This is a genomic window from Streptomyces iakyrus, assembly GCF_000717055.1.
Classification (GTDB): domain Bacteria; phylum Actinomycetota; class Actinomycetes; order Streptomycetales; family Streptomycetaceae; genus Streptomyces; species Streptomyces iakyrus.
This window is the reverse complement of sequence record NZ_JNXI01000009.1, coordinates 1-112,438: the sequence shown is the minus strand read 5'-3', so window position 1 is coordinate 112,438 and position 112,438 is coordinate 1. Positions and strand designations below refer to the sequence as shown.

Annotated in this window: 114 protein-coding genes and 4 tRNA genes (1 of these 118 cut by a window edge); 93 read left to right on the top strand and 25 right to left on the bottom strand. The window is 68.9% G+C overall.

Annotated features, from left to right (window positions below):
* The 5 genes from OO68_RS15975 to OO68_RS15955 form a co-directional block, all read left to right on the top strand.
* Positions 1 to 1,745 carry the 3' portion of an NADH-quinone oxidoreductase subunit 5 family protein gene (locus OO68_RS15975; protein WP_033309010.1) on the top strand. 250 nt of this gene lie to the left of the window's left edge, so the window shows 1,745 of its 1,995 coding nt (coding positions 251–1,995); its start codon lies off the left edge, out of view; it ends in the stop codon at positions 1,743 to 1,745.
* A 6-nt stretch (positions 1,746 to 1,751) separates the two neighbouring features.
* Complete coding sequence (locus tag OO68_RS15970; protein WP_033309009.1) at positions 1,752 to 3,326, top strand: complex I subunit 4 family protein; 1,575 nt, start codon at positions 1,752 to 1,754, stop codon at positions 3,324 to 3,326.
* The gene (locus OO68_RS15965; protein WP_033309008.1) at positions 3,323 to 4,846 is read left to right on the top strand and encodes an NADH-quinone oxidoreductase subunit N; all 1,524 of its coding nucleotides are present in this window, start codon (positions 3,323 to 3,325) and stop codon (positions 4,844 to 4,846) included. Before OO68_RS15970 ends, OO68_RS15965 begins: the two co-directional genes overlap by 4 nt.
* A gap of 255 nt (positions 4,847 to 5,101) precedes the next feature.
* Entirely contained in the window at positions 5,102 to 5,965 is an 864-nt protein-coding gene (gene htpX / locus OO68_RS15960) for a zinc metalloprotease HtpX (protein WP_033309007.1), read from the top strand.
* Positions 5,962 to 6,354, top strand: coding sequence for a YccF domain-containing protein (locus OO68_RS15955; protein ID WP_033309006.1), 393 nt, complete (start codon positions 5,962 to 5,964; stop codon positions 6,352 to 6,354). The genes htpX and OO68_RS15955 overlap by 4 nt, the downstream gene beginning before the upstream one ends.
* 310 nt (positions 6,355 to 6,664) lie before the next feature.
* Here the strand turns inward: OO68_RS15955 and OO68_RS15950 are convergent, their stop codons facing one another.
* Entirely contained in the window at positions 6,665 to 7,921 is a 1,257-nt protein-coding gene (locus OO68_RS15950) for an APC family permease (protein ID WP_033309005.1), read from the bottom strand.
* A gap of 193 nt (positions 7,922 to 8,114) precedes the next feature.
* Here OO68_RS15950 and OO68_RS15945 point away from each other — a divergent pair, with 193 nt between their 5' ends.
* Positions 8,115 to 8,381: a GlsB/YeaQ/YmgE family stress response membrane protein gene (locus tag OO68_RS15945; RefSeq protein ID WP_030839776.1), complete on the top strand. Its 267-nt coding sequence runs from the start codon at positions 8,115 to 8,117 to the stop codon at positions 8,379 to 8,381.
* Between the two features lie 261 nt (positions 8,382 to 8,642).
* Here OO68_RS15945 and OO68_RS15940 read toward each other — a convergent pair whose 3' ends face one another.
* On the bottom strand, positions 8,643 to 9,131 hold the full coding sequence (locus tag OO68_RS15940; protein WP_033309004.1) for a YajQ family cyclic di-GMP-binding protein: 489 nt from the start codon (positions 9,129 to 9,131) through the stop codon (positions 8,643 to 8,645).
* Positions 9,132 to 9,351: 220 nt separating this feature from the next.
* Here OO68_RS15940 and OO68_RS15935 point away from each other — a divergent pair.
* A tRNA-Tyr gene (locus OO68_RS15935) sits at positions 9,352 to 9,433 on the top strand.
* Between the two features lie 507 nt (positions 9,434 to 9,940).
* Here the strand turns inward: OO68_RS15935 and OO68_RS15925 are convergent.
* Positions 9,941 to 10,867, bottom strand: a complete 927-nt coding sequence (locus OO68_RS15925) for a LysR family transcriptional regulator (RefSeq protein WP_033309118.1) — start codon at positions 10,865 to 10,867, stop codon at positions 9,941 to 9,943.
* Positions 10,868 to 11,074: 207 nt separating this feature from the next.
* Between OO68_RS15925 and OO68_RS15920 the strand changes: the two genes are divergently transcribed.
* The 3 genes from OO68_RS15920 (at position 11,075) to OO68_RS15910 (ending at position 14,014) form a co-directional block, all read left to right on the top strand.
* The gene (locus tag OO68_RS15920) at positions 11,075 to 12,049 is read left to right on the top strand and encodes a hypothetical protein (RefSeq protein WP_157852725.1); all 975 of its coding nucleotides are present in this window, start codon (positions 11,075 to 11,077) and stop codon (positions 12,047 to 12,049) included.
* 38 nt (positions 12,050 to 12,087) lie between these two features.
* On the top strand, positions 12,088 to 12,552 hold the full coding sequence (locus tag OO68_RS15915; protein ID WP_033309002.1) for a hypothetical protein: 465 nt from the start codon (positions 12,088 to 12,090) through the stop codon (positions 12,550 to 12,552).
* 634 nt (positions 12,553 to 13,186) lie between these two features.
* Positions 13,187 to 14,014: a hypothetical protein gene (locus OO68_RS15910; RefSeq protein ID WP_033309001.1), complete on the top strand. Its 828-nt coding sequence runs from the start codon at positions 13,187 to 13,189 to the stop codon at positions 14,012 to 14,014.
* A 42-nt stretch (positions 14,015 to 14,056) separates the two neighbouring features.
* Here OO68_RS15910 and OO68_RS15905 read toward each other — a convergent pair whose 3' ends face one another.
* Positions 14,057 to 14,329 (bottom strand): hypothetical protein, encoded by a 273-nt coding sequence (locus OO68_RS15905; protein WP_157852724.1) that lies wholly within the window; start codon positions 14,327 to 14,329, stop codon positions 14,057 to 14,059.
* Between the two features lie 71 nt (positions 14,330 to 14,400).
* Between OO68_RS15905 and OO68_RS15900 the strand changes: the two genes are divergently transcribed.
* A complete protein-coding gene (locus OO68_RS15900; protein WP_030839769.1) occupies positions 14,401 to 14,613 on the top strand; it encodes a hypothetical protein in 213 nt (70 codons plus the stop codon).
* A 28-nt stretch (positions 14,614 to 14,641) separates the two neighbouring features.
* Here OO68_RS15900 and OO68_RS15895 read toward each other — a convergent pair whose 3' ends face one another.
* Both OO68_RS15895 and OO68_RS15890 read right to left on the bottom strand, forming a co-directional pair.
* The gene (locus OO68_RS15895; protein WP_033309116.1) at positions 14,642 to 15,298 is read right to left on the bottom strand and encodes an NAD(P)H-binding protein; all 657 of its coding nucleotides are present in this window, start codon (positions 15,296 to 15,298) and stop codon (positions 14,642 to 14,644) included.
* A 212-nt stretch (positions 15,299 to 15,510) separates the two neighbouring features.
* A complete protein-coding gene (locus OO68_RS15890; protein WP_033308999.1) occupies positions 15,511 to 16,770 on the bottom strand; it encodes an amidohydrolase family protein in 1,260 nt (419 codons plus the stop codon).
* Between the two features lie 236 nt (positions 16,771 to 17,006).
* Between OO68_RS15890 and OO68_RS15885 the strand changes: the two genes are divergently transcribed.
* From OO68_RS15885 to OO68_RS15845, 9 genes are all read left to right on the top strand, one after another.
* Positions 17,007 to 17,079 (top strand) — tRNA-Thr (locus tag OO68_RS15885).
* 47 nt (positions 17,080 to 17,126) lie between these two features.
* A tRNA-Met gene (locus OO68_RS15880) sits at positions 17,127 to 17,199 on the top strand.
* Between the two features lie 87 nt (positions 17,200 to 17,286).
* Positions 17,287 to 17,451, top strand: a complete 165-nt coding sequence (rpmG, locus tag OO68_RS15875; protein WP_003948671.1) for a 50S ribosomal protein L33 — start codon at positions 17,287 to 17,289, stop codon at positions 17,449 to 17,451.
* 100 nt (positions 17,452 to 17,551) lie between these two features.
* On the top strand, positions 17,552 to 18,004 hold the full coding sequence (locus OO68_RS15870; protein ID WP_033308998.1) for a MaoC family dehydratase N-terminal domain-containing protein: 453 nt from the start codon (positions 17,552 to 17,554) through the stop codon (positions 18,002 to 18,004).
* Positions 18,005 to 18,012: 8 nt separating this feature from the next.
* Positions 18,013 to 18,441: a MaoC family dehydratase gene (locus tag OO68_RS15865; protein ID WP_033308997.1), complete on the top strand. Its 429-nt coding sequence runs from the start codon at positions 18,013 to 18,015 to the stop codon at positions 18,439 to 18,441.
* 110 nt (positions 18,442 to 18,551) lie between these two features.
* Positions 18,552 to 19,121, top strand: coding sequence for a TetR/AcrR family transcriptional regulator (locus OO68_RS15860; protein WP_209442587.1), 570 nt, complete (start codon positions 18,552 to 18,554; stop codon positions 19,119 to 19,121).
* A gap of 92 nt (positions 19,122 to 19,213) precedes the next feature.
* On the top strand, positions 19,214 to 20,650 hold the full coding sequence (locus OO68_RS15855) for an MFS transporter (protein WP_033308995.1): 1,437 nt from the start codon (positions 19,214 to 19,216) through the stop codon (positions 20,648 to 20,650).
* Positions 20,651 to 20,681: 31 nt separating this feature from the next.
* Complete coding sequence (locus OO68_RS15850; protein WP_033308994.1) at positions 20,682 to 21,062, top strand: hypothetical protein; 381 nt, start codon at positions 20,682 to 20,684, stop codon at positions 21,060 to 21,062.
* 97 nt (positions 21,063 to 21,159) lie between these two features.
* The gene (locus OO68_RS15845; RefSeq protein WP_033308993.1) at positions 21,160 to 22,215 is read left to right on the top strand and encodes a UDP-N-acetylmuramate dehydrogenase; all 1,056 of its coding nucleotides are present in this window, start codon (positions 21,160 to 21,162) and stop codon (positions 22,213 to 22,215) included.
* On the opposite strand, the gene OO68_RS15840 is transcribed toward OO68_RS15845, so the two are convergent.
* Positions 22,212 to 22,844, bottom strand: a complete 633-nt coding sequence (locus OO68_RS15840) for an NAD(P)-dependent oxidoreductase (RefSeq protein ID WP_033308992.1) — start codon at positions 22,842 to 22,844, stop codon at positions 22,212 to 22,214. The two genes, OO68_RS15845 and OO68_RS15840, sit on opposite strands and share 4 nt — an antisense overlap.
* 107 nt (positions 22,845 to 22,951) lie before the next feature.
* On the opposite strand from OO68_RS15840, the gene OO68_RS15835 reads away from it, so the two are divergent.
* A complete protein-coding gene (locus OO68_RS15835) occupies positions 22,952 to 23,542 on the top strand; it encodes a TetR/AcrR family transcriptional regulator (RefSeq protein ID WP_033308991.1) in 591 nt (196 codons plus the stop codon).
* 109 nt (positions 23,543 to 23,651) lie between these two features.
* Here the strand turns inward: OO68_RS15835 and OO68_RS15830 are convergent, their stop codons facing one another.
* Both OO68_RS15830 and OO68_RS15825 read right to left on the bottom strand, forming a co-directional pair.
* A complete protein-coding gene (locus OO68_RS15830; protein WP_033308990.1) occupies positions 23,652 to 24,683 on the bottom strand; it encodes an adenosine deaminase in 1,032 nt (343 codons plus the stop codon).
* Positions 24,684 to 24,820: 137 nt separating this feature from the next.
* On the bottom strand, positions 24,821 to 26,047 hold the full coding sequence (locus OO68_RS15825) for a pyridoxal phosphate-dependent aminotransferase (RefSeq protein ID WP_033308989.1): 1,227 nt from the start codon (positions 26,045 to 26,047) through the stop codon (positions 24,821 to 24,823).
* A gap of 305 nt (positions 26,048 to 26,352) precedes the next feature.
* Between OO68_RS15825 and OO68_RS15820 the strand changes: the two genes are divergently transcribed.
* From OO68_RS15820 to OO68_RS15730, 19 genes are all read left to right on the top strand, one after another.
* Positions 26,353 to 26,425, top strand: a tRNA-Trp gene (locus OO68_RS15820).
* Between the two features lie 108 nt (positions 26,426 to 26,533).
* Complete coding sequence (gene secE / locus OO68_RS15815) at positions 26,534 to 26,818, top strand: preprotein translocase subunit SecE (protein WP_030839741.1); 285 nt, start codon at positions 26,534 to 26,536, stop codon at positions 26,816 to 26,818.
* A gap of 80 nt (positions 26,819 to 26,898) precedes the next feature.
* The gene (nusG, locus tag OO68_RS15810; protein ID WP_033308988.1) at positions 26,899 to 27,726 is read left to right on the top strand and encodes a transcription termination/antitermination protein NusG; all 828 of its coding nucleotides are present in this window, start codon (positions 26,899 to 26,901) and stop codon (positions 27,724 to 27,726) included.
* A 166-nt stretch (positions 27,727 to 27,892) separates the two neighbouring features.
* A complete protein-coding gene (rplK, locus tag OO68_RS15805; RefSeq protein WP_003992325.1) occupies positions 27,893 to 28,327 on the top strand; it encodes a 50S ribosomal protein L11 in 435 nt (144 codons plus the stop codon).
* A gap of 77 nt (positions 28,328 to 28,404) precedes the next feature.
* The gene (gene rplA, locus OO68_RS15800) at positions 28,405 to 29,130 is read left to right on the top strand and encodes a 50S ribosomal protein L1 (protein ID WP_033308987.1); all 726 of its coding nucleotides are present in this window, start codon (positions 28,405 to 28,407) and stop codon (positions 29,128 to 29,130) included.
* Positions 29,131 to 29,256: 126 nt separating this feature from the next.
* Entirely contained in the window at positions 29,257 to 30,114 is an 858-nt protein-coding gene (locus OO68_RS15795; protein WP_033308986.1) for an SCO4651 family lipoprotein, read from the top strand.
* Between the two features lie 94 nt (positions 30,115 to 30,208).
* Positions 30,209 to 31,036, top strand: a complete 828-nt coding sequence (locus tag OO68_RS15790; protein WP_033308985.1) for an SCO4651 family lipoprotein — start codon at positions 30,209 to 30,211, stop codon at positions 31,034 to 31,036.
* A gap of 308 nt (positions 31,037 to 31,344) precedes the next feature.
* Positions 31,345 to 31,875, top strand: coding sequence for a 50S ribosomal protein L10 (gene rplJ / locus OO68_RS15785; protein ID WP_033308984.1), 531 nt, complete (start codon positions 31,345 to 31,347; stop codon positions 31,873 to 31,875).
* A 115-nt stretch (positions 31,876 to 31,990) separates the two neighbouring features.
* Positions 31,991 to 32,380, top strand: coding sequence for a 50S ribosomal protein L7/L12 (rplL, locus tag OO68_RS15780; RefSeq protein ID WP_033308983.1), 390 nt, complete (start codon positions 31,991 to 31,993; stop codon positions 32,378 to 32,380).
* A gap of 571 nt (positions 32,381 to 32,951) precedes the next feature.
* On the top strand, positions 32,952 to 36,437 hold the full coding sequence (gene rpoB, locus OO68_RS15775; protein WP_033308982.1) for a DNA-directed RNA polymerase subunit beta: 3,486 nt from the start codon (positions 32,952 to 32,954) through the stop codon (positions 36,435 to 36,437).
* 94 nt (positions 36,438 to 36,531) lie between these two features.
* Positions 36,532 to 40,431 (top strand): DNA-directed RNA polymerase subunit beta', encoded by a 3,900-nt coding sequence (locus tag OO68_RS15770; RefSeq protein ID WP_033308981.1) that lies wholly within the window; start codon positions 36,532 to 36,534, stop codon positions 40,429 to 40,431.
* Positions 40,432 to 40,591: 160 nt separating this feature from the next.
* Entirely contained in the window at positions 40,592 to 41,110 is a 519-nt protein-coding gene (locus OO68_RS15765; protein WP_033308980.1) for a DUF1707 and DUF4190 domain-containing protein, read from the top strand.
* 319 nt (positions 41,111 to 41,429) lie between these two features.
* Entirely contained in the window at positions 41,430 to 41,801 is a 372-nt protein-coding gene (gene rpsL, locus OO68_RS15760) for a 30S ribosomal protein S12 (protein ID WP_003948652.1), read from the top strand.
* A gap of 2 nt (positions 41,802 to 41,803) precedes the next feature.
* A complete protein-coding gene (gene rpsG, locus OO68_RS15755) occupies positions 41,804 to 42,274 on the top strand; it encodes a 30S ribosomal protein S7 (protein ID WP_003992340.1) in 471 nt (156 codons plus the stop codon).
* Positions 42,275 to 42,313: 39 nt separating this feature from the next.
* The gene (fusA, locus tag OO68_RS15750; RefSeq protein WP_033308979.1) at positions 42,314 to 44,440 is read left to right on the top strand and encodes an elongation factor G; all 2,127 of its coding nucleotides are present in this window, start codon (positions 42,314 to 42,316) and stop codon (positions 44,438 to 44,440) included.
* 156 nt (positions 44,441 to 44,596) lie between these two features.
* Positions 44,597 to 45,790: an elongation factor Tu gene (gene tuf, locus OO68_RS15745; protein WP_033308978.1), complete on the top strand. Its 1,194-nt coding sequence runs from the start codon at positions 44,597 to 44,599 to the stop codon at positions 45,788 to 45,790.
* Between the two features lie 214 nt (positions 45,791 to 46,004).
* Positions 46,005 to 46,283 carry a hypothetical protein gene (locus tag OO68_RS15740; RefSeq protein WP_051814664.1) on the top strand — a complete coding sequence of 93 codons (279 nt, stop codon included), beginning with the start codon at positions 46,005 to 46,007 and terminating at the stop codon, positions 46,281 to 46,283.
* A 48-nt stretch (positions 46,284 to 46,331) separates the two neighbouring features.
* Positions 46,332 to 46,979, top strand: coding sequence for a hypothetical protein (locus OO68_RS15735; RefSeq protein ID WP_033308977.1), 648 nt, complete (start codon positions 46,332 to 46,334; stop codon positions 46,977 to 46,979).
* A gap of 236 nt (positions 46,980 to 47,215) precedes the next feature.
* Complete coding sequence (locus OO68_RS15730) at positions 47,216 to 48,187, top strand: SUKH-3 domain-containing protein (RefSeq protein WP_033308976.1); 972 nt, start codon at positions 47,216 to 47,218, stop codon at positions 48,185 to 48,187.
* 205 nt (positions 48,188 to 48,392) lie between these two features.
* Here the strand turns inward: OO68_RS15730 and drmC are convergent, their stop codons facing one another.
* Genes drmC through drmA form a run of 3 tightly spaced genes read right to left on the bottom strand, consistent with a single transcriptional unit; the run spans position 48,393 to position 54,588 of the window.
* Positions 48,393 to 49,136 (bottom strand): DISARM system phospholipase D-like protein DrmC, encoded by a 744-nt coding sequence (gene drmC / locus OO68_RS15725; RefSeq protein WP_033308975.1) that lies wholly within the window; start codon positions 49,134 to 49,136, stop codon positions 48,393 to 48,395.
* Positions 49,133 to 50,989, bottom strand: coding sequence for a DUF1998 domain-containing protein (gene drmB / locus OO68_RS15720; RefSeq protein ID WP_033308974.1), 1,857 nt, complete (start codon positions 50,987 to 50,989; stop codon positions 49,133 to 49,135). Before drmB ends, drmC begins: the two co-directional genes overlap by 4 nt.
* A complete protein-coding gene (drmA, locus tag OO68_RS15715; protein WP_157852723.1) occupies positions 50,986 to 54,588 on the bottom strand; it encodes a DISARM system helicase DrmA in 3,603 nt (1,200 codons plus the stop codon). Before drmA ends, drmB begins: the two co-directional genes overlap by 4 nt.
* 302 nt (positions 54,589 to 54,890) lie before the next feature.
* On the opposite strand from drmA, the gene OO68_RS43095 reads away from it, so the two are divergent.
* The 4 genes from OO68_RS43095 (at position 54,891) to OO68_RS15695 (ending at position 58,558) form a co-directional block, all read left to right on the top strand.
* Positions 54,891 to 55,418: a DUF4365 domain-containing protein gene (locus tag OO68_RS43095; protein ID WP_209442586.1), complete on the top strand. Its 528-nt coding sequence runs from the start codon at positions 54,891 to 54,893 to the stop codon at positions 55,416 to 55,418.
* Entirely contained in the window at positions 55,415 to 56,608 is a 1,194-nt protein-coding gene (locus OO68_RS15705) for a hypothetical protein (RefSeq protein ID WP_051814663.1), read from the top strand. Before OO68_RS43095 ends, OO68_RS15705 begins: the two co-directional genes overlap by 4 nt.
* Before the next feature lie 98 nt (positions 56,609 to 56,706).
* Positions 56,707 to 58,047 (top strand): AAA family ATPase, encoded by a 1,341-nt coding sequence (locus OO68_RS15700; RefSeq protein WP_051814662.1) that lies wholly within the window; start codon positions 56,707 to 56,709, stop codon positions 58,045 to 58,047.
* Positions 58,048 to 58,051: 4 nt separating this feature from the next.
* Positions 58,052 to 58,558 (top strand): hypothetical protein, encoded by a 507-nt coding sequence (locus OO68_RS15695; RefSeq protein WP_157852722.1) that lies wholly within the window; start codon positions 58,052 to 58,054, stop codon positions 58,556 to 58,558.
* 25 nt (positions 58,559 to 58,583) lie between these two features.
* Here the strand turns inward: OO68_RS15695 and OO68_RS43090 are convergent, their stop codons facing one another.
* From OO68_RS43090 to OO68_RS42290, 3 genes are all read right to left on the bottom strand, one after another.
* Positions 58,584 to 60,347, bottom strand: a complete 1,764-nt coding sequence (locus OO68_RS43090; RefSeq protein WP_157852721.1) for a hypothetical protein — start codon at positions 60,345 to 60,347, stop codon at positions 58,584 to 58,586.
* A 56-nt stretch (positions 60,348 to 60,403) separates the two neighbouring features.
* Positions 60,404 to 61,354, bottom strand: a complete 951-nt coding sequence (locus OO68_RS15685; RefSeq protein WP_033308973.1) for a helix-turn-helix domain-containing protein — start codon at positions 61,352 to 61,354, stop codon at positions 60,404 to 60,406.
* 240 nt (positions 61,355 to 61,594) lie between these two features.
* Positions 61,595 to 62,074: an ATP-binding protein gene (locus OO68_RS42290; RefSeq protein ID WP_051814659.1), complete on the bottom strand. Its 480-nt coding sequence runs from the start codon at positions 62,072 to 62,074 to the stop codon at positions 61,595 to 61,597.
* A gap of 157 nt (positions 62,075 to 62,231) precedes the next feature.
* Here OO68_RS42290 and OO68_RS15675 point away from each other — a divergent pair, with 157 nt between their 5' ends.
* Both OO68_RS15675 and OO68_RS15670 read left to right on the top strand, forming a co-directional pair.
* A complete protein-coding gene (locus OO68_RS15675; protein ID WP_033308972.1) occupies positions 62,232 to 63,107 on the top strand; it encodes a helix-turn-helix domain-containing protein in 876 nt (291 codons plus the stop codon).
* Positions 63,104 to 63,313 carry a DUF397 domain-containing protein gene (locus tag OO68_RS15670; RefSeq protein ID WP_033308971.1) on the top strand — a complete coding sequence of 70 codons (210 nt, stop codon included), beginning with the start codon at positions 63,104 to 63,106 and terminating at the stop codon, positions 63,311 to 63,313. Before OO68_RS15675 ends, OO68_RS15670 begins: the two co-directional genes overlap by 4 nt.
* Positions 63,314 to 63,374: 61 nt before the next feature.
* Here the strand turns inward: OO68_RS15670 and OO68_RS15665 are convergent, their stop codons facing one another.
* The gene (locus OO68_RS15665; protein ID WP_051814658.1) at positions 63,375 to 67,541 is read right to left on the bottom strand and encodes an Eco57I restriction-modification methylase domain-containing protein; all 4,167 of its coding nucleotides are present in this window, start codon (positions 67,539 to 67,541) and stop codon (positions 63,375 to 63,377) included.
* On the bottom strand, positions 67,541 to 70,783 hold the full coding sequence (drmD, locus tag OO68_RS15660; RefSeq protein WP_051814657.1) for a DISARM system SNF2-like helicase DrmD: 3,243 nt from the start codon (positions 70,781 to 70,783) through the stop codon (positions 67,541 to 67,543). The genes OO68_RS15665 and drmD overlap by 1 nt, the downstream gene beginning before the upstream one ends.
* A 226-nt stretch (positions 70,784 to 71,009) precedes the next feature.
* Here drmD and OO68_RS15655 point away from each other — a divergent pair, with 226 nt between their 5' ends.
* From OO68_RS15655 to truA, 33 genes are all read left to right on the top strand, one after another.
* Positions 71,010 to 75,593: a DUF6531 domain-containing protein gene (locus OO68_RS15655; protein WP_078625319.1), complete on the top strand. Its 4,584-nt coding sequence runs from the start codon at positions 71,010 to 71,012 to the stop codon at positions 75,591 to 75,593.
* A gap of 186 nt (positions 75,594 to 75,779) precedes the next feature.
* Entirely contained in the window at positions 75,780 to 76,076 is a 297-nt protein-coding gene (locus OO68_RS47665; RefSeq protein ID WP_245236987.1) for a hypothetical protein, read from the top strand.
* 442 nt (positions 76,077 to 76,518) lie between these two features.
* Positions 76,519 to 76,827, top strand: coding sequence for a 30S ribosomal protein S10 (rpsJ, locus tag OO68_RS15645; protein WP_003948644.1), 309 nt, complete (start codon positions 76,519 to 76,521; stop codon positions 76,825 to 76,827).
* 17 nt (positions 76,828 to 76,844) lie between these two features.
* The gene (rplC, locus tag OO68_RS15640; protein WP_033308969.1) at positions 76,845 to 77,489 is read left to right on the top strand and encodes a 50S ribosomal protein L3; all 645 of its coding nucleotides are present in this window, start codon (positions 76,845 to 76,847) and stop codon (positions 77,487 to 77,489) included.
* 4 nt (positions 77,490 to 77,493) lie between these two features.
* The gene (gene rplD / locus OO68_RS15635) at positions 77,494 to 78,150 is read left to right on the top strand and encodes a 50S ribosomal protein L4 (protein ID WP_033308968.1); all 657 of its coding nucleotides are present in this window, start codon (positions 77,494 to 77,496) and stop codon (positions 78,148 to 78,150) included.
* A complete protein-coding gene (gene rplW, locus OO68_RS15630; RefSeq protein WP_033308967.1) occupies positions 78,150 to 78,569 on the top strand; it encodes a 50S ribosomal protein L23 in 420 nt (139 codons plus the stop codon). The genes rplD and rplW overlap by 1 nt, the downstream gene beginning before the upstream one ends.
* A gap of 40 nt (positions 78,570 to 78,609) precedes the next feature.
* Positions 78,610 to 79,446, top strand: coding sequence for a 50S ribosomal protein L2 (gene rplB / locus OO68_RS15625; protein WP_031141294.1), 837 nt, complete (start codon positions 78,610 to 78,612; stop codon positions 79,444 to 79,446).
* Between the two features lie 12 nt (positions 79,447 to 79,458).
* Positions 79,459 to 79,740, top strand: coding sequence for a 30S ribosomal protein S19 (rpsS, locus tag OO68_RS15620; RefSeq protein WP_003992359.1), 282 nt, complete (start codon positions 79,459 to 79,461; stop codon positions 79,738 to 79,740).
* A 42-nt stretch (positions 79,741 to 79,782) separates the two neighbouring features.
* On the top strand, positions 79,783 to 80,130 hold the full coding sequence (gene rplV, locus OO68_RS15615) for a 50S ribosomal protein L22 (protein WP_033308966.1): 348 nt from the start codon (positions 79,783 to 79,785) through the stop codon (positions 80,128 to 80,130).
* Positions 80,130 to 80,957, top strand: a complete 828-nt coding sequence (gene rpsC / locus OO68_RS15610) for a 30S ribosomal protein S3 (protein WP_030839666.1) — start codon at positions 80,130 to 80,132, stop codon at positions 80,955 to 80,957. Before rplV ends, rpsC begins: the two co-directional genes overlap by 1 nt.
* Positions 80,958 to 80,962: 5 nt before the next feature.
* The gene (gene rplP, locus OO68_RS15605) at positions 80,963 to 81,382 is read left to right on the top strand and encodes a 50S ribosomal protein L16 (RefSeq protein ID WP_003992362.1); all 420 of its coding nucleotides are present in this window, start codon (positions 80,963 to 80,965) and stop codon (positions 81,380 to 81,382) included.
* On the top strand, positions 81,382 to 81,606 hold the full coding sequence (gene rpmC, locus OO68_RS15600) for a 50S ribosomal protein L29 (RefSeq protein ID WP_003974259.1): 225 nt from the start codon (positions 81,382 to 81,384) through the stop codon (positions 81,604 to 81,606). Before rplP ends, rpmC begins: the two co-directional genes overlap by 1 nt.
* On the top strand, positions 81,606 to 81,893 hold the full coding sequence (gene rpsQ / locus OO68_RS15595) for a 30S ribosomal protein S17 (protein WP_030839660.1): 288 nt from the start codon (positions 81,606 to 81,608) through the stop codon (positions 81,891 to 81,893). Before rpmC ends, rpsQ begins: the two co-directional genes overlap by 1 nt.
* A gap of 104 nt (positions 81,894 to 81,997) precedes the next feature.
* Entirely contained in the window at positions 81,998 to 82,366 is a 369-nt protein-coding gene (gene rplN / locus OO68_RS15590; RefSeq protein ID WP_003992364.1) for a 50S ribosomal protein L14, read from the top strand.
* Between the two features lie 2 nt (positions 82,367 to 82,368).
* A complete protein-coding gene (rplX, locus tag OO68_RS15585; RefSeq protein ID WP_003992365.1) occupies positions 82,369 to 82,692 on the top strand; it encodes a 50S ribosomal protein L24 in 324 nt (107 codons plus the stop codon).
* Complete coding sequence (gene rplE / locus OO68_RS15580) at positions 82,692 to 83,249, top strand: 50S ribosomal protein L5 (protein ID WP_033308965.1); 558 nt, start codon at positions 82,692 to 82,694, stop codon at positions 83,247 to 83,249. The genes rplX and rplE overlap by 1 nt, the downstream gene beginning before the upstream one ends.
* 5 nt (positions 83,250 to 83,254) lie before the next feature.
* The gene (locus OO68_RS15575; protein WP_003948630.1) at positions 83,255 to 83,440 is read left to right on the top strand and encodes a type Z 30S ribosomal protein S14; all 186 of its coding nucleotides are present in this window, start codon (positions 83,255 to 83,257) and stop codon (positions 83,438 to 83,440) included.
* Between the two features lie 240 nt (positions 83,441 to 83,680).
* A complete protein-coding gene (gene rpsH / locus OO68_RS15570) occupies positions 83,681 to 84,079 on the top strand; it encodes a 30S ribosomal protein S8 (RefSeq protein WP_030839654.1) in 399 nt (132 codons plus the stop codon).
* 24 nt (positions 84,080 to 84,103) lie between these two features.
* On the top strand, positions 84,104 to 84,643 hold the full coding sequence (gene rplF, locus OO68_RS15565) for a 50S ribosomal protein L6 (protein ID WP_033308964.1): 540 nt from the start codon (positions 84,104 to 84,106) through the stop codon (positions 84,641 to 84,643).
* Positions 84,644 to 84,646: 3 nt separating this feature from the next.
* Complete coding sequence (gene rplR, locus OO68_RS15560) at positions 84,647 to 85,030, top strand: 50S ribosomal protein L18 (protein ID WP_007494754.1); 384 nt, start codon at positions 84,647 to 84,649, stop codon at positions 85,028 to 85,030.
* Positions 85,031 to 85,097: 67 nt separating this feature from the next.
* Complete coding sequence (gene rpsE / locus OO68_RS15555; RefSeq protein WP_009190144.1) at positions 85,098 to 85,703, top strand: 30S ribosomal protein S5; 606 nt, start codon at positions 85,098 to 85,100, stop codon at positions 85,701 to 85,703.
* A gap of 2 nt (positions 85,704 to 85,705) precedes the next feature.
* Positions 85,706 to 85,888, top strand: a complete 183-nt coding sequence (gene rpmD, locus OO68_RS15550) for a 50S ribosomal protein L30 (protein ID WP_003974250.1) — start codon at positions 85,706 to 85,708, stop codon at positions 85,886 to 85,888.
* A gap of 2 nt (positions 85,889 to 85,890) precedes the next feature.
* Positions 85,891 to 86,346 carry a 50S ribosomal protein L15 gene (rplO, locus tag OO68_RS15545; RefSeq protein WP_030839644.1) on the top strand — a complete coding sequence of 152 codons (456 nt, stop codon included), beginning with the start codon at positions 85,891 to 85,893 and terminating at the stop codon, positions 86,344 to 86,346.
* A 235-nt stretch (positions 86,347 to 86,581) separates the two neighbouring features.
* Positions 86,582 to 87,895 carry a preprotein translocase subunit SecY gene (gene secY, locus OO68_RS15540; protein ID WP_033308963.1) on the top strand — a complete coding sequence of 438 codons (1,314 nt, stop codon included), beginning with the start codon at positions 86,582 to 86,584 and terminating at the stop codon, positions 87,893 to 87,895.
* On the top strand, positions 87,895 to 88,557 hold the full coding sequence (locus OO68_RS15535) for an adenylate kinase (RefSeq protein ID WP_033308962.1): 663 nt from the start codon (positions 87,895 to 87,897) through the stop codon (positions 88,555 to 88,557). Before secY ends, OO68_RS15535 begins: the two co-directional genes overlap by 1 nt.
* 132 nt (positions 88,558 to 88,689) lie before the next feature.
* Positions 88,690 to 89,526, top strand: coding sequence for a type I methionyl aminopeptidase (map, locus tag OO68_RS15530; RefSeq protein WP_033308961.1), 837 nt, complete (start codon positions 88,690 to 88,692; stop codon positions 89,524 to 89,526).
* Positions 89,527 to 89,789: 263 nt separating this feature from the next.
* Complete coding sequence (gene infA / locus OO68_RS15525) at positions 89,790 to 90,011, top strand: translation initiation factor IF-1 (RefSeq protein WP_003948620.1); 222 nt, start codon at positions 89,790 to 89,792, stop codon at positions 90,009 to 90,011.
* 59 nt (positions 90,012 to 90,070) lie between these two features.
* Positions 90,071 to 90,184 carry a 50S ribosomal protein L36 gene (gene rpmJ, locus OO68_RS15520; protein WP_003974245.1) on the top strand — a complete coding sequence of 38 codons (114 nt, stop codon included), beginning with the start codon at positions 90,071 to 90,073 and terminating at the stop codon, positions 90,182 to 90,184.
* A 191-nt stretch (positions 90,185 to 90,375) separates the two neighbouring features.
* Positions 90,376 to 90,756 carry a 30S ribosomal protein S13 gene (gene rpsM, locus OO68_RS15515; RefSeq protein ID WP_004984507.1) on the top strand — a complete coding sequence of 127 codons (381 nt, stop codon included), beginning with the start codon at positions 90,376 to 90,378 and terminating at the stop codon, positions 90,754 to 90,756.
* Positions 90,757 to 90,820: 64 nt separating this feature from the next.
* A complete protein-coding gene (gene rpsK / locus OO68_RS15510; RefSeq protein WP_003956432.1) occupies positions 90,821 to 91,225 on the top strand; it encodes a 30S ribosomal protein S11 in 405 nt (134 codons plus the stop codon).
* A 120-nt stretch (positions 91,226 to 91,345) separates the two neighbouring features.
* A complete protein-coding gene (locus OO68_RS15505; protein ID WP_003966937.1) occupies positions 91,346 to 92,368 on the top strand; it encodes a DNA-directed RNA polymerase subunit alpha in 1,023 nt (340 codons plus the stop codon).
* A 180-nt stretch (positions 92,369 to 92,548) separates the two neighbouring features.
* Positions 92,549 to 93,034, top strand: a complete 486-nt coding sequence (gene rplQ / locus OO68_RS15500) for a 50S ribosomal protein L17 (RefSeq protein WP_033308960.1) — start codon at positions 92,549 to 92,551, stop codon at positions 93,032 to 93,034.
* A 147-nt stretch (positions 93,035 to 93,181) separates the two neighbouring features.
* The gene (gene truA, locus OO68_RS15495) at positions 93,182 to 94,036 is read left to right on the top strand and encodes a tRNA pseudouridine(38-40) synthase TruA (RefSeq protein ID WP_033308959.1); all 855 of its coding nucleotides are present in this window, start codon (positions 93,182 to 93,184) and stop codon (positions 94,034 to 94,036) included.
* 7 nt (positions 94,037 to 94,043) lie between these two features.
* On the opposite strand, the gene OO68_RS15490 is transcribed toward truA, so the two are convergent.
* Positions 94,044 to 94,913 (bottom strand): hypothetical protein, encoded by an 870-nt coding sequence (locus OO68_RS15490; protein ID WP_033308958.1) that lies wholly within the window; start codon positions 94,911 to 94,913, stop codon positions 94,044 to 94,046.
* 74 nt (positions 94,914 to 94,987) lie between these two features.
* Between OO68_RS15490 and OO68_RS15485 the strand changes: the two genes are divergently transcribed.
* The 4 genes from OO68_RS15485 (at position 94,988) to glmM (ending at position 98,042) form a co-directional block, all read left to right on the top strand.
* Positions 94,988 to 95,299, top strand: a complete 312-nt coding sequence (locus tag OO68_RS15485; protein WP_033308957.1) for a hypothetical protein — start codon at positions 94,988 to 94,990, stop codon at positions 95,297 to 95,299.
* Between the two features lie 217 nt (positions 95,300 to 95,516).
* Positions 95,517 to 95,960, top strand: a complete 444-nt coding sequence (gene rplM, locus OO68_RS15480) for a 50S ribosomal protein L13 (RefSeq protein WP_033308956.1) — start codon at positions 95,517 to 95,519, stop codon at positions 95,958 to 95,960.
* 42 nt (positions 95,961 to 96,002) lie between these two features.
* A complete protein-coding gene (rpsI, locus tag OO68_RS42285) occupies positions 96,003 to 96,515 on the top strand; it encodes a 30S ribosomal protein S9 (protein WP_033308955.1) in 513 nt (170 codons plus the stop codon).
* Positions 96,516 to 96,683: 168 nt separating this feature from the next.
* Positions 96,684 to 98,042, top strand: a complete 1,359-nt coding sequence (glmM, locus tag OO68_RS15470) for a phosphoglucosamine mutase (protein ID WP_033308954.1) — start codon at positions 96,684 to 96,686, stop codon at positions 98,040 to 98,042.
* A 96-nt stretch (positions 98,043 to 98,138) separates the two neighbouring features.
* On the opposite strand, the gene OO68_RS15465 is transcribed toward glmM, so the two are convergent.
* Positions 98,139 to 99,071, bottom strand: coding sequence for a DUF389 domain-containing protein (locus tag OO68_RS15465; protein ID WP_033309105.1), 933 nt, complete (start codon positions 99,069 to 99,071; stop codon positions 98,139 to 98,141).
* A gap of 31 nt (positions 99,072 to 99,102) precedes the next feature.
* Positions 99,103 to 100,071, bottom strand: coding sequence for a type I pantothenate kinase (coaA, locus tag OO68_RS15460; RefSeq protein ID WP_033308953.1), 969 nt, complete (start codon positions 100,069 to 100,071; stop codon positions 99,103 to 99,105).
* A 191-nt stretch (positions 100,072 to 100,262) separates the two neighbouring features.
* On the opposite strand from coaA, the gene OO68_RS15455 reads away from it, so the two are divergent.
* Together OO68_RS15455 and OO68_RS15450 are read left to right on the top strand one after the other, a co-directional pair.
* Positions 100,263 to 101,270, top strand: coding sequence for a daunorubicin resistance protein DrrA family ABC transporter ATP-binding protein (locus OO68_RS15455; RefSeq protein ID WP_033308952.1), 1,008 nt, complete (start codon positions 100,263 to 100,265; stop codon positions 101,268 to 101,270).
* On the top strand, positions 101,267 to 102,082 hold the full coding sequence (locus OO68_RS15450) for an ABC transporter permease (protein ID WP_033308951.1): 816 nt from the start codon (positions 101,267 to 101,269) through the stop codon (positions 102,080 to 102,082). Before OO68_RS15455 ends, OO68_RS15450 begins: the two co-directional genes overlap by 4 nt.
* A 63-nt stretch (positions 102,083 to 102,145) precedes the next feature.
* On the opposite strand, the gene OO68_RS15445 is transcribed toward OO68_RS15450, so the two are convergent.
* Positions 102,146 to 102,337 carry a hypothetical protein gene (locus OO68_RS15445; protein ID WP_033308950.1) on the bottom strand — a complete coding sequence of 64 codons (192 nt, stop codon included), beginning with the start codon at positions 102,335 to 102,337 and terminating at the stop codon, positions 102,146 to 102,148.
* A 4-nt stretch (positions 102,338 to 102,341) separates the two neighbouring features.
* Positions 102,342 to 102,506: a hypothetical protein gene (locus OO68_RS46275; RefSeq protein WP_157852720.1), complete on the bottom strand. Its 165-nt coding sequence runs from the start codon at positions 102,504 to 102,506 to the stop codon at positions 102,342 to 102,344.
* Between the two features lie 97 nt (positions 102,507 to 102,603).
* Between OO68_RS46275 and glmS the strand changes: the two genes are divergently transcribed.
* Positions 102,604 to 104,451 (top strand): glutamine--fructose-6-phosphate transaminase (isomerizing), encoded by a 1,848-nt coding sequence (glmS, locus tag OO68_RS15435; protein ID WP_033308948.1) that lies wholly within the window; start codon positions 102,604 to 102,606, stop codon positions 104,449 to 104,451.
* An 84-nt stretch (positions 104,452 to 104,535) separates the two neighbouring features.
* Here the strand turns inward: glmS and OO68_RS15430 are convergent, their stop codons facing one another.
* Complete coding sequence (locus OO68_RS15430) at positions 104,536 to 104,895, bottom strand: hypothetical protein (protein WP_033308947.1); 360 nt, start codon at positions 104,893 to 104,895, stop codon at positions 104,536 to 104,538.
* A gap of 153 nt (positions 104,896 to 105,048) precedes the next feature.
* Here OO68_RS15430 and OO68_RS15425 point away from each other — a divergent pair, with 153 nt between their 5' ends.
* A complete protein-coding gene (locus OO68_RS15425) occupies positions 105,049 to 105,420 on the top strand; it encodes a holo-ACP synthase (RefSeq protein WP_031133117.1) in 372 nt (123 codons plus the stop codon).
* Positions 105,421 to 105,444: 24 nt separating this feature from the next.
* Here the strand turns inward: OO68_RS15425 and OO68_RS15420 are convergent, their stop codons facing one another.
* Positions 105,445 to 105,717: a hypothetical protein gene (locus tag OO68_RS15420; RefSeq protein WP_033308946.1), complete on the bottom strand. Its 273-nt coding sequence runs from the start codon at positions 105,715 to 105,717 to the stop codon at positions 105,445 to 105,447.
* A gap of 124 nt (positions 105,718 to 105,841) precedes the next feature.
* Positions 105,842 to 106,996, bottom strand: a complete 1,155-nt coding sequence (locus OO68_RS15415) for a right-handed parallel beta-helix repeat-containing protein (protein WP_033308945.1) — start codon at positions 106,994 to 106,996, stop codon at positions 105,842 to 105,844.
* A 175-nt stretch (positions 106,997 to 107,171) separates the two neighbouring features.
* Here OO68_RS15415 and OO68_RS15410 point away from each other — a divergent pair, with 175 nt between their 5' ends.
* The 6 genes from OO68_RS15410 to OO68_RS46815 all read left to right on the top strand — a co-directional run bounded on the left by OO68_RS15410 (position 107,172) and on the right by OO68_RS46815 (position 112,347).
* Positions 107,172 to 108,602 carry an NAD(P)H-hydrate dehydratase gene (locus tag OO68_RS15410; RefSeq protein WP_033308944.1) on the top strand — a complete coding sequence of 477 codons (1,431 nt, stop codon included), beginning with the start codon at positions 107,172 to 107,174 and terminating at the stop codon, positions 108,600 to 108,602.
* 191 nt (positions 108,603 to 108,793) lie between these two features.
* A complete protein-coding gene (locus tag OO68_RS46270) occupies positions 108,794 to 108,949 on the top strand; it encodes a hypothetical protein (RefSeq protein ID WP_157852719.1) in 156 nt (51 codons plus the stop codon).
* A gap of 13 nt (positions 108,950 to 108,962) precedes the next feature.
* Positions 108,963 to 110,129 (top strand): alanine racemase, encoded by a 1,167-nt coding sequence (gene alr, locus OO68_RS15405; RefSeq protein WP_033308943.1) that lies wholly within the window; start codon positions 108,963 to 108,965, stop codon positions 110,127 to 110,129.
* Between the two features lie 123 nt (positions 110,130 to 110,252).
* Positions 110,253 to 111,512 (top strand): alpha/beta fold hydrolase, encoded by a 1,260-nt coding sequence (locus tag OO68_RS15400; protein WP_033308942.1) that lies wholly within the window; start codon positions 110,253 to 110,255, stop codon positions 111,510 to 111,512.
* Positions 111,481 to 111,999, top strand: coding sequence for a tRNA (adenosine(37)-N6)-threonylcarbamoyltransferase complex ATPase subunit type 1 TsaE (gene tsaE / locus OO68_RS15395; protein WP_033308941.1), 519 nt, complete (start codon positions 111,481 to 111,483; stop codon positions 111,997 to 111,999). The genes OO68_RS15400 and tsaE overlap by 32 nt, the downstream gene beginning before the upstream one ends.
* 180 nt (positions 112,000 to 112,179) lie before the next feature.
* Complete coding sequence (locus tag OO68_RS46815; RefSeq protein ID WP_167345895.1) at positions 112,180 to 112,347, top strand: hypothetical protein; 168 nt, start codon at positions 112,180 to 112,182, stop codon at positions 112,345 to 112,347.
* The last annotated feature ends 91 nt before the right edge of the window (positions 112,348 to 112,438 follow it).

Here is a 112,438-nt window from a genome sequence, read left to right as displayed (position 1 = left end):
CCGCCCTCGTCGCCGTCCTGGTCGGCCTGGTCGCCTCCTGCGTGCAGATCTACTCGACGGGCTACCTGCGCGACGACCCGCGCTACCCGTCCTACGCCGCCCTCGTCTCGCTGTTCACCTCCGCGATGCTCCTCGTCGTCTACGCGGGCGACCTGATGGTGCTGCTGGTCGGCTGGGAGGTCATGGGCATCTGCTCCTACTTCCTCGTCGGCCACTACTGGGAGACCCCGGAGGCCCGCGCCGCCTCCCTCAAGGCCTTCCTGGTCACCAAGCTCGGCGACGTCCCCTTCCTCATCGGCCTGTTCGCGCTGGCCACCGACGCCGGGTCGTTCCGCATCACGAAGATCCTCGGCACCGTCGCGAGCGGCGGCCTCGACCACCCGACGCTGATCGCCCTGCTCCTCCTCGCGGGCGTTGCGGGCAAGTCGGCACAGTTCCCGCTGCACACCTGGCTCCCCGACGCGATGGCGGGCCCGACCCCCGTCTCCGCGCTGATCCACGCCGCGACGATGGTCGCCGCCGGTGTCTACTTCATCGCCCGGCTCCTCCCGGTCTTCGAGGCCTCCCAGGCCGCGATGGTCGTCCTCGCCGTCATGGCCGCCGTCACGATGGCCGGCTCGGCGCTCACCGCGCTCGCCCAGGACGACATCAAGCGCGTCCTCGCCTATTCGACGATCGGCCAGCTCGGCTACATGACCGGCGCCCTCGCCGTCGGCGACCGCGGGGCCGCCGTCTTCCACCTCCTGTCCCACGGCGCCTTCAAGGCGCTGCTGTTCCTCGCCGCCGGCGTGATCATCCACGCCGCCGGCACCAATTCGCTCGCCGCCATGTCCCGCATGCGGAACCTGCGCGACCGCATCCCCGACGCGTACTGGACGATGACCGTGGCGCTGCTCGCGCTCGCCGCGATCCCGCCGTTCAGCGGCTTCTTCTCCAAGGAGGCCGTGCTCGGCGTCGCCGAGCACGTCGTCACCGGCCACACCGAGCACGCCCCCGCCGCGGCGGGCTGGATCGTCCTCGTCGCGGGCCTGCTCACGGCCGTGCTCACCGCCGCCTACGCCATGCGCCTGTGGCTGCTGGCCTTCCGGGGCCGGGGCACCGAAGCCCCCGACCACGGCAGGCAGCCGCTGACGATGACCGTCGTGCTGTGGGTGCTGGCCGTGCCGTCGCTGGCCCTGGGCGCATTCGCGTTCCGCCTGCTTCCCGACTGGTTCGACGGCCGGGACCTCAGCCCGACCGTGACCACCTCCGTGCTCGGCACGGGCGTGGCCCTGGTCGGCGGCATCGTCACCTACGCCGCCTGGCGGCACACCACCGCGCTCACCGCCCGTGTCCCGCTCGGCGCGGTCGCGGCCCACCCCGAGGGAGACGCCGCCCGGGTCGAGGCCGAGGCCATCGCCAGCCACGAGCCCGCCTACGGCGACATCGCCTACGCGCCCGACCCCGCCGACCCCGGACGGCTGCTCCTCGGCCCCCTGCACCGGCACGCAGCCGCGGGCTTCCACCTGGACGCCGTGTACACGACCCTCTTCGTCCGCCCGGTCCAGGCCGGAGCGAGCCTCGTCCGGTTCCTCGACCGGGAGGTCGTCGAGACCTACGTGCGGGGTGCGGGTGCGCTGCCCCGCTGGCTCGGCACCGCCGTACGGCGCGCCCAGACCGGCAACGTCCAGACCTATGTGAGCGCGCTGCTCGCCGGCACCGTCGTCCTCGCGGTCGCCGTCGTCCTCGTCGCCACGGGAGCGTGAGCAGGCGTGATCGATATCAGCGAGTCCGTGATGCAGTTCCTTCTGGCGTTCATCGTCGTCGGCCCGCTCCTCGGCGCCGTCGCGGCTCTCCTGCCCGCCCCGCCCGGGCTGAAGGGGAAGTCACCCGAGCAGGCCGTGCTCCGGCACGGGGTCACCGTGACCGGCACGGTCCTCATCGCGGCGATCGTCCTCGCGCTCGGCTTCGACCACGACCAGCCGTCGAAGATGCAGGCCAGTACTGACATCAGCTGGATCCCCGCACTCGACGTACGCATCCACCTCGGCATCGACGGCATCTCCCTCCCCCTTCTGGTCCTGACCGCGCTGCTGACCTTCCTCTGCGCGCTCTACTCGTACTTCAAGATGCCCGCGGGGCCGACCCCGAAGGCTTTCGTCGCCCTGCTGCTCGTTCTCGAATCCGGCACGCTCGCGACCTTCGCCGTCCTCGACCTGCTGCTGTTCTTCCTGGCCTTCGAGATGGTCCTCATCCCGATGTACTTCCTCATCGCCCGCTGGGGCGGCGAGGGCCGGAGCCAAGCGGCGTGGCGGTTCATCCTGTACACGCTGCTCGGCTCCGTGGTCATGCTGCTCGGCCTGCTCCTGATCGGGATCAAGGCGGGCACGTTCGACATGATGGCACTCGCCACTGACAACGGCCGGTCGCTGACCACATCCGTGCAGGTCATCGCCGTTCTGGCGATCGGGATCGGGCTCGCGGTGAAGACGCCGATGTGGCCTCTGCACAGCTGGCTGCCCGACGCCCACACCGCCGCCCCCACCGTCGGCTCCGTCCTCCTGGCCGGCGTCCTGCTGAAGATGGGTACGTACGGGTTCGTCCGGATCCTGCTCCCCATCGCGCCGGACGGGTTCCGCACCTTCGCGCCCTACCTCGCCGCCCTCGCCGTCGTGGGCATCATCTACGGATCCCTGGCCTGCCTGGCCCTCGCCAAACAGGGAGCGAAGGGCGACCTGAAGCGCCTCATCGCCTACTCCTCCGTCGGCCACATGGGCTTCGTGCTGCTCGGCATCTCGACGATGACCCCGACCGGCGTGAACGGCGCCCTCTTCGCCAACATCGCCCACGGCCTCATCACCGGCCTGCTGTTCTTCCTGGTCGGCGCTCTGAAGGACCGCACCGGCACCACCGACCTCGACACCCTCGCCGAGGAAACCGGCGCCGCCCTCTACGGCAAGGCGCCGCGCCTCGGCGGCCTGCTCGCCTTCGCCGCCGTCGCCTCGCTCGGCCTGCCGGGCCTGGCCGGATTCTGGGGCGAGATGCTGGCCCTGTTCGGCGCGTTCCAGCCCGCCGCGGGCCTCAACCGTGCGGCCTTCCTCACCTTCATGGCGATCGGCGCGTTCGGCACGCTGCTGACGGCCGCGTACCTGCTGATCGTGGTCCGCCGCGTCTGCATGGGTGCCCTGCCCCATGACGCACCCAGGCTCACGGACGTCCGCTCGTACGAGTTCGCGGCGTGGACGCCGCTCGTCGTCCTCACCGTCGTCGCGGGCCTGTGGCCCAAGGCTCTCCTCGGCCTGAGCGACCCGGCCGTCCAGCAGCTCCTCGCAGGAGGCACCCGATGAGCTCCCCGGCCCAGCCCCTGGCCGCCTCGCTGGTCCAGTCCGTCGACTGGCTCGCGATCGCGCCGCCCACCATCACGGCGGTCGCCGGACTCGTCGTCCTGGTCGCCGACCTGTTCCTTCCCGAGCACCGCAAGGCCCTGCTCGGCTGGACGTCGGTGGCGGGCCTGGCCGCCGCGACAGCGATGCTGCTGCCCCTGCTGGACGGCGACCGCAGCACGTTCTGCCTGACCGGCGACACCGCCGTGTGCAGCTACACGGCCGACCGCTTCTCCCTGGTCATCCAGTTCCTGGTCCTCGGCGGCGCCCTGCTCTCCGCGCTCCTGTCGGTCACCGCCCTGAAGGACGCCCGCAAGGAGCTGCCCGAAGGGGAGTACTGGTTCCTGCTGCTGTCCTCCGCGGCCGGAGCCGCCCTCCTGCCCGCCTCCCGCGACCTAGCGACCCTGATCGTCGCCCTGGAGGTCGCCTCCCTGCCCGCCTTCGCGCTGGTCGGCCTGCGGTACGGCGACCGGAAGTCATCCGAAGCGGCCCTGAAGTTCTTCCTGTCCTCGGTCACCGCGACCGCGGTCAGCCTGATGGGCATCAGCTTCCTGTACGCCACCACGGGCACCCTCTACCTCACCCAGGTCGCCCACCGTATCCAGGACGTCGACGGGCAGTTCCACACGCTCGCCCAGACCGGCGTCGTGCTCACCCTCGTCGGCTTCGCCTTCAAGACGGCCGCCGTGCCCTTCCACTTCTGGGTGCCCGACACCTACGTGGGAGCGCCCCTGCCGATCGCGGCGTACCTGTCGGTCATCGGCAAGGCGGTCGGCTTCAGCGGCCTGATCCTGGTCACGGTCGTGGCCCTGCCGTCCTACGCCGACGTCTGGGGTCCCGCCCTGGCGGCCCTCGCCGCGCTGACCATGACCGTGGGCAACGTCGGAGCCCTGCGTCAGCAAGCCACGCGCGCGTACAGCGCGGTACGCCTCCTCGCCTGGTCCTCCGTCGGCCAGGCCGGCTACCTCCTGGTCCCGATCGCCGCCGCCGCGTACTCCGGGGACGCCGAGAAGTCGATCGGCTCCACCGTCGCCTACGCCCTGATGTACGGGGCCGTGAACCTCGGCGCCTTCGCGGTGGCCGCCCTTGTCGGCCGGACGAAGTCCCTCAACCGCGTCGCCGACTACCGCGGCCTGTACGCCTCCAGCCCCCTGTCCGCGCTGCTCCTGGCGTTCTTCCTGCTCTGCCTCGCCGGGCTGCCGCCGGGCATCATCGGCCTGTTCGCCAAGGTCACCGTCTTCTCGGCGGCCGTCGACGCCGGCCTCGGCTGGCTGGCCGTGATCATGGCCGTCAACGTCGTCATCGCGCTGTTCTACTACCTCCAGTGGACGGCCCTGCTCTTCCGCGCCCCCGAGGGCGAGCCCGTCAAGCACCGCGTCCCCGGCCCGGTCACCGCAGCGATCGCCCTGACCGGCGTCCTCGGCATCGCCCTGTCCGGCGCACCCCAGCTTGTCCTGGTCTTCACCGACACCGGGCTCTTCTGAACGAGCCCGGCTGCCCTGAAAACCGGCCGCTTACACCGCGCGCGCGTGGGGCACTCGCTCCCACGCGTGCGTGCCGCGTCCGGTCGCCGTCACCCGGACGGTCCACACCCGCCGCCGCGCGCACCAGGGAACTTGAGTCCCCCGCCTGGCGTTGACCAGTACGGGAAGGTCCACTGGACGTGAGGACGCGGCACCAGTGGCACCGCAGATTCGACAAGCAAGGGTCCCCCTGCCGCACCACTTGGAGGGCGCACCGTGCACCGCCGGCACAACGGGCTCAGGACAGCGATCCTCCTGGGTGGACTGTCCGCACTCATCATCGTCATCGGCAGCTTCTTCGGCCGCATGGGGCTCGTCATCGCCGTCCTGGTAGCGCTGGCCACCAACGCGTACGCGTACTGGAACAGCGACAAGCTGGCCCTGCGCGCGATGCGTGCCCGCCCGGTGAGCGAGTTCGAGGCGCCCGCGCTCTACCGCATGGTCCGCGAGCTCTCCACCCAGGCCCGCCAGCCCATGCCGCGCCTGTACATCTCCCCGACGGAGGCCCCCAACGCCTTCGCCACGGGCCGCAACCCACGCAACGCCGCCGTGTGCTGCACCGACGGCATCCTCCGCCTGCTGGACGAACGCGAGCTGCGCGGCGTCATCGGCCACGAGCTGAGCCACGTCTACAACCGCGACATCCTCATCTCGTCGGTCGCGGGCGCCCTGGCCTCCGTCATCATGTTCCTGGTCAACTTCGCCTGGCTGATCCCCATCGGGCGCTCGGACGACGACGACGGCCCCGGGCTGCTCGGCATGCTGCTGATCATGCTGCTGGGCCCGCTCGCGGCCTCGCTCATCCAACTGGCCATCAGCCGCTCCCGGGAGTACCAGGCGGACGCCTCCGGCGCCCAGCTCACCGGCGACCCCCTCGCCCTGGCCAGCGCCCTGCGCAAGCTCGAACTCGGCACGAAGCAGCTCCCGCTGCCGCCCGAGCCGCGCATCGAGACCGCCAGCCACATGATGATCGCGAACCCGTTCCGGCCCGGCCAGGGCCTCTCGAAGATGTTCTCCACACACCCGCCGATGGCGGAACGCATCGCCCGGCTCGAGAAGATGGCAGGTGGGAACCAATGAGGACCGTACTCAACGTCATATGGCTCGTGCTGAGCGGCTTCTGGCTGTTCCTCGCCTACATGCTCGCGGGCCTGCTCCTCTGCATCACCATCATCGGCATCCCGTTCGGTATCGCGGCCTTCCGCATCGGTGTCTACGCCCTGTGGCCCTTCGGGTACACGACGGTCGAGCGCCATGACGCCGGCGCACCGTCCTGCGTGGGCAACGTGCTCTGGCTCGTCCTCGCGGGCTGGTGGCTCACCCTCGGCCACATCGCCACCGGCATCGCCCTGTGCGTGACGATCATCGGCATCCCGCTGGGCATCGCCAACTTCAAACTCATCCCGGTCTCGCTGCTCCCGCTCGGCCGCGACATCGTGCGGACGAACGAGCCGTTCGCGGTGCGCTGACGCAGCGGAGCCTCTCCTCCCTCGATGTCCACAGGCCAGTGGTTATCCACAGGCCCGCCCGGCTGTCGGCGGCGGTCTGCATGATGAACCCATGACCGCGATCGAGCAGTTGCCGACCCGAGTGATGGCCGAGCCCTACAACTCCCGCTTGACGGCCGAACCTTCGCGCTCGCGTCCTGAGCCTGCCGCGCCCGTGAGAAGCGGCGAGAGACCTGAGCCGAGAGGTCCTGACAGCTCCGAGCCGAGATGCTCCCGCAGGCCGCAGATCAAGGCATTGACGGACAGCATGGTGGGCGACCGGTAACCGGCCCTACTCCCTCGCCGCCCCGCCCCCCACCCGCCGCCGTACCGCGTACGCAACGGCGCCGACCACCAGCACTCCCGCGCCCACGATCACCGACACCCCGGGCAGCGAGAACGCCAGCACCACACACCCGGCCAGCCCCACCGCCGGCACCACCCGCGCCGCCGGCGCCGAAGACAGCGTCCACGCCGAAGCGTTGGCCACGGCGTAATACGCCAGCACACCGAAGGAGGAGAACCCGATCGCGCCGCGGACATCCACCGTGGCCGCCAGAACCGCGACCACCGCACCCACGGCGAGCTCCGCCCGGTGCGGCACCTGAAAACGCGGATGCACAGCGGCCAGCACCCCCGGCAGATGCCGGTCCCGGGCCATGGCCAGCGTCGTCCGTGACACCCCCAGGATCAGCGCCAGCAGCGAGCCCATCGCGGCCACCGCCGCACCGATCCGCACCACCGGCACGAGCCAGGGCGCTCCGGCCGCCCGCACCGCGTCGGTCAGCGGCGCCGTCGCTTCCCCGAGACCGCCCGGTCCGAGCACCGAAAGGACAGCCACAGCCACACACGCGTACACCACCAGCGCGATGCCCAGCGCCAGCGGGATCGCACGCGGAATGGTGCGCGCCGGATCCCGCACCTCCTCGCCGAGGGTGGCGATCCGGGCGTACCCGGCGAAGGCGAAGAACAGCAGACCGGCCGCCTGCAGCACGCCGTCCGCACCACCCGAGGCCCCGATGTCCAGCCGCCCGGCATCGGACTCACCGGAGACGAGACATACGACCACCACGAAGGCGAGGACAGCCAGGACCAGCGCCACGATCACCCGCGTCAGCCACGCTGACTTCTGGACACCGCCGTAGTTCACCGAGGTCAGCGCCACCACGGCCCCGACCGCCACCGCGTGCGCCTGCCCCGGCCAGACGTACGTACCCACGGTGAGCGCCATCGCCGCACAGGAGGCCGTCTTCCCGACCACGAACGACCAGCCCGCGAGATACCCCCAGAACTCCCCGAGCCGCTTCCGCCCGTACACGTACGTGCCGCCCGAGGCGGGATACAGGGCAGCGAGGCGAGCCGACGACATGGCGTTGCAGTACGCGACGACGGCGGCGACGGCGAGTCCGATGAGCAGCCCGGTTCCCGCCGCGTACGCGGCCGGGGCGAGGGCGGCGAAGATCCCGGCCCCCACCATCGAGCCGAGTCCGATGACGACGGCGTCACCCACGCCGAGGGTGCGGCGCAGTCCAGGTGCGGAGGCTGTCATGCGTCGCACCCTACTGATCAGTGCAACCAGCGGGTGCGGCCAGCACGTCCTTCCCACCAACACGGCGTGAACGCGCTCGGCGAGGAGGCCGCGCGCGGAACGCCCGACGTACGACGCACGTGCTCGGCCTGCCGGGAGCAGGATCACAGGGCCGGGACAGTGCGGGCACAGCGTGAAAGGGCAGGTTCACGGCATGACCATCATCAGCTGGATCATCCTGGGACTGTTGGCCGGAGCCATCGCGAAGTTCCTGCTGCCGGGGCGTGACCCGGGCGGCCTCATCGGCACGACCCTGATCGGCATCGCGGGCGCGTTCATCGGCGGCTGGATATCGGCCCGTTGGATGGACCACCCGATCACCAAGGGCTTCTACGACGGTGCGACGTGGGCGGCGGCCATCGGCGGATCGCTCGTCCTGCTGATCGCCTACCGCCTGCTGTTCGGCAACTCGCGCGACTGACCGGGCCCACCGACGCAGGCCGGCGGCCGACAGCTGGTGCAGCCGAGCCGACAGCCGGCAGCCGGCAGCCGACGGCCAACAGTCGGGCAGCCGAGGCGGTGACGGCAGGTGGGCGGCAGGGCGGCGGCCGATGGCAGCCGGCGACGAGCCGATGGCGGCATCGGGTGAGATCGCGATGGCGGCAGGCGGGGCGGGAAGGGTGGGCATCGCTGGTACCCACCCCTCCCCGTATCCCTGTGGGCGGGAGCCCGGGGGCCGGACCTACCGGTAGTTCACGAACTGCATCGCGAAGTCGAAGTCCTTGCCCTTCAGCAGGGTGATGACGGCCTGCAGATCGTCACGGCTCTTGGAGCTGACCCGCAGCTCTTCGCCCTGCACCTGCGCCTTCACGCCCTTGGGGCCCTCGTCGCGGATGGTCTTCGCCACCTTCTTGGCGTTCTCCTGGGAGATCCCCTCCTTGATCGAAGAGAAGATCTTGTACTCCTTGCCGGAGAGCTGGGGCTCGCCCGCGTCCAGAGCCTTCAGCGAGATGCCCCGCTTGATCAGCTTGGACTGGAAGACGTCGAGGATGGCCTTCACCCGGTCCTCGGAGTTCGCCTCCATGAGGATCTGCTCACCGGACCACGAGATCGAGGCACCCACGCCCTTGAAGTCGTAGCGCTGCGAGATCTCCTTGGCGGCCTGGTTGAGTGCGTTGTCGACCTCCTGCCGCTCGACCTTCGAGACGATGTCGAAACTGGAGTCGGCCATGTCCTGTGGCTCCTTGTATCGGGGTGCGTATCGTGCGTACCGGCGTATGCGGGCGGTCGCAGGGCCCGTTCAGGTCCCGGGCCGCATCCGGACAAGCCTAGCCACCCCCGGCCCTCCGGGGGCCGATCAATCGGGTGGCGGAGCACCCCGCCACATCAGGTATTGTTTACGTCGTTGCCACGGAGCGCCGCGGAAGAGCGGCTCACCAGGCAGCAACCCCGGCGGTGTGCCCGAGCGGCCAAAGGGAGCAGACTGTAAATCTGCCGGCTCAGCCTTCCCAGGTTCGAATCCTGGCGCCGCCACACGGGAACGAAGGGCCCGTGACCTGCAATCTTCGCAGGTCACGGGCCCTTCGTCATGGGGTCACGAGATCAGTCCACTGTCTCACTGTGTCGCGTGTTCGACCGCTCTCGGGCTGCGTGGACGGGGCGTGGACGGCCGTCCACGCGTTCAGCCGTGCCCCTTCAGGCGCGCAGAGATCTTGGCATTCGCTGCCTCGTCTCCGTCCTTCCGGAACTTGGCGTACACGCGGAACAGCAGGGCCACGCTGTGGCCAGCGCGCTCGGCGACAAGCTGAGGCTCGGCACCGGAGCCAAGCCAGGTGGACACCGCAGCGTGACGAAGATCATAATGAGTCTCCCGGAGCCGGAGCCTCAGTGGTTCCCCGCACCGCCGCCACCGCTGGACCGCCCGGACACTGACCCGTAACTCCTTCGCGATCATCGGGCCCAGCTCACCCCGGACGAACCGCTCAGCGGCCATCATCCGGATGCCCTCGCGAGATGTTCAACCTCAGCAACGGGACGTGTCTACCGGCCGGCTTCAGCTTTGAAGGTGACGTGTCGCGCAGCATGGCGCACAGCTCTGATCGTGGGTTCGGAACGTCTTCGCCGTAGCCAGGCGAGAGCGGATGTCGAGGGCGAGAGGTCAACCACCGTGCTGTATCGGATACCTGGGCGTGGGAAGTATTCGCGGGCGGCCGCCGGCAGAAAGTACATGGCTTCTCCGGTAGCCACCGTGTGCATCAGCGATTCCATGTCGGTGACCACGGGACCGTATCGAACGCGGCTGCCGTCCGGGCGTGGGTCAACCGCCCAGAAGTCCCGCCACAGCCGTGGAACCTGCTCGGGCATGCCGACCACGGGGATGCCGGCGAGTTGGGCCAGAGTAAGTTGGGGAAAGGCCGCTAACGGGTGGTCGGCGGGGAGGCAGGCCACTCGCGGTTCGGTGGCCAGGTGGTGCAGTTCCATGTCGTCCGTCACGGGAGGACGGAGGAAAACCACATCGACCTCCTGATGTGCCAGCGCCGTCATGTGATCGGCGAAACTGAGGTTGATCAGACGCAGGGTCAGTTGAGGGTGGCGATCTCTGAGCAGGCCCAGCACTGCGCGGGTGTGCGCCATTGAGGCCTCAGCACCGATGGTTCCCACTATGACTCGGCCGGAGATCTGTCGCTGCTGCGCACCGGCGACACGCTTCAGCCGATCGACGGCTTCGACCACGGCACGGGCTTCAGGAAGCAGGGCTCTTCCTTCCTCGGTCAGGGCGAGCGTCCTACTCGTGCGCTCGATCACACGCACCCCCAGGCGCTTCTCCAGCTCTCTGATCTGCTGACTGAGTGCCGGCTGAGTGATGAACAGGCGCGCCGCGGCGTTTCCGAAATGAAGCTCCTCGCTCAGGGTGAGGTAGAGCCGAAGCTGATGGATGCTCGGTTCCCTCGCCAGGGAAGCTCCCATTACCGTGAACCCTTTCGCCGGTGCCACGTGCAGCCATAATCAGTTCCTTATCGATCAGCAGACATAACGTCTCCCGGCTTCGGTGACATGGCTGAGTCGACCATGTGATAGTCAATGCGCGGGGGACGGCACTTTGTCATCAGTCGACAGACGGTTGCGAATGTCCCCTGACCGATCCGGGGATGGTGACACAGGGGGCCGCCACTAATGTCCGCGCAACTTCGCCTGCACAAAGCCCATGACCGCATATCCCGGCGATTCGCCGGCAACAGCGACGCAACCTGGCGCGCCCATCGCATCCGGCGTTCTGGCCGAAAGGTGTTCCTTGTTGCGCTCCTGTCCGTGGTGGTCGCCTGGAGTACGGCCTGCGAACCCAACGATTCGCAGAAATCTCAGGGGCAGCAGGAAGCGTCACGACACCTCACCATGGCGGAACGAGAAGTTCTGGTCCAGGCGGAGAAGATTCTCACGCGTGACTGTATGAAAAGACAGGGTTTCTCTTTCTGGGTCACCCCGGAACTCCCCGAACCTCTGGAGCGCCGGTTCCCGTACGTCATCGACGACAAGCAGTGGGCCGCCGCGAACGGTTACGGCCGCGGCATCCGAGAACGCCGGGAGGCATCGGCTCGCAACGACCCCAACCGCCGCTATTTCGACCGGCTCTCCGCCGACCGCAAAGCGGCCGCGATCACGGCACTCAACGGGCCGACCCCGGAAGGGCTGGAAGCTGACGTCCCCGGGATGGGCAGGATCCGGCACAGCGACAAAGGATGCGTCTCCCACGCCCAGCGTGAGCTCTACACCGACCTGCCTGCCTGGTACCGGGCCAAGAAGGTCACCGAGGCCCTTGACCGAACGACCACGGCGGCGGTCGTGGCTGATCCCGAACTTCGTCCCGTAACCCGGCAGTGGGCCACCTGCATGCATGAACGGGGCCTCCCCTATGACATGCCTCAGAAGACACGTGAACAGTTCGCGCTTCGCCCCGAGGCGGATGAGTTCGCCACGGCTCAGGCCGAGGCCGAGTGCGCGCGATCAACAGGCCTGGCCGCAACGCTCCGAGAGCTGAGCCGTGCGCATCGCCAGCGGATGGACTCCCGCCATCCCACTGAGGTGAAGAACCGCGCCCTGCTCGAACACAAGGCGCTCAGCCGTGCCCGCGACATCGTCCGCCGCGGCTGATCAACCCGACAGCACACAACAGAACGAGAGGACAGGACATGAGCAAGTTCGCTTCACTCGCCGGCGTGGTCGCCCTGACGGCCGTCGCACTCGCCGCCCCCACGGCTCAGGCCGCTGAACCGAGCCCGGCGGAGGCCCGCACGCTCACCGCGGCCGCGGCAGACGGCAAGCTCCACGCCTGGATCGACCCCTACCGAGGCGGCGGCCACTGTGCATGGGAAGGGAACAACCGTAACTGGGACTATCCGGGCCCTGGGTGCCCGCACATGCGCAACCTCGCTTCCTCGGTGGAGAACCGGGGATACGCCGGCGGCTACGACGACGTCGACCTGTACTACAACGAGGACCAGAGCGGTGTGTACGCCTGCCTCGGCAACGGCGACATGTGGTTGGACCTGACACTCGGACGCGAAGTCTTCAGCCACGGCTTGCCTTGGTGGGACGGCTATGGCGAGTCCGTGAACGACAACATCTCCTCCCACAGCTGGACGGACAGCTGCTGACCGTTCACGCGAACAACGGAGGGCCCTCAGGGCCCTCCGTTGCCCTGTGCACCAGCCGGACCGCCGTGGCGGACCAGCGGTCCGGCGGAACACCCTGGACGCGATCATCTTCACCTCTGCAGAAAGAGCACGGATCGGCTCGGGTCACGCCTGCAACCGTTCCGCAGCCGAAACCGAGCGCGAGCGTAGTGACGAACCGCCTCCACCGGTCCTGATACATGTCTGGGTACCGCCTTGCCTCCGGGGACCGGGCGGCGCGCGGTGGGCGGAGCGAGCCGCCTTGAGAACCAGTGCGCAGGTCACGGGCTGGATTGCTGGTTGCTCGCGAGGGGACTGCAAATCTGCCGGCTCAGCCTTCCCAGGTTCGAATTCTGGCGCCGCCACACTGGGGAAGACCCCCTCTCACCTGCGGAGATGCAGGCGAGAGGGGCTTTCCGTCATCCGAACGCGTGTCCCCCGGGGCGTCCGCCGGGGGTGAGCATGATCTCTCCGCCTCCGGGCCCACCCACGCAAGCACCCCAACGGCAGCCCGCCGACGGGTGGTTCACAACTTCTGCCGGGAGCTCGTCGAGGGGCATGAACTCGTCGGATACGCTGCCGCCTCTTGTAACGGCATTTTCCTGATGAGGTGTGAATGAAAACAGGCAGACGAACCGCCGCGGTGGCCACGCTCGTGGGGGCGTTGGGGCTCTCGGTGCTGAACGCGCCGGCGGCTCAGGCGGCGGATACCGGTATCACCGTGTCGGACATCGTCATCAACAAGGGCAAGCCGATCGTCGTCGGTACAACGCAGACGGTGGAGCCGCCCGTCAGTTTCAATATCGCGTTGCCCTCCGGATACAGCACCTCAGACCCCTCCCGCTACGACGCGTACCCCTTCCTCTACCGCGGCACCATCAAGACGGCGGCCGACACGGGGGAGAACTTCATCCAGCCGGGCAGCTACACCTGCTACGAGACCGACTCCAAGCACGCTCGCTGCGAGGGCAACCTCTACATCGACCCGCACCCGAGCCAGGAGCACGTCGACTCCAACAGCGACGCCACGACCTGGAAGGTCGGCGTCGCGCTGCGGCTGTGGAAGGCCGACGGCGGCCTCAAGACCGGGGAGCTGGAGACGCGGTCCGCGACCGCCCAGCTCAAGCGCGCGGCCAAGATCACCACCAACGCCACGCCGGAGCCGGTCACCAAGGGCAAGCCGATCACCGTCACGGGCAAGCTGACCCGGGCGAACTGGAGCACGAAGAAGTACGACGCCTACAGCGGCCGTACGGTCAGCCTCCAGTTCCGCGCCAAGGGCACCGACACCTACAAGACGCTCAAGAAGGCCACCACCAGCAGCACCGGGGGGCTGAAGACCACGGTCACCGCCTCGGTCGACGGCTACTACCGCTGGGTGTACTACGGCAACTCCACGACGGGCGTGGCCACCAGCGCGGCCGACTACGTCGACGTGAGCTGACGCCGATCTGCCGGTTCTGCCGGTCTTGCTGCTTCAGCTGACTCAGCCGGCTGCCGAGATGGTCCGGAACGGCAGCCGGCTGAAGGTCGTGAAGCGGCCGGTGGGTCGGGACGTCGCGGCGACGCACGATCCACCCGACCACCCGGCTACCCGGCCGCGCCCCCCCATCCTCGGCATGGCTGAGCAGACGATGACCGCGGCCCCGGCGACGGGTGTCCCGCCGTCGGCGGAGCGCACCACGCCGGTGAGGCCGCTGGTGCCGCTCAGCAGCGCGTCGTACGCCAGCGGCTCCTCGACCCGACCAAGCCAAGCCAAGCCAAGCCAATTGATTGTCTTAAGCAACCTGATGGAGGTGTGCACGCGACGATCGCGGCACACTGACCCCCATGTCCTCCCGTCGCAGAGTCTGCCCCGAGTGCCGCCGCGAGATCGCCGTCGTCGCCGGGCGGTACGCGCGCCACGACCCTCCCGGCGCCCGCGAGCACGGCGAACTCACCTCGTGCCCGGGCTCCCGCCGTCAGGCCCGCCCGGGCCCCGAGCAACCGTCCCTGGACGGCTACACGGTCCCGGACTTCCCCGGCCAACTGCCCCTGTTCTAGGCCCCGACCGCGCGGCCGGCCGCGAACCTCAGTTCCCGGCCACCGACTTCACCGCCACCGAGACCGGCGCCGACCCGCTGATGAGCTCCAGAGTGAGCCCGGCCGTCGCCGGGGTGTCCACCAGTTCCGCCAGCACGGCGGCCACGTCGTCGCGCGGGACCGGGCCGCGTCCGGTGCCGGCCTCCAGGCGTACGAGACCGGTACCGGCGTCGTCGGTGAGCTGCCCGGGGCGCAGGATCGTCCAGTCCAGGGCGTCCAGCCCGCGCACGTACGCGTCCGCCTCGCCCTTGGCGCGCAGGTAGACGTCGAAGATCTCGTCACCCTCGTGGCGCGGATCGGCGCCCATGGACGACACGACCACGAAGCGCCGTACGCCCGCCCGCACCGCCGCGTCCGCGAAGAGGACCGCCGCGGCCTTGTCCACCGTCTCCTTGCGGGTCGCTCCGCTGCCCGGGCCCGCGCCCGCCGCGAAGACCGCGGCGTCGGCGCCCCTCAGCCGCTCCGCGACCTCGTCCACGGACGCAGACTCCAGGTCGAGCACGACCGGTTCGGCACCGGCCTGCCGCAGGTCGTCCGCCTGCTCGGCCTTCCGGATGATTCCCGCTACCTCGTCCCCGCGCGCGGCGAGCAGCCGCTCCAGCCGCAACGCGATCTGACCATGACCACCAGCGATGACAATGCGCATGCCTTCGACCGTACGCCTCGACAGCACCGTCCGCCGCACGGCCTGGGCCACGCCTGTGCCACGCCGACCGGCCCGGCGGAACACCCCGCCGCAGGCCTCACGACACAGCGCCCCGCCCCTCCCGCGGCGGCAGGGGCGGGCCCAACGGCACCTCACACGTCCCTGCCGCCGCGGGCGGCAGGCCCCATGGCACTTCACCTGCAACCCCAGCCCTACGGCACTTCCCCCCGCCCCTGCCGCGGCAGCCCCAGCTCCACCGAAGCCGCCGAACTGCAGTACTCCCGCACCGCGCTGGTCCGTGCCACCACGCGCCCCTGGTGCACGACGATGCGGCTGTACGCCAGGGACAGCACCCCTGAGAGCCGGTCCCCGCGCACCGCGAGCAACTCGGCCGGGAAACCCGCCTCCACCCGCACCTCGGGCAGCCCCAGTGCCGCCCGCGCCGACGAGCTCACCGCGTCGTACGCCTCGTCGGGCGGCAGCCCGTAACGCGAGGCCAGCAGGAAGGCCGCCTCCAGCGGGTCGCCGCGCCCCACGGGGTTGGACACGTCCCGCAGCGCCCCGCTCCCGGCGGCCACCCGCACCCCCGCCGCACGCAGCAGCCGGACGGGGGCCGCCCCGCGCCGGTCGACGCCGCCGCAGCCACCCTGGGGCAGGCACACCACCGCCACCCCGGCCGCCGCGAGTTGGTCGGCCGTCCGCGAGGCCACTTCGGAGGGCAGCCGGCCGAGATCGCCGCAGGGGCTGAGGGACACCCCGGGGCGCAGCCCGCCCGCCATGGCCGCGAGCCGGGCCAGCCGGGCCGGATCCCCGGCGTCCGTGTGCAGGTCGACGGGGCAGCCGTGCTCGGAGGCCATCTCCAGGACCGCCTCCACATACCCGGTCGGGTCGGGGTCCAGGTCCGGCCGGCCGCCCACCACCGAGGCGCCCATCTTCACCGCGTCCCGCAGCATCGCGAGCCCGTCGGCACCGGCGGCCCCGGTCAGCACCCGGGGCATCGCCACCGTCGTCAGCTCCACCAGCCCGCGCAGCGCGCGCCGCGCCTGGAGCACGGCCGCGAGCGCGCCCAGGCCCTGGACGTCCCCCACGCGCACGTGCGCCCGCAGCGCCGTCGCCCCGTGCCCGAGCTGGAGCAGTGCGGCCTCCGTCGCCCGGCGCTGCACGTCCTGCGGCTCGTACGAGACCGGTCCACCGGTCTCCGCCGACAGGGCCGTGTCGGCGTGGGCGTGCGGCTCGGCGGGAGCCGGCAGCAGCAGATAGCCACTGAGGTCCACGCGCGCCCCGCACGCGCGCGTGCCGCCCGCCCCCAGGCTGCCGGCCGTGCCGACCGCCTCGATACGCCCGCCGCCCAGCCGTACGTCCACGGTCCGGCCGTCGGTGAGCCGCGCCCCGCACAGCAGCAGCGACGACGGGTCGGCCGGACCCGGCGAGGACGACGGGGGCGGGGGTGGCTGCGGCCGGCTGTCGGGCATCGCACTCCAGGGGCTCGGGCTGGCACGGGAGGACGCATGATCACGCAGAGTGAGACGAGCCTAGGACGGCCCCCCGCTCACGGCGGGGAGGAGCGCAATAGTCGTACCGGCGTGGTCCGCTCACGGAACGGAAGGGGTCCACGAGGCCGCCGGGAGGACGGTCCGGGCGCCCCGGGCGGGTGCCTCGAAACGGATTTGGGTGAACGGCGGCGGAGCGTGTAATGTCTTCATCGCTCGCCCCAATAGCTCAGTCGGCAGAGCGTCTCCATGGTAAGGAGAAGGTCAACGGTTCGATTCCGTTTTGGGGCTCTGGTGTGACTGGCTCCCGTCGCAAGACGGGGTCCGGACCACATCAAAGCGGTGTAGCTCAGTCGGTAGAGCAAGCGGCTCATAATCGCTGTGTCACCGGTTCAAGTCCGGTCACCGCTACTGACAGTAGCCGATTGCGGGGTCGGTCCTTCGATCGGCTACTCTTCTTGCGTTAAATGTCCATCCGTTCGTCTTAGGAGCACTCACGTGGCTGCCACCGACGTCCGCCCGAAGATCACGCTGGCCTGCGTGGAGTGCAAGGAGCGGAACTACATCACCAAGAAGAACCGGCGTAACAACCCGGATCGTCTGGAGATGAAGAAGCACTGCCCGCGTTGCAACGCGCACACCGCGCACCGCGAAACGCGATAAATCAGGCTCGTACGCGAGGCCGTTCCCGAGTGATCGGGGGCGGCCTCGCGTCGTTGAGGGACCCGTACCGGTCAGTAGAGCTACCAGGAGGTGCCGAGCCATGGCGCTCGACCAGTCCTTCGTGGGGCGGACGTACCCGCCCACCGCGCCTTACGAGGTGGGCCGGGAGAAGATCCGTGAGTTCGCCGAGGCGATCGGGGACGACAGCCCGGCGTACACGGACGCGGAGGCCGCCAAGGCACTCGGGCACCCCGACGTGATCGCCCCGCCGACCTTCGTCTTCGCGATCACCTTCAAGGCCGCCGGCCAGGTCGTCCAGGACCCGCAGCTCGGCCTGGACTACAGCCGCGTGGTGCACGGCGACCAGAAGTTCGCCTACCGCCGCCCGGTCCGGGCCGGCGACCGGCTCACGGTCACCTCGACCATCGAGGCCGTCAAGTCCCTCGCGGGCAACGACATCGTGGACATCCGCGGTGAGGTGCACGACGAGGCGGGCGAGCACGTCGTGACCGCCTGGACCAAGCTCGTGGCCCGCGCGGCCGAGGAGGCGTGAGCGACCCCATGACCGCGAAGATCTCCTACTCCGACGTCGAGGTCGGCACCGAACTGCCCGCCCGGACCTTCCCTGTGACCCGCGCGACCCTCGTCCGCTACGCGGGCGCCTCCGGCGACTTCAACCCGATCCACTGGAACGAGAAGTTCGCCAAGGAGGTCGGCCTGCCGGACGTCATCGCGCACGGCATGTTCACCATGGCCGAGGCGATCCGTGTGGTCACCGACTGGACCGGCGACCCGGGCGCGGTCGTCGAGTACGGCGTCCGCTTCACCAAGCCGGTCGTCGTGCCGAACGACGACCAGGGCGCCGTGATCGAGGTCGCCGGCAAGGTCGCCGCCAAGCTCGACGACAACACGGTCCGCGTGGACCTGACCGCGACCAGCGCCGGGCAGAAGGTGCTGGGCATGTCCCGGGCGGTCGTGCGACTGGCCTGAGGCACAGCGACACGACGTAAGGGGCGCTCTCCACGGGGGGCGCCCCTTACGCGTAGCTCCGGTACGCCATCGCTTGACATGGTTAGTGATTGAGCACTAACTTCAAGGGCATGGCAAGGATGAGTGCGGAAGAGCGACGTGAGAGCGTCATCCGGGCCGCGACGACCGAGTTCGCCCGCGGTGGTTACCACGGCACCTCGACCGAGGCGATCGCCCGCCGGGTCGGCGTCTCGCAGCCGTATCTCTTCCGCCTCTTCCCGGGCAAGAAGGCGATCTTCCTGGCGGCGGCGGAGCGCTGTGTGGAGGACACCATCCGCACGTTCGCGGATGCCTCCGAGGGGCTTGAGGGCGAAGACGCCCTGCATGCGATGGGGGAGGCGTACACCAAGGTCATCGAGGAGCGCCCCGAGCGGCTCATGATGCAGATGCAGATGTACGTCGCCGTGAAGGCCGCCGAGGAGGAGGGCGACCATGAGTTCGGCGAGTCGGTGCGGGCCGGCTGGATGCGACTGTGGGACACCGTCCACCTCCCGCTGGGGGCGGACGCCGGTGAGACCACGATGTTCATGGCGTACGGAATGCTCATCAACTGTCTGACGGCCATGGGATTCCCGCCCGAGCACCGCGTCTGGGAAGGCATGTACCCCTCGGCGCGCCGCAAGGCCCGGCCGGAGGACTGACAGGGAAGGGCGAGGATGCAGCACATTTTCATGACCACGAAAGTTAGTAATCAATAACTAATCGATCACGGCACACACTCCATGGGGGAGCGATGTCACAGCAGACCGCACGTCGCGGGGGAGCCGCCTGGGCCCTCGTCATCACCAGCGTCGCCGGATTCATGGCGGCCCTCGACAACCTCGTCGTCACCACCGCCCTGCCCTCCATCCGGGAGGACCTCGGCGGGGGACTGCACGACCTGGAATGGACGGTGAGCGCCTACACGCTCACCTTCGCCGTCCTGCTGATGTTCGGCGCGGCCCTCGGCGACCGTTTCGGCCGCCGCCGGCTCTTCATCGCAGGCCTCACCGTCTTCACCGGAGCCTCCGCCGCCGCTGCCATGGCGCCCGGCATCGACTCCCTCATCGCCGCCCGCGCGGTCCAGGGCGCCGGCGCGGCGGTGATGATGCCGCTGACGCTGACCCTGCTGACCGCCGCCGTGCCCGTCGCCAAGCGCGGGATGGCGTACGGCATCTGGGGCGCGGTCAACGGACTCGCCGTCGCCTCCGGACCCCTCGTCGGCGGCACCCTCACCGAGCACATCTCCTGGCAGTGGATCTTCTGGCTGAACGTTCCGCTGGGTCTGGCCCTGCTGCCGCTCGCCCGCCTCCGCCTCGCGGAGTCCCACGGCACCGGAGCGCCGCTCGACGTCCCCGGCACCCTGCTCGCCAGCGGCGGCCTGTTCGGCATCGTCTACGGACTGGTGCGCGGCCCCGCCGACGGCTGGACCTCCGCCCTCGTCCTGACCGGACTGTTCGCGGGCGGAGCGCTGCTCGTCGGCTTCATCCTCTACAGCACGCGCGCCAAGAACCCGATGCTGCCGATGCGGCTGTTCCGCTCCCGGGCGTTCTCCGGCATCAACGCGGCGAGCCTGCTGATGTTCCTCGGCATGTTCGGCTCGATCTTCCTGCTCAGCCAGTACATGCAGGGCGTCCTCGGCTACTCGCCCACCGAGGCGGGCCTGAGGATGCTGCCCTGGACCGGCATGCCGATGCTGGTCGCCCCGATCGCCGGCATCCTGGCCGACCGCATCGGCGGCCGCCCGGTCGTCGCAGCGGGCCTCTTCCTGCAGGCGCTGGGCCTCGGCTACATGGCGGTGGTGGCCACGGCCGACTCCTCCTACGTGTCCCAGCTGCCCGCCCTGATCGTCAGCGGTGTCGGCATGGCGCTGTTCTTCGCCCCCGCCTCGCACCTGGTCATGTCCAGCGTGCGGCCCTCGGAGCAGGGCATCGCCTCCGGCGCCAACAACGCCCTGCGCGAGGTGGGCGGGGCGCTCGGCATCGCCGTCATGGGGTCGATCTTCGCGGCCCAGGGCGGCTACGAGACCGGCCAGACCTTCGTCGACGGCATGCGGCCGGCCCTGGTGACGGGCTCCGCGGTGGTCGCCCTCGCGGGCATCGCCGCCCTGCTCATACCGACCCGGCGGCGCGCGGAACGGCAGGCGCAGTCGGCCGAGCCGGCACCGGTGCTGGAGACGGCCGCCCACTGACCCCGAAGGACCCGAACAAGGAGAAGCGGCCATGCCCACTCTTCCCTGGACCGTCCCGAACACCCCGCCCCGCGACACGGAGGTGCACGTCTTCGCCTCCCGCTTCGAGACCCGCACGCTGTGGGGAGCCCTGAGGTTCCTCGCCGGAACGCCCGCCGTCTGGCGGCAGGTCCGCCGGAGCCCCGGCGCCTACGGAGCCACCCTGAGGGCGAAGCCCTTCAAGCGGACCTTCTGGACCCTGTCGGCCTGGGAGTCCAAGGACGCGCTGCACGCCTTCGTCCGCGCGGGTGCCCACGGCTCCTCCTCCCGGGGTCTCGCCCCGCAGATGAAGGACTCGGCCTTCACCACCTGGCAGGCGAGCAGCGACGACCTCCCGCTCTCCTGGTCCGAGGCGCTCCGGCGTCTGCCCTGAGAGCCACCACGCGCGCGTGCGGCCCCCTTCCCCGGCGAAAGGGGGCCGCACCCACACCTGCCCGGAGCCGTCAGTGCCGTCTCGTACTCTTGAGCCCGTGCAGGAACTCCACGACGCCCCCCTCGCCCCGCTGACGACCTTCCGGCTGGGCGGCCCCGCGACCCGGCTGGTCACCGCGACGACGGACGACGAGGTGATCGCCGCCGTCCGCGAAGCCGACGAGGCGGGCACCCCGCTGCTGCTCATCGGCGGCGGCTCGAACCTGGTCATCGGCGACAAGGGCTTCGAGGGCACCGCCCTCGTCATCGCCACGAAGGGCTTCTCCCTCGACGGCACCCGCCTGGAGCTCGCGGCCGGCGAGATCTGGACCGAGGCGGTCGCCCGTACGGTCGAGGCGGGTCTGGCCGGCATCGAGTGCCTGGCCGGCATCCCCGGCTCGGCGGGCGCGACCCCCATCCAGAACGTCGGGGCGTACGGCCAGGAGGTCTCCTCGACGATCACCGAGGTCGTCGCGTACGACCGCCACACCGGTGAGACGGTCACCCTGGCCAATGAGGACTGCGCCTTCTCCTACCGCCACAGCCGCTTCAAGTCCGACCCCGAGCGCTATGTGGTCCTGCGCGTCCGCTTCGCCCTGGAGGACGCCGAGGGCCTCTCCGCCCCCCTCCGGTACGCCGAGACGGCCCGGGCCCTCGGAGTGGAAGCGGGCGACCGCGTCCCGCTGGCGCAGGCCCGGGAGACGGTGCTCAAGCTGCGCGCCGGCAAGGGCATGGTCCTGGACCCCGAGGACCACGACACCTGGTCGGCCGGGTCCTTCTTCACCAACCCGATCCTCACGGACACGGACTTCGCGGCGTTCCGCGCCCGCGTGCACGAGCGGCTCGGCGAAGGGGTGGAGCCCCCGGCGTACCCGGCGGGTGAGGGCCACACCAAGACCTCCGCGGCCTGGCTGATCGACAAGGCGGGCTTCCCGAAGGGCTACGGCGACGGTCCGGCCCGCATCTCCACGAAACACACGCTGGCCCTGACGAACCGGGGGAGCGCGACGACGGAAGACCTCCTGGCCCTGGCCCGCGAGGTCGTGGCCGGGGTCCATGAGGCCTTCGGCATCACGCTGCTCAACGAGCCGGTCACGGTGGGCGTCAGCCTCTAATAGGCGAGACCCACGCCCTGTTTGACGGTGGTCGCGTCGCCGACCATCGCCAGCATCGCGTGCGCGACGTCGGCGCGCCCCAGCGAGCGGGCCTTGGGCGGCGTTCCCCCGACGGCCACCCGGTACATCCCGCTGACCGGCCGGTTCAGCAGTTTCGGGGGCCGTACCACGGTCCAGTCGGTGGCACTGCCGGCGATCCCCGCCTCCATGGCGCGCAGGTCGGCGTAGACGTCCTTGTAGATCCGGGAGACGATGCGGCGCGCGACACGGTCGAGCGCCGCGTCGCCCTCGGGCACGGGCCCGATCGGGGCGGCGCTGATCGCCAGCAGCCGCCGCACGCCCTCCGCCTCCATGGCGTCCAGCACCGTCCGGGTCAGCCGGGTCGCGTCTCCGGCGTGCTTGCGGCTGCGGGCCCCGAGCCCCGACAGCACGGCGTCCCGCCCGCTCACGGCCGGGCGTAACGCCTCGGCATCGGCCAGGTCTGCCCGGAACACGTCCAGGCCGGCGCCGGTCACGGTCAGCCGGGCCGGGTCGCGGACGACCGCCGTGACCTGGTGGCCCGCCGTCAGCGCCTGCCGCACGATTTCCTGCCCGACGCCGCCGGTGGCACCGAACACAGTCAGCTTCATGAGGTACTTCCCCCCTGCCGGATGGTGGGTGAGTGTTCACTCACCAATACTCTTCCCCCTAGGGTGAGTAAGCACTCACCCACCCGTCAAGCCCTTAAGGAGCCGCCATGCAGCCACCGGTCCGGGAGCGCGTCCTGGACGCTGCGCATCAGCTGATGCGCACCGTCGGGCTCGCCCGCGCCACCACGAAGGAGATCGCCCGGGCCGCCGGTTGCTCCGAGGCCGCCCTCTACAAGCACTTCACGAGCAAGGAGGACCTGTTCATCCGCGTCCTCTCGGAGCGGCTGCCCCAACTCGGCCCGTTGCTGCGGGGACTGGCCGCGGAGCCCGGGCAGGGCACGCTGGAGGCGAACCTCAGGGAGATCGCCCACCAGGCGGCGCTGTTCTACGAGCAGAGCTTTCCGATCGCCGCGTCGCTGTACGCCGAGACGCAGTTGAAGCGGCGGCACGACGAGATGATGCGGGAGCTGGGCACGGGCCCGCATGTGCCGATCGCGTGCCTCGACGACTATCTGCGGGCCGAGCGGGCCGCTGGGCGGGTGAGGGCCGACGTGGACACGTTCGCTGCGGCGTCGTTGCTGATGGGCGCGTGCGCACAGCGGGCGTTCGCGTACGACGCGGCACAGGGGGGCCGGCCGCCGGTGGAGTCGTTCGCCGCGGGTCTGGCCCGCACGCTGCTGGCCGGTATCGCGAGCTGACCCGTGTCATGCCGGTGCCGGGGCGGGACCGCGGCCCGGGCCGAGGCCGCGGAGGCCGCCGCAGGCACCCGCACCGGAATTCCGCTCCCCAGGTAACGAGCCGCATCGCCTAGGACATCAACCAGTCGTCCACGCCCGACAGCAGCTTCGTCTTCACGTCCTCCGGGGCCGCCGAACCCCGGACCGACTGCCGGGCCACCTCCGCCAGCTCCGCGTCCGTGAACCCGTGATGCCGTCGCGCGATCTCGTACTGCGCGGCGAGACGCGATCCGAACAGCAGCGGGTCGTCCGCGCCCAGCGCCAACGGCACGCCCGCCTCGAACAGCGTCCGCAGCGGCACGTCCTCCGGCTTCTCGTACACCCCCAGCGCCACGTTCGACGCCGGGCACACCTCGCACGTCACCTGCCGGTCCGCCAGCCGCTTCAGCAGCCGCGGGTCCTCCGCGGCCCGCACCCCGTGCCCCACCCGGTTCGCCCCGAGGTCGTCGAGGCAGTCCCGCACCGACGAAGGCCCCGCCAGCTCACCGCCGTGCGGCGCCGACAGCAGTCCGGCCTCGCGCGCGATCCCGAACGCCCGGTCGAAGTCCCGCGCCATCCCGCGCCGCTCGTCGTTCGACAGTCCGAACCCGACCACGCCCCGGTCCGCGTACCGCACGGCCAGCCGGGCCAGCGTCCGCGCGTCCAGCGGGTGCTTCATCCGGTTCGCCGCGACCAGCACCCGCATCCCGAGCCCGGTCTCCCGCGACGTGGTCTCCACGGCGTCCAGGATGACCTCCAGCGCCGGGATCAGCCCGCCCAGCCGCGGCGCGTACGACGTCGGGTCGACCTGGATCTCCAGCCACCCCGACCCGTCCCGCACGTCCTCCTCCGCGGCCTCCCGCACCAGCCGCTGGATGTCCTCCGGCTCCCGCAGGCACGAGCGCGCAGCGTCGTACAGCCGCTGGAAGCGGAACCAGCCCCGCTCGTCCGTGGCCCGCAGTCTCGGCGGCTCCCCGCCGACCAGCGCCTCGGTCAGCGCGTCGGGCAGCCGCACCCCGTACTTGTCGGCCAGTTCCAGCACGGTCGAGGGTCGCATCGACCCGGTGAAGTGCAGGTGCAGATGGGCTTTCGGCAGCTCAGAGACATCACGTACACGCTCCATCCAAAGATCCTGCCGTACGTCCCAGCCGTCCCGGTAGCTGTTTCCCCGAACGTGGTCTTGCTCGCACGCGTACGCGAGAGAAGCGGGCCGCTCCCCGCAAGGGGAACGGCCCGCCACCGCCTCACGTGAGGCACAGCTCAGTCCCTGGCCTCCGCCAGCAGCTTCTGGATCCGGCTCACGCCCTCGACCAGGTCCTCGTCACCCAGCGCGTACGACAGCCGCAGGTACCCGGGCGTGCCGAACGCCTCACCGGGGACCACCGCGACCTCGGACTCCTCCAGGATCAGCGCGGCCAGCTCGACCGTGTCCTTCGGCCGCCGGCCCCGGATCTCCTTGCCGACCAGCGCCTTCACCGACGGGTACGCGTAGAACGCGCCCTCCGGCTCCGGGCACACCACGCCGTCGATCTCGTTCAGCATCCGCACGATGGTCTTGCGGCGCCGGTCGAACGCCTCACGCATCGTCGCCACGGCGTCCAGGTCACCGGAGACGGCGGCCAGCGCGGCCGCCTGCGCGACGTTGGACACGTTGGACGTGGCGTGCGACTGGAGGTTCGTCGCGGCCTTGATCACGTCCTTCGGGCCGATGACCCACCCGACACGCCAGCCGGTCATCGCGTACGTCTTCGCGACACCGTTGACCACGACGCACTTGTCGCGCAGCTCGGGCAGCACCGCCGGCAGCGACACGGCGGACGCGTCGCCGTAGACGAGGTGCTCGTAGATCTCGTCGGTCAGCACCCACAGGCCATGCTCCACGGCCCAGCGGCCGATGGCCTCGGTCTCCTGCTCGCTGTAGACCGCGCCGGTCGGGTTGGAGGGCGAGACGAAGAGGACGACCTTCGTCTTCTCCGTGCGCGCGGCCTCCAACTGCTCGACGGACACCCGGTAGCCGGTCGTCTCGTCGGCGACGACCTCCACCGGGACACCCCCGGCCAGCCGGATCGACTCCGGGTAGGTCGTCCAGTACGGCGCGGGGACGATGACCTCGTCGCCCGGGTCGAGGATCGCGGCGAAGGCCTCGTAGATGGCCTGCTTGCCACCGTTGGTGACGAGGATCTGCGAGACGTCCGGCTCGTAGCCCGAGTCGCGCAGCGTCTTCGCGGCGATCGCGGCCTTCAGCTCGGGGAGGCCGCCGGCCGGGGTGTAGCGGTGGAACTTCGGGTTCGAGCAGGCCTCGATCGCGGCCTGGACGATGTAGTCCGGGGTCGGGAAGTCGGGCTCACCGGCGCCGAAGCCGATCACCGGCCGCCCGGCGGCCTTGAGGGCCTTGGCCTTGGCGTCCACGGCGAGGGTGGCGGACTCGGAGATCGCGCCGACTCGGGCGGAGACCCGGCGCTCGGTGGGAGGGGTTGCAGCGCTCATGGGTCCATCGTTTCAGACCGGAAACGCGCGCGGCACGGGGGTTTCACAGACTGAACAACGTCGGGCAAATCCCTGAACAACAGTGCGGAACGCCCGCACGGCCTGCGCGATCTTCAGCGGATTCCCGTCAGTCGGCCCCCCGCTCCGGAGGCGATCTTCCGCCAACGACCCCTCCCGCGGGCCCTTTCTGTTCGACGACCGGCCGTGGAGCACGTACACTCTCACCTCGTTGGCCTCTCGCAGGCCGCGCCCGTTCGGTGCACACCAAGCATCCGGACGGATGCGGTACGTTGGGTGGCACACAAAGGGTCGTAGCTCAATTGGTAGAGCACTGGTCTCCAAAACCAGCGGTTGGGGGTTCAAGTCCCTCCGGCCCTGCTACACACACCATCGCCAGGATGTGTGCGCATGTACGTACAGCAATGCACCGCCGTGCGGCTCAGACCGGGCGCGGCACGGCCACGACCCGGAATCAGGTGAGGACGAGTGACGGACGCCGTGGGCTCCATCGACATGCCTGATGCCCAGGACGAGGCGCCTGAGTCGAAGAAGACCCGCAAGGGTGGTAAGCGTGGCAAGAAGGGCCCGCTGAAGCGCCTTGCCCTCTTCTACCGCCAGATCGTCGCGGAACTGCGCAAGGTCGTCTGGCCGACCCGCAACCAGCTGACGACCTACACGACCGTGGTGATCATCTTCGTCGTCATCATGATCGGCCTGGTCACCGTGATTGACTATGGGCTCAGCAACGCCGCCAAGTACGTGTTCGGCTGAGCAGTCCGCGAAGAGCGCCGAGGTACCCGGCGCTCCTTTCGCATGTTCCACCCCCATGTATCCAGGAAGAAGCAGCCACCGTGTCTGACCCGAACGTGAACGACGCCATCGAGCCGGTCGAGTCCGTCGAGGACGAGCTCGACATCGTCGAGGGCGCGGACAACGAGGACACCGAGGCCTCCGCCGAGGTCGAGGCTGCCGACGCCGTCGCGGACGACGCCGCCGAGGCGGAGACCGAGGACGGCGAAGAGGCCGCGGAAGAACTCGTCGAGGAAGAGCCCGAGGACGACCGCGACCCGATCGAGAAGCTCCGCGAGGAACTGCGCGTCCTGCCCGGCGAGTGGTACGTCATCCACACCTACGCCGGCTACGAGAACCGCGTGAAGACCAACCTGGAGCAGCGCGCCGTCTCGCTGAACGTCGAGGACTACATTTTCCAGGCCGAGGTGCCGCAGGAAGAGGTCGTCCAGATCAAGAACGGCGACCGCAAGACGATCAAGCAGAACAAGCTCCCGGGCTACGTCCTCGTCCGCATGGACCTGACGAACGAGTCCTGGGGCGTCGTCCGCAACACCCCCGGCGTCACCGGCTTCGTGGGCAACGCCTACGACCCGTACCCGCTGACCCTGGACGAGATCGTCAAGATGCTCGCCCCCGAGGCCGAGGAGAAGGCCGCCCGCGAGGCCGCCGAGGCCGAGGGCAAGCCGGCTCCGCAGCGCAAGGTCGAGGTCCAGGTGCTGGACTTCGAGGTCGGCGACTCGGTCACCGTCACCGACGGCCCGTTCGCCACGCTGCAGGCGACCATCAACGAGATCAACCCGGACTCGAAGAAGGTCAAGGGCCTCGTCGAGATCTTCGGTCGCGAGACGCCGGTCGAGCTGTCCTTCGACCAGATCCAGAAGAACTAACTTCCGGACTCACCGCTTCCGCGCAGGTCAGGCGATCGCTCCGGCGCTTGCCTGACCTGCTCGGTTTTTGGCCGCGCATCTATACCCGTTATCGTTGTGCGGTATGCCTGCATCCGGGTGGTCCCCGGGCGCAGGCAGGACCCGAATCGAAAGGACCCGGAGAGCTATGCCTCCCAAGAAGAAGAAGGTCACGGGGCTCATCAAGCTCCAGATCCAGGCCGGTGCCGCCAACCCGGCCCCGCCGGTCGGCCCCGCGCTGGGTCAGCACGGCGTGAACATCATGGAGTTCTGCAAGGCCTACAACGCCGCGACCGAGTCGCAGCGTGGCTGGGTGATCCCGGTGGAGATCACGGTCTACGAGGACCGTTCCTTCACCTTCATCACCAAGACGCCGCCGGCCGCGAAGATGATCCTGAAGGCCGCGGGCATCGAGAAGGGCTCCGGCGAGCCGCACAAGACCAAGGTCGCGAAGATCACGCGTGACCAGGTCCGTGAGATCGCCACGACCAAGATGCCCGACCTCAACGCCAACGACCTGGACGCCGCCGAGAAGATCATCGCCGGCACCGCCCGTTCCATGGGCGTCACGGTCGAGGGCTGAGCCCCAACCTCCATCAGCAGAAGTGGCAGGGCCTGCTCGGCCCGGACCACGACTCCTAAGAATCCACAGGAGCAGTAGTGAGCAAGCGCAGCAAGTCCCTTCGCGCTGCGGACGCCAAGGTCGACCGGGAGAAGCTCTACGCCCCGCTCGAGGCCGTCCGTCTCGCCAAGGACACCTCCACGACCAAGTTCGACGGCACCGTCGAGGTCGCCTTCCGCCTGGGTGTCGACCCGCGCAAGGCCGACCAGATGGTCCGTGGCACCGTGAACCTTCCGCACGGCACCGGCAAGACCGCCCGGGTCCTGGTCTTCGCGACCGGTGACCGTGCTGCGGCCGCGGAGGCCGCGGGCGCCGACATCGTCGGCTCCGACGAACTGATCGACGAGGTGTCGAAGGGCCGTCTGGACTTCGACGCCGTCGTCGCCACCCCGGACCTCATGGGCAAGGTCGGCCGCCTCGGCCGCGTGCTCGGTCCGCGTGGTCTGATGCCGAACCCGAAGACCGGCACCGTCACCCCCGACGTGGCCAAGGCCGTCACCGAGATCAAGGGCGGCAAGATCGAGTTCCGCGTCGACAAGCACTCGAACCTGCACTTCATCATCGGCAAGTCGTCCTTCGACGACACCAAGCTGGTGGAGAACTACGGCGCCGCGCTGGAGGAGATCCTCCGTCTGAAGCCGTCCGCCGCCAAGGGTCGCTACATCAAGAAGGCCGCCATCAGCACCACGATGGGCCCCGGCATTCCGGTCGACCCGAACCGCACCCGCAACCTCCTCGTCGAGGAGGACCCGGCTGCGGTCTGAGCCTGAGGCTCACCCAACCGGTCACGGGCCCCGCACCTCTTACAGGTGCGGGGCCCGTTCCCTTTTCCGGTACGTACGCCGGTGGCCTGGGTTAACGTGCGGGAACCGGATACGAACGGGGGACGTATGCAGGGCACGACCGTGCGCCGCGTGGGCCTGATGCTCGCGGCGGCGACCGCTCTGACGGGGGTGGCGGCCTGCACGTCCCAGGACTCCTCCGACGGCCCTGGCCCAGGCGACCGCGCCGCCCGCGGCCGGTCCCTGGCGGCCCTGCGCTCCGCCGAGCGCGCCACCGAGCACGCCGAGTCCGCCCGGGTCGAGTCGACGACCACCATGGGCTCGCTGATGTCCATGACAGCCGACGGCACCCTCGGCTGGAGCGACGGCATTACCGGCACCCTCACCATCACCTACACCGGCGGCACCGTGGCCGACACCATGCGCCGGCTCGGCACCACCTCGATGGAGGCCCGCTACCTGCCCGACGCGTACTACGCGCGCATGGGCCCGAAGTTCGCCCAGCAGACCGGCGGCAAGCACTGGATCCGGTACGCGTACGAGGACCTCGGAGCCCTCACCGGAGGCTCCGGTTCCCACCTCGGCGACCAGATGCGCAGTACCACCCCCAACCAGTCGGTGAAGCTCCTGCTGTCCTCCGGCGACGTCAGGAAGGTCGGCGAGGAGACCGTCCGCGGCAAGGCCGCCACGCACTGGTCCGGCACCGTGGCGGCGGCCGACGTCGCCGACGCGGGACTGCGGAAGCAGCTCACCGAGGCCGGGGTCACCACGGAGACCGTCGACATCTGGGTCGACAAGCGGAACCTGCTGGTCAAGAAGGTCGAGAAGGCGCGGATGGCCACGGGCCTGATGACCCAGACCGCGCACTACGCCGACTACGGCGTCGAGGTCCGGGCCGAACGGCCCCCGGCGTCCGACACCGGCGACTTCGAGGACCTGATGCGGAAGCGGCCCGGAACGCCCTGAGGCCCCCGTCAATTCGGATAGATCACTTGTGCCCCGCTGGGATAAGCTCACGGCCTTGCTGTGAAGCAAGCATGTATTCCTTGGGGGGAATCAAATGAGGACATCCATACCTGCCGCCGGGCTGGGCGCTCTGCTTCTCGCCGCCGGCGCCGTCGGCTGCGGCTCCGAGGAGTCGCCCGAGATGACGCCCGCGGCGGCCGTCGCCAAGGCGGCGAAGAACACGGAGGACATCACGTCCCTCCAGTACCGCATGAAGGGCACGGTCCCGGAGTCGGGCCGCGTCGAGGGCGAGGCGTCCATGCGTCTGAAGCCCACGATCGCCATGAGCATGAAGATGCAGGCGCCCGATCAGGCCGCCGGTGAATCCGTGGAGATCCGCCTCGTCGACAAGGCCATGTATCTCGGTGGGGGAGCCGAGATGGCCAAGCAGATGGACGGCAAGCGCTGGCTGAAGTTCGATCTCTCCGGCTCCGAGGCGGCCAAGGACCTGGACAAGATGGGGTCCACGAGCCAGGCCGAGCAGAACCCGGCGGCGCAGTCCACCTTCCTCACGGGCGCCAAGGACGTGAAGAAGGTCGGCAGCGAGAAGGTCGACGGCGTCGAGACCACCCACTACACGGGCACGGCCACCCTCGCCGACCTGCGTGCTTCGCTCAAGGACAGCAAGGGCGAGACCCGCGAGCAGCGCGAGAAGAGCCTCAAGCAGTTCGAGAAGCTCGGCGTCGACAAGCTCACGATGGACATGTGGGTCGACGGCGACGAGCACACCAAGCAGTTCCGCATGAAGGGCCAGGCCGACAAGGGCCCGATGGACATGACCATCACCTTCCTCGACTACAACAAGCCGGTCACCGTCAAGGCCCCGCCGGCCGGCGAAGTCGCGGACCTGGGTGAGATGTTCAAGGAGCTGGACCAGGGCTGAACCGCCCCGCGCTGATCAGCCGTACGGGCGGATTTGCCTGTCGGCGATCCGTTCCCGTACTCTCCTACAGAAGCCAAAGACCGCTGGTCGTTACCGCGCGCTCATCTGAGGGCGCGGTGGCCGAAGGATCCGCTGAACGGCGGACGACCCGCGCAGGTGACACTGGAGAAGCTCCCGGAGTCCGCTGCCTCGTGCGTGCGTGAAGCCGGTTGAGCTACGCCCCGTGCGCTTGCGCCGGGGCGTTTCGTTTTCCCCAGTCCTCCTTCGGGTCCGCGCGGTCCGAATCACCCGGAAGGAGGCCGAGGCTCATGGCGAGGCCTGACAAGGTCGATGCCGTCGAGGAGATGCGGGACAAGTTCCGCAACTCCAACGCTGCTGTCGTTACCGCGTACACCGGTCTCACCGTCGCGCAGCTCCAGCAGCTGCGTCGTTCACTCGGTGAGAACGCTCAGTACCGTGTGGCGAAGAACACGCTGACCAAGATTGCGGCCAACGAGGCCGGGATCACGACGCTGGACGACCTCTTTGCGGGTTCGTCGGCCGTCGCCTTCGTGACCGGTGACCCGGTCGAGGCGGCGAAGGGTCTCCGTGACTTCGCCAAGGACAACCCCAACCTCGTCATCAAGGGCGGCGTCCTTGACGGCAAGGCGTTGTCCGCCGATGAGATCAAGAAGCTTGCGGACCTCGAGTCCCGCGAGGTTCTGCTCTCCAAGCTGGCCGGTGCCATGAAGGGCAAGCAGTCCCAGGCTGCCTCTGTCTTCCAGGCGCTGCCGTCGAAGCTCGTCCGCACCGTGGACGCGCTCCGTGCCAAGCAGGACGAGCAGGGCGGTGCCGAGTAACTCGGCTCGCATCCCGGCCGCCGCTGCCTGAACGCGGCGACCGTCGCGGGCCAGTAGTACGCCCGCCTCACATGTACATCCGGCACCTGCCGATTTAGTGGAAGGACCGCCAATCATGGCGAAGCTCAGCCAGGAAGACCTGCTCGCGCAGTTCGAGGAGATGACCCTCATCGAGCTCTCCGAGTTCGTGAAGGCGTTCGAGGAGAAGTTCGACGTCACCGCCGCCGCTGCCGCGCCGGTCGTCGTCGCCGGTGGTGCCGCTGGTGGCGCCGCCGCCGAGGCCGCTGAGGAGCAGGACGAGTTCGACGTCATCCTCACCGGTGCCGGCGACAAGAAGATCCAGGTCATCAAGGTCGTGCGTGAGCTGACCTCCCTGGGTCTGAAGGAGGCCAAGGACCTCGTGGACGGCGCCCCGAAGCCCGTTCTCGAGAAGGTCGCCAAGGACGCCGCCGAGAAGGCCGCCGAGTCCCTCAAGGGCGCCGGCGCCTCCGTCGAGGTCAAGTAAGACCCTCGGATCCGTCAGGATCCACAACACGTCCCACCGGACGTGTAACGCGTAAGCGCGGAAGAGCGATCATCCATCCGGGTGGTCGCTCTTCGGCGTTCTCGGGGGTGGGCCACGGTTGCCTTGAAGCCCCGGTGACGGGGGGTATGGTGATCTTCGTCGTGTCTCCGGGCGGCCCCGGATCGGGCAGAGGGGCCTTGACGAACCGCACGCAGCGCGCAATTCTCAGGACGCGTCGTCACAGGATCCGAATCCGAGGCATGGATCGACGACGAAGAGGGCAGTACTAACGTGCGTTGAGGGCAGCGCCTTGTCGCAGGAGTGGAACAACGAGGGTGAACACGGGTTCCAGGACCCGCACTGGACATCAGTGTGCCAAGTGGCTACACTGACCCTTTGCGCTGCCTGTTAGCTGTCCCCTGCCCGTCACCAGGGGTCTGCCCTCGCCCGAGCATCGATGACAAGACATGCCTGACCTGGCCTTTCGGCCCTCAAGGCACAGCTTGTCTCCGTGTTCGGGAGAGGGGCCGGTACGCGCGTAGTGAGTCCGAGCCCTCGGAAGGACCCCCTCTTGGCCGCCTCGCGCAACGCCTCGACCGCGAATACGAACAACGCCGCCAGCACTGCCCCGCTGCGCATCTCTTTTGCAAAGATCAAGGAGCCTCTCGAGGTTCCGAACCTGCTCGCGCTGCAGACCGAGAGCTTCGACTGGCTGCTCGGCAACACCGCCTGGCAGAGTCGGGTCGAGGAGGCTCTCGAGAACGGTCAGGACGTCCCCACCAAGTCCGGGCTCGAGGAGATCTTCGAGGAGATCTCCCCGATCGAGGACTTCAGCGGGTCGATGTCGCTGACCTTCCGCGACCACCGCTTCGAGCCGCCGAAGAACTCCATCGACGAGTGCAAGGACCGTGACTTCACGTACGCGGCCCCGCTCTTCGTCACCGCCGAGTTCACCAACAACGAGACCGGCGAGATCAAGTCCCAGACGGTCTTCATGGGCGACTTCCCGCTCATGACGAACAAGGGCACCTTCGTCATCAACGGCACCGAGCGTGTCGTGGTGTCGCAGCTCGTCCGTTCGCCCGGTGTCTACTTCGACTCCTCCATCGACAAGACGTCCGACAAGGACATCTTCTCCGCCAAGATCATCCCGTCCCGGGGCGCCTGGCTGGAGATGGAGATCGACAAGCGCGACATGGTCGGTGTCCGCATCGACCGCAAGCGCAAGCAGTCCGTCACCGTCCTGCTCAAGGCGCTCGGCTGGACCACCGAGCAGATCCTCGAGGAGTTCGGCGAGTACGAGTCCATGCGCGCCACCCTGGAGAAGGACCACACCCAGGGCCAGGACGACGCGCTGCTCGACATCTACCGCAAGCTGCGTCCGGGCGAGCCCCCCACGCGTGAGGCCGCGCAGACGCTGCTGGAGAACCTCTACTTCAACCCCAAGCGTTACGACCTGGCCAAGGTCGGCCGCTACAAGGTCAACAAGAAGCTGGGTGCGGACGCTCCGCTGGACGCGGGCATCCTGACCGTCGAGGACATCATCTCGACGATCAAGTACCTGGTGAAGCTGCACGCGGGCGAGACCGAGACGGTCGGCGACAGTGGTACGAACATCGTCGTCGAGACCGACGACATCGACCACTTCGGCAACCGCCGCCTGCGCAGCGTCGGCGAGCTCATCCAGAACCAGGTCCGCACGGGTCTGGCGCGTATGGAGCGTGTCGTCCGCGAGCGGATGACGACCCAGGACGTCGAGGCGATCACGCCGCAGACCCTGATCAACATCCGGCCGGTCGTCGCCTCCATCAAGGAGTTCTTCGGCACCAGCCAGCTGTCGCAGTTCATGGACCAGAACAACCCGCTGTCGGGTCTCACCCACAAGCGCCGTCTGTCGGCTCTTGGCCCGGGTGGTCTGTCCCGTGAGCGGGCCGGCTTCGAGGTTCGTGACGTGCACCCCTCGCACTACGGCCGCATGTGCCCGATCGAGACGCCCGAAGGCCCGAACATCGGTCTGATCGGCTCGCTCGCCTCCTACGGCCGGGTCAACGCGTTCGGTTTCGTGGAGACCCCTTACCGCAAGGTGTTCGAGGGGCAGGTCACCGACGAGGTCGACTACCTGACCGCCGACGAGGAGGACCGCTTCGTCATCGCGCAGGCCAACGCGCAGCTGACGGACGACCTCCGCTTCGCCGAGGCCCGGGTGCTGGTCCGCCGTAAGGGCGGCGAGGTCGACTACGTCGGTGGCGAGGACGTGGACTACATGGACGTCTCGCCGCGCCAGATGGTGTCGGTCGCGACGGCCATGATCCCCTTCCTGGAGCACGACGACGCCAACCGTGCCCTCATGGGCGCGAACATGATGCGTCAGGCCGTGCCGCTGATTAAGTCCGAGGCCCCGCTCGTCGGCACCGGCATGGAGTACCGCTCCGCCGTCGACGCCGGCGACGTCGTCAAGGCCGAGAAGCCCGGTGTGGTCCAGGAGGTCTCCGCGGACTACATCACCACCGCCAACGACGACGGCACGTACATCACGTACCGGCTGGCCAAGTTCGCCCGCTCCAACCAGGGCACCTCGGTCAACCAGAAGGTCATCGTCAACGAGGGCGACCGGATCATCGAGGGCCAGGTCCTGGCCGACGGTCCGGCCACCCAGAACGGCGAGATGGCGCTGGGCAAGAACCTGCTCGTGGCGTTCATGCCGTGGGAGGGTCACAACTACGAGGACGCGATCATCCTGTCGCAGCGCCTCGTGCAGGACGACGTCCTCTCCTCGATCCACATCGAGGAGCACGAGGTCGACGCCCGTGACACCAAGCTCGGCCCCGAGGAGATCACCCGGGACATCCCGAACGTCTCCGAGGAGGTCCTCGCCGACCTCGACGAGCGCGGCATCATCCGCATCGGTGCCGAGGTCGTCGCCGGTGACATCCTCGTCGGCAAGGTCACGCCCAAGGGTGAGACCGAGCTGACGCCCGAGGAGCGACTGCTGCGTGCCATCTTCGGTGAGAAGGCCCGTGAGGTCCGTGACACCTCCCTGAAGGTCCCGCACGGCGAGATCGGCAAGGTCATCGGCGTCCGCGTCTTCGACCGCGAGGAGGGCGACGAGCTTCCCCCCGGTGTGAACCAGCTGGTGCGCGTCTACGTCGCGCAGAAGCGCAAGATCACCGACGGTGACAAGCTCGCCGGCCGTCACGGCAACAAGGGCGTCATCTCGAAGATCCTGCCGATCGAGGACATGCCGTTCCTGGAGGACGGCACCCCGGTCGACATCATCCTCAACCCGCTCGGTGTGCCGTCCCGAATGAACCCGGGACAGGTCCTGGAGATCCACCTCGGCTGGCTCGCCAGCCGCGGCTGGGACGTCTCCGGCCTCGCGGACGACTGGGCGCAGCGCCTGCAGGCCATCGAGGCCGACCAGGTCGCCCCGGGCACCAACGTCGCCACCCCCGTCTTCGACGGTGCGCGTGAGGACGAGCTGGCCGGTCTGCTGAACCACACCATCCCGAACCGCGACGGCGAGCGCATGGTGCTCCCGACCGGTAAGGCGCCGCTGTTCGACGGCCGCTCCGGCGAGCCGTTCCCGGAGCCGATCTCGGTCGGCTACATGTACATCCTCAAGCTGCACCACCTGGTCGACGACAAGCTGCACGCCCGGTCGACCGGTCCGTACTCGATGATCACCCAGCAGCCGCTGGGTGGTAAGGCCCAGTTCGGTGGCCAGCGCTTCGGTGAGATGGAGGTGTGGGCGCTGGAGGCTTACGGCGCCGCGTACGCCCTCCAGGAGCTGCTGACCATCAAGTCCGACGACGTCACCGGCCGCGTGAAGGTCTACGAGGCCATCGTCAAGGGCGAGAACATCCCCGAGCCCGGCATCCCCGAGTCCTTCAAGGTGCTCATCAAGGAGATGCAGTCCCTGTGCCTCAACGTGGAGGTGCTGTCCTCGGACGGCATGTCCATCGAGATGCGCGACACCGACGAGGACGTCTTCCGCGCTGCGGAGGAGCTTGGCATCGACCTGTCCCGGCGTGAGCCGAGCAGCGTCGAAGAGGTCTGACGGGAGTCCGGAGGCCTTCGCGATGAAGGCCTCCGGCCCCAGGACCCCCGTATCAGACCCCATGACTTACAACCCTGAGAGGGATTGACGCATAGTGCTCGACGTCAACTTCTTCGACGAGCTCCGGATCGGTCTGGCCACCGCTGACGACATCCGTCAGTGGAGCCACGGCGAGGTCAAGAAGCCCGAGACGATCAACTACCGCACGCTCAAGCCCGAAAAGGACGGACTCTTCTGCGAGAAGATCTTCGGTCCGACCCGGGACTGGGAGTGCTACTGCGGCAAGTACAAGCGCGTCCGCTTCAAGGGCATCATCTGTGAGCGCTGCGGCGTCGAGGTGACCCGCGCCAAGGTGCGCCGTGAGCGGATGGGCCACATCGAGCTGGCCGCCCCCGTCACGCACATCTGGTACTTCAAGGGCGTCCCGAGCCGGCTGGGCTACCTGCTCGACCTGGCTCCCAAGGACCTCGAGAAGGTCATCTACTTCGCGGCGTACATGATCACGTACGTCGACGAGGAGCGCCGTACGCGCGACCTGCCCTCGCTGGAGGCCCACGTCTCCGTCGAGCGCCAGCAGATCGAGCAGCGCCGTGACGCCGACCTGGAGGCCCGCGCCAAGAAGCTCGAGACCGACCTGGCCGAGCTGGAGGCCGAGGGCGCCAAGGCCGACGTGCGCCGCAAGGTGCGCGAGGGTGCCGAGCGTGAGATGAAGCAGCTGCGCGACCGCGCGCAGCGCGAGATCGACCGCCTCGACGAGGTGTGGAACCGCTTCAAGAACCTCAAGGTCCAGGACCTGGAGGGCGACGAGCTGCTCTACCGCGAGCTGCGTGACCGCTTCGGCACGTACTTCGACGGCTCGATGGGTGCCGCGGCGCTGCAGAAGCGCCTGGAGTCCTTCGACCTCGACGAGGAGGCCGAGCGTCTCCGCGAGATCATCCGTACCGGCAAGGGCCAGAAGAAGACCCGTGCGCTCAAGCGCCTGAAGGTCGTCTCCGCGTTCCTGCAGACCAGCAACAGCCCCAAGGGCATGGTGCTCGACTGCGTGCCGGTCATCCCGCCGGACCTGCGTCCGATGGTGCAGCTGGACGGTGGCCGCTTCGCGACCTCCGACCTGAACGACCTGTACCGCCGTGTGATCAACCGCAACAACCGCCTGAAGCGGCTTCTCGACCTCGGTGCGCCCGAGATCATCGTGAACAACGAGAAGCGCATGCTCCAGGAGGCCGTCGACGCGCTGTTCGACAACGGCCGCCGCGGCCGTCCGGTCACCGGTCCCGGTAACCGCCCGCTGAAGTCCCTCAGCGACATGCTGAAGGGTAAGCAGGGCCGCTTCCGCCAGAACCTGCTCGGTAAGCGTGTGGACTACTCCGCGCGTTCCGTGATCGTCGTCGGTCCGCAGCTGAAGCTGCACCAGTGCGGTCTGCCCAAGGCGATGGCGCTGGAGCTCTTCAAGCCGTTCGTGATGAAGCGCCTGGTCGACCTGAACCACGCGCAGAACATCAAGAGCGCCAAGCGCATGGTCGAGCGCGGCCGCACGGTCGTGTACGACGTGCTGGAAGAGGTCATCGCGGAGCACCCGGTTCTGCTGAACCGTGCGCCCACGCTGCACCGCCTCGGCATCCAGGCCTTCGAGCCGCAGCTGGTCGAGGGCAAGGCCATCCAGATCCACCCGCTCGTCTGCACCGCGTTCAACGCGGACTTCGACGGTGACCAGATGGCCGTGCACCTGCCGCTGTCCGCGGAGGCGCAGGCCGAGGCCCGCATCCTGATGCTGTCCTCGAACAACATCCTCAAGCCGGCCGACGGCCGCCCGGTGACGATGCCGACCCAGGACATGGTCCTCGGTCTGTTCTTCCTGACCACCGACGGCGAGATGCGCGAGCTCAAGGGCGAGGGCCGTTCCTTCGCCTCGGTCGCCGAGGCGATCATGGCCTTCGACGCGGGCGAGCTGTCGCTCCAGTCGAGGATCGACGTCCGCTTCCCGGTCGGCACCATCCCGCCGCGTGGCTGGACCCCGCCGGCGCGCGAGGAGGGCGAGCCCGAGTGGCAGCAGGGTGACAGCTTCCGGCTGAACACCACCCTGGGCCGTGCGCTCTTCAACGAGCTGCTGCCCGAGGACTACCCGTTCGTCGACTACGAGGTCGGCAAGAAGCAGCTCTCCGAGATCGTCAACGACCTCGCCGAGCGCTACCCGAAGGTCATCGTGGCGGCGACGCTCGACAACCTGAAGGCGGCCGGCTTCTTCTGGGCGACCCGCTCCGGCGTGACCGTGGCCATCTCCGACGTCGTCGTTCCCGAGGCGAAGAAGGAGATCGTCAAGGGCTACGAGGCGCAGGACGAGAAGGTCCAGAAGCAGTACGAGCGCGGTCTGATCACCAAGGACGAGCGCACGCAGGAGCTCATCGCGATCTGGACCAAGGCGACCAACGAGGTCGCCGAGGCGATGAACGACAACTTCCCGAAGACCAACCCGATCTTCATGATGGTGAACTCGGGTGCACGAGGCAACATGATGCAGATGCGTCAGATCGCCGGTATGCGTGGTCTGGTGTCGAACGCGAAGAACGAGACGATCCCGCGTCCGATCAAGGCGTCCTTCCGTGAGGGCCTGTCCGTGCTGGAGTACTTCATCTCCACGCACGGTGCCCGTAAGGGTCTGGCGGACACCGCTCTGCGCACCGCCGACTCGGGTTACCTCACGCGTCGTCTGGTCGACGTCTCCCAGGACGTCATCATTCGCGAGGAGGACTGCGGCACCGAACGCGGTCTGCGTCTGAAGATCGCCGACCGGAACGCCGAGGGCACGCTGGTCAAGACGGAGGACGTCGAGACCTCCGTGTACGCGCGCTGCCTCGCCGAGGACATCGTGGTCGACGGTCAGGTGCTGGCCCCGGCCGGCACCGACCTGGGCGACGTCCTCATCGAGGAGCTCGTCCGGCGCGGCGTCGAGGAGGTCAAGACCCGCTCGGTCCTGACCTGCGAGTCCGCCGTCGGCACCTGCGCGATGTGCTACGGCCGTTCGCTGGCCACCGGCAAGCTGGTCGACATCGGTGAGGCGGTCGGCATCATCGCCGCCCAGTCCATCGGTGAGCCCGGTACCCAGCTGACGATGCGTACCTTCCACACCGGTGGTGTGGCCGGTGACGACATCACCCAGGGTCTGCCGCGTGTCGTCGAGCTCTTCGAGGCCCGTACCCCGAAGGGTGTCGCCCCGATCTCCGAGGCCCAGGGCCGCGTGCGGATCGAGGAGACCGAGAAGACCAAGAAGATCGTCGTCACTCCGGACGACGGCAGCGACGAGACGGCGTTCCCGATCTCGAAGCGTGCCCGTCTCCTGGTCAGCGAGGGCGAGCACGTCGAGGTGGGCCAGAAGCTCACCGTGGGTGCCACCAACCCGCACGACGTGCTGCGCATCCTGGGCCAGCGCGCCGTCCAGGTCCACCTGGTCGGCGAGGTCCAGAAGGTCTACAACTCGCAGGGTGTGTCGATCCACGACAAGCACATCGAGATCATCATCCGGCAGATGCTGCGCCGTGTGACGATCATCGAGTCCGGCGACGCCGAGCTGCTGCCCGGCGAGCTGGTCGAGCGCTCGAAGTTCGAGACCGAGAACCGTCGTGTGGTCCAGGAGGGTGGTCACCCGGCCTCGGGTCGTCCGCAGCTCATGGGTATCACCAAGGCCTCGCTGGCGACGGAATCCTGGCTGTCGGCCGCCTCCTTCCAGGAGACGACCCGAGTCCTGACGGACGCGGCGATCAACGCCAAGTCCGACAGCCTCATCGGCCTGAAGGAGAACGTCATCATCGGTAAGCTCATCCCGGCCGGTACGGGTCTGTCCCGCTACCGCAACATCCGGGTCGAGCCGACCGAGGAGGCCAAGGCCGCGATGTACTCGGCCGTCGGCTACGACGACATCGACTACTCGCCGTTCGGCACCGGCTCCGGCCAGGCCGTTCCGCTGGAGGACTACGACTACGGTCCGTACAACCAGTAAACGAGTCGCTTGTGTCGAAGGGCGGTCACCCTACGGGGTGGCCGCCCTTCGGCGTGTCCGCCGTCTGGCCGACACGCGGTACCCCGTCGTGGACGCACCTGTGCCGGAACCGGTGCTTCGGCGCATCATGGAAGGACTCCGGCCCCCGGGGAGGTGCTCCGTGTCGCAGCCCTATCCGTCCTGGCAGCCCTGGCAGGGCTCCGGCGCCCCTTCGATGCTCGCGTCGCACGCAGACCGGGAGCGGGCCGTGGACGTGCTCAGAGCCGGGTACGGCGAGGGGCGCCTGGAGCACGGCGAGTTCGAGAAGCGGGTCGGGCGGGCGTATGCGGCACGGACCGTGGGGGAGCTGGCGCTGCTCGTCGCGGATCTGCCGCAGGGGCCGCTGCCGCGGCCGGCCTCGTTCGCGCCCGTGCCGGCGTCGTTCCTGCCCGCGCCGCGGCCACGGACCAACGGGAAGGCCGTGGCGGCCGGGGTGTGCGGGCTGCTGTGCGTGCCCACGATGGGGCTGACCGGGATCCCGGCGGTCGTGCTGGGGCATGTGGCCCGGGCCGAGATCCGCAGCCGGGGAGAGCTGGGGGACGGGCTCGCGCTGACCGGTCTGGTGCTCGGATGGTTGTCGACGGCAGGTTGGGCACTCGTTCTGGTGTTGCTGACCGTGGTGTCCGTCGTAGCATCCTGAAGGTATGCATATCGGACACTCGCCGACGAATTGAAGATCGACAACGGCCGAGGGGCTTGACATGTCCCGCCTGGCGATGCGGGCGGTGCCCATTTGTTTTGACCGCAGCGAATGCGGTAGGTACGCTCAGACCTTGTGCCTGGGGTGTGCCCTGGCTCGCGTGTGTGCCATGAACCGCACGGCGGGCCGACACTGGCCACCGTAATCTGCGCTGTTTCTGCCTCGCGGCGGGAGTCCGCGGGTTCGACACACCCGACCGCGTGGGTCGGAGATGTTCCAGGTTAGCTTCACCATTCGGCACACAGAAACCGGAGAAGTAGTGCCTACGATCCAGCAGCTGGTCCGGAAGGGCCGGCAGGACAAGGTCGAGAAGAACAAGACGCCCGCACTCGAGGGTTCCCCTCAGCGTCGTGGCGTCTGCACGCGTGTGTTCACGACCACCCCGAAGAAGCCGAACTCGGCCCTGCGTAAGGTCGCGCGTGTGCGTCTGACCAGCGGGATCGAGGTCACCGCTTACATTCCGGGTGAGGGACACAACCTGCAGGAGCACTCCATCGTGCTCGTGCGCGGCGGCCGTGTGAAGGACCTGCCGGGTGTTCGCTACAAGATCATCCGTGGTTCGCTCGACACCCAGGGTGTCAAGAACCGCAAGCAGGCCCGCAGCCGCTACGGCGCCAAGAAGGAGAAGTAAGAATGCCTCGTAAGGGCCCCGCCCCGAAGCGCCCGGTCATCATCGACCCGGTCTACGGTTCTCCTCTGGTGACCTCCCTCATCAACAAGGTGCTGCTGAACGGCAAGCGCTCCACCGCCGAGCGCATCGTCTACGGCGCCATGGAGGGTCTGCGTGAGAAGACGGGCAACGACCCGATCATCACGCTGAAGCGCGCGCTGGAGAACATCAAGCCGACCCTTGAGGTCAAGTCCCGCCGTGTCGGTGGTGCGACGTACCAGGTTCCGATCGAGGTCAAGCCCGGTCGCGCCAACACGCTCGCGCTGCGCTGGCTGGTCGGTTACTCCCGCGCCCGTCGCGAGAAGACCATGACCGAGCGTCTGCTCAACGAGCTTCTCGACGCCTCCAACGGCCTCGGTGCCGCTGTGAAGAAGCGCGAGGACACCCACAAGATGGCCGAGTCCAACAAGGCCTTCGCGCACTACCGCTGGTAGTCGCTACCCACATCGAGACCGAGAGAAGACTGAAGCCTTATGGCTACCACTTCACTTGACCTGGCCAAGGTCCGCAACATCGGGATCATGGCCCACATCGACGCGGGCAAGACGACCACCACCGAGCGGATCCTGTTCTACACGGGCGTGTCGTACAAGATCGGTGAGGTCCACGACGGCGCCGCCACCATGGACTGGATGGAGCAGGAGCAGGAGCGTGGCATCACGATCACGTCTGCTGCGACCACCTGTCACTGGCCGCTCGAGGACAACGACTACACCATCAACATCATCGACACCCCGGGTCACGTCGACTTCACCGTCGAGGTGGAGCGCTCCCTGCGTGTGCTCGACGGTGCCGTGACGGTGTTCGACGGTGTCGCCGGTGTCGAGCCGCAGTCCGAGACGGTGTGGCGTCAGGCCGACCGTTACGGCGTGCCGCGTATCTGCTTCGTCAACAAGCTGGACCGTACCGGCGCCGAGTTCCACCGCTGCGTGGACATGATCTCGGACCGCCTGGGCGCGCAGCCGCTGGTCATGCAGCTGCCGATCGGTGCGGAGGCGGACTTCAAGGGCGTCATCGACCTCGTGACGATGAAGGCCCTGGTCTGGTCGGCCGAGGCGACCAAGGGCGAGATGTACGACACCGTCGACATCCCGGACACCCACGCCGAGGCTGCCGAGGAGTACCGCGGCAAGCTGCTCGAGGCCGTCGCCGAGAACGACGAAGAGCTGATGGAGCTGTACCTGGAGGGCACCGAGCCCACCGTGGAGCAGCTCTACGCCGCGATCCGCCGTATCACGATCGCGTCCGGCAAGGGCGGCGGCACCACCGTCACCCCCGTGTTCTGCGGCACCGCGTTCAAGAACAAGGGCGTTCAGCCCCTGCTCGACGCGGTCGTGCGCTACCTGCCCACCCCGCTCGACGTCGAGGCCATCGAGGGCCACGACGTCAAGGACCCGGAGCAGGTCATCGCGCGCAAGCCGTCGGAGGACGAGCCCCTCGCCGCGCTCGCGTTCAAGATCATGAGCGACCCGCACCTCGGCAAGCTCACCTTCGTCCGGGTCTACTCGGGCCGCCTGGAGTCCGGCACCGCCGTGCTGAACTCCGTCAAGGGCAAGAAGGAGCGCATCGGCAAGATCTACCGTATGCACGCGAACAAGCGTGAGGAGATCGAGTCGGTGGGCGCCGGCGACATCGTCGCCGTCATGGGCCTGAAGCAGACCACCACCGGTGAGACGCTGTCCGACGACAAGAACCCGGTGATCCTGGAGTCCATGGACTTCCCGGCGCCGGTCATCCAGGTCGCCATCGAGCCCAAGTCCAAGGGTGACCAGGAGAAGCTGGGTGTCGCCATCCAGCGCCTGGCCGAGGAGGACCCGTCCTTCCAGGTCCACTCGGACGAGGAGACCGGCCAGACCATCATCGGTGGTATGGGCGAGCTGCACCTCGAGGTGCTGGTCGACCGTATGCGCCGTGAGTTCAAGGTCGAGGCCAACGTCGGCAAGCCGCAGGTCGCCTACCGTGAGACGATCCGCAAGGCCGTCGAGCGCGTCGACTACACGCACAAGAAGCAGACTGGTGGTACCGGCCAGTTCGCCAAGGTGCAGATCGCGATCGAGCCGATCGAGGGCGGCGACGCCTCCTACGAGTTCGTGAACAAGGTCACCGGTGGCCGCATCCCGAAGGAGTACATCCCTTCGGTGGACGCCGGTGCGCAGGAGGCCATGCAGTTCGGCATCCTGGCCGGCTACGAGATGACGGGCGTCCGCGTCACGCTCATCGACGGTGGCTACCACGAGGTCGACTCCTCCGAGCTCGCGTTCAAGATCGCCGGTTCGCAGGCCTTCAAGGAGGCCGCGCGTAAGGCGTCCCCCGTGCTCCTTGAGCCGATGATGGCCGTCGAGGTCACCACGCCCGAGGACTACATGGGTGAGGTCATCGGCGACATCAACTCCCGCCGTGGTCAGATCCAGGCCATGGAGGAGCGGGCCGGTGCCCGCGTCGTGAAGGGCCTCGTGCCCCTCTCGGAGATGTTCGGCTACGTCGGCGACCTGCGCAGCAAGACGTCCGGCCGTGCGAGCTACTCCATGCAGTTCGACTCCTACGCCGAGGTTCCCCGGAACGTCGCCGAGGAGATCATCGCGAAGGCCAAGGGCGAGTAACGCACCGCGTCTACACGCCGTAGGCTTGACTCCGGAGCCTTGAGGGGCATTCCGCCGCAATCGCGGTGAGAGTGCCCCGGGGCCCGGGCTTTCCAGCAAAGATCACCTGGCGCCGATGAGTAAGGCGTACCAGAACCACTCCACAGGAGGACCCCAGTGGCGAAGGCGAAGTTCGAGCGGACTAAGCCGCACGTCAACATCGGCACCATCGGTCACATCGACCACGGTAAGACGACCCTCACGGCCGCCATTACCAAGGTGCTGCACGACGCGTACCCGGACCTGAACGAGGCCTCGGCCTTCGACCAGATCGACAAGGCTCCTGAGGAGCGCCAGCGCGGTATCACCATCTCCATCGCGCACGTCGAGTACCAGACCGAGACGCGTCACTACGCCCACGTCGACTGCCCCGGTCACGCGGACTACATCAAGAACATGATCACGGGTGCGGCGCAGATGGACGGCGCCATCCTCGTGGTCGCCGCCACCGACGGCCCGATGCCGCAGACCAAGGAGCACGTGCTCCTGGCCCGCCAGGTCGGCGTTCCGTACATCGTCGTCGCCCTGAACAAGGCCGACATGGTGGACGACGAGGAGATCCTGGAGCTCGTCGAGCTCGAGGTCCGTGAGCTCCTCTCCGAGTACGAGTTCCCGGGCGACGACGTTCCCGTCGTCAAGGTCTCCGCTCTGAAGGCCCTTGAGGGCGACAAGGAGTGGGGCAACTCGGTTCTCGAGCTCATGAACGCCGTCGACACGGCGATCCCGGAGCCCGAGCGTGACGTCGACAAGCCGTTCCTCATGCCGATCGAGGACGTCTTCACGATCACCGGTCGCGGTACGGTCGTCACCGGCCGTATCGAGCGTGGTGTCCTGAAGGTCAACGAGACCGTCGACATCATCGGCATCAAGACCGAGAAGACCACCACCACGGTCACCGGTATCGAGATGTTCCGGAAGCTCCTCGACGAGGGCCAGGCCGGTGAGAACGTCGGTCTGCTCCTCCGTGGCATCAAGCGCGAGGACGTCGAGCGCGGCCAGGTCATCATCAAGCCGGGCTCGGTCACCCCGCACACCGAGTTCGAGGCGCAGGCCTACATCCTGTCCAAGGACGAGGGTGGCCGCCACACGCCGTTCTTCAACAACTACCGCCCGCAGTTCTACTTCCGTACGACGGACGTGACCGGCGTGGTGACCCTCCCCGAGGGCACCGAGATGGTCATGCCGGGTGACAACACCGAGATGAAGGTGGAGCTCATCCAGCCCGTCGCCATGGAGGAGGGCCTGAAGTTCGCCATCCGTGAGGGTGGCCGGACCGTGGGCGCCGGCCAGGTCACCAAGATCAACAAGTGAGTCTTCGGACTGGCTTGAGGGTCTACTGACCTGAGTGGCTCGAAGGGGCCCGTACGACTTCGGTCGTGCGGGTCCTTTTGCCGTTTCCGGCCCTGCTCCGGCGGGTTGCCGACAGCTTGGCCGGGCCGGAGCGGCAGTCGCGCAGTGGCCGGGAGCGGGGCCCCGGAATGCTCCCCCCGGGAGTCGCCGGCCTTTGTCGAGACGCTTCCGCGAGATGACGGACGTCCTGGTGGAGCGGAACGGTGTCTCCCGCGCGGAGGCGGTCGCCAGGATCAACGCGATGTACGGAACGCGGGAGTCGGCCGCCTGGGGCGTGGAGTTGATGGGCCACGAGCTGCCGGAGTACTGGGCGTACGGGACGTACTACATTCCGGATCACCGGAAGCGCCTCCCGGTCGGAGATCCGTATGCGGACGCGGACATCGACTTCAGCACGCATCCCGTACGGCCGGCACCCCCGAGGGACTCACCGTTCTGGACGCTGGACGAGTAGTGGCACGATGTGCGCACGTGTGATCGAGCGAACGGGGAGACCGGCGTCATGGCCCGCTACATGGAGACACTGACCGTCGAGCGAGGCGGGTTCCGGATCAAGGTGCCGGAGTCGTGGTGGGAGTTCGACGTACGGCCGGAGTCGCGGGACGACTCGATCCGGCGGATGGTGAACGAACGGGTGCAGCAGCGCCCGGAGTTGGAGCAGCACCGGGGCACCTACGTCGACTTCCTCCAGAAGGCCGCTGCCGATGCCTGGAAGTCGGGCGCAATGTACTGCGGCTGTATGGCGGAGAACTTCGGCGGGGACACGCCGATCACCGGCTCGGTGACCGTCTCCCTGGTCGGCGGCCGCAACCAGCGCGGCGAGCCGCTGTCGAACGACCCGTCGGTCATCGCGAGCCAGCTCGCGGTCAAGGAAGCCAAGCGGGAGGGCGACTCCTGGCGCAAGGTGACGACGGTCGACATCCCCGGTGTGGGCCCGGCCGCGCGCACACACGGAATCGAGGACATCGCCGTACCGGGCGACGCGCTCAACCGCACGATCAGGGCCGTGCTGATGCAGACGTACATCCCGGTGCCGGGGCAGGAGGGCAAGGTCGCCCTGGTCGCCGGCAGCAGCCAGGTCCTGGACCTCGCGGACTCTTTCTTCGACATCTTCGACGCGATCACGTCCACGTTCCGGTTCACGGGTTGATCGATGTCCCGGAAGTGGGCCCGGCAGAGTGGTGAGGCGGGTCTCGGGACGGTGATCGGACTGACATTTCATTGCACGCTGGCGGAGGTGTCTCCGCGGATCGTGAGGGCGATGCAGCTGCCGGACGCCGGTCAGCGCGGGGTCGCGTACGGCACTGCCTGGGCTGGGGACGCGGAGCGCGAACGCCCCTGGGATCCGGTGAAGCCGCAGCGGTCCGGTTTTGGACGGTGGTGTGAGTGAGTGCTGATCAGACACGGAGCTGGTCCCCACAGACCGAGGAAGTGCTGAGGCGCGTCGGTTGGCGGCCCGGCCGTTCCGTGCCGACGGGCACCTGGGAGGCGATCCTCGGTGAGCGCGGCTCTTTCCTGGCCCACGATGCCACGCGCCGGTTCATGTCCGAATTCGGCGGTCTGGTGACGTACGGCCTGCCCTCCGACTCGATCACCACGTCGTCTGCCGTGCGGTTCGATCCCCTCCAGGCCCAGTGGCAGGACGAGCGCTTCGCGAAGGCGAGCCGGGAAGCCGGAGCTCTCCTCTACCCCGTGGGCACGGCGGACGAGGGCGCCAGTTTCCTGGGCATCACCGAAGACGGAGCCCTTTACCTCGTGAGGGACGGTGTGGAACTGCTGGCCTCGACCATCGACCAGGCGATGGCCTACCTGGTTGAGGCGCAGAGCGCCCGGTCCGCCCTCTGGGTGCCCGGCGCTCCAGCGCCCCAGCACCCCTTCTGGAGGCGACTGCACACGGTGGAGACCGGCCCGGAGGCCGGGACTCGCTGGTCCGAGGAGACGGACCGGGTGCTGCGGGCGGGCGGCTGGTTCCCGGGCCGTTCGGTTCCGACGGACACCTGGGAGGGCATCCTCCTGCAGACCGGCGAGTTCGAGATGCATGACGCGGCGCGGTGCTTCCTGGCGGAGTTCGGAGCAGTGGGCGTGCCCTACCGCGAGCCGCGGGACTCGATGCCGTGGATGGAGTTCTCGCTTGATCCGCTGCTCGCGTTCTGGGACGCGGAGATCATTGATGACCTCGCTGAGCAGGCAGGCGTCGATCTGTACCCGATCGGCATGCGCGACCGCGGGAACCAGCACCTGGCCATGGCGGAGGATGGCTCGGTCCATGCCGGCATGGACAGCGTCTGGCTGCTGGCCCCCACACCAGACGAGGCCTTGCGGAAGCTCACCAACAGGGTCCAGCCGACTGTTACGTGACGCCCTGCTGCTCGCAGCCGAATCCGACCAACAGCAGTACGCGTTCACTCCCCACTGAACACGTTGGCCTTCGCGCCATTTCGCAGTTGTCACTGCGGTTCAAGTGTTGGTGGGTGCTTGCGACCGCGCCTCGCGGGCCTTGCGCGTGCGCTGCGCACAGGGCAATTTGTGCTTGACGACGCCTGAACCGTTCTGGATGGGGTCGTCAGCCGGGGCGCAGCAAGCCTGTACTCCTGTTGGACAACCATCGAAAGTGATCAACCAGACGGCCCACAAGGCGCGGGTCACGCAGCATCACGCCTACTTCTACGTTCTCGTCAAGGGCCCGGTTCGTGAGATTGGCGCTGCCCAAGAGGGCAGTGTGCCGATCAGCGGCGATGACCTTCGCGTGCAGTCTGCCGATCGACGAGCCTTCGGCCGGGAGCCACACCTGGATCTGGTCCCTGAGTGGTGTGAAAGGGCGTGCTGCCGCGGTCGAGCCGTCGAGTAGGACGTCTATGAGGACCCCACGCTGTACTGCCTGTCCGAGTTCCGTTACCAGGTCGGTAATGCCGTAGGCAGCGAAGCTGGCAAGGAGGAGTGTCTGCTGCGCTGAGCGTATGACGTCGATGGCGATGCCCCGTGTGAGCCGGACCGGAATGGCTGGACTGGTCGGCCCGCTGACGACGAGATCACTTCGCGCGGCATCGAACAGCTCGGTCCGAGCAACTGTGTCAAGCGCCAGGGCGAGTGCCGCGCCGGGCAGCTCGGGAGCCTCCTCCCGCCAAGTCCGCCGTAGTCGCCTCAGCTCCACAGCGAGACCGGCGGCGGGAGTAGCCTCCACGAGTTGGTCGAGTGCTACGTCGTAGGGATGCTCCGCCGCTCTCAGTGCGGTTGCCCACGCCGCAAGCCGCTCGGCCGGGAGCCGCTCCCCCAGCTCGGCGAGAAGAGCGGGCAGGCGGCTGCTCACGGCCGGAAGGCTCCGAAATCACCCGCCAGAGTTTCGACGAGTACGGCACGGTCCAGGTAGTGGTTGCCTCTTTCGCAGGACGTTTCGGCAGCGAAGAGACAGGCGTGGCACGCCGCGCCGTGCAGGCGTCCGTGGACACGGGGGTCGTGTTCCGAGCACATGGGGTCGGAGCTGCACAGTCTCGCCTCTTCGAAGGCCTGGGAAATGGCTGGGCCAAGACGCTCCCTGCGGCCCAGGGAGACCAGGCCGCCTAGTGTCCCTTCACTGTCCGGGGCCGCCGTGTAGAGGAGCACCCCGGCCATGGGGTTCTTGCCGGTACGGGCGTAGATGCGCTCCGCTATGCCGGAGGCACCGTAACCGCACTCCAGAGCGAACTGGCGGATCAGGACATGGGCGAAGGTGTGCAGCAGTACGTAGCGGATTCCGGGCCACTCATGGTCGATGCCGCGGGCCCGACACCACTTCCGGTGTCCCTCCTTCAGCACCCTCTCACGGGCCTTGACGTCGGTTCTCTTCTCCCAATCAGCGATCAGATCCTCGCGGAAGGAGAGGAAGACGCCTTCCCCTCTGAGCTCCGCGCAGGGCACCCAGGTGGGCGCTTCACGGCTCAGACGCGCGGCGGGTGACGAGAGATCCTCTTCCTGGGGCAGCCACTCCGGTGCGTCGATTCTGGTGAAGCCGGTGAGCGCGGAGACTTCTCGCAGCCGGTTGACGAGGACCACGCGCTCAAGCCACCCGTTGGCGCTCTCGGGCAGTCGTTCGTGCTCGGTGGTGAAGTCGGGAAGTTCGTGCCTGTGCGGGGCCGTGAAGGCCTGCCATTCGGGTGTGGAGAGGTCGAAGTCGTCGTCCTCGGACTCATGGGCCGCCGGCTCCGCCACAGCAGCTGCCTCCGCTGTCACCGCCTTCCACACCGCTTCCACGCCGTACGGCTCCAGTTCGGGCCAGCACGCCTGGGTGGGGAGCAGCATCTTGGCCGCCTCGGCCGGAACGGCGGCCAGCAGTTGCAGGGAGCCCCAATGCTCGCGGACCGCCTGGGCCAGGGGCTCGTCGGCGCGGGGCAGGCTGAACACTCTGAGCTGGGAGGCGAACCAGCTGTTGGTCGCCCCCAGGGCGATCGTGCGGACTGTCTCGCCGCACTCCTCGAAGCTGCCCAGGTGCGGGTGATGACCGCGGCACGCAGGAAGTTCCTGCTCGCCTCGGCGGCCCATCGCCTCGGCCATGGAACGGGCCGAGATGTGCTTGCAGGTGCACTGTACGAAGACGTTGGCAGCCTCACCGGTCGTACCGCGTTCCACAAGGGTGAGGGTGTTGCAGTCTTCGGGGGGAGCCGCGCCGCGGTGCACGAAGTACTGCCACGGGAAGTCGTCCATGTGCCCGGCAGGGCAGGCGATCAGGAAGCGCGCCGGTACCGCGGTGGGTCTACTGCGGCCCTGGCCGAAACAGTGGTGGACGTAGCGGGTGTTCTCCGGACGGAAGAAGTGTTCCTCCAGTTCGAAGAGCCCCGATGATGCGGGCGCCAGCTGGTTGCACTGTTCACGGGAGCAGCGCAGCCAGCGGGGGAAGAGCGCCACGGGGACACCGATCCTCGCCCAGTCGCCGAAGGGGTCGGTGGTCTCCGGCAGGTGTGGAGGGGTGCGCAGGGTGGTGACCTGGGCTCCCAGACGTCGGCGCACAGCGGCGAGCAGACGGTCCTCTGTCAAGGGTTTCGCCCGCTCCAGCTCCCAGTGGTCGAGGCCCAGCACCATGGTGGACAGGTTGGGCAGGTCGACGACCGAGCCGACGCCGTAGGTGTGCAGGAGCTGGCTGGGGCGGAGCTCGCCCACACGCAGGGGCCCGTTGGCAGGTGCCGTCACGGCTTCTCCCGATGGTCGTCTTCGTCCGAGGGGGCGTCGGGCTGTGGGCGGGGGCTGAACGGCGGCTCGGCGGTGAGGTCCTGGCCGAGATCACCCACGAACATCAGACGGACCGGGGGTTCCACCTCACGCAACGATGTCGGGCAGGTGGTCAGCTGCCAGCGCGATCCGTCCGGTTCCTTGAGGAGCGGCGTGACGTCTCCCTGGCGCCGGGCGGAGCGATAGCCCAGCACCGCGCCCGGGGCCTTCCGTTTCCGCTCCCAGTTGTCCAGGCGCTGCCCGAGACGTGTGCCCAGTTCGCTCACTACGCGGCGGTTCTGGGTGACGGCGTCGGCACGCCGCTCCAGATAGCGCACCACATGGTCAGCGAGTTCTCCCCTGGTGTCGAAGAACTGCGCCCCGCGATTGCCGTTGTACTCCTGCTTCAGGTTCCGAACGAGGGCGGCCAGCACTCCGGTGAGGCCACGGTCGATGGCCCGGTCCGCGAACGGGGTCACGGAGAGGGCTTCCACGTGCTGGTAGACCGTGGCGTGGAACGACTCGAACGTCTCGTAGTGGGAGAGGTCCCGAGGCCGGGCCCAGTTGAGAACCGTGAAGACGAGCCCGGGCGCTTGGCGGCCGACGCGACTGGTGGCCTGGATGTACTCGGCGGTCGACTTGGGCTGGTTGTTGACGACCATGGCGCCGAGCCGGGAGACGTCCACGCCGACGGCGATCATGTTGGTGGCGAGCAGTACATCGATGGGGCGGGGGGAGCCCTTGCGGGGGCCGGTGAACGGCAGCTCGAGCTTCTCCAGGATGTCCGGGATGGCGTCGGAGGACATCCGGGAGGTGAGCTCCGCAGGCTCCCCGAGGAAGCGGACGGCGAGGCCGCGTCTGTCGACGCGGGTGAGGCGGGTGGAGATGTCGTCCTCGACCAGTCGCCGCATGCCGCCCAGGTCCCGGAGACTGTTGAAGTAGCCGACCAGGGTCATGTAAGGGTCGGTGAGTTCGCCCTGACCGTAACGCTGGTGAAGCAACTGGGCGGCGGCCAGCTGAGCCACGTAGACACGGATGGCCACCGACTTGGTACGGACGCCTTGTGCGCAGATACCGACGTAGCGGCGGCCCGGTTTCTTGTCGGTGGGGCGCCGGCGGGCGAAGAAGTTGTCGTCGGCTGTCAGCCCGGGAGGCGGGAACACGGCCGTGCGGCGGGCGAAGAGGTCGTTGATCTGACGCTCCGCGCGGCGCACGGTCGCCGTGGACGCGATGACCTTGGGGCGGACGGCTCTGCCGGGTTCGATCTCCCAGGTGGCGAGCTTGTCGATGGCGCCCTCGTAGAGTCCGGTCAGTGAGCCTAGCGGGCCGGAGATCAGATGAAGCTCGTCCTGCACGATCAGGTCGGGCGGACGGACCCGGGGCGCGTCGACAGTGCGGGCGGCAGGGTGGTTGCCCTGGGCGGGATGGCTGTGCCGCTCCCATTCGCTGTCGACGGCGTCCGCGGTGACGTACCCATGGCGGGTGCAGCGTCGGGCGACCTGGCCGAACAGGGCCTGGGTCTCGCCTTTCCACGGCAGCTGGGCGAACTTGTCGACGGTGGCGATGACCAGGCTCGGCGGCAGCCGGTAGATCTCCTCGTCGACGACGAGAACGGGAAGCCCCCGCTCGTGCGGGTCGGTCTCGAAGGCTCCCTCACCGAAGGGGCAGAAGAACACGTCGGGGCAGACGATGAAGGTGCGGCGCAGGGTGGGGTCGACGGAGATGTCCCGCCCGGCGTCCAGTTTCGTGCCGCACCAGGGGCAGCTCGTCAGCTGGTGGGGGGAGCCCGCACGGCTGCGCCGGCCGCGGCCCTTGTTCTTGCGGCGGTCCTTCAGCCATTCGTTGGCCTGGTCGGTGGTGTTCGGGGTGACGCCGCCGCCGACCCAGAGACCGATACGGAAGGGCGCCGTGCCCCACAGCGCGGTGTCGTCACGGCGGATCGTCTCGCAGGCGCAGATAAGGGCCGCCGCACGCTGGAACTGCTGGATGGTGAGCAGTCGCAGCGTGTACCGCATGAGGACGGCCATGCCGTGCTCGGCGTCCAGACCGCCGAGGCCGGGCAGACGGCGGCGTATGGCGAGGGTGAACGCGGTGAGGCCGAGATACGCCTCCGTCTTGCCACCACCGGTGGGGAACCACAGCAGGTCGGCGACGGCTGCGTTGTCGTCGGCACGCTCCCTGTGACCGGGATCGGCGAGGGAGGGGAGGTTGAGCAGCAGGAAGGCCAGCTGGAACGGGCGCCAGCTGCGGTTCTTCGGGATGTCGGCGTCCGTGACCGCCGTGTCCAGAGGCAGATCCTGGTCCCGTCGCCGGCGGGCCGCGGCGATGGTGTGGACGCGCTGCTGCCACATCGCGCGGTTGGCGAACCGGAAGGAGTCCAGGACGGGTCCCTCGACCAGCAGCCGGATACCGGCCTCGATGCGGTCCGCCGTCTCGCCGGCGCGCTTCAGGTTCAGGCGCGCCTCGGCCTCGAAGCCGTCGAGGCGGGCCGCTGGATCGGTGATGGTCTGCCGGGTGCGCTCGATCCAGGCCCGGTAGCCCTCCACGAGCGGGAGCAGCGCGGCGCGCAGGCTGTCCGGGTCCAGCTCCGACAGCGCCTTCATGTCGAGGACCAGGCTGTCCAGTTCGACCAGGTCATGGTCGAGCTCGGAGCGCGGGTCGGGCACGTCGGTGTGCGGGATCTCGTACGAGGGGGCGGCCTTGGTCGTGACCGTGATGGCCCGCAGCGGGTCGTCCGGGCTGGGCTGCGCGTGCACTCCGGTGCCGTGCCCGACGGCGAATTCCGGGTGGAAGCGGTACGTCATCGCCAGGGAACGCCGCTCCCGGCGCTCGTCGGGGTCGCCGCCGGACCGCTCGGGGGCGTGCCGGGGCAGGAAGGGCGCGGATTCCGCCGCGCCGCTCACGGACATCTCCACCTGGAACATCCAGTTGGCAGACCCGCCCCTGTCCTCCTGCCCGTTGACGAGGAACAGGGAGACCAGCCAGTCGCCGTTCAGCCGCCGTGCCCTTCCGCGGACGACGACGTTCGGGAAGTCCTCGGCGAGCACCTGGCGCGGCTCGATGCCCTCGTCCTCCAGGAGTTTCACGGTGGCAGAGCCGTTGTGCACCCGCCGGTGCCAGACGGTTCCACCCGTGTACTCGGGATCCTTGGAGTGTCCGGGTTCGTACGTCGCCCAGGAGCAGTTCACCTTCAGTGCGTCCACACCGCCGTCGACGCGGACTGTCACGCCCAGCGAGGAGGGCTGCAGACTGGGCACGTTCGGCGCGTCGGGATCCGGGTCGCCCTCCTCCGCGTCTGGGACGGCGGCGACGACCTCCTCGTCGAGCGTGGCGGGTTCCACGGGCATTCCGCCCAGCTTGACCCGCCCCTCGTGGACGACCCCGCCCGGAGCCAGCCGGCCGATGATGTAGTGCTCGACGGGGCTGCCGGCGAGCTCCTCTTCCTCGCCGCCGATGGGACCGAGCAGATCCGTGACGACCAGCTCCGCGAGCTCGTCGCGCAGTTGCTGCGGCGCGGGCATACCGAGGACCGGCGAGGCGGCGCCGCCGGAGGAGGACGCGGGGATGCTCTGCTGGCTCACGTCGCTCACCATAGAGCCGCGCACTGACAGCGGGCAGGGACTTCTGCAGGGAATGTGATCAACCACTTTCCCGATGCACCTTGTTCTGACTACCCTGAGCCACTGATCAGGTACGCCGTGGCGTGGGGGAACGGATGCAGGACGAGCCGGTGCAGAAGTCGTACGGCGTCCCCCTGCGAAGAGGGGTACCTGCCCAGGGGCAGGGCGCCCCGACATCGCCCGGGCAGGCACAGAACGTCCCGGGCACACCTCCTCAGCAACCGGCTTACGAACCGGAGCCGACTCAGTTATCGCCCTTATCCATGGGCGACTACGGCCACCAGGGCGACTTCGGCGAGCAGTTCGTGCAGTCGCTGGCCATCTCCGCCAACCTGGACGTCGTGCCCAGGCCCTGGCGGGACCGACGGGGCGTGGACTGGGAGTTCACGTATCCCAGCGGCGACGGAGTCCGCAAGCACCCCCGGATCCTCGCCCAGGTCAAGTGCTGGGCCCGCAGCCAGGCCGAGCCCGAGGACGGCTCCGACGCCTGGCGTTATCCGCTCAGGATCCACAACTACAACCTGCTGGCAGGCCGCGACTGGTACGAGCCGCGCTTCCTCTTCCTCGTGGTGGTACCCCACGACCACACGGCATGGGTGGACGTCAGCCCGGACGGACTGCTGCTGCGCTACGCCGCCTACTGGGCCTGCTTCCACGAGGGCGCGCCATTGGAAGGCCGCCCCAAAGACAGTAAGTTCAAAGTCGCCGTACCGAAGGCGAACCTGCTGACGATCCCGGCCCTGCACAGCCTCTTCGGCCGCGAGTTCCGAGAAATGCTGGTGGAGTCATGACCGTGATCTCCGAAGCGGAGTTCGACCGCGCAGCCGAGCTGACCCCGCGCCACCTGCTCCGCTACCTGCGCGGCCGGGGCTGGTCCGCGGCACGTGATTACGGCCGGGGAGAGCTGTGGGTTCTTCCGGCACCGCAGGACAGCAGGCGCCCCACCTACGAGGTGCTGGTACCCCTGGATCGCCGTCCGCGTGACTACGCCGACCGGGTCGCCGATCTCCTGGAGACGCTGTCCGTGGCGGAGGGGCGCCGAACGGCCGACGTGTTACGGGAGATGACGCTTCCGCCCGCCGACTGGCAGTTCCTGCGGCTCCTGCCGCCCGGGCCGTCCGGTACGGCCCCCCTGGTGGACCTGGTCCCCGCGCTCACGGGTCTGAAGGAGCTGATGACCGCGGCGGCCGCTGCGGCCCTGGCTCCTCAACCCGTGCAGCCTGCCCAGAAGCCCCAGCAGGTCAAGGATTTCGTGTCCTCCGTCCGTCTGGACCAGACGAGGGTGGGCAGCTACGTCATCGCCGCGCACACCCCGATCCCCGAGCCGTTGACCGATGATCCGGCCCAGGACGAACTGCCCTTCGACGACATGCACGACACCTCCCGCATCGGACCGACAGAGCCATTCGAGAGGCTCGTGTCCCGGCGTCTGTACGCGGGTGTGGTGTGTGCGCAGAAGGCAGCCATGCAGTCGGTCAGGGACGACTCGCTGGTGGACTTCGCCCAGTTCGCCCCAGCCGGCCTTTCGGCGAATCTCTGCGAGGCGTTGGTGCGTATCGCAGGGGAGGAGCGTCGGCCGTACGAGCTGAGCTTCGACTGGACCGCCGACCTGCCGATGCCCCAGGAGACACCGCCCATCGCACTGCCCAGCCTGCTCCTGCCCGCGCTCGAAGCGGGCGCGAAGGACCTGCGGGAGCGACTCGGCCGGCGCGGCGCCGTGCTGCGGGGCGCGGTGGTGCGCATGCGCAGGGAGCTGGGTTCCCGGTGGGGCGAGGTCACCGTGCAGGGGCAAGTCGTGGACGAGTACGAGCCCCGGAGCCGGCGCGTGCGGATGGTTCTGGAGGCGCACGACTACGACAAGGCGGCCGAGGCGCACCGAGAGGGCCACGAAGTGGTCGTGCGCGGTGATCTCGCCGTGCACGGCAACAGGACCCGGATGGAGTCGGTCACCACGTTCACCGTGCTGCACGTGAACGACTGACCGCGCGGCACGGCCGGTCGGCGATGGACGTCCCGCGAGGGCTGCTGCTTAGCTGGTGGGCACACATGCCAGGTCGGAGCGAGTGAGAGAGGTGCCCGGTGGAGACTCCCCGTCTGGAGGAGGTGCGCCTGACCTCCTTCAAGAGCTTCACCGAGCAGCGCCTGCCCCTGCAGGACCTCACCGTGCTGATCGGGCGCAACGGCAGCGGCAAGTCCAACGCGCTCGACGGCTTGATGGTGCTGTCCCGGCTGGCACTGGGCGAGCCGGTGCGGGATGCCCTGGACGGACCGCGGACGGGTGGCGAGGAGCCGATCCGGGGAGGGGCCGAGGGCTGTGCGCCCTTGGGCGAGAGCAGCTTCCGCCTCGGCTGCCGGGTTCGGTCCGGTGAGGCCGTCTTCGACCTCGATGTGGTGATCGCGGTCTCTCCCGAGGTGCGCATCCTGGGAGAGGAGCTGACAGCAGTCGAAGGCGTGCCGTACGCGGGCCGCCGGCTGGCGGCAGGCCGCTCGCTCCTGGCCAGCGATGCCGCGGACCCACGCCGCAGCGATCTCAATGTGCGCTACTTCAACGGGCGACGCGGTCTCGACCCGGGCGTGCCTTTCGCCGCCGACCGGCTGCTGACCAGCCAGGTTCCGGTACGTCTGCCCGCGACCACGGAAGCGACGAAGCTCGTGCACCGCGCCGCGCAGGACGTGCTCGCCGTCCTGCGGGACGTCTTCCTGCTGGACCCGGTCCCGCACCTCATGAGGCAGTACGTCAACGCCCGTGACAGCGAGCTCCGGCGCAGCGCGGACAACCTGAGCGCGGCGGTCGCCGGTCTGAAGCAGGCCGATCCGGCCGCGTTCGAGCGGCTCACGGAACTGGTGGCGGGCATGCCCGAGTATCCGGTGCGGGGGGTCACCAGCGTCGGCACGAAGCTGGGCGATGTGCAGCTGGTGCTGCGTGAGGCGGGCTATCACGGCACGGAGCACGACGTCCCCGCGCGGCTCCTGAGTGACGGCATGCTGAGGTTCCTGGCCTTCGGCACCGCGCTGCTCAGTGCGCCGGTCTCCGACGGCGGGGAGGAACCCCTCCGGGCTCAGCGGCACCTGGTCATCGAGGAGATCGAGAACGGTCTGTACCCCACCCAGGCGGCGCGGGTGCTGCGCCTGATGAAGGAGGAGTCGCAGCGGCGCCGCATCGATGTCCTCTTCACCACCCACAGCCCGGCCCTGCTCAACTCCCTCACCGCGCAGGACCATTCCGGTGTCGTCGTGTGCAGCAGGGACGCCGACTCGGGCGAGAGCCGCTTGTCCCGTCTCACGGAGTTGCCCGGTTACGTCGACCTCCTGGCGGCCGGCGACCTGGGCGACGCGGTGACCAAGGGGCGGCTGCCCGAAGCCGTACGTCCGCGGGATACGGGCGTGACCGATGTCGAGGACTTTCTGAGGAGTCTGTGAGCCCGTGAGCAGTCAGCGTCGGCCAGGGCTGCAACTCCCCGTCGTCGATTTCCTGGATACGTCGGTCTTCGTGGAGATCCTCGACGTGCCGCACATGAACGGGAACCGCTCGGCGGTCCTGGCGGAGATGGACGCCAGATTGAAGGCGAAGGTCCGCTTCGTACTGCCGACCGCCACCGTGGTCGAGACGGGCAACCACGTCTTCCAGATCAAGGACGGGGACGCCCGTCGCAAACGTGCCGCGGCCTTCATGGGCCTGCTGCGCAAGACCGCCGAGGGCGAGGCTCCCTGGGTCCTGCACGAGCGCACCTGGGACGGCGCATTCCTCACCGCCCTGTGCGACGGCGGCACCACAGGGATGGATCTGGCCGAGCACGCTGTGTGTCAGCAACTGGGCACCGGTGACCTGAGTATCGTCGCCGAGCGGGATCAGTACGCGTCCCGGGTCCAGGCGGAGGTCCGCATCTGGACGCTGGAGTCGACGATGGGGACGTGGGCCGAACTGCGGTGAGCCTGAGCCCGGCCCTGGGTGACTGCTACGGAAGCTCCGCTTCTGCGGCGGAGACGGGGTCGTCGCCGAGGCCCAGCAACCCGTCCGTCAGATGGTTCATGATCCAGGGTCCGCAGGGAGCGCTCTCCCCGTTCGTGACGATCGGGCGGTCGAGCAGCGGGGTGGCGGCGAGTACGGCGAGCGCCGCCTGACGGGCGCCGATGGCCGGGGCGAGCCGGTCGTACATGCGGCGCAGGCGGGCCGCGCCCCGCCCGATCAGGTGGCTGTCGACGTGCCAGTCCGGCTCGTCCGCGCAGAGTTCCCGCAGGTCGCCCAGTAGCTCATGGACGCGCTCAGGCTGCCATACCTCCGGGTCGTCGGTCAGGACGGCGAGGATGTCGTCCAGGGCCTCGGGCCGTTCTCCGGAGCGGGCGGAAGTGGGGTCGTCCGGCGGCCCCGGGAGCGCGGGCGGGAGGGCTGCGGCTATGTCGGGCAGGGAGGTCTCGAAGGGTGGCTGATCGAGCACGCCGTAGAAGAGGACGCGCGTCATGGCGGCGAGCCCGAGTGAGGTGATCTCGGTGAACGGCTTGATCGCCCATCCGGGCTCGTCGCAGGCGCGCTGGGCGTGGCCCTCGAACTGGTTGAGCGCATGCGTGGTCATGTTGGCGCGGGGCGCACGAGGGTGCTTCTGAGCTCCCTCGGCTGCCGCCCGCGTGGACCGCCACACCAGGTTGTAGATCTCGCCGAGCGGACGGACCTCGGCGACCCGGTAGGCGGCCTCCTTGAGCCGGGCGTACTGGTTCTCCGGGACCTCCGGCAGGTACAGCTCGTCCAGGCGATGCGTGAAATAGCGCAGCGCCTCCTCGGCGACCAGCTCGACCACGGCGTTCAGGAGGTCCTGCTGGCGCGCCGCTGTGAGGACGGCGGGGTCGAGCGCGGAGCTCAGGTGGGCGTCCAGGTTCTCGGCGGCGGTGCCCATGCTGGTGCCGTAGGGGGCGTAGAAGTACGCCCTCTGGGGGTAGTAGCTGCTTTCGAGCGTGGGGGTGGGGACGTTGTCCAGGTCGCCTTCGGCTTCCTGTAACCCGGTCTCGAAGGAGTCCGGCCGCCAGACGAAGGCGTGGTGGGGGCTGCTCGGGTGGACGCGCAGGAGGCCGGCCGAGAGGGACGAGTTGAGCAGGTGGCTGGAGGCTGCGGCATCGGGATGCAGCGGGGCGGTCCAGGCACTCACCGCGGTGAACGGAGTCGCGGAGGGGGCGTAGCGGAGGAGGGCGAGCGTGGCGATCATCTCGCGTACGCCGGCTCGGGTCGGGATGTCCGACTCGGCGAGAAGACGGAAGGGATACTTCGCCTCGACGGCTGCCTGGCAGAGCTCGTCCCAGCGAGCGCGTGCCTCCCGCAGTGCGGACTGCTGACGCGCCATGGCCTTGGCGACCTGGCGCTTCTTTTGCCTGGAGGGATCGGCGAGCTGGCGTACCAGCTCGGTAAGTGACGGCGAGCAGTCCGCGCACACCACGGTGTCGTCGTCCAGGCAGACCTGCTGGAGGCTCGTACGGGAGACCAGGCTCAACGGTCCGCCGCACTCGGGGCAGTTTCGCCCCTCCAGGACCGCGCGAGTACCGGCCGCTGCGATCACATAGTGCCGGTTTCCCCAGCCCAGGGTCTCGATGTCCGTCGCCCGCTCGCACCACACGGGCGTGCCGGTCTCCGCGTGGAATCCCGCGAGGGCCCAGTAGCGCTCGCCGATCGCGACGAGTTCTGGATCGGCGCCTTCCAGGGCCGTGACGCGCGGGAAGAGGTCTTCTGTTGTCACGATGAACACCCTAAAACATCGGTTTGATGCGTGAAGTTGCTTTTGTTGGGAGGGAGTTATGCCGCCGCGCAGGTGTCCAGGCCCGCGTCACGGCAGTCGCGGCAGTAGGAGCCGGGTGTGGGTGTTCTGATGGCGCGCTCGCAGCCCTCGCAGTTGCGGAAAGGGGGAGGGGGTGGCGGTGCGTCGGTGCCGCCTGACGGGGGTGTGGGAGGCGCGGAGGGTGCCGGGGGTGGCAGGAGTTCGGTGAGGCGGTAGGCGATCAGGGAGGCCGGGCGGCGGGGGTTGCTCGGGAGGTTCGACGTCAGGGCATGGCGGATGGCCTCGGGGCGCACGCCGCGTTCGAGCCAGGCGGCTGCTGCGGGGGCCAGGGCGCGGACGTCGCGCTCGGAGAGGAGCAGGCGGGGGTCGTGGTGGTGGAGGGTGGTGAGGAGCGCGGTGGCGGTGCGGTGGCGGTCGAGGTCGGGGGTTTGGGGTTCTGGGAGTGAGGGCTTGGGGGTAGGGGCTGCGGGCTCGGAGTCATGCTTTGGGTCGCCTGCAGGCCTGGGTTCGGGCTCGCCCGCGGTCTCCGGTTCACCGGGCTGTGGCGGCGCCGGTGGGGGAGAGGCGGGTGCTTGAGGAGGGCGGTCGGCGCTTGCTTCGGGGCGGGGTGTCTCGGCGGTCGCAGGCTGGTTGTACGAGACCGTGTGCGTGACGATCCGGCCGCTGGGGAGGCGTTCGCGGGTGCGGGCCAGGTAGCCGTGGGTCTCCAGTTCGCGCAGGGCTGCGGCGACACGGGTCTCGCCCTCGGGGAAGCGGGCGGCGAGCGTCTTGATGTCGACGCGGGCGCCCGAGGGCAGCGACTGGATGTGGCAGGCCAAGCCGATCGCCGTGAGGGAGAGCCGGCGGTGCTGGGTGAGGTGGTTGCCGACGACCGTGAAGCGGGTCGTGTGCTTGGTGTTGATGTGGGTGATGCCGCGCGGATTCAGCGGCTGGGCGCACGGGGGCGCGCTAAGGTGCGGGGTATCCATCGGGAAGGGGCCTATCTTCCTCGGTGGTCAGGCCCTCGATCGGGATTGCCGTCCCGGCCGGGGGCCGTCGCATGTCTGCGGTTGTGGTCGCGGCGAGCATATGCCCGGGAACCGGGCCGAATGCCAGCCCAGTTGGGCAGCGCCACTCTTCCGGGTGACGGGTTGGCCTGGGGTGCTGCGGGGAGGTGGGTGGGGTTGGGTTTGGTCGGTTCTCCCCACCCGGTCACGGAAAAGCTTTGATCACGCGTGGGGTCGGGGCGTGGGGTACCGAGTCGGGACGGTCCGCGATCCGGTGTCGCTGGTCTTCACCTCCGCCCAGACGGTCTTGCGTGGGGTGGGTCCGTGGGCCACTCCCCAGCGGTCCGCGAGAGCCTCTACGAGGACGAGGCCACGGCCCGACTCGCCGTCGGGGGTGACGGGTTCGCGGTGCGGCAGCCGGTCGCCCCTGGTGTCGGTGACCTCGATACGGAGGGTGTCGCCCACGACGTATAGCGTGAGCCGGAAGTCCCGTCCCGGGACGCGGCCGTGTGTGACGGCGTTGGCCGCCAGCTCGGCCACGAGGTGCTCCGCGGGGTCCAGCGGCAGTCCCCAGGTGCGGAGTTGTTCGTTCGCCAAGAGGCGGGCGAGGCGGGCTCCGCGTGGTGTGGCGGACAGCGGCACGCTGAAGTTGCGGATGTGGTGGAGCAGTTCGGTTCCGAGTTCGGCGATTTCCTGATTCACGTCACTCAGCGTGGCGGTCCGCGCTTACCGTGAACAGTGACGAAGTCGATACGTACGGTCACTGTCGGCTGCTTGTCCGGTCGTGTCCGGGCTTGTCGGGAGGGGCCGTACGGCGGTGGAGCGTCGAGGTTCGGCGGTTCGGCAGAGGGGCGGTGCGATGACGGTCGACGGGGAAGCGATGCGGCTCAAGAGCGAGGCGGATGAGCCGGGTTGGGAGGTGGACCCCGACGACGAGTGGGGCCTGGCGGTCATCGCCACCGTGGGGCGGCAGCTGAAGCTGCGGCGGGAGGCGGTGGGGATGCGCGCCGGCGAGTTCGGGACGGCGGTCGGGTACGGCGAGGATCTCGTCTACAAGATCGAGGGCGGGAAGCGGATCCCTCGGTTCGAGTACCTGGACAAGGCCGACGAGGTGTTGAACGCCGGTGGGCTGATTTCGGCGATGAAGGAGGATGTGAAGAAGGTTCGGTACCCGAAGAAGGTGCGGGACCTGGCGCAGATGGAGGCGCGGTCGGTTGAGATCGGTGTGTACGAGTGCTGCAACATCGCCGGTCTGCTGCAGACGCCCGAGCATGCTCGCGCCCTGCTGGAGTCTTGGCAGCCTGCCTACTCGCCGGAAGACCTGGAACGCCGGGTGGCCGCCCGTGTAGCACGGCAGGCCGTGTACGAGCGGTCGCCCGCGCCCGCGCTCAGCTTCGTCCTGGAAGAGGCGACGCTGCGCCGCACGGTTGGAGGCACAATGGTGCGGCGACAGCAGTTCGAACGCTTGCTGGAGGTGGGGCGGTTGAACAACGTCACCCTCCAGGTAATGCCGATGGACAGCGCACCCCATCCCGGCATGAGCGGCAGGATCGAAGTGCTGAAGTTCGAGGACGGAACGGCGGTGGGGCGCTCCGACGGCGCGTTCAGCGGACGCCCGACGCCCGAGCCGAAGCAGCTTCGCATTCTTGAGCTGCGGTATGGCACCATCCGGGCGCTGGCTCTCCCGCCTGGGGAGTCGTTGGCGCTGATCGAGCAACTGCTGGGAGAGACATGATCCTCAAGCCCACTGCCAGGGACAGCTCTGAACTGGCGTGGTTCAAGAGCAGCTACAGCAGCGGCCCCGACGGCGACTCCTGCGTCGAGATCGCCGTAGCCTCCGGCGCCATTCACGTCCGCGACTCAAAGGACATTGCAGGGCCGCAACTGGCACTCACGCCGGAGGTGTGGGCGGACTTTGTAGTGTACGCCTCCGGGGCATGACCGCTTCGCGCTCGTGCCCCGCCTGGTGAGAACCGAGTGCGGGGCGCGTCGGCGTACGGGATCAGAACAGGGCGTCCGGCGGGGAGAACAGCCCATCGTCATCGAAGGTCGAAGTGACGCTCTGGGATGTGCGCGCAGAGGCTCGTGCCCTCGCCTTGGCCTTGCGAGCAGCAGCCCGCCGGCGCTTGGCCTCCGGGGTATGCAGGCCTTTGTCTAGCTCTTCCTTGTAGCGCGCGTGGTTCAGCTCCAGAAGACGGTCCAGGACCTCAGTCTGGATGTCTGCGGCGATGGTAAAACGGGGTCCCTGTGCGGATTCACGGAAACCGTGCTGCAGATCGAGATCCACCCAGCCGTACGCCTCGGATACTGCCTGGTCAACTTCGACATGGGCGCCACGAATTGCCCGCAAGTCAGCGGCAGTTTCCGTCTCGGAGTGGACGACGTTGTACAGCGCGGTGAGGCCGATGCCACGGCTGTCCATGGCTGTCCGCTGAAGCTTCTCCAGTGCCTGACCGGCCTCATTGAGGCGCGGTGTCTCGTGGCAACGGGGGAAGTTCTCGTAGACGTCAGAGGGCGAGTATCGCAGGTCCCCGCGCATGTCTCCGGAGTATTTGACGGTCCACCAGTAATGCATGGAGCTGGTGAGTATCGCTAGCTCGGCTGCGCTACTGGTTGGAAATACCACGACCTGTTCGCTCATGACCTGGCCGGTAGGAACACGCAGCGGCGTGACCGTCTTACTGACGCGCGCAATGACTACTACTTGTTCCAGATCTGCGATGGCCTCGTATAGCTGCGGTGCTCGCTCGGCGTACTGCCACCATCGCTCTCGGCGCGCTGCTCGATTGTTCAGCGCCCTCACGGGCTGGACGTCCCGCTCCACGATTGCAAAAACTTCGGCGTACTCCTCCGCCTTCTCCTTCGCCCAGTCATGGAAGTTGATCACCCACCGGTTCGCGATCGCACCAGGCTGCTGGTTCAGGTCTTTGCCAATGAGGTAGGGAAACAGCACGTCCTTGTTATTCGAGTCCTTGGCGATCAGCTCTCGTGCGTCCTTACGCTCCAGCACGAACCCCTTGCCCAGCACGTTCGACCCCTGGAACGCCTGTGCTTCGTTCGCCACCAATCGATATGGCGTCCCAGACGCCCGCGAAGCCGGATCCAGCCCCGCCGTAATCCCCCGAACCTCGTTGCCGTTCAGCACCGGACCCTCACCCTGCCCGAGCTCCCCGGCCAGCCACAGCAACGACACCGCTACCGCCGCCGTCCCGGCCCACGGCTGGGACTTCACCGCCCGATAAACCGTCCAGCCATTGGCCGTCGCCTGATCAAGCCCGACCTCCCGGGTATCCCCCTGGGCAATCGTGTTCGTGGCGATGATCCCCGTACGCCGCCCCGGCGCCAGCGACAGGTTCCGCAGCAAAAAATACGAGCACAGGTCCGCGCTACCCCGCTTGCCGCCCCCCACCCGGTTCACCAGGTACTCGCGGTAGTCCTGCCCCAGCGCCCCCGTGAGCTTCTGGCCCCCCACAAACGGCGGATTCCCCACCACCGCATCAAACCCGCCCCCGGACCCCACCCCCATGACCTCCGGAAACTCCAACGGCCAATGCAACGGCCGAATAGCCTCAGCCCGAGGCCCCTTCAGCCACCCCTCCACAATCCCCCGAGCTCGCTCAGCCGCCCCCTCAGCCCCCGGCCCGTCCTCCAACGCGGTGGCCACCAGCCCGGCCACTGCCTCCAACCGGTTCCGGTACGCCCACGACTTCGCGTCTTCCTTGGCATCACGGAAGCGCGCCGCGCCCCGGGCCCCGCCCTGCTGCTCCTCACCGGAGAGCTCCGCGGCCTCCTCGTCGGAGATGCCCTCCGCGGCCAGCGCGGCCCCCACCACCGCATCTGCCGCTAGCCGCAGACGATCGGCCCGGGACTCCGCCTTGGCCAGCAGCTCCGCCTTGTCCCGGACCACGCGGATATCGGTCACCGCGGTCGACTCGATCTCCCGCCGCAGCTCCGCCGCCTCCGACAGCAGCGTCTCCGTGACGTCCAGCGCCCGCGCGACATCCGGACTCAACTGCCGGTCCTGCCACTCCAGATGGAACGCCTTGATCTGCCGGACGTCGATGACCCCGACCAGCGAGTCCCCGCTCCGCAACGCATGGTCCAGGAACGAGAACGGCCGCCCCTTCGCCAGCGTCACCAGCCACAGCGACAGCTTGGCCAGCTCCACGGCCATGGGGTCGCGGTCGACGCCGTACAGACACCGGTCGGCCACCAGCCGCCGGGCGATCTGGTGCAGTTGCTCATGGTCGTCGCGGTCGACGTCCCGGCCGATCTCCGCCGGCAGCTCCGGCTTCCGCAGCCACGCCTCCACCACCCGGTCGGCCAGATAGCGGCAGGCCGACACCAGGAAGGCACCCGAGCCCATCGCCGGGTCCAGGACCCGCAGTTTCAGCAGCTCATCAGCTGACTTGGCCTGCCAGACACCCGGTTCCGCCCCCTCGGCCGGGCCGGGCGAGTAACACAGGGGCGCCAGCGTGTGCTCGACGACCTCCTCAGCCAGCTTCTTCGGCGTGTAGTGCGTACCCGTGTTCCGGCGGTCGCTGGAGCGGACCATGACGACGGACCCCGCGGGGAAGACCAGCGGCGTTCCCCGCAGGTCGTCGCCCACCAGGGCCTCGAAGACCGCGACCCGCGCGGCCAGCGCCTCGTCGTTGTCGCAGGCGGCGTGCAGCTCGGCCGTCACCGTGCCGGTCGACTTCGCCATGGCGGAGTTCACTTGGGAGGCCGAGACGCCGGTGGCCTCCTTCAGGCCGGCCGCCAGCGCCGTACCGCCCGCGCCCCGCCACTCCTCCAGGCGGGCCAGCGGGAGAACCGCCTCGTACTGCTTGTCACGGCCGAGCACCACCCCGACGTACGCCTCGTCGGCCCTCCGGCAGCCGTACTCCAGCAGACCCTCGTAGACGTGCCCGATCTGCTCGACGTCCAGGCCCTTGTACGACAGGGCCTCCTCACCCTTCACACCCTTGCGGCGCAGGGTCAGCAGGGCGTGCAGGATCTCGTACACCACCCGGTCCGTGACCTTGGCCTCCGCCAGCCACGGGAAGCGGGCCGGGTCGAAGAGCGAGCCGCCGTACGCGGGGATCCACAGCTCCTCGTGCAGGCAGCCGCCGTGGATCGCCGCGAACAGCGCGGCCAGGCGCGGCCACGCTGCGGCCCGGCGGTCGCCCAGCTCGCCGCCGTGCAGGTCGCGGGCCTCGCACAGGTCGTCGTAGAGGGGGCCGACGCCGTAGGAGGCGTCGTACAGCGCGTCCCCGGACGGCAGCAGGCGCTGTTCCTCCGCGTAGAGGAGGAAGACCAGGCGCATCATCACCGTCAGCGCGCCCTCGTACACCTGCTTGTCCCGGACGCCGGCGAGCAGGTCACCACCCGACTCGCGGTCGAGGCGCGAAAGTTCGCCCACCAGCAGGGCCACGGCTGCCCGGACCTGCTTGCCCAGGGTGTCGGTGACCTCCGCCTGCTGCTCCGCCGTACGGGCGAACAGCGCGGCGAGGGACGAGGTGTGCGCTCCCTCCCTGTCACGCGCGGGCAGCGCGGCGCGGCGGGCGTGCAGGAGGCTGGCGAAGGCGCGCAGCAGGAGGGGTTCCTCGAACCACAGGTCGGCGTCGAAGACCGCGACGGTCTGCGCCTCCTTCGGGCGGGCGTGCACCAGTGCCCATTCGCGGCCGTTGGTCAGCAGGGCGAGGGGGACCTCGCGCCAGCGGGCCAGGTCGGCGGCCCGGTCGACCAGGGACGGCGTGTCGCCCTTGGCCCGGGTGAGGGAGTCGCCCCAGCCCGGCGTGCGGAAAAAGAGGACGCGCGGGCGTGACCCGTCGGGGGAGGGGCCGAGGAGGGCCGCGTCGGGGGTGTTCGCGCCGGCCCGGAGCGTCGGGGGGAGGGCGGCGCCGTCGCGCAGGCCGGGCGTCCAGCCGAGCAGCTCGCCGAGGACGAGCCGCTCCCAGGCTGGGCGAAGGAGGGCCGGGTCCCCCTGCACCTCGGCCCAGGCCTGGCGCAGGCGTGGCCGCAGACCGTCCGCGACATCGTCCAGGCCCTGCGGGAACACCGCCATCAGCACCGGGAGGGAGAGGAAGGGCCCGTCGGGGCGCAGGAGCTTCAGCCACTCCTCGTGCTGCTCGTCCGGCGTGGGGATGTGCCCCTTCGGCGGAAGCTTCTTACGAGCGGCGGGCGGCATCAGCGACGGACTCCTCGGGCGAGGGCGGACGGGACGAGGAAGGTGACGGAGACGGGGAACCAGCGTGGTGTGGGATCCGCCCAGCGGCGGCGCAGCGCCTCGGTCTCCGACTCGACGAGCGCGGGGATGCCCTTGAGGCGCTCGGTCAGGGCCTCATGGTCGGCGTTGAGCTGGTTGCGCTCGTCGTCGATATCGAAGAGAGAGCCCTGCTTCCAGTAGCTCTGGTCGTCGAGGCGGTCCCTGATGGACCGCTCCAGCTCGGCGAGGACCTTGCGCATGCCCTCGACCTCCTCCTCGCACCTGGTGGCGAGCAGCTTCTCGAGGGAACGGAACCTGGTGTGAGCGCGGTTCCTCAGGGCTCTGCCCAGCCGTGTCTCCAGGCCCTCGGCCCACAGCTCGGCCAGCTCGGCGGTCACCTCCTCGGCGGGCAGCTCGTCCGTGGCGGCGGACAGCCAGGTGTCCAGCTCCTCCTGCCGGGCGGTGTCGAGTTTCCCGGCCGCGATCGCGCCACCCGCGGTGATGATCTCCTCGTGGAGACGCGCGCCGCTGCTTCCGGAGATGACGACCCGGCCGTGTGCCACCACGGCGGGCGTGCGCAGCAGATCACCGGGGACGACCCGGGCCGTGACCCGGGACAGGCGCGCCTCGCGGCTGTCCGACCACAGCTCCGCCCGCAGCAGCGTCAGACACATCTGGACCAGACGGTGGCCCAGGTGGAGAAGGACCACATCCGTGCGCCCCCGGGCCTCCGCCTCGTCGAAGACGACCGGCCGTTCGACACCGGTGAGAGGGTGGATCAGCCCCTCGTTGCGGGCGTGTGCCCATGTGCCGGGCAGTTCGGGCAGCCGGAAGCAGCGGGCGTGCTTCCGCGGATCGGGGTCCGGGTTCGGATCGGGGACCTCGGTCAGGTCCTTGCGGTGGGCGAGCTGAAGAGCTGTGCTCACCACACGGCGCACGGTCTGCGCGTCGAGGTGCAGGGCCTGTCGGCTGCCCGTCAGCTCGTCGACCAGCTTCTGCAGCTCGCGGGCCAGGTCGCGCTCGAACTTCAGCGCCGCCCGCCCGGACCGCTTGGCGATCTCCGCGTCGGCGGTCGTCCAGCTCGACCGGCGGCCCAGCATCTTCTGCTCGACCTGCGCGGCGATGATCTCGCCGGCGCTGCCCAGGTCCTCGCGGATCTGCTCGGTCTTGCGGGCCGCGACGGCCAGGAAGTGCAGCTCGTCCTCAAGGGTGCCGTCGGCGTGCTGTGAGTCCGTGGTGTCGGTGCCGAAGCCCTGCCAGCCCTCGGGCACGAAGTGGAAGACCTCCACTTCCCGTGCCGTCTGCCCGTGTCGGTCGATACGGCCGTTGCGCTGCTCCAGGCGGTTGGGGTTCCATGGGATCTCCCAGTGGAGCAGGCGGTGGCAGTGCGCCTGGAGGTTGATGCCCTCGCTGGCCGCGTCCGTGGCCAGCAGGATGCGTACGGGGGAGAGGGACGGGTCCTCCTGGAAGACCGTCTTCACATGCTCACGCTCGTCGGGGCGCTGGCCGCCGTAGAGGAGAGCGATGCGCTCCTTCGGGTAGTGGGCGGCGATGAGACGGTCGTAGAGCCAGCGCTGGGTGTCGCGGTACTCGGTGAAGACGATCACCCGCCGCGGTTCCCAGTCGCCGAGCGGGCCGTTCTTGCACACGATGCCGTCGAGCCACTCGGTCAGCGCCTCGAACTTGGCGTCCGGCCGCCGGGTCGCATCCCGCGCCCAGGTGCTCAGCTCCTTGAGGAGCGTCCGCTCGGTGTCCGTGAGCGGGTGAGAGGCCTGGCGTACGGCGGTCATGGCCTGCTCGGCCGCCTCGGTGTGCTCCTCGTCGGACTCGGCCGTCTCCTCCACCCGGTCGATCAGCGGGCGGAGCACCTTCTCGCTCGGCGGCTTTTGGGCAGCAGGGCCGTTCCCCCGTTCCGTCATCGTCTTCAGATGGACGTCAATGGTCTCCGCGAACGCCTTCGGGGACGACAGGAAGCGCTTCTTCAGCAGTGTGGTGACGAAGTCCGACGCCGTTCGCTCCGTGCTGCTGTTCCCGGCCTCGCGGCGGGAGCGGGCGTACGCGGACAGCTTCCCGTACGCGCCGCGCGTCTCCTCCGTGTACGACACCTCCAGCGCGTGCGGCACTCGCTTCGGGAAGCGCGACCTGCCCCGCCAGTCGGGGGGCAGCTCCGACTTCAGCCGGCGCACCATGATCCGCCGCAGCTGCTCCTCGGACGGCTTCACACCGCGAGCGAAGCGGTGGTCGTCGAGCAGCTCCAGGAGCGCCGTGAAGGAGTTGAGATAGCCGTTGTGCGGGGTCGCGGAGAGGAAGAGACGGTGCTCGCAGTGCGGAGCAAGAGTCCGGATGGCCCGGGTGCGGTTCGAATCGACCGCGTACTTGCCCGTGCCGGAAGGCGCGCAGGTGTGCACCTCGTCGACGACGAGCAGGTCGAAGGCGCGCGGGTACTCGGGGACCTGCGGGAGGACCTCGCGCAGCATGCGCAGCGGGCGCTCACGCTTCAGCCAGTCCACGGAGACGATCAGCCGCGGATAGTGCGTCCACGGGTTCGCGTACAGGCCCCGGGAGCGGCGCAGCTCCTGGAGCAGCTTCGTGTCGACGATGCGGAAGTCCAGGCCGAACTTGTCGCGCATCTCGTCCCGCCACTGGAGGGTGAGCCCGGCCGGGCAGACGATCAGCATGGTGCGGGCGCGATGGCGCAGCATGAGCTCCTGCATGACCAGGCCCGCCTCGACCGTCTTGCCGAGGCCCACGTCATCAGCGATCAGGAGGTTCGTCCGGGGCATCGACAGGGCGCGGACGACCGGGTCCAGCTGGTAGTCCTGGATCTCGACACCCGAGCGGAAGGGCGCTTGGAGCGCCGTCTTGTCGGCCGAGGCGATGGCGCCCCAGCGGACCGCGTCCAGGAAGGCGTCGAGACGGCCGGGCTCGTCGAAACCGGCGGAGGGCGACGGCAACTCGTCCTCGTCGCGGACGCTGGTACCCGGCTCCAGCTCCCACACCACGCGCAGCCGCTCGTCCCGGGCGTCCCCCTCCAGCGAGGACAGCTCGACCAGGTGCGTCGCGGAGGCTTCGGCGGCGCGAGCCGGGTCGTCGGAGACGGTTGCGGAACGGGTCACGTCGGTGACCACCCAAGGCCGGTTGCGCACCTTGACGCGCTGACCAGGGGCCGGCACTCCGGAGTCCCGCGCCTCGAAGTTCTCCGCGTTCTCCAGTCGCACAGTCATCCGCGCCCGCCCCCTGTCACATGTGTCAGCGCTTGGAAAGTCTAGGGGCGTTGTGAGCACGGAGGTGGGTTGTTCGCATACCGCCAAGAACGGACGACGAGCCCGGACGGACGAGATCAACCCGGCTGACCTTCCCTGCCGAACTTCCAATCGAATAACTGTGCCTTGTAAGTTCACGTGTGCATACGGATGTTGCTGTTGATGTGCGCGTGACGGGGGTTGCGGTATGGCGGGGCACAGGCCTTCGGACTGGCATGTCCTGGACTTGGACAAGGACCCGACGCCGGGTGATCCGCAGCGGGTGCGCACACTCGCGAAGACCCTGCACGACTTCGCCGACGACGTGTCCGACGCGCTGCGCCTGGTCAAGGGCATGGCGGGGGAGGGCACGCTCCTTGAGTGGGCGGGCAAGTCCGCGGATGTCTTCAAGGAGGACTTCGCGGATGTGCCGAAGAACCTCAAGAAGCTGAAGAAGTCCTACGAGATGTGCGGGGACGCGCTGGCGGACTTCTGGCCGAAGCTGGAGCGGGCGCAGTCCCTGGCGGACAAGGCCCTGCGCAAGGGCCGTGAGGCGCAGGACAGTCTCTCCTCGGCGCAGTCGCGTCTGGCGTCGGCGGACTCGTGGGTGACGCGGGCCGGCAAGGAGGCGGACAAGTACAAGGACGACCCGACGGGCAGCAAGTCGGACGGTGACAAGCCGGACGAGGCGAAGGTTCGCGCCGCCACGCGTGATGTGCAGCACGCCAAGTCCGCCCAGACCAAGGCGCAGTCAGACGTCTCCGACGCGCAGGACGCCCTGGCCGCCGCGAAGAAGATGGCCGAGGACGCGCGCAAGATGCGTGACGAGGCGGCCCGTGAGGCGAAGTCGAAGATCGACGAGGCTTCCGACGCGGGTATTCAGAACCGGTCGTGGTGGGAGGACATCGGCGACTGGTTCGTCGACAACTGGGACACCATCGTCGCGGTCTGCAAGGTCGTGGTCACCGTGGTCGGGATCGTAGCGATGATCATCGGTGGGCCGATCCTCGCCGCGATCGTGGTGATCGCCGCTGCCGTCGTCCTCGCCGACACGCTCTACAAATATTCGAAAGGGCAGGCGTCCCTGTGGGACGTCGGTTTCGCGGCCTTGGACTGCATACCGGGCATGAAGGGGCTCACCACTCTCGGTGGACTGGCCAAGGGCCTCAAGGTTTTCGGTAAAGGTGGCCTGAAGGCCATGGCAAAGGGTCTCGGGAAGGGGTTGCGGCGAGAGGCCGATGACGCGGCGGCGAAAGCCAAACCGGCCAAGGGGCGCTGCAAGAACGGCGATCCGATCGACATGGTCTCGGGCGAGATGCTCATGGAGGAGACCGATGTCGAACTGCCCGGCCTGCCTCCGATGGCACTGCGTCGTACTCACCTGTCCACGTACCAGTGGGGCCGCTTCTTCGGGCCGTCGTGGGCCTCCACTCTGGACGAACGTCTCGAACTGGACGACGAGGGTGCGGCCTACGCCACCGAGGACGGCATGCTCCTGTTCTACCCGGTGCCGAGACCGGGCGCCTCGGCCATGCCGTTGGAGGGCCCGCGCCGGCCGCTGGACTGGGACGGCGCGCCTGGTGCTCCCCTGCGCATCAACGACCCCACCACCGGCGTCACCCGCCATTTCGGGCCCGCGACGAAACCGGCAGCGGCGGACGAAGCCTTCACCCTGTTTCTGGTCGCGCTCACCGACGAGAACGGCGCCCGCGTCGACATCGACCGAGCCCCCGATGGCACGCCAGTCGCGGTGCGTGACTCCGGCGGACGGCACCTGCACGTCGACGCCGCGGACGGCCGTGTCCTCCGGCTTCGTCTGCGCAACCCGGAGGACGGACCTGCAGGCACGCTCCTGAGGAGTTTCGGTTACGACCCTCAAGGCAACCTGACCGAGATCCGCGACGCCGGCGGGCTGCCGCGGAAGCTCACCTACGACGAGCGTGCCCGCATCACGTCGTGGACCGACCGCAACGGCTACCGGTACCGCTTCACCTATGACGCTCTGGACCGCTGCGTCCACGGTGAGGGAGCCGACGGCAGTCTCTCCTGCACCATCGCCTACGACAGCGAGGAGCGTGAGACGCGGTACACCGACGCGCTCGGCAACACGACGACCTATGTGTACAACGAGCTGGGCCAAGTCGTCGCCGAGACCGACCCCCTCGGTCACACCACGTACTCCGCATGGGACCGGTACGGACGACTGCTGTCCCGGACCGACGAACTGGGCCGCACGACCCGTTTCACCCTGGGCGAGCACGGCCAGCCCGTGCAGTTGGACCGGCCGGACGGCACCAGCGTCCGTGTGGAGTACAGCGACGAGGTTCTGCCCACCGCCATCACGGAAGCCGACGGGGCGCGCTGGGAGTGCACTTACGACGACCGGGGCAACCTCCTCACCAGCACCGATCCGCTGGGAGCGGTGAATGCGTACGCGTACGATGCCCGCGGCCATCGGATCGGGCAGACCGATGCCCTTGGCAACACGTTCCGCTTCACGACCGACGGGTGCGGCCTGCCCGTCCGCGTCATGGACCCGCGGGGCAGTGTGGTCACCGTGCGCCGGGACGCCTTCGGACGGGTCGTGCAGACGGACGACCCGGTCGGCGGGACCGTCCGCCAGGGATGGGACGCGGAGGGACGGCTCCTGTGGCGGGAGCGCGCCGACGGCACCTGGGAGACGTGGTCGTACGACGCGGAGGGCAACCTCACGGCCCACTGCGGCGCGGGAGGGTTCACCACTACGTTCGAATACGGCGCATTCGGCCGGCCCAGTTCCCGGACCGACCCGGACGGCGCGCGCTACCGCTTCGTCCATGACGCCGAACTACGGCTCGTCGGCGTCATCAACCCGCTTGGTGACGAGTGGAGTTACCGGTACGACGGAGCCGGCCGTCTTATCGGCGAGACGGACTTCAACGGTCGTACGCTGGCTTACGTCCACGACCCCACCGGCCGCCAGATCGAGCGGACGAACGGCACGGGCCAGCGGGTCCGCCTGACCCGTGACGTCGCCGGTCGAGTGGTGGAGTCCTGTACCGACGACGGTGCCGTGACGACCTTGCGCTACGACGTGGCGGGTCGATTGACCGAGGCGGCGAATCCCGGCAGCAGGGTCACCTATGGCTACGACGCGGTGGGCAGGATCCTCACAGAGACCGTCGACGGCCGGACCGTCACCAGTGCCTACGACCTCCTTGGCCGACGGGTGCGACGGACCACCCCGAGCGGCGTCACATCGCACTGGGCCTACGACGCAGCGGGCCTGCCGACGTCGCTTCTCACCGCGGGTGGTGAGCTGACCTTCGCACACGACGCGGCCGGCCGGGAGATCACCCGCGGCCTCGCCGGTGCCGCAGTGCTGACGCAGAGCTGGGACGCCGGGCACCGCCTCGTCGAACAGGTCATCCGGTCCGGGGGTGAGACCGGAGAGGACGCCGGTGGTGCGACTGTGCGCCAGGTCAGGTCCTATACGTATCGCGGAGACGGTCACGTCGCCTCGGTCACCGACCGGCTAGGCGCCACTCGCAGGTTCGGCCTCGACCGTGCGGGGCGCGTCACCCGGGTGTCCGCGGAAACCTGGACCGAGACCTATGCCTATGACGAGCTCGGCAACCTCACCGCAGCCGCCCACCCCGCCCCCGGGACAGAGGACGTGCAGGGACCGGTGAAGAACTCCGGTACGCGGGTCACCGTGGCGGGCCGCGCCACGTACGAGCACGACGACCAGGGACGCGTGGTCCGCGTGATCCGCCGCACCCTGTCCGGCCTGCGACAGATCTGGAGGTACGTCTGGGACGCGGACGACCGGCTCACGGAAGCCGTGACACCCGAACACGGTGTGTGGCATTACCGTTACGACGTACTCGGTCGACGGACGGCCAAGTGGCGTGTGGCCGAGGACGGTTCGGCAGCAGATGAAGTCCTTTTCACCTGGGACTGCGCCAATCTCGCCGAACAGCAGACCCTCCGCGACAGCATGGTGGAGACCGAGACCTGGGAATGGGAGCCGGGCACTCACAGGGCGGCCGCCCAGGTGCGGAGCCGCTGGCACACCGACGCCCCGGACGCGATCGACAGGCAGTTCTACGCGATCGTCACCGACCTGGTCGGCACCCCCAGCGAGCTCGTCGGCGTGGACGGGACCATCGCCTGGCGGGCGGCCACCAGCCTGTGGGGGAGGCCCCTCGCCGGCGATGACGGCGGTTTGTGCCCGTTGGCCTTCCCCGGCCAGTACCGCGACGCGGAAACCGGCCTGCACTACAACCTGGCCCGCTACTACGACCCGGACACCGCGAGCTATCTGAGCCCCGACCCGCTCGGTCTGATCCCGGCCCCGAACCACCACGCGTACGTCGACAACCCCCTGGTCCGGAGCGACCCGCTGGGTCTGGAAGGCGACAGCACCGAGCCCGCCCGCGTCTACGACGACTCGGAGTACAGCAAGCATGGTTCGGGAAGCAGCTCGTCAGCCAAGGGCGAGGTCAGCCGCGCGCCGTCCAACGGTCAGGCGGCGCTGGACCGGTCCATCGACATGGATCCGAACAATCCGAATGTCACTCGCCGCCTCGGCGTGGATCATGCGAACAACGAGATCGTTGTCCTTGACCGGCACCGAGCGATAACCGACAAGAACGGCAATATCGTCAAGGAGATCTACCACGGTCACGTGCAGTCCTCGTACCCGTCGAGGAGCGTCACGCAGGGCGATCTGACCAAGCTGAAGAAGGCAGGCATGATCGACAACGTCAAGAAGCAGCGGGTACTGCCGCCGCCTCCATGCGACGGGTGAGAGGGAGAGGAATCGGCTGTGGCACCTGAGTGGGACTGGGAAAGCGGCGAAGGGCTCCTGGGACTGGATGACCCCGGTGAGTGGGACAGCGCATTCGAGCGTGGCGCAGCGCACCTCGGTACGGGGGTCATCGGACTGGCGTACCAGTGTTCGCTGGAGGAGGCGGCGCCGCGGATCGTCAGGGCCATGCAGCTACCGGACCAGGAGCAGCGCGGATACGCCTTCACAGCAGCGGGCCACGCGGCCCGGCTTCACGAACGGCTGACCCCGCAGTTGTATGCAGTCCTGCGCGTCGAGGGGGCGGGCGGCGGAGCCGAGCATGCCATCAGGGACGTCCTGACGTACGTGCCGTTCCGTAGGCTGCCGTCGTGGCTGAAGTGGCGGTGGGTGTTGGCGACCGTGCGGGACAAGGTGCAGGGCTGGTGGTTGCGGGCCGCGGACGCCGGCGGCGACGCCTGGCGAGCGCTGCGGCGACGCAAGTAGCTCGGACTCGTCCACTGCACGGTTTGACCTACGTCACCCCCGGGGTATTCTCTCCGGCTCGATTGGCGTAGCCCCCGTCCCATATGGCAGACTGTCCGAGTTGCTCGGTCGAGTGTTGATGCTGCGCGCCTCCCGCCGGGAGGACCGGAAGCGAGTCCCACAGTACTCGTCGCCCTAACTGCCACCACGGCAGCGCTGGGGCGGACGTACGGGAATCTTTCGGGAAGTGTCAGTGCGGCACCGGCCAGGCACCCGGTGGGCCTTCAGCCCCCGGCTCGCGGTTCCGGCAGGGCCGTGCGCAATCCCGCAGGGATGTTCGGACAAGGGACATCTGTGTCAGCGAGAGTGCGACACGCCCGACCGCGTGGGTCGGAGGAGCAGAAGGCAGCAACAGGAATCCACCGGGTTCCAGAGCGTTGAGAGACAGGACTACTGAGTAGCCATGGCGGGACAGAAGATCCGCATCCGGCTCAAGGCCTACGACCACGAGGTCATCGACTCCTCGGCGAAGAAGATCGTCGAGACGGTGACCCGCACTGGTGCGTCGGTCGCGGGCCCGGTGCCGCTGCCCACTGAGAAGAACGTGTACTGCGTCATCAAGTCGCCGCACAAGTACAAGGACTCGCGCGAGCACTTCGAGATGCGCACGCACAAGCGCCTGATCGACATCCTCGACCCGACCCCCAAGACCGTTGACTCTCTGATGCGACTCGACCTCCCGGCCGGTGTCGACATCGAGATCAAGCTCTGAGGCCGGTGATCTGAACGATGGCTAAGCAGATCAAGGGCATCCTGGGCGAGAAGCTCGGCATGACGCAGGTGTGGGACGCGAACAACCGTGTTGTTCCGGTCACCGTCGTCAAGGCCGGCCCCAACGTCGTCACCCAGGTCCGCACGAACGATGTCGACGGCTACGAGTCCGTCCAGATCGCGTTCGGCGAGATCGACCCGCGCAAGGTGAACAAGCCCCTCAAGGGCCACTTCGCCAAGGCCGACGTCACTCCCCGCCGCCACCTCGTCGAGATCCGTACCGCTGACGCCAGCGAGTACACCCTCGGCCAGGAGATCACCGCTGAGGTGTTCGAGGCCGGCATCAAGGTCGACGTGACCGGCAAGAGCAAGGGCAAGGGCTTCGCCGGTGTCATGAAGCGTCACAACTTCAAGGGCCTCGGCGCCGGACACGGCACCCAGCGCAAGCACCGCTCCCCCGGTTCCATCGGTGGCTGCGCCACCCCGGGCCGTGTGTTCAAGGGCCTCCGCATGGCGGGTCGCATGGGCAACGAGCGGGTCACCACCCAGAACCTGACCGTCCACGCCGTTGACGCGGAGAAGGGTCTGCTGCTCATCAAGGGCGCGGTTCCCGGTCCGAACGGCGGCCTCGTCCTGGTCCGCACCGCGGCCAAGGGGGCCTGAGGTAATGAGCACTGTTGACATCCTTTCGCCGGCGGGCGACAAGGCCGGTTCCGTCGAGCTCCCCGCGGAGATCTTCGACGTCGAGAAGGTCAGCATCCCGCTGATCCACCAGGTCGTCGTCGCGCAGCTGGCCGCTGCCCGTCAGGGCACGCACAAGACCAAGACCCGTGGCGAGGTCCGCGGCGGTGGCAAGAAGCCGTACCGCCAGAAGGGCACCGGTCGCGCCCGTCAGGGTTCGACCCGCGCGCCGCAGTTCGCCGGTGGTGGCGTCGTGCACGGTCCCGTGCCGCGTGACTACTCGCAGCGGACCCCGAAGAAGATGAAGGCCGCGGCCCTGCGCCACGCCCTCACCGACCGGGCCCGCCACAACCGCATCCACGTCGTCTCCGGCGTGGTCGAGGGCGAGACCCCCTCCACGAAGGCCGCCAAGACGCTGTTCGGCAAGATCTCGGAGCGCAAGAACCTGCTCCTGGTCGTCGACCGCGCCGACGAGGCCGCGTGGCTGTCCGCCCGCAACCTGCCCCAGATCCACATCCTGGAGCCGGGCCAGCTGAACACGTACGACGTTCTCGTCTCGGACGACGTGGTCTTCACCCAGGCCGCCTTCGAGTCCTTCGTGTCCGGCCCGAAGGCCAATGACACCGAAGGGAGCGAGGTCTGATGGCTATCCGTCACCCCGCTATCGCCTCCAAGGCGGCGAAGAAGGCCAAGGCCGCGCGCGTCGCCAAGGCGCGCCGCCACGCCGCCGAGGGCAAGAACACCGTCGAGACCCCGCTGAGCAAGTCCTTCACGGACCCCCGTGACGTGCTGCTCAAGCCGGTCGTCTCCGAGAAGAGCTACGCGCTCCTCGACGAGGGCAAGTACACGTTCATCGTGGACCCGAGCGCCAACAAGACCCAGATCAAGCAGGCCGTGCAGTCGGTCTTCTCGGTCAAGGTCACCGGGGTCAACACGATCAACCGCCAGGGCAAGCGCAAGCGGACCCGCACCGGCTTCGGCCAGCGCGCGTCCACCAAGCGCGCGATCGTGACCCTCGCTGAGGGCGACCGTATCGACATCTTCGGCGGTCCGACCGCCTAAGGGCGGTCCGGATCGTCCGATATCGGACGAGGACTGAGAAATGGGAATCCGCAAGTACAAGCCGACTACGCCGGGCCGTCGTGGCTCCAGCGTTGCCGACTTCGTCGAGGTCACGCGGTCCACGCCGGAGAAGTCGTTGGTCCGCCCCCTGCACAGCAAGGGTGGCCGTAACAACTCCGGTCGTGTGACCGTCCGCCACCAGGGCGGTGGCCACAAGCGCGCCTACCGCGTGATCGACTTCCGTCGTCACGACAAGGACGGCGTGCCGGCGAAGGTCGCGCACATCGAGTACGACCCCAACCGCACCGCGCGCATCGCGCTCCTGCACTACGCGGACGGCGAGAAGCGCTACATCCTCGCGCCGCGTGGCCTGAGCCAGGGCGACCGCGTCGAGAACGGTCCCGGGGCCGACATCAAGCCGGGCAACAACCTTGCCCTGCGCAACATCCCGGTCGGTACCACGCTGCACGCCATCGAGCTGCGTCCGGGCGGCGGTGCGAAGTTCGCCCGCTCCGCCGGCGCCTCGGTGCAGCTGCTCGCGAAGGAGGGCTCGATGGCCCACCTTCGCATGCCGTCCGGTGAGATCCGTCTGGTCGACCAGCGCTGCCGCGCCACGGTCGGCGAGGTGGGCAACGCCGAGCAGAGCAACATCAACTGGGGTAAGGCGGGCCGTAAGCGCTGGCTGGGCGTTCGCCCGACCGTGCGTGGTGTGGTCATGAACCCGGTGGACCACCCGCACGGTGGTGGCGAAGGCCGTACCTCGGGTGGTCGCCACCCGGTGTCCCCCTGGGGCAAGAAGGAAGGCCGTACTCGTTCGCCCAAGAAGGCGTCGAACAAGTACATCGTCCGCCGCCGCAAGACGAACAAGAAGCGCTAAGGACGGGTTGAGATGCCTCGTAGCTTGAAGAAGGGGCCCTTCGTCGACGACCACCTGATCAAGAAGGTGGACGCCCAGAACGAAGCCGGCACCAAGAACGTCATCAAGACCTGGTCCCGTCGCTCCATGATCGTGCCGGCCATGCTCGGCCACACGCTCGCGGTGCACAACGGCAAGACCCACATTCCGGTGTTCGTCACCGAGTCGATGGTCGGCCACAAGCTCGGCGAGTTCTCGCCGACGCGCACCTTCCGGGGTCACGTCAAGGACGACCGGAAGTCGAAGCGCCGCTAAGCGCGGGGTGGAATGACCATGACAGACACTGGAAGGACAACCATGGAAGCCAGGGCCCAGGCGCGGTACATCCGCGTCACGCCCATGAAGGCCCGCCGCGTGGTGGACCTCATCCGTGGCATGAGCGCCACGGAGGCTCAGGCGGTCCTGCGTTTCGCCCCGCAGGCCGCGAGCCAGCCGGTCGGCAAGGTGCTTGACAGCGCCATCGCCAACGCCGCGCACAACTACGACCACACCGATGTCGACAGCCTCTTCGTCTCCGAGGCCTACGTCGACGAGGGCCCGACCCTGAAGCGGTTCCGTCCGCGCGCCCAGGGCCGTGCCTACCGGATCCGCAAGCGGACCAGCCACATCACCGTGGTCGTCAGCAGCAAGGAAGGAACCCGGTAATGGGCCAGAAGGTAAACCCGCACGGGTTCCGGCTCGGTGTCACGACCGACTTCAAGTCGCGTTGGTACGCCGACAAGCTGTACAAGGACTACGTCAAGGAAGACGTCGCCATCCGTCGGATGATGACGTCCGGCATGGAGCGCGCCGGCATCTCCAAGGTCGAGATCGAGCGCACCCGTGACCGCGTGCGGGTGGACATCCACACCGCTCGTCCGGGCATCGTCATCGGCCGCCGTGGGGCCGAGGCCGACCGCATCCGCGGTGACCTCGAGAAGCTCACGGGCAAGCAGGTCCAGCTGAACATCCTCGAGGTCAAGAACCCCGAGACCGACGCTCAGCTGGTTGCCCAGGCCGTCGCCGAGCAGCTCTCCTCCCGCGTCTCCTTCCGCCGCGCCATGCGTAAGAGCATGCAGTCGGCGATGAAGGCCGGCGCCAAGGGCATCAAGATCCAGTGCGGTGGCCGCCTCGGTGGCGCCGAGATGTCCCGCTCGGAGTTCTACCGCGAGGGCCGTGTGCCCCTGCACACGCTCCGCGCGAACGTGGACTACGGCTTCTTCGAGGCCAAGACGACCTTCGGCCGCATCGGCGTGAAGGTCTGGATCTACAAGGGCGACGTCAAGAACATCGCCGAGGTCCGCGCCGAGAACGCCGCTGCCCGTGCGGGTAACCGCCCGGCCCGCGGTGGCGCCGACCGCCCGGCCCGTGGTGGCCGCGGTGGCGAGCGTGGCGGGCGCGGTCGTAAGCCGCAGCAGGCTGCCGGCGCCGAGGCCCCCAAGGCCGAGGCTCCCGCCGCCGCTCCGGCTGAGAGCACCGGAACGGAGGCCTGACCGTCATGCTGATCCCCCGTAGGGTCAAGCACCGCAAGCAGCACCACCCCAAGCGCAACGGCATGTCCAAGGGTGGCACGCAGGTTGCGTTCGGCGAGTACGGCATCCAGGCGCTGACCCCGGCCTACGTGACGAACCGCCAGATCGAGGCGGCTCGTATCGCGATGACCCGCCACATCAAGCGTGGCGGCAAGGTCTGGATCAACATCTACCCGGACCGCCCCCTCACCAAGAAGCCCGCTGAGACCCGCATGGGTTCCGGTAAGGGTTCTCCTGAGTGGTGGATCGCCAACGTCAAGCCCGGACGTGTGATGTTCGAGCTGTCGTACCCCAACGAGAAGATCGCGCGCGAGGCTCTGACCCGTGCGGCTCACAAGCTGCCGATGAAGTGCAAGATCGTCAAGCGCGAGGCAGGTGAAGCGTGATGTCGGCCGGTACCAAGGCGTCTGAGCTGCGCGAGCTGGGCAACGAGGAGCTTCTCGCGAAGCTTCGCGAGGCCAAGGAAGAGCTGTTCAACCTCCGCTTCCAGGCGGCGACGGGTCAGCTCGAGAACCACGGTCGGCTCAAGGCCGTCCGCAAGGACATCGCGCGGATCTACACCCTGATGCGTGAGCGCGAGCTGGGCATCGAGACGGTGGAGAGCGCCTGATGAGCGAGAGCAACGTGACTGAAGAGACCAAGACGGACCGCGGTTTCCGCAAGACCCGCGAGGGCCTGGTCGTCAGCGACAAGATGGACAAGACCGTCGTCGTCGCCGTCGAGGACCGCGTCAAGCACGCGCTGTACGGCAAGGTCATCCGCCGTACGAGCAAGCTCAAGGCCCACGACGAGCAGAACGCCGCGGGTGTCGGCGACCGCGTCCTCCTCATGGAGACCCGGCCGCTGTCCGCGACGAAGCGCTGGCGCGTCGTCGAGATCCTCGAGAAGGCCAAGTAATCCCTCCTAGGGGGACTCCCTAGGCATCGTTCCGCCAGGCTCGGGGAGAAGCGTGATTCCTTCACGCTTCTCCCCGGGAACCGGCAGACAATCAGGAGATAGACGTGATCCAGCAGGAGTCGCGACTGCGTGTCGCCGACAACACTGGTGCGAAGGAGATCCTTTGCATCCGTGTGCTCGGTGGCTCCGGTCGCCGCTACGCGGGTATCGGTGACGTCATCGTCGCCACCGTCAAGGACGCGATCCCCGGCGGCAACGTGAAGAAGGGTGACGTCATCAAGGCGGTCATCGTTCGCACCGTCAAGGAGCGCCGCCGTCCGGACGGCTCGTACATCCGCTTCGACGAGAACGCCGCCGTCATTCTCAAGAACGACGGCGACCCTCGTGGCACCCGTATCTTCGGCCCGGTGGGCCGGGAGCTGCGCGAGAAGAAGTTCATGAAGATCATCTCCCTCGCGCCGGAGGTGCTGTGAGCATGAAGATCAAGAAGGGCGACCTGGTTCAGGTCATCACGGGTAAGGACAAGGGCAAGCAGGGCAAGGTCATCGCGGCCTTCCCCCGCGAGGACCGTGTCCTGGTCGAGGGTGTCAACCGGGTCAAGAAGCACACCAAGGCCGGTCCGACGGCTCGCGGTTCGCAGGCCGGCGGCATCGTCACCACCGAGGCCCCCATCCACGTCTCCAACGTCCAGCTGGTCGTGGAGAAGGACGGCAACAAGGTCGTGACCCGCGTCGGTTACCGCTTCGACGACGAAGGCAACAAGATCCGCGTTGCCAAGCGGACGGGTGAGGACATCTGATGGCTACCACCACCACTCCGCGTCTGAAGCAGAAGTACCGTGAGGAGATCACGGGCAAGCTGCGTGACGAGTTCAAGTACGAGAACGTCATGCAGATCCCCGGTCTCGTCAAGATCGTGGTCAACATGGGTGTGGGCGACGCCGCCCGCGACTCCAAGCTGATCGAGGGCGCCATCCGCGACCTCACCACGATCACCGGTCAGAAGCCGGCCGTCACCAAGGCTCGCAAGTCCATCGCGCAGTTCAAGCTGCGTGAGGGCCAGCCGATCGGTGCCCACGTCACGCTTCGTGGCGACCGCATGTGGGAGTTCCTGGACCGCACCCTGTCGCTCGCGCTGCCGCGCATCCGCGACTTCCGCGGCCTGTCCCCCAAGCAGTTCGACGGCCGTGGCAACTACACCTTCGGTCTCACGGAGCAGGTCATGTTCCACGAGATCGACCAGGACAAGATCGACCGCACCCGGGGTATGGACATCACCGTGGTGACCACGGCGACCAACGACGCTGAGGGCCGCGCGCTCCTTCGTCACCTCGGCTTCCCCTTCAAGGAGGCGTGAGCGAGATGGCGAAGAAGGCTCTGATCGCTAAGGCTGCTCGCAAGCCCAAGTTCGGTGTGCGTGGCTACACCCGCTGCCAGCGCTGCGGCCGCCCGCACTCCGTGTACCGCAAGTTCGGCCTCTGCCGCGTGTGCCTTCGTGAGATGGCTCACCGTGGCGAGCTGCCGGGCGTGACCAAGAGCTCCTGGTAATCCCCCTTATAGGGATTCGCAGGGCTCTCGGTAAGCACGTAGGGGTGGCAGGACGCCCGGCCCGCATGGCTTAGGCTTGTGGGGTTGGGCGTCTGCCGCCGCCCTTACGCCGCGGACACCTGTCCGCTCATTGAATGCTTACTACGCCGTAGGTCCACCGCGCCGCACCCGTCCCGTCTCGGATCGGGGAGAGGGATGGCGCACCAGGAAACCCCGGCGAGAGAGGCCGAAGGCCAATTCATGACCATGACTGATCCGATCGCAGACATGCTGACGCGTCTGCGGAACGCGAACTCGGCGTACCACGACTCCGTGACGATGCCGGCGTCCAAGATCAAGTCGCACATCGCGGAGATCCTCCAGCAGGAGGGCTTCATCACGGGCTGGAAGGTCGAGGACGCCGAGGTCGGCAAGAACCTCGTCCTGGAGCTGAAGTTCGGCCCCAACCGTGAGCGCTCCATCGCGGGCATCAAGCGGATCTCCAAGCCCGGTCTCCGGGTGTACGCGAAGTCCACCAACCTGCCGAAGGTTCTGGGCGGCCTGGGCGTGGCCATCATCTCCACGTCGCACGGGCTCCTGACCGACAAGCAGGCGCAGAAGAAGGGCGTGGGTGGGGAAGTCCTCGCCTACGTCTGGTAATTCGGGAACGGAGGAGAGACAGCAATGTCGCGTATCGGCAAGCTCCCCATCCCGGTTCCCGCCGGCGTGGACGTCACCATCGACGGCCGTACGGTCGCGGTCAAGGGCCCCAAGGGCGAACTGACCCACACCGTCATCGCGCCGATCGACATCGCGAAGGCCGAGGACGGCACCCTTCAGGTGCTGCGGCCGAACGACGAGCGGCAGAGCAAGGCCCTGCACGGCCTGTCCCGCACGCTGGTGGCGAACATGATCACCGGTGTGACCCAGGGATACGTCAAGAAGCTCGAAATCAGCGGTGTCGGTTACCGTGTCGTGGCCAAGGGCTCCAACCTGGAGTTCTCCCTGGGCTACAGCCACCCGATCCTGGTCGAGGCCCCCGCGGGCATCACCTTCAAGGTGGAGTCCCCGACCCGTTTCTCGGTCGAGGGCATCGACAAGCAGAAGGTCGGCGAGGTTGCGGCCAACATCCGCAAGCTGCGCAAGCCCGACCCGTACAAGGCCAAGGGCGTCAAGTACGAGGGCGAAGTCATCCGCCGCAAGGTCGGAAAGGCGGGTAAGTAAGCCATGGCATACGGACAGAAGATCCTTAAGGGCGACGCCTACAAGCGCGCCGCGATCAAGCGCCGCCACATCCGGATCCGTAAGCACATCAACGGTACGGCGGAGCGTCCGCGTCTGGTCGTTACCCGCTCGAACCGCCACATCGTGGCCCAGGTGATCGACGACATCAAGGGTCACACCCTGGCGTCGGCGTCCACCCTGGACACCTCGATCCGCGGTGGCGAGGGCGACAAGTCCGCGCAGGCCAAGCAGGTCGGCGCCCTGGTCGCCGAGCGCGCCAAGGCCGCCGGTGTCGAGGCCGTCGTGTTCGACCGTGGTGGTAACCAGTACGCGGGGCGCATCGCCGCCCTGGCGGACGCCGCCCGCGAGGCCGGACTCAAGTTCTGAGTCGCCCGTCGCGTCAGCGACAAATTCGTTGGCGCGTAGCTAGCGGAAACAGAGAGAGGTAATTCCAATGGCTGGACCCCAGCGCCGCGGTGGCGGTGCCGGTGGCGGCGAGCGGCGGGACCGGAAGGGCCGTGACGGCGGCGCTGCTGCCGCCGAGAAGACCGCGTACGTTGAGCGCGTTGTCGCGATCAACCGCGTCGCCAAGGTTGTGAAGGGTGGTCGTCGCTTCAGCTTCACCGCGCTGGTCGTGGTGGGCGACGGTGACGGCACCGTGGGTGTCGGATACGGCAAGGCCAAGGAGGTGCCGGCCGCCATCGCCAAGGGTGTTGAGGAGGCCAAGAAGCACTTCTTCAAGGTCCCCCGCATCCAGGGCACCATCCCGCACCCCATCCAGGGTGAGAAGGCTGCCGGCGTCGTGCTCCTGAAGCCCGCGTCGCCCGGTACCGGTGTTATCGCCGGTGGTCCGGTGCGCGCCGTGCTCGAGTGCGCCGGTATCCACGACGTGCTGTCGAAGTCGCTCGGCTCCGACAACGCGATCAACATCGTGCACGCGACCGTGGAGGCCCTGAAGGGTCTGCAGCGTCCCGAGGAGATCGCGGCCCGCCGTGGTCTGCCCCTCGAGGACGTCGCCCCCGCGGCTCTTCTCCGTGCGCGTGCCGGGGCGGGTGCGTAATCATGGCGCAGCTCAAGATTACGCAGGTCAAGTCCTACATCGGCAGCAAGCAGAACCACCGTGACACCCTGCGTTCCCTTGGTCTCAAGGGCATCAACACGCAGGTCGTCAAGGAGGACCGCCCCGAGTTCCGCGGCATGGTGCACACCGTCCGCCACCTCGTGACGGTCGAGGAGGTCGACTGATCATGGCGGAGCAGAACCCGCTCAAGATCCACAACCTCCGTCCCGCCCCGGGCGCCAAGACCGCCAAGACCCGTGTCGGTCGTGGTGAGGCGTCGAAGGGTAAGACGGCCGGTCGTGGTACCAAGGGCACGAAGGCCCGTTACCAGGTTCCGGAGCGCTTCGAGGGTGGCCAGATGCCCCTCCACATGCGTCTCCCGAAGCTGAAGGGCTTCAAGAACCCGTTCAAGACCGAGTTCCAGGTCGTGAACCTCGACAAGCTGGCCGCGCTCTACCCCGAGGGTGGCGAGGTCACCGTCGAGGGTCTGGTGGCCAAGGGGGCCGTTCGCAAGAACAGCCTCGTCAAGGTCCTCGGCCAGGGCGAGATCTCCGTGGCGCTGCAGGTGACGGTCGACGCCGTCTCCGGCTCCGCCAAGGAGAAGATCACCGCCGCCGGCGGTTCTGTCACCGAGCTCGTCTGAACACCACAGGCGTCTCGATGACCTGAGCGATCCCGACCGGGGATACCCCACAAATGGGGTATCCCCGGTCGGTCGTTCCTAGGGCGGCAGTCTCGCCGGTAAGGTGGCCTGCACTGCCCACTTTTCACTGGGTGCTGCACTTCGGGCACTCACAGCGGCAGTTGACCGTTACCTATTCGTCGAACCTCAAGACCGTCACCCTTGACGCAGTTGCGCGGGGGTCGCAGGAGGCACCGTGCTCACCGCGTTCGCCCGGGCGTTCAAGACGCCCGACCTGCGCAAGAAGCTGCTCTTCACGCTCGGCATCATCGTGGTCTACCGGGTCGGTACGCACGTACCCATCCCAGGCGTCGACTACCGGAACGTCCAGACCTGTATCGACAACGCCCAGGCCAACCAGGGCATCTTCGGCCTGGTCAACATGTTCAGCGGCGGCGCGCTGCTGCAGATCACGATCTTCGCGCTGGGCATCATGCCGTACATCACGGCGAGCATCATTCTGCAGCTGCTGACCGTGGTGATTCCGCGTCTGGAAGCCCTGAAGAAGGAGGGCCAGGCCGGTACGGCGAAGATCACGCAGTACACCCGTTACCTGACGATCGCCCTCGCCATCCTTCAGGGCACCGGCCTCGTCGCCACCGCCCGCAGCGGCGCTCTCTTCACGGGCTGCCCGGTGGCCAGCCAGATCGTCCCCGACCAGTCGATCTTCGTCACCATCACCATGGTCATCACCATGACCGCCGGTACGGCCGCCGTGATGTGGCTCGGTGAGCTCATCACCGACCGCGGCATCGGCAACGGCATGTCGATCCTGATGTTCATCTCGATCGCCGCCACCTTCCCGTCCGCGCTGTGGGCCATCAAGCAGGAGGGCTCCCTGGCCGGCGGCTGGATCGAGTTCGGCACGGTCATCCTGGTCGGCTTCGCCATGGTCGGCCTGGTGGTCTTCGTCGAGCAGGCCCAGCGCCGCATCCCGGTTCAGTACGCCAAGCGCATGATCGGCCGCCGTTCCTACGGCGGTACGTCCACCTACATCCCGCTCAAGGTGAACCAGGCGGGTGTGATCCCCGTCATCTTCGCCTCGTCGCTGCTCTACATCCCGGCGCTGATCGCTCAGTTCGCGGGAGGTACCTCGGGCTGGAAGACCTGGATCGAGCAACACTTCGTCAAGGGCGACCACCCGTACTACATCATTACGTACTTCCTGCTGATCGTTTTCTTCGCGTTCTTCTACGTGGCGATCTCCTTCAACCCCGAGGAAGTCGCCGACAACATGAAGAAGTATGGTGGCTTCATCCCGGGCATCCGGGCTGGCCGACCGACCGCTGAGTACCTGAGCTACGTACTCAACCGGATCACCTGGCCGGGTTCGCTGTACTTGGGACTGATCGCTCTCGTGCCGACGATGGCGTTGGCAGGTTTCGGGGCAAACCAGAACTTCCCGTTCGGCGGGACCAGCATCCTGATCATCGTGGGTGTCGGTCTCGAGACCGTGAAGCAGATCGAGAGCCAGCTCCAGCAGCGCAATTACGAAGGGTTCCTCCGCTGATGCGTATCGTCCTCGTCGGGCCGCCGGGCGCCGGTAAGGGAACGCAGGCCGCGTTCCTGGCCATGAACCTGTCGATCCCGCACATCTCCACGGGCGACCTGTTCCGGGCCAACATCAGCCGGCAGACGGAACTCGGCAAACTGGCGAAGTCCTACATGGACGCGGGCAACCTCGTGCCCGACGAGGTCACCATCGCGATGGCGAAGGACCGCATGGAGCAGCCGGACGCCGAGAACGGTTTCCTGCTGGACGGCTTCCCCCGCAACGTGTCGCAGGCCGAGGCGCTCGACGAGCTCCTCGAGACCGAGAGCATGCAGCTCGACGCGGTGCTGGACCTGGAGGTCCCCGAGGACGAGGTGGTCAAGCGCATCGCCGGCCGCCGCATCTGCCGTAACGACTCCTCGCACGTCTTCCACGTGACGTACAAGCAGCCGGCCAAGGAGGGCGTCTGCGACGTCTGCGGCGGTGAGCTGTACCAGCGCAACGACGACTCCGAGGAGACGGTCCGGACGCGCCTGGAGGTCTACCACACCCAGACCGAGCCGATCATCGACTACTACAAGGCCCAGGGCCTGGTGGTCACGATCTCGGCGCTCGGCAAGGTGGAGGACGTCACGACCCGCGCCATGGAGGCGCTGAAGCGTGGCGAGGGCGACAAGTAGTCGTCCGTGCGCAGCTACGGCCGCGGTTCCCCTCGGGGAGCCGCGGCTGCTGTGTGGGTGGGGCCGGTCGCGCGGCCCCGTATCGTTGAAGGCGTTCGTTGTCGCCGAAGGTCCAGAAAGGCCGTAGCTCCCATGGTGCAGATCAAAAGCCCCGAGCAGATCGCCAAGATGCGTGAGGCGGGGCTGGTCGTCGCCGCCATTCACGCGGCGACCCGTGAGGCCGCCGTCCCCGGAGCCACGACGAAGGATCTCGACCAGGTCGCCCGCAAGGTGCTCGCCGAGCACAACGCCAAGCCGAACTTCCTCGGCTACGGCGGCTTCCCGGCGACGATCTGCACGTCGGTGAACGAGGTCGTCGTCCACGGCATCCCGTCCGACGACGTCGTCCTCAAGGACGGGGACGTCATCTCCATCGACTGCGGCGCGATCATCGACGGCTGGCACGGCGACGCCGCCTTCACGGCCTTCGTGGGCTCGGGACACGCTCCGGAACTCGTCGAGCTCTCCCGGGTGACCGAGGAGTCGATGTGGGCCGGCATCGCCGCCATGAAGCAGGGCAACCGCCTGGTCGACGTCTCCCGGGCCATCGAGACGTACATCCGCCGCCAGCCCAAGCCCGGCGGCGGCAAGTACGGGATCATCGAGGACTACGGCGGCCACGGCATCGGCACCGAGATGCACATGGACCCGCACCTGCTGAACTACGTCGACCGGCGGCGGGGCAAGGGGCCGAAGCTGGTGCCCGGCTTCTGCCTCGCGATCGAGCCGATGGTGTCGCTGGGGACGCCGAAGACGGAGGTCCTGTCGGACGACTGGACCGTCATCACGACGGACGGCACCTGGTCGTCCCACTGGGAGCACTCCGTCGCTCTGACGGAGGAGGGGCCGCTCGTGCTGACGTCTCCCGACGGGGGGAAGGCGAAGCTCGCCGAGCTGGGGATCGTGGCCGCGCCGGATCCCCTGGGCTGAGCGCCGCGCTCTCCGAGTGGACGGTCGAGTCGTCCGGCGGCTGCGGGTTGGTTGTGGTTGTTCGCGCCCACGCGGCTGAGCCGCATGTCGACACAGCCCCGCGCCCCTGAAGGGGCGCTTAAAGATCTGTCCGCTGGGGCAGACTCTCTCGATTCGTGTTTCCGGGAGCCCTGACGTAGACTGACTCGTCGGCTCTTGTGTACCCGCATGCCTGCATGCGCCCGCACAGAGTCGATCAAGGTAGTCGATTCGAAGGGCGAAGCGTGGCCAAGAAGCAAGGTGCCATCGAGATCGAGGGCACTGTCGTCGAGTCTCTTCCGAACGCCATGTTCAAGGTCGAGCTCCAGAACGGCCACCAGGTCCTGGCACACATCAGCGGCAAGATGCGCATGCACTACATCCGCATCCTCCCTGACGACCGGGTCGTGGTGGAGCTGTCTCCGTACGACCTGACCCGTGGCCGGATCGTCTACCGCTACAAGTAGATCTTGCCCGCATCCTGCCTCCGGCGGGGTGGTGGCACTGACCCGGAGAACCTCACCCAATGAAGGTCAAGCCGAGCGTCAAGAAGATCTGCGACAAGTGCAGGGTGATCCGCCGTCACGGCCGGGTCATGGTCATCTGCGACAACCCGCGCCACAAGCAGCGCCAGGGCTGACGCACGACCGATCCCTCTGCCATCGCAGAGATTCGCGCGACGCAAGCTGAATATGTTCATACGCAGGACCCAGGGGAACGAGCGTTCGCCTGACACCCCCGGTTCGGAGGCTGGGGACTCAGTTCGTACCTGGTACGGCGGCTGGGAGTCGGTTCTGCGGAAGACCTCCGACAAGTAACTGGAGCCATTGAATGGCACGCGTTTCCGGTGTTGACATCCCGCGCGAAAAGCGCGTGGAGATCGCCCTCACCTACGTGTTCGGCATCGGCCGGACCCTCTCCCAGCAGACGCTGGCCGCCACCGGCGTGGACCCGAACACCCGTGTTCGGGACCTCTCCGAGGAGCAGCTGGTCGCGATCCGCGAGTACGTCGACAACAACATCAAGACCGAGGGTGACCTCCGTCGCGAGATCCAGGCCGACATCCGCCGCAAGGTCGAGATCGGCACCTACCAGGGTCTCCGTCACCGTCGTGGTCTGCCCGTCCGCGGTCAGCGCACCAGCACCAACGCTCGTACCCGCAAGGGTCCGCGTCGCGCCATCGCCGGCAAGAAGAAGCCGGGCAAGAAGTAGTCCACAGCGGACGCCTGTCCACGGTCTTCGCTGTAGGACCGACCACCTCCCGTAGGAGTTATAGATGCCCCCCAAGGGTCGTCAGGGCGCTGCCAAGAAGGTGCGCCGCAAGGAAAAGAAGAACGTCGCTCACGGCCACGCGCACATCAAGAGCACGTTCAACAACACGATCGTCTCGATCACGGACCCGTCCGGCAACGTGATCTCCTGGGCCTCCGCCGGCCACGTCGGCTTCAAGGGCTCCCGGAAGTCCACGCCGTTCGCCGCGCAGATGGCCGCCGAGTCGGCCGCCCGCCGCGCCCAGGAGCACGGCATGCGCAAGGTCGACGTCTTCGTCAAGGGCCCGGGCTCCGGTCGTGAGACCGCGATCCGCTCCCTGCAGGCCACCGGCCTCGAGGTCGGCTCGATCCAGGACGTCACGCCGACTCCGCACAACGGCTGCCGTCCGCCCAAGCGCCGCCGCGTCTGACGCACGGCTGCTCGGTCTGAGGTTTTCGGGCGGTACGACTCCTTCGGGTCGTATCGCCCGTACCCTTGTTACACATCAGGGCATCAAATAGTGGGTGCCCCTGACTGAAGGACTCACCACATGCTGATCGCTCAGCGTCCCTCGTTGACCGAAGAGGTCGTCGACGAATTCCGCTCCCGGTTCGTGATCGAGCCGCTGGAGCCGGGCTTCGGTTACACCCTCGGTAACTCCCTGCGCCGGACCCTCCTCTCCTCGATCCCGGGTGCGGCGGTCACGTCCATCCGCATCGACGGCGTGCTGCACGAGTTCACCACCGTGCCGGGCGTCAAGGAGGACGTCACCGACCTGATCCTCAACATCAAGCAGCTGGTCGTCTCCTCGGAGCACGACGAGCCGGTCGTGATGTACCTGCGCAAGCAGGGCCCGGGTCTGGTCACCGCCGCCGACATCGCGCCCCCGGCCGGTGTCGAGGTGCACAACCCCGACCTGGTCCTCGCCACGCTCAACGGCAAGGGCAAGCTGGAGATGGAGCTGACCGTCGAGCGCGGTCGCGGCTACGTCTCCGCCGTGCAGAACAAGCAGGTGGGCCAGGAGATCGGCCGGATCCCGGTCGACTCGATCTACTCGCCGGTTCTCAAGGTCACGTACAAGGTCGAGGCCACGCGTGTCGAGCAGCGCACCGACTTCGACAAGCTGATCGTCGACGTCGAGACCAAGCAGGCCATGCGCCCGCGTGACGCCATGGCGTCCGCCGGTAAGACCCTGGTCGAGCTGTTCGGTCTCGCCCGCGAGCTGAACATCGACGCCGAGGGCATCGACATGGGCCCGTCCCCCACGGACGCCGCCCTGGCCGCCGATCTGGCGCTGCCGATCGAGGAGCTGGAGCTCACGGTCCGCTCCTACAACTGCCTCAAGCGTGAGGGCATCCACTCCGTGGGTGAGCTCGTGGCGCGTTCCGAGGCGGACCTGCTCGACATCCGCAACTTCGGTGCGAAGTCGATCGACGAGGTCAAGGCGAAGCTGGCGGGCATGGGTCTCGCGCTCAAGGACTCGCCTCCCGGGTTCGACCCGACCGCTGCCGCCGACGCCTTCGGTGCGGACGACGACGCGGACGCCGGTTTCGTGGAGACCGAGCAGTACTAAGAGCTCGGGCCTTCCGGTCCGTACTCGGGTGCGGGTGCGCTGTGGCTTGTCGCGCAGTTCCCCGCGCCCCTTCCGAGCAGCCCCTTCGGGGCTGCTCGGATCTCCGACAGGCAAACCCGCCTGCTCGGATACTGACCCCGGTACCTGATACGGCCGGGGCAGACACCTAGGAGAAGCACCATGCCGAAGCCCACCAAGGGTGCCCGTATGGGCGGCAGCGCCGCGCACGAGAAGCTGATGCTCGCGAACCTCGCGAAGTCGCTCTTCGAGCACGGCCGCATCACCACCACCGAGGCCAAGGCCCGCAAGCTGCGGCCGTACGCCGAGCGTCTGGTCACCAAGGCGAAGAAGGGCGACCTTCACAACCGCCGTCAGGTGCTCCAGGTCATCACGGACAAGAGCATCGTGCACACGCTCTTCACCGAGATCGGCCCGCGCTACGAGAACCGTCCGGGTGGTTACACCCGCATCACCAAGATCGGTAACCGCCGTGGCGACAACGCGCCCATGGCTGTCATCGAGCTGGTCGAGGCTCTGACGGTGGCGCAGGAGGCGACGGGCGAGGCCGAGGCCGCGACCAAGCGCGCCGCGAAGGACAACGAGGCTGCCGAGGCTCAGGTCGACACGACCAAGGCCGAGGACGCCGAGGAGTCCAAGGACGCGTAAGCGTCTGCCGGGGGCTGTCTACCGGCGGCTTGCGGTTCGTCGTGGCTGTTCGCGCAGTTCCCCGCGCCCCTGAAGGGCGTTGTTGGCGGGTCCGTTCCCTCTTCGGAGGGGGCGGGCCCGCCTTTGTGCTGGTGAGAGGATCCTGGGGTGAGTGACGAAGTAGAGGCCGGCCACGTCCGGGTCCGGCTTGATCTGTCGTACGACGGGAGTGAGTTCTCCGGGTGGGCCAAGCAGGCCGGGGGGCGGCGGACCGTGCAGGGCGAGATCGAGGACGCCCTGCGGACCGTGACGCGGTCGCGGGAGACCTACGAGCTGACCGTCGCGGGGCGTACCGATGCGGGCGTGCACGCGCGCGGGCAGGTCGCTCACGTCGACCTGCCGCGTGAGGTGTGGGCCGAGCACCACCAGAAGCTGCTGAAGCGGCTCGCCGGGCGACTGCCGCGGGACGTCCGGGTCTGGGCCCTCAGGGAGGCGCCCAGTGGCTTCAACGCCCGTTTCTCGGCGGTCTGGAGGCGGTACGCGTACCGGGTCACCGACAATCCCGGAGGCGTCGACCCGCTGCTGCGCGGCCATGTGCTGTGGCACGACTGGCCCCTCGACGTGGACGCCATGAACGAGGCGGCCCGGGGGCTGCTGGGCGAGCATGACTTCGCCGCCTACTGCAAGAAGCGGGAGGGCGCGACCACGATCCGCACGCTCCAGGAGCTGAGCCTGGTGCGGGGGGACGACGGGATCATCACCGCCACCGTGCGGGCCGACGCCTTCTGCCACAACATGGTGCGCTCGCTCATCGGGGCGCTGCTGTTCGTCGGGGACGGGCACCGGCCCGCCGACTGGCCGGGGAAGGTGCTGGCGGCCGGCGTACGGGACTCGGCCGTGCACGTCGTCCGGCCGCACGGGCTGACGCTGGAGGAGGTCGGATACCCGGCCGACGACCTGCTCGCCGCGCGCAACAAGGAGGCGCGGAACAAGCGGTCGCTGCCGTCGGCGGGCTGTTGCTGACGTCCGGCTATTCGTTGGCCGCGGCCGAGGCCTGGACCTCGCCGCGGCGGCGGATCTGGTCGAACGTGAACTGGGCCAGGTCGTCCCCGGTCTTGTAGACGGGGGTGTCCTTGGGCGTCACGTCCTTGCCGTTGGTGAAGCCGGCGTTGGTGAAGTAGGCGTAGCGGCCGTAGGAGTTGGTGGTCAAGCGGCAGAAGCCGGATTCGCAGAAGGGCTTCACGCCGCCGCCGGAGAGCGACTTCACGAAGCTCTTCTTGGTGCTCTGGCCCTTGGCCTTCACGGCCTGGGCCTCGGTGTCGAAGACGGCCACGCCGACCGTCACCGCGATGCCGTCCTTGACGTAGGTGGCGCGTATCAGGCGCGTGCAGTCGTTCGCCGTGAGGATCTTGGGGAGCGTGCCGCCGGCCGCCGAGGCGCAGTTGCGGGTGTCGGCGGTGGGGCCCTTCTTGTACAGCGTCCCGGCCTCGGTCAGCTGGGTGCCCGGGAAGAGGGTGTCCGGGCTGAGCGGGGCCTTGTCCTTCTTCGCGCTGGCGATGAAGTCCTTCGGGTCCAGCGGGGGAGGGGCGCTGGTCGGGGCGAAGGACGGGGCCGAGGCGGTCTGGCTCGGGATGTCGGCCGACGGCAGGGAGGTCGGGTTCCCCTGCGTGTCGCTGCCCGCCGAGACGACGGCCACCGCGACGGCGGTGCCGATCGCGACGGTGGCGAACGCGCCGCCGCCGACCAGCAGCAGGCGACGTCGCTTGTTGCGGGCCTCTGAGGCTTCAGCGAGCGCCGCCCAGTCCGGCGACTGGCCGCCTCCGCTGTTCCAGGGCTGCTGCGACTGCGGTTTCCAGGGATCCCACTGGGACTGAGGTCCCCCCTGCTGCCCAAAGCTCATGGGCCGCATCTTAGACGGGACAAGGGGTGTGCTGGTCCGCCCGGACGGGCTCTGCAGCCCCTAGCGTTCCTCCCATGCGCACGGGCAAAGGCGACATCTCCGGGTGGTTGGGGCGAGTGCTGCCGACGGTGGTGCTGCTGGGGTGTCTGCTGTCCTGGCCGGCCCTAGCGGCCGGGGTGTGGCCGTCGGTCGTGGTGGGGGCGCTGGGGGCGTGCCGTCGTCCGCGCGCCGGCCGATCCGTGGTGCGGTGGTGCGCGGCCCTCGCCGTGGACGTCGCCGTCTCGGCGGTGTTCCCGTACGTACGGCCGCCGCGGCGGCGGACGCTGCGGAGGGCCGTCACGCTCTGCGCCGTCCTGTACGTCTCCGTGACCGAGCGGCTGCGGTGATCCCGCGTTTTGACCCTTGTGGTGTACCCCGGTATTCTGCTTGTTCGTTGTGTATTGGCTTGCTCATTCTCACGGGACGGGCCCTTACACCGGTCCACCGGGCCGATGACCAGCGACCCCACGTACGCGGTATGCGTCGCCGCAGTGCGGTCCAGGCTGTCGTGATCGTTTCGGTGACCAGTTATGGACCATTCACTCGAAGCGAAGGCTACGAACCGTGCGTACGTACAGCCCCAAGCCCGGCGATGTGACGCGCCAGTGGCACGTCATCGACGCTCAGGACGTTGTCCTGGGCCGTCTCGCCACCACTGCCGCGACGCTCCTCCGGGGCAAGCACAAGCCGATCTACGCGCCGCACGTCGACGCTGGTGACTTCGTCATCATCATCAACGCCGACAAGGTGCACCTCTCCGGCAACAAGCGGACCCAGAAGATGGCGTACCGCCACTCCGGCTACCCGGGTGGTCTGCGCTCCGTCCGCTACGACGAGCTGCTGGACAAGAACCCCGAGAAGGCCATCGAGAAGGCCGTCAAGGGCATGCTCCCCAAGAACACGCTGGGCCGTCAGATGCTCTCGAAGCTGAAGGTCTACAAGGGTGACCAGCACCCGCACGGCGCGCAGCAGCCGCAGCCGTTCGAGATCACCCAGGTCGCGCAGTAAGTCCGGCCACCCCCTAAGACTGAAGAGAATCTGAGGAGCATCGTGGCCGAGACCACTGCCGAGCAGCCGCTCGAAGAGATCGACATCGACAGCTACACCACCGAGTCCGAGGTCCCCGTCGAGGGTGAGTACACCTCGGAGTCCATGGCGTCCCGCTTCGGCGAGCCCCAGCCGGCCGCCGGCCTGGGCCGTCGCAAGAACGCCATCGCCCGCGTCCGGATCGTCCCGGGCACCGGCAAGTGGAAGATCAACGGTCGCACCCTTGAGGACTACTTCCCCAACAAGGTGCACCAGCAGGAAGTCAACGAGCCGTTCAAGGTTCTCGAGCTCGAGGGCCGCTACGACGTCATCGCCCGCATCTCCGGTGGCGGTGTCTCCGGCCAGGCCGGTGCGCTCCGTCTCGGTGTCGCCCGCGCGCTGAACGAGGCCGACGTCGACAACAACCGCGGCCCCCTGAAGAAGGCCGGCTTCCTCAAGCGCGACGACCGTGCGGTCGAGCGCAAGAAGGCCGGTCTGAAGAAGGCCCGCAAGGCTCCGCAGTACAGCAAGCGCTAAACGCGACGCCCGTCCTGGCGACTGGCTTCGCAACGATCGCCCCGGCGGCACGGTTGTGCTGCCGGGGCGGTTTCGTTTACACAACCCCTACGGCCCCCGGACAGTCTCAGGGGGTGCACATCGGGGATGTGAGCCGCATTCTCTTCAGCAATATCGGAGGACACCACTGTGGGACGACTCTTCGGCACGGACGGCGTGCGCGGTGTCGCCAACGCGGATCTGACGGCGGAGATGGCCCTCGGCCTCTCCGTGGCCGCGGCGCACGTACTGGCCGAGGCGGGCACGTTCGAGGGACACCGGCCGAAGGCCGTGGTCGGACGTGACCCCCGTGCGTCCGGGGAGTTCCTGGAAGCCGCCGTGGTCGCGGGTCTCGCCAGCGCCGGCGTGGACGTCCTGCGGGTCGGCGTGCTGCCGACGCCCGCCGTGGCGTACCTGACCGGGGAGCTCGGCGCCGACCTCGGTGTGATGCTCTCCGCCAGCCACAACGCCATGCCCGACAACGGCGTCAAGTTCTTCGCCCGCGGGGGGCACAAGCTCGCCGACGAGCTGGAGGACCGGATCGAGTCCGTCTACGAGGAGCACCGCACCGGCGCCCCGTGGGACCGGCCGACCGGGGCCGGGGTGGGCCGCGTACGCGCGTACGAGGAGGGCTCCGAGCGGTACGTCGCGCATCTGCTGAGTGTCCTGCCGAACCGGCTCGACGGGCTGAAGGTCGTCCTCGACGAGGCGCACGGCGCCGCCGCCCGGGTCTCGCCCGAGGTGTTCCAGCGGGCCGGTGCCGAGGTCGTCACGATCGGGGCCGAGCCGGACGGGCTCAACATCAACGACGGGTGCGGTTCGACGCACCTGGACAAGATCAAGGCCGCCGTCGTCGAGCACGGCGCCGACCTCGGCATCGCGCACGACGGCGACGCCGACCGGTGCCTCGCCGTCGACCACACCGGCGCGGAGGTGGACGGGGACCAGATCCTCGCCGTGCTGGCGCTGGCGATGCGGGAGCGGTCCGTGCTGCGGTCCGACACGGTCGTCGCCACGGTGATGTCGAACCTCGGGTTCAAGCTCGCCATGGAGCGCGAGGGCATCCGGCTGGTGCAGACCGCCGTCGGCGACCGGTACGTGCTGGAGGAGATGAAGGAGCACGGGTTCGCCCTCGGGGGCGAGCAGTCCGGGCACGTGATCATCCTCGACCACGCGACGACCGGCGACGGGACGCTGACCGGGCTGCTGCTGGCGGCTCGGGTGGCGCAGAGCGGCCGCACGCTGGCGGATCTCGCCGGGGTCATGGAGCGGCTGCCGCAGGTGCTGATCAATGTGCCGGATGTCGACAGGACGCGGGTGGGGACGTCCGCGGAGCTGTCGGCGGCCGTCGCGGACGCGGAGCGGGAGCTCGGGGAGACCGGGCGGGTGCTGCTGCGGCCCTCCGGGACGGAGCCGTTGGTCCGGGTGATGGTCGAGGCGGCCGATATCGAGCAGGCCCGGTCTGTCGCGGGGCGGCTGGCCGACGTGGTGAAGTCCGCGCTCGGCTGATGACCGAGTAGGGGGTGGGGGGTTCTGCCGGGGACGGAGTGCTGCTCTCGTCGTGATTGTTCGCGCAGTTCCCCGCGCCCATGAGGAACGTCGCCCTCACGGCGCGTTCTTGGGCTGCCTGGACCAGAACCACTTCTGAGCCAGCAGTGTGAGCGTGCCGGCGACGATGATGCCCAACAGGTTCAGCAGGAGCTGTTCCGTCGAGCCCCACGTCTGTTTCGTGTCGCCGTAGCTCAGGGCCACGGCCGCGTTCGCGGCGGCCGGGATCGTGGTGACCGAGATGGCCACGCCGACCAGGGCGCCCGACTTGGCGGAGGTCAGGGAGAGCGTGCCGGCGATGCCGGCCAGGACCGCCACGACGAAGGAGAACCAGTCCGGGGCGTAGATGAAGCCCGTGTTCGGACGGTCGGCCATGAGCTGCTCCTGGCTGAACAGGTCCACGGCGTCCATGAAGAGGCTGAAGGCGACCGTCACCGCCATCGCCGCTGCGAAGCCCACCAGCAGGGCGATCAGGGAGCGCAGGGCGAGCCGGGGGCGACGCCGGACGATCGCGGTACTGAGGCCGGCGAGCGGGCCGAACTCCGGGCCCACGGCCATGGCACCGACGATCAGGATCGCGTTGTCCAGGACCACGCCACAGGCCGCGATCATCGTGGCGAGCGTGATGAAAGCCAGGTACGTGACCGAGAGGGTGGACTCCTCGTGCGTCGCGTCGGTCAACTGCTCCCAGAGGACCGCGTCCGCGCCCTCGCCCGGCGCGTCGGCCTCGGCCCGGTCGGCCCGCTCGGACAGGGACAGGTCTATGGACTCCACGGCGATGGAGCCGGTGGTGTCGATGCCCAGTTCCCGCAGACCGGCGAGGAGTTCGTCGCCCGCCTCACGCGCGACGTCGCACATCACCACGTCCCCGGCGGGGTCGCGGGCGGCGCCCGGCAGCACGACGAGGTGGGTGGTGCCGACCGTCTTCTCGATCAGCAGGACCACTTCGTCGGTCCGGCCGGACGGTGTGATCATGCGCAAGTGGAGCATGGCGCCCATCTAACCCGCCTTTCCCCTGCCGTCACAGCTTGCGCAGGCTGAGCCGCTGCACCTTGTGGTCCGGGCCCTTGCGCAGGACGAGGGTGGCCCGGCCGCGGGTGGGGGCGATGTTCTCCACCAGGTTGGGCCGGTTGATCGTGCGCCACATCGTCCGGGCGTAGTCCAAGGCTTCCTCCTCCGAGACCTGCGTGTACTTGCGGAAGTACGAGGACGGGTTCTGGAAGGCGGTCGCGCGCAGCTTGCGGAAGCGGTTGAGGTACCAGGTCTCGATGTCCTCGACACGGGCGTCGACGTACACGCTGAAGTCGAAGTAGTCGGCGAGACCGACGCGGGTGCGGCCGTCCTTGCCGGGCAGGGCCGGCTGGAGGACGTTCAGGCCCTCGACGATCAGGATGTCGGGGCGGCGGACGGTGAGCCGCTTGTCGGGGACGATGTCGTAGATGAGATGGGAGTAGACGGGGGCGGTGACCTCGTCCTTGCCGGCCTTGATGTCGGCGACGAAGCGGGTCAGAGCGCGGCGGTCGTAGGACTCCGGGAAGCCCTTGCGGGACATCAGGCCGCGGGCCTTGAGCTCCTTGGTGGGCAGCAGGAAGCCGTCGGTGGTGACCAGCTCGACGCGTGGGTGCTCGGGCCAGCGCGAGAGCAGGGCCTGGAGGAGGCGGGCGACCGTCGACTTGCCCACGGCGACCGAACCGGCCACGCCTATGACGAACGGGGTGCCCGACTGGGAGCCCTGTTCGCCCAGGAACGTGTTCAGCGCGCCTCTGAGGCCGTCGGTGGCACCGACGTAGAGGTTGAGGAGGCGGGACAGCGGGAGGTAGATGTCCCGCACCTCGTCGAGGTCGATCACGTCGCCGAGACCGCGCAGCTTCTCGACCTCCTCGGCCGTCAGCGGCAGCGGCGTCTTGTCACGCAGCGCACTCCACTCGGTTCGGGTGAGGTCGACGTAGGGAGTCGCCTCCGGGCGGGGCCGGTGGGCGCTCCGGGGCATCGAGGAGACCGGAGAGATCACAGTCCATTGTTACGGGCGTACGAACGGATGGTGAGGTGGGATCCGTCACGCGAGGTGTTCACCCGGCTTCCTCCTGAGAAAGACCGGCACGGGAGGAATGTCAGTGGCGTGCGTCACAGTTGTGGGAGAGGTGGGCCCGGTCCGGGGTCCACGGACGCCTGGGGGTACCCATGACGTATGCGATAGAGGCGGAAGGCCTGGTCAAGCGGTTCAAGGAGACCGAGGCGCTGGCCGGCGTCGACCTGGCGGCCCGCAAGGGCACGGTGCTCGGGCTGCTGGGGCCCAACGGTGCGGGGAAGACGACGGCGGTGCGGATCTTCGCGACACTGCTGCTCCCGGACCGGGGCACGGCCAAGGTGGCCGGCCACGACGTGGTCCGGGAGGCGGGGGTCGTTCGCTCCCTCGTCGGGCTGACCGGGCAGTACGCGGCGGTCGACGAGAACCTGACCGGCACGGAGAACCTGCTGCTCATCGGCCGGCTGCTGGGTCTGCCGAGGCGGGAGGCGAAGGCGCGGGCCGGTGAACTGCTGGAGCGGTTCCAGCTGACCGACGCGGCCGGGCGGGCCGCGAAGACCTTCTCGGGCGGCATGCGCCGGCGTCTGGACCTCGCGGCCAGCCTGGTCGGCCGGCCCAGCATCCTCTTCCTCGACGAGCCGACCACGGGCCTTGATCCACACAGCCGTGGTGAGCTGTGGGACCTGCTGCGCGGGCTGGTCGCGGACGGTGCGACCGCGCTGCTGACCACGCAGTACCTGAACGAGGCCGATGTCCTCGCCGACGACATCGTGGTGATCGACAAGGGCCGTGTGATCGCCGAGGGCACGCCGGACCGGTTGAAGGCGCAGGTCGGCGGCCAGGTGCTGGAGCTCAGGCCGATCGCCGGGCAGGACCTCGCGCGGGCGCACGCGCTGGTGGCCGGGGCCGCAGGGCCGCAGGCCCGGATCGAGGGCGAGACGGTCACCGCCCCGGTGAACGACCCGGAGCTGATGCCGGCCGTCGTGCGCGCGCTGGACCGGGAGGGCATCGCGGTCGGGGAGCTGGCCTTGCGCCGCTCCTCCCTAGATGAGGTCTTCCTGTCCCTGACCGGTCACCGCGCCGAGCCGGGCGAGGCCGAGGAGGACGGCGGTGCGGCGGTCCGGGAGGACGAGGAGCTGGAGAAGGCGGTGAGCCCGTCATGACCGCCACCGCCACCACCCTCACCGCACCGGTCACCGCTTCGGGCCGGGTGCCGCCCCTCGCCGGGCTGCGGCAGACCTTCACGATGGCCTGGCGGAGCCTGGTCGCCGTCAAGCACAACCCGCTCGAACTGGTCGACTACAGCATCACGCCGATCATGTTCGTGTTCCTGTTCACCTATGTGCTGGGCGGACAGATGGCCGGCTCGCCCGACGCGTACCTGAAGTACGCGCTGCCCGGGATCATCGTGCAGAACACCCTGTTCATGACGATGTACACAGCGATGGCGCTGAACACCGACCTCACCAAGGGCGTCTTCGACCGGCTGCGCAGCCTGCCCATCGCCCGCTCCGCGCCGCTCATCGGCAGGATCACCGCGGACCTCGCGAAGCACCTGTGGGCGCTGCTGCTGATGATCGGCCTCGGCCTGGCGCTCGGCTTCCGCATCACCGGCGGATTCGGCGGCTTCCTGCTCGGCACCCTGCTGGTGGTGGTGTTCGCCGCGGCCGTCTCCTGGAGTGCGGTGCTGATCGGGATGCTGGCCGGCGACGCCGAGAAGGTCCAGGCGTTCGCCTTCACGCTCATCTTCCCGATCACCTTCACCAGCAGCGCGTTCGTCGTCGTCGACACGATGCCCGGCTGGCTCCAGGCCTGGAGCGACGTCAATCCGGTGACCCACCTGTCGGACGCGTTCCGGGGGCTGCTGCTGGGCGGGGCGGTGGCCGAGCCGGTGCTGTGGTCGTTGGTGTGGGCGGCGGGGATCGCCCTGGTGTTCTATCCGCTGGCCATGCGGGCTTACCGGGCGAAGGTCTGAGGAGCTGAGGGGCCTGGCCGCACCTGCTGGTCTTCCCGCCAGCGTCGTCTCGATCTCCTTCGCTCAGCGGTGGAACGCGGACGCGAGGTCGTCGGGCAGGCGAAGGCCGGCGGCGGGGTCGTCCGGAGCGAAGCTCCCGAAGCCTTCCGCGTACAACGGGTACAGCCCGTACTGGCCTTCGACGGTGATGGCGAGCGGGTGCCGAGGAGGCGGGCCTTGCGGGCCGACCCGCCGGCAGGACGGTTCCCGTTCCACTCGGTCAGCCTGTGCGCCACGCCGCCGGGCAGTGCGAGGGCGTCGTCGTCGACCGGGACGGCGCGGGTGAAGGCCTGACGCCGGTGGGCGCCCAGGCGTCCGTGGTGTGCAGCGGTGAGGTGTCGCCGCAGGCGCGGACGAGGAGGTGCTCGGGTTCTTCGCCACTCATTCCGGACGCGCTCCTCTCGGCCTTGAGGCTGCATTATTTCCGATTCCGGGCAGGCTGAAGGGCTTTCCCGGGGGAGTCGGCCCGTAGGCTGCGGCTCATGTGCGGAATCGTGGGATACGTGGGGCCGCAGTCGGCGCTCGATGTGGTGATGGCCGGGCTGAAGCGGCTGGAGTACCGGGGGTACGACTCGGCGGGCGTCGCCGTCCTGGCCGACGGCGGGCTGGCGGCGGCGAAGAAGGCCGGCAAGCTCCTCAACCTGGAGAAGGAACTGGACGGCAGACCGCTGCCCACCGGCGCCACGGGCATCGGGCACACTCGTTGGGCCACGCACGGCGGGCCGACGGACACCAACGCCCACCCGCACATCGACAACGCGGGCCGGGTCGCGGTGGTGCACAACGGCATCATCGAGAACTTCGCCGAACTGCGGGCCGAGCTGGCCGAGCGCGGCCACGAGCTGGCCTCCGAGACGGACACCGAGGTCGTCGCGCATCTGCTCGCCGAGGAGTTCTCCTCCTGCGCGGATCTCGCCGAGGCGATGCGGCTGGTGTGCCGGCGTCTGGAGGGCGCGTTCACGCTGGTCGCGGTGCACGCCGACGAGCCGGACGTGGTGGTGGGCGCGCGGCGGAACTCACCGCTGGTGGTCGGCGTCGGTGAGGGCGAGGCGTTCCTGGCCTCGGACGTCGCCGCGTTCATCGCCCACACGCGCTCGGCGATCGAGCTCGGCCAGGACCAGGTGGTGGAGCTGCGCCGGGACGGCGTGACGGTGACCGGCTTCGACGGCCGCCCGGCCGACGTCCACTCGTACCACGTCGACTGGGACGCGTCGGCCGCCGAGAAGGGCGGCTACGACTACTTCATGCTCAAGGAGATCGCCGAACAGCCCAAGGCGGTCGCCGATACGCTCCTGGGCCGGATCGACGGGTCCGGTTCGCTGACGCTGGACGAGGTGCGGATCCCTCCGCGGGTGCTGCGGGAGATCGACAAGGTCGTCATCGTCGCGTGCGGCACGGCCTTCCACGCCGGGATGATCGCCAAGTACGCCATCGAGCACTGGACGCGGCTGCCCTGCGAGGTGGAGCTGGCGAGCGAGTTCCGCTACCGGGACCCGATCCTGGACGCGCAGACGCTCGTCATCGCCATCTCCCAGTCGGGCGAGACCATGGACACGCTGATGGCGCTGCGGCACGCCCGCGAGCAGGGCTCCAAGGTGCTGGCCATCTGCAACACCAACGGCTCGACGATCCCGCGCGAGTCGGACGCCGTGCTGTACACGCACGCCGGGCCGGAGGTGGCCGTCGCCTCGACCAAGGCGTTCCTGACACAGCTCGTGGCGTGCTATCTGGTCGCGCTGTACCTCGGCCAGGTACGGGGCACGAAGTGGGGCGACGAAATCCGGGCGGTGATCCGCGACCTGTCCTCGATCGCCGGTGCGGTGGACCAGGTGCTGGGCACGATGGAGCCGGTGCGGGAGCTGGCACGCACGCTGGCCTCGAAGAAGACGGTGCTGTTCCTCGGGCGGCACGTGGGGTATCCGGTGGCGCTCGAAGGCGCGCTGAAGCTCAAGGAGCTCGCCTACATGCACGCAGAGGGGTTCGCGGCCGGGGAGCTGAAGCACGGGCCGATCGCCCTGATCGAGGAGGACTTGCCGGTGGTCGTGGTGGTGCCGTCGCCGCGTGGGCGCTCGGTGCTGCACGACAAGATCGTGTCCAACATCCAGGAGATCCGGGCGCGGGGGGCCCGGACGATCGTGATCGCGGAGGAGGGCGACGAGGCGGTCGTGCCGTACGCGGACCACCTGGTCCGGATTCCCGCCACGCCGACCCTGTTGCAGCCGCTCGTCGCGACGGTGCCGCTTCAGGTGTTCGCGTGCGAGCTGGCGACGGCCCGCGGGAACGAGGTGGACCAGCCGCGGAACCTGGCCAAGTCGGTGACCGTGGAGTGAGCGGGCATCCGCAGTGAGCGAGAGGGGCGAACGGCCTTATGCCCTTCGCCCCTCGCCAGCCGGTCAGCCCGTCAGGTGCCCGGCTCAGATGGGCAGGCAGGTCGCCGGGACCCAGCCTTCCTTGCTGGTGCTGTTGGGGCCGCCGAAGTACCACTTGTTGCTCGTCTTGCCGCAGGCCGTGTAGGTGCCGCCCTTGGTGGGCTTGCGGTCGCCGAAGCAGACACCGCCCGCCTTGCCCTTGCCCCAGGTGCCGAGCGCCGTGGAGCTCGTCTTGGGCTGGCTGCGGAGGTTGACGGTCGCCTTGGGCTTCACGTTGGTCAGCGCGCTGCTGCAGTCCGGCTTCGTCGCCGCTGCGGCGGTCCCGGCTGTGGCGACGGTGCCGGTGAGGGCCGTGGCGAAGAGGGCCATGGCGGCGGCCGCGGTCCCCAGCGACTGGAACTTCATGATGTCCTCCCGTTTGCGTGCGATGCCGTTTGCTCATCGCGGTCAGCGCGAACTCTATAGAAGGCGGGTGAAGTTGCGGATCACGGGGGTGCCCGGGCGGCGCATCGGACGCCGTTCCCGCCGGATCCCGCCCGTCACCGTAGGGTGCTGCCCATGAGCATCATCGGGGTCGGCATCGACGTTGCCGAGATCGAGCGGTTCGCGGCTTCACTGGAGCGCACGCCCGCGCTGGCCGGGCGGCTGTTCGTGGAGCGGGAGTTGCTGCTGCCCAGCGGGGAGCGGCGGGGGGTCGCCTCGCTCGCCGCGCGGTTCGCGGCCAAGGAGGCCCTGGCCAAGGCGCTCGGCGCTCCGCCCGGACTGCTCTGGACCGACGCCGAGGTGTGTGTCGAGGACAGCGGCCGGCCCCGGCTGCGGGTGACCGGTACGGTCGCCGCGCGTGCCGCCGAACTCGGCGTGCGGACCTGGCACGTGTCGCTGAGTCACGACGCGGGCGTCGCCTCGGCGGTGGTCATCGCCGAGGCGTGAGGCGCCCCCAGGGGCGTCCGCGGACTAGGCCACGCTCCAGAGCAGCGTGACGGTGCCGATGAAGCCGATCGCGCCCAGGACCGTACCGGCTGCCGCCGGCCACAGCCGGCCCGTCCCCCTGCGGGCGTAATGGAGGCCCATCGCCCCGAAGGTCACCGCGAGCGCTCCGGCGAGGACCGTCCACGGGAACAGGAACGCCCAGGTGCCCACGGCCGAGAAGACACCGAGGACCAGGGCGGTGGGGCCGAGGGCGGTGGCGGGGCTGTCCTTGTCGCCGGATGCTGTCGAGCTGGTCATGTCTCGTCGACCCCCTTTTTGAACGAGTTCAAAACACGGCTCGATCATACGCCGTGAAGGGGCGGCCCGGGTGAAGGGCCCCGGAGCCCCCGCCGAGTGGGATGGCAAGGGCTCCGGGAGCAGGTCAGCAGACCGACTGACTGGTGTTCACCCGCGTGATGTTGCGGAACTCCGTGTTCTCGCCGCACGGGCTCTCCCTGATGGCCGAGTTGGTGACCGTCAGGTTCTGGATGGTGATGTCCTTGTTGTTGGCGAACTCCGAGCGGGCCGCCAGGCGCAGTTCCCCGCCGCCCGTGATCGTGCCGCTCTGCGCCGCGAGGCTGACGTTGTAACAGTTCTCAATCAGAACCGAGTTGTTGCCCGTGCTGGAGAGCGTCACCTTGTCGATGACGGCCCCGCCGCTCTCCGAGACGCAGAACACGCCGCGTCCGCCGCCCCGGGCGACGACCTCGCCGACGCGGATGTTGGTGGGGTAGCCGCTGCCGATCCGGCCGTTGCGGTTGGCCATGCGGAAGGCGGCGTAGCCGGTGCCCGTGCCGGCGTTCTCCGCGTCCACCTTGGTGACCCTGGCGTTGACGGTCTGGTTGAGCAGCAGGCCCGACTCACCGACGTTACGGGCCGTCACCGTGCCGACGGTGAGGCCGTCCACGCCGTAGGTCTCGACCGCGTGGCTGGACGCGCCGGAGACGTAGACGTTGTCGATGCGGACGTTGCGCGTCCACTGGCTGGTGTCGCCGCGGTTGTCGATGCGGACGCCCAGGCCGCGGGAGAGGCGCATGTCGATCTGGCCGAGCACCACGTTCTGGACGTTGCGCAGGAAGACGCCGTACAGCGGGGTGCCGGTGAGCTTGAGGTTCTGGACCTCTACGTCCCGGGTGCCGCGCGAGTAGACCGGCGCCTGGTCGCCCGAGCCGCTGCCGGTGACATTGATCGTGCCGCAGACGTCGAGGACGGTGTAGCTCGGCAGGGAGATGCGGGAGCCCGCCGGCATCGAGCCCGAGCCGCGGACCACGACCCGTTCCTTCGAAGTGCGCCCGGCGGTGAGGCTGTTGACGGCGGCCTGGACGGCCGCGCGCAGATCGGTGCCGGTGTAGACCGTGCTGCCGCCGCGCCGGGCGGTCCAGGTGCCGCCGCTCTGCACGGCCTCGGCCTGGTAGGAGCCGTCTCCGCAGGCCAGTGCGCGCGTGGGGGCGGCCGTGGCGGGGGCGGTCAGGGTGCCGGCGGCGGTGAGGAGGGCGGTGGCGCCGGCGGCGGCCAGTAATGCGGCTCTGCGTCCCATGGGGGCCTCGGTTTCGTCGGACGTGGGGGTGTGTGCAAGCGCTTTCTGCGCGGCCGGGAGTCTGGCAAAGGGGCGGCACAGCGTCAATGGATGCGGCACGGTCCGCAGAGCGGGCAGATGCCGGAGGTGCGTGTGAGGGGGAGTGGCCCCGCGGTCGTACGGGAAACTCGACCGCATGCGTACTGCGTACAGCGTGGAGACGGTCCGGACCGCCGAACGGGAGCTGATGGCGCGGCTGCCGGAGGGGGCGCTGATGCAACGCGCCGCCGCCGGGCTCGCCGCGGCCTGCGCCGACCTGCTGGGGCGGGTGTACGGGAGCAGGGTGGTGCTGCTGGTCGGCAGTGGTGACAACGGAGGTGACGCCCTGTACGCCGGGGCCCGGCTGGCCCGACGGGGGGCCGGGGTCACGGCGGTGCTGCTCGCGCCGGAGCGGGCGCACGCGGCGGGGCTCGCGGCGTTGCGGCGGGCCGGGGGCCGGGTCGCCCGGGCCGGTGAGAGCGAGGCGCTCGTGGAGGGCGCGGACCTCGTCCTCGACGGGATCGTCGGCATCGGCGGGAAGGGCGGGCTGCGGCCGGACGCCGTGCCGTTGGCCGCCGCCGCCGGGCGGTCGCGGGGGGCCGTCGTCGCGGTCGATCTGCCGAGCGGTGTCGACGCCGACACCGGGGAGGTGCACGGGGCCGCCGTACAGGCCGACCTGACCGTGACGTTCGGGACGCACAAGCCGGGGCTCCTGATCGATCCCGCCCGGGAGTACGCGGGGTCGGTCCGGCTGGTCGACATCGGGCTGGAGCTGCCCGCCGAGCCGGAGCTGGAGGCGTTGCAGCACGAGGACGTGGCCCGGCTGCTGCCGGTGCCGCGGGCGGAGAGCGACAAGTACCGGCGGGGCGTGGTCGGCATCGCCGCCGGGTCGGCGCGGTATCCGGGGGCCGCTGTGCTGGCCGTGTCGGGCGCGCTGCGGGGCGGGGCCGGGGCCGTGCGGTACGTCGGGCCGGCCGGGGACGCCGTCATCGCGCGGTTTCCCGAGACGCTCGTGTCGGACCAGGGGCCGAAGCAGGCCGGCCGCGTGCAGGCGTGGGTCGTCGGGCCGGGGGCCGGGGACGACGCGGCGACGGTCGCTGAGGTGCTGGCGGCGGACGTGCCGGTGCTGATCGACGCGGACGGGCTGCGGCTGGCGGATGCGGAGGTCGTGCGGGGGCGGCGGGCGCCGACGCTGATGACGCCCCATGCGGGGGAGGCGGCGGCGCTGCTGGGTGTGGAGCGGGGGGAGGTCGAGGGCGGCCGGCTGGCGGCGGTGCGGGAGCTGGCGCGGCGGTACGGGGCGACCGTGCTGCTGAAGGGGTCCACGACGTTGGTGGCCGACTCGGGGGGTGGGGCGGTGCGGGTGAATCCGACGGGGACGGGGTGGCTGGCCACGGCCGGGAGCGGGGACGTGCTGTCCGGGCTGGGCGGGTCGTTGCTGGCGGCGGGGTTGTCGGCGGTGGATGCCGGGAGTGCCGGGGCCTATCTGCATGGGCTGGCCGGACGGCTGGCGGCGGAGGGGGCGCCGGTGGGGGCGCATGACGTGGCCGATGCGGTGCCGGTGGCTTGGCGGAATGTTGTGGGGTGAGGCGTGAGTGGTGGGGCGTGAGGGGTGAGGGGTGAGGGGGATTGCGGTGTGGGTCGGTGGGGCGGCGCTGTGGGAGTGGGTCGCCCCCTCCGCCCCTTCCCGTCCCGATCCGGGGGCTGCCGCCCCCGCACCCCCGCTTCGGCCTGAACGGCCTCGTCCTCACGCGCCGGACGGGCTGGTGGGTGTGGCTCGTGCGTTCGAGTGAGCCCGCGCAGCCCTGGTCGCTCGACACGCCCGACCAGGCCCTGCCGCCCGTGATGTACACGCCGTCCGCCGAGGAGGACGGCGCCGTCTCGGTTGGGGGCGGCGGCCCGGGACGTAGCGGACCTGCGGCCGGAGCCCTCTGAGACACTGGGCGCGATGAGCGAGAGAACAGCCCCGGCCGCGCCCCTGCGGGCCCGTGCCGAGATCGACCTGGCCGCCCTGCGGGCCAATGTGCGGGCCCTGCGCGCCCATGCGCCGGGCGCGGCCGTGATGGCCGTGGTCAAGTCCGAGGCGTACGGCCACGGGGCTGTGCCGTGTGCCCGCGCGGCCGTCGCCGCGGGGGCGAGCTGGCTGGGCACGGCCACGCCCGAGGAGGCCCTGGCCCTGCGGGCTGCCGGGCTGCCGGGCCGCATCATGTGCTGGCTGTGGACGCCCGGCGGGCCCTGGCGCGAGGCGATCGAGGCGGACCTGGACGTGTCCGTCAGCGGGATGTGGGCCCTGGCGGAGGTCGTCGGGGCGGCCAGGGAAGCCGACCGGCCCGCCCGCGTGCAGCTCAAGGCCGACACCGGCCTCGGGCGGGGCGGCTGCCAGCCCGGCGAGGACTGGGCCGAGCTGGTCCGCGAGGCGCTGCGGGCCGAGGCCGAGGGGCTGCTGCGCGTGACGGGGCTGTGGTCGCACTTCGCCTGCGCCGACGAGCCCGGGCACCCTTCCATCGCCGGCCAGCTCGGCGTGTTCCGGGAGATGGTCGCGTACGCCGAGAAGCAGGGCGTGCGGCCCGAGGTCCGGCACATCGCCAACTCGCCGGCCACCCTCACGCTCCCCGAGAGCCACTTCGACCTGGTCCGCACCGGCATCGCCACCTACGGCATCTCGCCCAGCCCCGAGCTGGGCACCCCGGCCGACTTCGGGCTGCGCCCGGTGATGACGCTGTCCGGCTCGCTGGCCCTGGTCAAGCGCGTGCCGGGCGGGCACGGCGTCAGCTACGGCCACCGGTACGTGACGCCCGGCGCGACCACCCTCGGCCTGGTGCCGCTGGGCTACGCCGACGGCATCCCGCGGCACGCCTCCTCGGCCGGGCCGGTCCTGGTCGAGGGGAAGTGGCGCACGATCGCCGGGCTGGTCGCCATGGACCAGTTCGTGGTGGATCTGGGGGGCGACGAGCCCGCGGCCGGGGCCGAAGCGGTCCTGTTCGGGCCCGGGGACCGCGGAGAGCCCACGGCGGAGGACTGGGCCCAGGCGGCCGGAACCATCGCCTACGAGATCGTGACCCGGATCGGAACGCGTGTTCCTCGCGTCTATGTGAATGAGGAACGGGACGGGTAACTCGCACGGGGAACCCGTCACGCGAGGAGCACCAGGCACCCTGGCAACAGCAGCACCATCGGCCCACCGGTTCACTCGACCGGCTGAGCCACCCGACCGGCACCCGGCGAAGAGGAGCGGTACGTGAGCGAGAGCAGTGCGGAGGTCGTCGCGGACGTCGCCTCCGCGGCCGTCGCGGTCTCCGCCGCGGGGGCCGCGGGGGGCTGGCGCCGGGCGACCGGCATCGCCGGCGTGGCGATAGGCGTGGTGGCCGCGGGAGCGGCCGCCGGTGTCGCCCTGGAGCGGATGACGGTCGGCCGCGGCATGCGGCAGAAGGCGCGGCTCGCCCTGGACTCCGCGGGGCCGTACGGCTCGCTGCGCGGCATGCCCGGCAAGGCGTTCGCCGACGACGGCACGGAGCTGTACTACGAGGTCGACGACCTCGACGAGGAGGCCGCTCCCGCCGCCATCGGCCCCCGCCGACGACGGCTCTTCGGCCGCAAGTCACCGGCCCCTGTCACCGTCGTGTTCAGCCACGGCTACTGCCTCAGCCAGGACTCCTGGCACTTCCAGCGGGCCGCCCTGCGGGGCGTCGTGCGGACCGTGCACTGGGACCAGCGCAGCCACGGCCGGTCCGGGCGAGGCGTGGCCCAGCACCGGGACGACGAGCCGGTCACGATCGAGCAGCTGGGCCGGGACCTGAAGGCCGTCATAGACGCGGCCGCCCCCAAGGGGCCGCTCGTGCTCGTCGGGCACTCCATGGGCGGCATGACGGTGATGGCGCTGGCCGACCAGTACCCCGAGCTGATCCGGGAGCGGGTCGTCGGGGTCGCCTTCGTGGGGACGTCGTCGGGGCGGCTCGGCGAGGTCAACTACGGCCTGCCCGTCGCCGGGGTCAACGCGGTGCGGCGGGTGCTGCCCGGGGTGCTGAAGGCGCTGGGGCAGCGGGCCGAGCTGGTGGAGAAGGGGCGGCGGGCGACCGCGGACCTGTTCGCCGGGATCATCAAGCGGTACTCGTTCGCGTCCCGGGACGTCGACCCGGCCGTCGCCCGGTTCGCCGAGCGGATGATCGAGAGCACGCCGATCGACGTGGTCGCCGAGTACTACCCGGCGTTCAACGACCACGACAAGACCGAGGCGCTCGCCCACTTCGCGGACCTGCCCGTGCTCGTCCTGGCCGGCGTGCAGGACCTGGTCACGCCCAGTGAGCACAGCGAGGCCATCGCCGATCTGCTCCCCGACGCCGAGCTGGTGCTGGTGCCGGACGCCGGGCATCTGGTGATGCTGGAACACCCGGAAGTGGTCACCGACCGCCTCGCCGACCTGCTCACCCGCACGGGTGCCGTGCCCGCAGGGGCTACCGTGAAGGGCTATGGAAGCACCAGCACCGCACAGCCCGGCTGAGCCCGGATCCGTCCAGATCGTCGTCACGTCCCCCGAGCAGATGCGGGAGCTGGGCCGCCGGCTCGCGAAACTGCTGCGCGCGGGTGATCTGGTGATGCTCAGCGGAGAGCTCGGCGCGGGCAAGACGACGCTGACCCGTGGGCTGGGCGAGGGGCTCGGCGTGCGCGGGGCCGTCACCTCGCCGACGTTCGTGATCGCCCGGGTGCACCCCTCACTGGGCGACGGGCCGCCGCTCGTCCACGTCGACGCCTACCGGCTCTCCGGCGGCCTCGACGAGATGGAGGACCTCGACCTCGACGTCTCGCTGCCCGACTCCGTGGTCGTCGTGGAGTGGGGCGAGGGCAAGGTCGAGGAGCTGACGGAGGACCGGCTCCAGGTCGTGATCCACCGGGCGGTGGGCGACACGACCGACGAGGTCCGGCAGATGACCCTCACCGGTGTGGGGGAACGCTGGGCCACGGCGGACCTGAGCGTCCTTGCTGCGTGAATCCGCGTGAATCCGCGTGTGTCCGGGTGTCCCGGGGTCCTGGTGTGCGGTCATTCGATGAACGTTCCGACAAGACGTCGGCAAGATGTTGCGTTCGGTGTCCCGCACGTGGTCACATGGTATCCAGTCCGTAGTTAGGTGTACCTAACTTCGTCGGCCCCGGCCCTTCGGGAGGCGTCCATGTCGGCTACAGAGAGCAAGGGGCAGCCGCAGCGGTTCGCGGTCGCCGGCGTGTCCATGCGCGACCTGCTGGCGGCCGGTGAGGCGGCGGCGCTGATCTCCACGCCCCCGCGTGCTCCCGGCCCGGAGTTCACGGCACGGGTCTCCGAGCACCGCGAAGCGGCCTAGGTGTGCTGTCCCGGGACGTTGGTGACAGGCGACACGCCTTGAGTGGTCCTTGAACGAGGCGAGGGCCTCTGGGTTCGGTGTGGATTGCGAA

Bases quoted from the DNA above. Each gene is read 5' to 3' on its own strand.
- OO68_RS15965 (WP_033309008.1), top strand. From the start codon at position 3,323: ATGAGCTCCCCGGCCCAGCCCCTGGCCGCCTCGCTGGTCCAGTCCGTC.
- OO68_RS15955 (WP_033309006.1), top strand. From the start codon at position 5,962: ATGAGGACCGTACTCAACGTCATATGGCTCGTGCTGAGCGGCTTCTGG.
- OO68_RS15950 (WP_033309005.1), bottom strand. From the start codon at position 7,921: ATGACAGCCTCCGCACCTGGACTGCGCCGCACCCTCGGCGTGGGTGAC.
- OO68_RS15945 (WP_030839776.1), top strand. From the start codon at position 8,115: ATGACCATCATCAGCTGGATCATCCTGGGACTGTTGGCCGGAGCCATC.
- OO68_RS15940 (WP_033309004.1), bottom strand. From the start codon at position 9,131: ATGGCCGACTCCAGTTTCGACATCGTCTCGAAGGTCGAGCGGCAGGAG.
- OO68_RS15925 (WP_033309118.1), bottom strand. From the start codon at position 10,867: ATGGGAGCTTCCCTGGCGAGGGAACCGAGCATCCATCAGCTTCGGCTC.
- OO68_RS15920 (WP_157852725.1), top strand. From the start codon at position 11,075: ATGTCCGCGCAACTTCGCCTGCACAAAGCCCATGACCGCATATCCCGG.
- OO68_RS15915 (WP_033309002.1), top strand. From the start codon at position 12,088: ATGAGCAAGTTCGCTTCACTCGCCGGCGTGGTCGCCCTGACGGCCGTC.
- OO68_RS15910 (WP_033309001.1), top strand. From the start codon at position 13,187: ATGAAAACAGGCAGACGAACCGCCGCGGTGGCCACGCTCGTGGGGGCG.
- OO68_RS15900 (WP_030839769.1), top strand. From the start codon at position 14,401: ATGTCCTCCCGTCGCAGAGTCTGCCCCGAGTGCCGCCGCGAGATCGCC.
- OO68_RS15895 (WP_033309116.1), bottom strand. From the start codon at position 15,298: ATGCGCATTGTCATCGCTGGTGGTCATGGTCAGATCGCGTTGCGGCTG.
- OO68_RS15890 (WP_033308999.1), bottom strand. From the start codon at position 16,770: ATGCCCGACAGCCGGCCGCAGCCACCCCCGCCCCCGTCGTCCTCGCCG.
- OO68_RS15870 (WP_033308998.1), top strand. From the start codon at position 17,552: ATGGCGCTCGACCAGTCCTTCGTGGGGCGGACGTACCCGCCCACCGCG.
- OO68_RS15865 (WP_033308997.1), top strand. From the start codon at position 18,013: ATGACCGCGAAGATCTCCTACTCCGACGTCGAGGTCGGCACCGAACTG.
- OO68_RS15860 (WP_209442587.1), top strand. From the start codon at position 18,552: ATGGCAAGGATGAGTGCGGAAGAGCGACGTGAGAGCGTCATCCGGGCC.
- OO68_RS15855 (WP_033308995.1), top strand. From the start codon at position 19,214: ATGTCACAGCAGACCGCACGTCGCGGGGGAGCCGCCTGGGCCCTCGTC.
- OO68_RS15850 (WP_033308994.1), top strand. From the start codon at position 20,682: ATGCCCACTCTTCCCTGGACCGTCCCGAACACCCCGCCCCGCGACACG.
- OO68_RS15840 (WP_033308992.1), bottom strand. From the start codon at position 22,844: ATGAAGCTGACTGTGTTCGGTGCCACCGGCGGCGTCGGGCAGGAAATC.
- OO68_RS15835 (WP_033308991.1), top strand. From the start codon at position 22,952: ATGCAGCCACCGGTCCGGGAGCGCGTCCTGGACGCTGCGCATCAGCTG.
- OO68_RS15830 (WP_033308990.1), bottom strand. From the start codon at position 24,683: ATGGAGCGTGTACGTGATGTCTCTGAGCTGCCGAAAGCCCATCTGCAC.
- OO68_RS15825 (WP_033308989.1), bottom strand. From the start codon at position 26,047: ATGAGCGCTGCAACCCCTCCCACCGAGCGCCGGGTCTCCGCCCGAGTC.
- rplK (WP_003992325.1), top strand. From the start codon at position 27,893: ATGCCTCCCAAGAAGAAGAAGGTCACGGGGCTCATCAAGCTCCAGATC.
- OO68_RS15795 (WP_033308986.1), top strand. From the start codon at position 29,257: ATGCAGGGCACGACCGTGCGCCGCGTGGGCCTGATGCTCGCGGCGGCG.
- OO68_RS15790 (WP_033308985.1), top strand. From the start codon at position 30,209: ATGAGGACATCCATACCTGCCGCCGGGCTGGGCGCTCTGCTTCTCGCC.
- rplJ (WP_033308984.1), top strand. From the start codon at position 31,345: ATGGCGAGGCCTGACAAGGTCGATGCCGTCGAGGAGATGCGGGACAAG.
- rplL (WP_033308983.1), top strand. From the start codon at position 31,991: ATGGCGAAGCTCAGCCAGGAAGACCTGCTCGCGCAGTTCGAGGAGATG.
- rpsG (WP_003992340.1), top strand. From the start codon at position 41,804: ATGCCTCGTAAGGGCCCCGCCCCGAAGCGCCCGGTCATCATCGACCCG.
- fusA (WP_033308979.1), top strand. From the start codon at position 42,314: ATGGCTACCACTTCACTTGACCTGGCCAAGGTCCGCAACATCGGGATC.
- OO68_RS15740 (WP_051814664.1), top strand. From the start codon at position 46,005: ATGACGGACGTCCTGGTGGAGCGGAACGGTGTCTCCCGCGCGGAGGCG.
- OO68_RS15735 (WP_033308977.1), top strand. From the start codon at position 46,332: ATGGCCCGCTACATGGAGACACTGACCGTCGAGCGAGGCGGGTTCCGG.
- OO68_RS43095 (WP_209442586.1), top strand. From the start codon at position 54,891: ATGGGCGACTACGGCCACCAGGGCGACTTCGGCGAGCAGTTCGTGCAG.
- OO68_RS15705 (WP_051814663.1), top strand. From the start codon at position 55,415: ATGACCGTGATCTCCGAAGCGGAGTTCGACCGCGCAGCCGAGCTGACC.
- OO68_RS15685 (WP_033308973.1), bottom strand. From the start codon at position 61,354: ATGGATACCCCGCACCTTAGCGCGCCCCCGTGCGCCCAGCCGCTGAAT.
- OO68_RS15675 (WP_033308972.1), top strand. From the start codon at position 62,232: ATGACGGTCGACGGGGAAGCGATGCGGCTCAAGAGCGAGGCGGATGAG.
- OO68_RS15670 (WP_033308971.1), top strand. From the start codon at position 63,104: ATGATCCTCAAGCCCACTGCCAGGGACAGCTCTGAACTGGCGTGGTTC.
- OO68_RS15665 (WP_051814658.1), bottom strand. From the start codon at position 67,541: ATGCCGCCCGCCGCTCGTAAGAAGCTTCCGCCGAAGGGGCACATCCCC.
- drmD (WP_051814657.1), bottom strand. From the start codon at position 70,783: ATGACTGTGCGACTGGAGAACGCGGAGAACTTCGAGGCGCGGGACTCC.
- OO68_RS15655 (WP_078625319.1), top strand. From the start codon at position 71,010: ATGGCGGGGCACAGGCCTTCGGACTGGCATGTCCTGGACTTGGACAAG.
- OO68_RS47665 (WP_245236987.1), top strand. From the start codon at position 75,780: ATGCAGCTACCGGACCAGGAGCAGCGCGGATACGCCTTCACAGCAGCG.
- rpsJ (WP_003948644.1), top strand. From the start codon at position 76,519: ATGGCGGGACAGAAGATCCGCATCCGGCTCAAGGCCTACGACCACGAG.
- rplC (WP_033308969.1), top strand. From the start codon at position 76,845: ATGGCTAAGCAGATCAAGGGCATCCTGGGCGAGAAGCTCGGCATGACG.
- rplD (WP_033308968.1), top strand. From the start codon at position 77,494: ATGAGCACTGTTGACATCCTTTCGCCGGCGGGCGACAAGGCCGGTTCC.
- rplW (WP_033308967.1), top strand. From the start codon at position 78,150: ATGGCTATCCGTCACCCCGCTATCGCCTCCAAGGCGGCGAAGAAGGCC.
- rplB (WP_031141294.1), top strand. From the start codon at position 78,610: ATGGGAATCCGCAAGTACAAGCCGACTACGCCGGGCCGTCGTGGCTCC.
- rpsS (WP_003992359.1), top strand. From the start codon at position 79,459: ATGCCTCGTAGCTTGAAGAAGGGGCCCTTCGTCGACGACCACCTGATC.
- rplV (WP_033308966.1), top strand. From the start codon at position 79,783: ATGGAAGCCAGGGCCCAGGCGCGGTACATCCGCGTCACGCCCATGAAG.
- rpsC (WP_030839666.1), top strand. From the start codon at position 80,130: ATGGGCCAGAAGGTAAACCCGCACGGGTTCCGGCTCGGTGTCACGACC.
- rplP (WP_003992362.1), top strand. From the start codon at position 80,963: ATGCTGATCCCCCGTAGGGTCAAGCACCGCAAGCAGCACCACCCCAAG.
- rpmC (WP_003974259.1), top strand. From the start codon at position 81,382: ATGTCGGCCGGTACCAAGGCGTCTGAGCTGCGCGAGCTGGGCAACGAG.
- rpsQ (WP_030839660.1), top strand. From the start codon at position 81,606: ATGAGCGAGAGCAACGTGACTGAAGAGACCAAGACGGACCGCGGTTTC.
- rplX (WP_003992365.1), top strand. From the start codon at position 82,369: ATGAAGATCAAGAAGGGCGACCTGGTTCAGGTCATCACGGGTAAGGAC.
- rplE (WP_033308965.1), top strand. From the start codon at position 82,692: ATGGCTACCACCACCACTCCGCGTCTGAAGCAGAAGTACCGTGAGGAG.
- OO68_RS15575 (WP_003948630.1), top strand. From the start codon at position 83,255: ATGGCGAAGAAGGCTCTGATCGCTAAGGCTGCTCGCAAGCCCAAGTTC.
- rpsH (WP_030839654.1), top strand. From the start codon at position 83,681: ATGACCATGACTGATCCGATCGCAGACATGCTGACGCGTCTGCGGAAC.
- rplF (WP_033308964.1), top strand. From the start codon at position 84,104: ATGTCGCGTATCGGCAAGCTCCCCATCCCGGTTCCCGCCGGCGTGGAC.
- rplR (WP_007494754.1), top strand. From the start codon at position 84,647: ATGGCATACGGACAGAAGATCCTTAAGGGCGACGCCTACAAGCGCGCC.
- rpsE (WP_009190144.1), top strand. From the start codon at position 85,098: ATGGCTGGACCCCAGCGCCGCGGTGGCGGTGCCGGTGGCGGCGAGCGG.
- rpmD (WP_003974250.1), top strand. From the start codon at position 85,706: ATGGCGCAGCTCAAGATTACGCAGGTCAAGTCCTACATCGGCAGCAAG.
- rplO (WP_030839644.1), top strand. From the start codon at position 85,891: ATGGCGGAGCAGAACCCGCTCAAGATCCACAACCTCCGTCCCGCCCCG.
- OO68_RS15535 (WP_033308962.1), top strand. From the start codon at position 87,895: ATGCGTATCGTCCTCGTCGGGCCGCCGGGCGCCGGTAAGGGAACGCAG.
- map (WP_033308961.1), top strand. From the start codon at position 88,690: ATGGTGCAGATCAAAAGCCCCGAGCAGATCGCCAAGATGCGTGAGGCG.
- rpmJ (WP_003974245.1), top strand. From the start codon at position 90,071: ATGAAGGTCAAGCCGAGCGTCAAGAAGATCTGCGACAAGTGCAGGGTG.
- rpsM (WP_004984507.1), top strand. From the start codon at position 90,376: ATGGCACGCGTTTCCGGTGTTGACATCCCGCGCGAAAAGCGCGTGGAG.
- rpsK (WP_003956432.1), top strand. From the start codon at position 90,821: ATGCCCCCCAAGGGTCGTCAGGGCGCTGCCAAGAAGGTGCGCCGCAAG.
- OO68_RS15505 (WP_003966937.1), top strand. From the start codon at position 91,346: ATGCTGATCGCTCAGCGTCCCTCGTTGACCGAAGAGGTCGTCGACGAA.
- rplQ (WP_033308960.1), top strand. From the start codon at position 92,549: ATGCCGAAGCCCACCAAGGGTGCCCGTATGGGCGGCAGCGCCGCGCAC.
- OO68_RS15490 (WP_033308958.1), bottom strand. From the start codon at position 94,913: ATGAGCTTTGGGCAGCAGGGGGGACCTCAGTCCCAGTGGGATCCCTGG.
- OO68_RS15485 (WP_033308957.1), top strand. From the start codon at position 94,988: ATGCGCACGGGCAAAGGCGACATCTCCGGGTGGTTGGGGCGAGTGCTG.
- OO68_RS15465 (WP_033309105.1), bottom strand. From the start codon at position 99,071: ATGCTCCACTTGCGCATGATCACACCGTCCGGCCGGACCGACGAAGTG.
- coaA (WP_033308953.1), bottom strand. From the start codon at position 100,071: ATGCCCCGGAGCGCCCACCGGCCCCGCCCGGAGGCGACTCCCTACGTC.
- OO68_RS15455 (WP_033308952.1), top strand. From the start codon at position 100,263: ATGACGTATGCGATAGAGGCGGAAGGCCTGGTCAAGCGGTTCAAGGAG.
- OO68_RS15450 (WP_033308951.1), top strand. From the start codon at position 101,267: ATGACCGCCACCGCCACCACCCTCACCGCACCGGTCACCGCTTCGGGC.
- OO68_RS46275 (WP_157852720.1), bottom strand. From the start codon at position 102,506: ATGAGTGGCGAAGAACCCGAGCACCTCCTCGTCCGCGCCTGCGGCGAC.
- glmS (WP_033308948.1), top strand. From the start codon at position 102,604: ATGTGCGGAATCGTGGGATACGTGGGGCCGCAGTCGGCGCTCGATGTG.
- OO68_RS15430 (WP_033308947.1), bottom strand. From the start codon at position 104,895: ATGAAGTTCCAGTCGCTGGGGACCGCGGCCGCCGCCATGGCCCTCTTC.
- OO68_RS15425 (WP_031133117.1), top strand. From the start codon at position 105,049: ATGAGCATCATCGGGGTCGGCATCGACGTTGCCGAGATCGAGCGGTTC.
- OO68_RS15420 (WP_033308946.1), bottom strand. From the start codon at position 105,717: ATGACCAGCTCGACAGCATCCGGCGACAAGGACAGCCCCGCCACCGCC.
- OO68_RS15415 (WP_033308945.1), bottom strand. From the start codon at position 106,996: ATGGGACGCAGAGCCGCATTACTGGCCGCCGCCGGCGCCACCGCCCTC.
- OO68_RS15410 (WP_033308944.1), top strand. From the start codon at position 107,172: ATGCGTACTGCGTACAGCGTGGAGACGGTCCGGACCGCCGAACGGGAG.
- alr (WP_033308943.1), top strand. From the start codon at position 108,963: ATGAGCGAGAGAACAGCCCCGGCCGCGCCCCTGCGGGCCCGTGCCGAG.
- tsaE (WP_033308941.1), top strand. From the start codon at position 111,481: ATGGAAGCACCAGCACCGCACAGCCCGGCTGAGCCCGGATCCGTCCAG.
- OO68_RS46815 (WP_167345895.1), top strand. From the start codon at position 112,180: ATGTCGGCTACAGAGAGCAAGGGGCAGCCGCAGCGGTTCGCGGTCGCC.